Raw genomic sequence first — 111,248 nt, forward strand, 5'->3', positions numbered from 1 at the left:
CATCGATCTGGTCGTAGCCTTTGGCTTCACCGCCGAATTTGGCGGCGAGCACGGTGGTGATGGCTGCTGTCAGGGTCGTCTTGCCGTGGTCGACGTGACCGATGGTGCCGACGTTGACGTGCGGCTTGGTCCGCGAAAATTTCTCTTTTCCCATTTTCAACTCCAGACATTTGTAAAAAATTACAAAACCAGTTAACGACCGCCGCCCGCCTCGGCGCAATCCGCGCCGCGCAAACTCTAATATGGTGCCCATTCCGGGAATCGGACCCGGGACCTCTCCCTTACCAAGGGAGTGCTCTGCCACTGAGCCAAATGGGCCAAACTCAAAAAACTCTCGCGCCACACAGCGACGCAAATTCAATCAACAAACTCTCTCCACAAAGCATTTTTGTGGAGCGGGAGACGGGAATCGGACCCGCGTCATTAGCTTGGAAGGCTAGGGTTCTACCATTGAACTACTCCCGCGCAACTCTGCCTGCTCACTACCCGCCCGAAGAAAATCAGAAAAAATCTGGTGGATGGGGCTGGATTCGAACCAGCGTACGCGTTAGCGAACAGATTTACAGTCTGCCTCCTTTAACCACTCGGACACCCATCCTTCAAGCGAACCTCGGATTATGCCACGCTTCTATCCTGGCCGACGTTGATGAGATGACAAATAGCTTTAAAAGTTGCCTGCCTTGCAAACCTGTATTGGTTGATTTTTAGACAGTGAACACTAACTTTAGTGCACTATTGTTTAACCGTTGATGCACCGCCGCAGAGGCGTTGGACATCAAAAAGACAGAGCGCCCAGCAAACAGCCCCACTTTTACGGCTTGTCCTCATGGTGCCCATCGCGCCACAGCCGCGCCTGCGAGAAATGCCCACAGCCGATAAAGGGCAAGGGCGGGCGCAGCGCCGACAGCGGCGAGGGATGGTTGGCCAGCAGCACCCGATGGCGGCTGGCATCAATCAACGCGCGCTTGCTTTGCGCATGGGCGCCCCACAGCATGAACAGCACCGCATGCTCGCCCGCCGACACCTGGCGAATCACGCTATCGGTCAAGTGCTCCCAGCCCTGCCCGGCGTGGCTGGCCGGGCGGCCTTCCTCCACCGTCAGGCAGGTGTTGAGCAGCAGCACGCCGTGGCTTGCCCAGCGCACCAGGCTGCCGCCAGGCGCGGGAAACGACGGCAGCGGCGTGCCCAGGTCACGCTGCAATTCCTTGAAGATGTTGCGCAGCGACGGCGGCAAGGGCACGCCGGGCGCGACTGAGAAGGCCAGCCCCTCGGCCTGGCCGCGCCCGTGGTACGGGTCCTGGCCCAAAATGACGATGCGTACCTGCCCGGGTGGAGTGAGTTCCAGCGCCCGCAGCGGCTGCGGCGGAAATATCACAGCGCCTTCGGCCAGGCGGCTGCGTAGAAAATCCAGCAGTTTTTGGCCCGCCTCACTGGCAAAAAAGCCATCGGTCACGGCTCGCCAGCCGGGCGCCACGGGCCAGGCCGCCGGGTTGGCGCTGATCAGTTGCTCAGACTGGTGCGACGCCGACATGTCGCCAGGTTGCGCCGGTGCCATCGCCGCGCTAAGCCCCAAAGAGCTGCTGCAGGGCCTCGCCCGGCTCCTCGGCGCGCATGAAAGCCTCGCCGACCAGGAAGGCGTTGACCCCGGCCCGGCGCAGGCGCTGGACATCGTCCACCGTCGCAATACCGGACTCGCTGATCAGCAGGCGCTCTGCCGGTAGCTGGCCCGCCAGCCCCAGCGTGGTGTCGAGCGAGACCTCGAAGGTGTTCAGGTTACGGTTGTTAACGCCGATCAGTGGCGTTTTGAGCTTGAGCGCGCGCTCCAGTTCGGCCCCGTCATGCACCTCGATCAGCACCGCCATATCGAGCGAAAAAGCCAGCGCCTCCAGCGATTTCATCTGCGCGTCGTCCAGGCAGGCGGCGATCAGCAAGATACAGTCGGCACCCATGACGCGCGACTCATAGACCTGATAGGCGTCGATGATGAAATCCTTGCGCAGCACCGGCAGGCCGCACGAGGCTCTGGCTTGCTTCAGATAGTCAATGCTGCCCTGAAAAAACTGCCTGTCGGTCAGCACCGACAAGCAGGCCGCGCCATGCTCGGCATAGCTTTGGGCGATGTCGGCGGGAATGAAGTCGTTGCGCAGCACGCCCTTGGACGGGCTGGCCTTTTTTATTTCGGCAATCACCGCCGCCTGGCCAGCTGCGATTTTGCCGCGCAGGGCACCGACAAAGTCGCGCGTCAACACGCGTGATTCGGCGTCCTTGCGCATGGCGGGCAGCGGTTTGCGATTGATCGCTTCGGCGATTTCTTCGCGCTTGACGGCAATGATTTTGTTCAGGATGTCAGACATGGTGTGATTTTTAGATTGGCTGCAGCGAGAGGCGGCCAGTGGTTGAAATGAGTTGCTGCAGGCGCGCCTTGGCCGCGCCCGATTCAAGGGCTGCCCGCGCCAGCGCAATGCCGCCTTGCACCGACTCGGCCACATTGGCGGCGTACAGCGCCGCACCGGCGTTCAGCATGACAATATCGCGCGCCGCGCCCGGCTGGTTGTCCAGCACGCCTAGCAGCATGGCTTTGGACTGCTCGGGCGTGTCGACGCGCAGCGCGCGGTTGCTGGCCATGGGCAGCATGAAGTCTTCGGGATGCATTTCGTATTCGCTGATCTGGCCGTTCTTGAGCTCGCCCACCACGGTGGCCGCGCCCAGGCTGATCTCGTCCATGCCGTCCTTGCCATACACCACCAGCGCGTGTTCGGCGCCGAGCCGCTGCAGCGCGCGGATTTGTATGCCGACCAGGTCGGGGTGGAACACACCCATCAAAATATTGGGCGCACCGGCCGGATTGGTCAGCGGCCCCAGGATGTTGAAAATGGTGCGCACGCCCAGCTCCTTGCGGATGGGTGCGACGTTTTTCATCGCCGGATGATGATTCGGCGCGAACATGAAGCCCACCCCCACCTCTTCGATGCAGCGGGCAATCGCGGCGGGCGGCAGGTTGATGTGAACGCCCAGCAGCTCCATCACGTCGGCACTGCCCGACTTGCTGCTGACGCTGCGCCCGCCATGCTTGCTGACCCTGGCGCCGGCCGCCGCCGCCACAAACATGGCGCAGGTCGAGATATTGAAGGTGTGCGAGCCATCACCGCCGGTGCCCACAATGTCGACCAGATGGGTTTTGTCGGCGACATGGACCTTGGTGGAAAACTCGCGCATCACCTGCGCCGCGGCGGTGATCTCACCGATGGTTTCCTTCTTGACGCGCAGCCCGGTGATCAGCGCCGCCATCATCACCGGGGACATCTCGCCATTCATGATGAGGCGCATGACGTGCAGCATCTCGTCGTGAAAAATCTCGCGGTGCTCTATGGTGCGCTGCAGCGCTTCCTGCGCGGTGATTTTGTGGGTGTCAGGCATGGGGTAGCTCCTGTTACTGTTTTAGATTTTCTGGGCCATCAGGCCGGTGGCTGCTCGGTTAAAGCCAGCTTCAGGCCAAAACCCATGAACATCAGGCCGGCCGCGCGGTCCAGCCAATGCATGCCGCGCTGCACCGCGCCTACCCGCCGCGCCAGCCAGGCGGCGGCCAGCGCCCAGCCGAGGTTGACCCACAGGCCGTTGAAATTGAACAGCAAGCCGAGCAGCAAGAACGCCAGCGGCTTGTTAACAACGCCGGGCGCGATGAACTGCGGCACGAAGGCCAGGAAGAACAGCGCCACCTTGGGATTCAGCGCATTTGTCCAGAAACCCCTGAAAAATATGTCCCTCAGGGCTTTAGCCCTTTCGGGACGGGCGTTAGCAGCTACTAAATCAATAGCATACGGCGCGCCTTCAGGCTGACGCACCAGCAGCAAGCGCAGCCCCACATACACCAGGTAGGCCGCGCCCAGCCATTTGAGCAGGTTGAACGCCGTGCTGGAAGCGGCCATCAGCGCACTCACGCCCACGGCGGCGGCAAAGATGTGGACAAAGCAGCCGGCGGTGATGCCCAGCGCCGCCACCATGCCGGCACGCGCCCCCGAGCGCAGCGCGTTGCTGACGATGTAAAGCACATCCGGACCGGGGGTCAGGTTCAGCAGCAGTCCCGCCAGCACAAACAACAACAGGTTGTCGACGCCCATGCGCTACCCCCGGGTTTGGAAAAATTGGCGGATGGCCGCGACCGCGCGGTCCACGCCGTCAACGTCCACATCAAGATGCGTGACAAAGCGCAGCCGGTACAGTCCGGTGGCCTGAATGCCCTGATCGGCCAGATGCTTGAGCAGGGCCGCAGACTGCGCCTTGGCCGCTCCGCTCAGGTCGACAAACACGATGTTGGTCTGCGGCGCTTCGACCTGCAGGCCCGCGATGCCCGCCAGGCCCTCGGCCAGGCGCTGCGCCAGCGCATGGTCGAGCGCCAGCCGCGCTATGTGATGGTCCAGCGCGTGCGACGCCGCTGCGGCCAGCAGGCCGGACTGGCGCATGCCGCCGCCCGCCATCTTGCGAATGCGGTGGGCGCGCGCAATAAAGTCGTGCGAGCCGCACAGCGCCGAGCCAATCGGCGCGCCCAGCCCCTTGCTGAAGCAGACCGAAACGCTGTCAAAACATTCCGCAATACGCCGCGCTTCCGTGTGTGCATCGCTGCCTGTCTGTGCAGCTTGCGCCACCGCAGCATTGAACAGGCGCGCACCATCCAGGTGGCGATTCAAACCTTTGCTTTTTGCAAGCTGCGTGGCAGCTTGCACATAGTCAAACGGCAGCAGCTTGCCGCCCAACGTGTTTTCCAGAGCCAGCAAGCGGCTGCGCGCGAAATGCGCGTCGTCGGGCTTGATGGCGGCTTCAATATCGGCCAAGGCCAGCGTGCCGTCGGCCTGGTGGGCAAGCGGCTGCGGCTGCACGCTGCCAAACACCGCCGCGCCGCCGCCTTCCCAGCGGTAGCAATGCGCCTGCTGGCCAACGATGTACTCGTCGCCGCGCTGGCAGTGGCTCAGGATGGCGCAGAGGTTGCTCTGCGTGCCGGTGGGCACAAACAGCGCCGCCTCGAAACCGAGCATCGCGGCGATCTGTTCCTGCAGCGCGTTGACGCTCGGGTCGTCGCCAAACACGTCGTCGCCCAGCTTTGCTTCTTGCATGGCGGCGCGCATGGCGAAAGTAGGTTGCGTCACCGTGTCGCTGCGGAAATCGATCAGTTTATTGGTCATTTTGGCCTCTAGCCCAATGAATACGGGCGTAATCAGCTATTAAATCAATAGCAATCATTATGCCTTTTGCTGCAGGAAGTTTTTCAGCATGGCGTGCCCATGCTCGGTCAGTATCGACTCGGGGTGGAACTGTACGCCCTGAATCGGCAGCGACTTGTGGCGCACGCCCATGATCTCGCCATCGTCGGTCAAGGCCGTGACGTCCAGTACATCGGGGCAGGACGATTTCTCAATCGCCAAGGAGTGGTAGCGGTTCACGACGAACTGTTCTGGCAGGCCGGCAAACACGCCCTGCTGCGTGGTCGTGACGACACTGGTCTTGCCGTGCATCAGCTGTTGGGCCCGCACAATCTTGCCGCCAAATGCCGCGCCTATGGCCTGATGCCCAAGGCAGACGCCCAAAATCGGCAGCTTGCCGGCAAAGTGCTGGATCGCCGCCACGGAAATACCCGCCTCGGCCGGCGAACACGGGCCCGGCGAGACCACCAGCAGATCGGGTGCGCGCGCGGCGATGTCGGCCAACGTGATTTCGTCATTGCGAAAGACCTCCACCTCGGCGCCCAGCTCACCAAAATACTGCACGATGTTGTAGGTAAAGCTGTCGTAGTTATCGATCATCAAAAGTTTCATGCGTGACATAGCTCAGGCCTCCTGGCGCAGGCGCTTGAATTCGCCGCGCTCAAATTTGATAGATGCGTCAATCATGGCGCGGTAGGCCGCCTTGATGACGGCTTCAGGTGCGCCCTGCTCTTTCGCCATGGCCTGCACCCGATCGACGATGAAGTCTATGCGCGCCTGGTCATGCACCTGGGTTGCCTTTTGCTTGATGCGGGCGGCCTGCGCCACGTAGCCGCTGCGCTCGGCCATCAGGGCCACGATGCGCTCATCCAGCGCATCAATGTGACGGCGAACGTCGGCCATGGTGCTGCAATCCTCGATCTTGTGTATCAGGGTCATGGTTTACTCCAGCCCCTCTTCGACCAACTCGCTGGCGCGCAGCAGGGCGCGCGCCTTGGCTTCGGTTTCTTTCCATTCCAGCTCGGCCACCGAATCGGCCACGATACCGGCGGCCGCCTGCACATACAACACCTGATCCTTGATGATGCCGGTGCGGATCGCAATCGCCACATCCATGTCACCGGCGTAACTGAGATAGCCGCAGGCGCCGCCGTACAAGCCGCGCTTGCTCGGCTCCAGCTGGTCGATCAGTTCCATCGCATGCACTTTGGGCGCGCCGGTCAGCGTGCCAGCCGGGAAGGTGGCGCGCAGCACGTCCATGCCGGTCATACCGTCGGGCAGCAGGCCCTCGACGTTGCTGACGATGTGCATCACATGGCTGTAGCGCTCGACCGCAAAGGCCTCGGTCACCTTCACCGTGCCGGTTTTGGCGATGCGGCCGATGTCGTTGCGCGCCAGGTCAATCAGCATGACGTGCTCGGCGCGCTCCTTCGGGTCGCTGATCAGTTCCTGCTCGGCCGCCTTGTCGGCTTCTAGCGACGCGGCGCGCGGCCGGGTGCCCGCCAAAGGCCGAATCGTGATCTTTTGCCCCTCGTCGGTCTGTTCCTGGCGCACCAGAATCTCGGGCGACGCGCCCACCACATGGAAATCACCAAAGTGGTAGTAATACATATAAGGCGAGGGATTGAGCGAGCGCAGCGCGCGGTACAAAGACAGCGGCGACTCGGTGTAGCGCTTCTTGATGCGCTGGCCGACCTGCACCTGCATGAAATCGCCGGCTTCAATCAGCCGCTTGGCGCGCTCGACGGCGGCGAGGTAGTCGGCCTTGGCAAACTCGCGCTCGGCCGGAAAGCCCTGCGAGGGTTTGACCACCGGTGCGCTGACCGAATATTTGAGCTGCTCCCGCAGTTCGCGCAGGCGCTTTTTGGCGCTGGCGAAAGCCTCGCTTTGCGCCGGGTCGGCATAAACGATGAGGTAAAGCTTGCCCGACAGGTTGTCGATGACCGCCAGTTCTTCACATTGCAGCAGCAAGATGTCGGGGCAGCCCAGCGTGTCGGGCGGGCACGAGGCCTCGAGTTTTTTCTCGATGTAGCGTACCGTGTCGTAGCCAAAGTAGCCGGCCAGGCCGCCGCAAAAGCGCGGCAGGCCGGGCCGTAGCGCGACCTTGAAGCGCTTTTGGTAGTCGCTGATGAAATCGAGCGGATTGAGCGCGGAGCTTTCCACCACGCGCCCGTCGGTGACGACTTCGGTCACGGCCGCAGCACCAAAGCCCGAGGCGCGCAGCAGCGTGCGCGCCGGCAGTCCGATAAAGCTGTAGCGGCCAAAGCGCTCGCCACCCACCACCGATTCGAGCAAAAAACTGAACTTGCCGCCGTCTTTGGAATGCGCCAATTTGAGATAGAGCGAGAGCGGTGTTTCAAGGTCGGCAAACGCTTCAACCATCAGTGGAATGCGGTTGTAGCCCTGGCTGGCCAGGCTTTTGAATTCGAGTTCAGAAATCACAATGAGGTCCTTCGCCAATCAACGACGTACTGAAGACGCCGTCACCTGTCATTGAAAATACCCCAAGTTACGGGGCGGGGCTGCTCGTTGCGTGGTGCAAGAGCGCAGCTAAATCAGGATGTAGCAGCCGCTGTGGCAGGGGTAAGGGCCAGCGGGCAATGTACTAAAGCAGTGAGCGCTTCAAGCCTGCAGGACAGGACAAGGACAGGCCCGCCAAAGCCAGGCTCCCCGGCCTGCAAAACCTGTATGAACGATGTAATGAATGAACATGTTACGCAAAGTGTAGCAAACACCCCGCGGCGCCGCAGTACGTTTTACGCAAAGTCACTTAAACCCGCGCAAACCCAAGGCAGCGCGCGCAGCGACCGCCACTGGTAGTCACACCTATCTCGCAAACCCTGTTGCAAGAGACGACGGCGGACCTGAAAATAGACCGATAAATAGAACGATCGTTCTATTTAAATAGACATTGAGGGATATTTCATGACGTTCATAGCGCGCTGCATAGCAGGCTTGGCTGGTTTAGTGCTGTCGCTTGGCCTGTCGGCTGCGACTGTCGAACTCTCCGGCGTCAAGGTCGCTGATCCGGTGGAGGTTCAAGGCAGCAAACTGGCGCTCAATGGCGCAGGCATTCGCTACAAGGCGATCTTCAAGGTTTACGTGGCGGGGCTTTATCTGGACAAACGGGCCAGCACACCGGAAGAGGTCTTCGCCACCCCGGGCCCGAAGCGCATCAGCATCACGCTGCTGCGCGAGATTGACGCCAACGAGCTTGGCAAAAACTTCACCCGGGGCCTGGAAGACAACACGCCCCGAGGCGACATGGCCAAGCTGATCCCTGCGTTAATCCGCATGGGCCAGATTTTTTCCGACCAGAAAAAACTGCTACCCGGCGAAAATTTCACCATCGACTGGATTCCGGGCAGCGGCACCATAGTCACGGTCAAGGGCAAAGCGCAGGGCGAACCTTTCAAGGAGATCGAGTTTTTCAACGCCCTGCTGCGCATCTGGCTGGGCCCGCAACCAGCGGACGGAAAACTTAAGGAAGCCCTGTTGGGCAATGCCTCCTAAAGCTGGCAGAAGCACCGGCCCGCGCGATGCTCTATCGAGGCCAGAACGGCTGCGTGGTCAGTTCCGCTGCGGCTGCAAATCCAATTGCGCCAGCGAGTCCATAAATCCGTCGGCATCGACCGCGCGCACCGGCTCGCCGTGGTTGTAGCCGTACGTCACCAGCAGCACCGGGCAACCGGCAGCGCGCGCGGCCTGGGCATCGTTACTGGAGTCGCCAATCACCAGCGTGCGGCCCGGCTGGCTTCCTAGGAATTCACAGGTTTTCAGCAGAGGCAGCGGGTCGGGCTTTTTGCGCTCGAACGAATCGCCGCCAAATACACCGCTGAAAAAGCCGTGCAGCCCCTTGCGCTTGAGCAAGTTGCTGGCAAAGCCTAAGGGCTTGTTGGTCAGGCACGCCAGTTTGAGCCCGGCCCGCTGCAAGCCCCTCAAGCCTTCGACAACACCGGGGTAGACCGTCGCGTGCTGGCCGTTGATGCTGGCGTAGTGACGCTGGTAGCTGCCATAGGCCAATTCGTAAGCAGCTAACGAATCAATAGCCGATGGCGCTGGTGCGATATGGGTTTGCAACAGTTTCAGCACCGATCTGACCAAATGCTCGGAGCCTTTGCCGACCAGCCGGCTGACCGTGGCTGCGTCAAGCGTGCGGCTCAGCGGATCACCGCTTGCGCGCTGCGGCAGCTCAGCCAGCATCAGGTTGAGCGCCACCACAAAGTCGCCCATGGTGTCCACCAACGTGCCGTCCAGATCGATGATCGCCGCATCAAAACCGCCAGCGTTCTGACGAAGAAAATCATCAACCATCAGGTCCCTACTCCAAGGCTAGTGCAAGCCCACCACGGTGCGCACCGCCTGCAGCAAATACTCGGTTTCCACCGGCTTGGTAATGTAGCCGTCGGCGCCGCCCGCCAGTCCTTTGATAACTGATTCGCGCGTGGCCTTGGCCGTCAGCATGATGACGGGCACGTCCTTCAGTGCCGGATGGGCACGAATTCTGAGCAGGATGTCGAAACCATCGGCATCGGGCAGCATCACGTCGAGAAGAATCAGATCGGGAACCGGCTGCTTGCGCAGCTCGGCCACCACTTCAGCGCGACATCCGGCCACACGCACATCAAAGCCCTCGAAGGTCAGGAAATGACCCAGAAATTTGGCCAGCTGCAGCTCATCGTCAACGATGAGCGCCGACATCCGCGCGCCCGCCACGCGCGCGCGCGGCAGCCCCCGGTTCCTGGCAATGCGCACATAGAAATGCGCGGTCTTCAGGGATTCGGCGCAGGCATCGGCTTCGGCGTCTACCTCGGTCATGGATGAATGACTGAACTGAAACTGCAGCGACGCCGCAAAAGGGTCCGCCGCGACGGCTGCCGTCAGCCCCTTTTGGATGAGCATGCCGAGCGTCGTGTCGAAGCTGGTGAGCGCATCGACAGCGCTCATGCCATGACGGATCTGGGCCAGCGTCAACAAGCCGTTAAAACGTATCAGCAAATCGACCTCGGCTGGCGAAATCGTGGTCGCCGAGCTGAGCAACTCTTGTTTGCCTTTTGGCGTTACCGCGTAAACATCGGTGTAGTGCATGTCGTGGCGACTTTCAAGCTTTCGTGGATAGGAGGCGTGACAAGGCTCATGCCCGCTGTCAAATTCTGGGGCTTACTGTATACCTGCTGTCTACCCGCCGTAAAAACTGCCGGTTGCAAAAGCCCCTGCGCCTGTGGCCTGCGCCTCACCGGGCCAATTCAAGCCGCATTGCGGCTATCACGGCGCGGTAGTCGGGTTGGCCGAATATCGCGCTGCCAGCCACGAAGGTGTCTGCCCCCGCAGCCGCCACGCGCGCAATGTTCTCCAGCTTGATGCCACCATCAACTTCAAGGCGAATGTCCTTGCCCGATGCATCAATGCGAGCTCTAGCCTGTTCGATCTTGCGCAGCGCCGAATCGATGAAGCTTTGCCCGCCAAAGCCGGGGTTGACGCTCATGATGAGAATTAGATCGATGTCATCAATCACCCAGTCCAGCACGTCCATGGGCGCTGCCGGATTGAATACCAGCCCGGCCTTGCAGCCCTTGGCCTTGATGGCCTGAATGCTACGGTGCACATGGCCCGAAGCGTCTGGGTGAAAACTGATCAGGTCGGCGCCGGCATCGGCAAACGCGGCGGCCAAACTATCGACCGGCTGCACCATCAGATGTACATCAATCGGTACCGGCGTGCCATCAGCCCTTTTGGCATGCGGTTTGAGCGCCTGGCAAATCATGGGCCCAAAACTCAGGTTGGGCACGTAATGGTTGTCCATCACGTCAAAGTGAATCCAGTCTGCGCCGGCCGCAATGACCGCTTGCAGTTCATCCCCCAGACGGGCGAAGTCGGCGGACAAAATGGACGGCGCAATGCGATGGGCGGGCGGCTTGGTTTTTAGCATCACCAGATTGTCGCAGCAAGCCGGCGTGGGGTTATGTATTGCCGCTTTCGGGCCGGGCTAATCGGGGCGGTTAACATGAATGTCTATTGTTCTTTGCCGCCATGCCGAAATACCAATTCACCTGTGAAGTGACCCCGCAATACCTGCCCGACCAGTCGGCGCCGGGAGAGCTGATCTATGGCTTTTCGTACACCGTGACGCTGACCAACACCGGTGAGGTGCCGGCCCAGTTGATTTCGCGCCACTGGATCATCAGCGATGCCAACGGCCACACCGAAGAGGTCAAGGGACTGGGCGTGGTCGGTCACCAGCCGCTGCTCAAGCCGGGTCAATCGTTTCAGTACACCAGCGGCTCGCGCCTGCGCACCGCCAGCGGCACCATGCATGGCAGTTATTTTTGCGTGGCTGAAGATGGCGAGCGCTTTGAAGTGCCGGTTCCGCTATTTTTGCTGGAAGCGCAGCACGGCGGCGCCTCGCCCGGTCGCACCCTGCACTGAACGCGCCGCGTTGAACCCACTGCATTGCCAGCGCCGATGAGAGACCTTGCAGCGCTGCTGAGGGAGCTAGACCCGGCGGCCGACGTGGCGCAGCGCCATGTCTGGCTGATCAGGCTGTTTCAGTGGATACGCGGCGACCAGCGCTCAGCCTCAGCGGCGGTGGCGCGGGTGCAGGCCTTCATCGAAGCGGTGCAGATGCAGCCCGAGTTGCAGGCGCGGCTGCAGACTTGGTGGCATCAGCTGGCGCACAGCGTGGACATCACCCCCTTGCTGGCTGATTTTGGTTTTGCGCCGCGCACCGCTTTTGTCAGTGAACTGGCCGAACGGCTGCGCCGCAAGTTGCTGCCGGGCACGCCGGACACGCTGGATGCTTCGGAGCTGTTTCCGCTGGTGGCGTCCACGCGTTTCGATATGCAGTGGATGGGCGCGCTGGGCGAGCCGCAAGTCAGCCAGCTGGTGCTGCTGCTGTCGGCGCACCCCGTGCAGGACGCACTGCACTGGCAAAACATGCTGGTGGACGCGCTGACCTACTGCACCGCGCAAATCCGCGCCACCGGTTTTGCGCCCGAGCTCAGGCTGCGGATGGACGGCAGCTTGCCGAGCGCGCGCGCCTTTCATGCGCTGCCCGCCGACATCGATGAATTGCGCAGCGCGTTTTTCGGCGCCGAGCACGACGAGGCGCGACTGCAAGCCGCCCTCTCGCAGTACCGCGCGCGCCTCGATGCCTGTCGCCAGGCCATCAATAGCATTTATGCGCATCTGGAAGAAAACGGCGTCTCGCTGGGCATGGTGTTTCGCCTGCGCCAGTTGCGCGAGCGCATGCTGCGGGTGCGGGAATTGCTCGACAGCCTGACCTCGCCCAAGCCCGCCATGGCCGCGCTCAAGCTGCTGGTGCGCCGCGTCAGCACCGCGCAGGAGATGAAAAGCATAGGCGCGCTGATCAGCGCCAATTCCACGCTGCTGTCGGCCAAGATGGCCGAGCGCAGCGCTGAAACCGGCGAGACCTACATCACCCGCACCAAAGGCGAATACCGGGAAATGCTCGGCAAGGCGATGGGCGGCGGCGCCGTCACGGCCTTCACCACGCTGCTCAAGTTCATGGTCGTGGGCGTCGGCCTGTCGGCCTTCTGGGGCGGCTTCTGGTCCGGCGTGGCCTATGCCGCAACCTTCATCGTGATCCAGCTGCTGCATTTCACGCTCGCCACCAAGCAGCCCGCCATGACGGCGCCCGCCATGGCGGCCAAGCTCAAGGACATGGATTCCGCCGAAGCCAGCCATACGGTGGAGCCGTTTGTCGATGAGGTCACGCACCTGGTGCGCTCCCAGGTGGCTGCGGTGCTGGGCAATGTCTTGATGGTGGTGCCTGCGGTACTGCTGATCAACGCGCTGATCGAACTGCTGCTGGGCCGCCCGATGATAGGTAACGATCAGGCCCGCCATGTGCTGGCCAGCCTGACGTTGCTGGGACCGACGCTGCTGTGGGCGGCTTTTACCGGCGCCATCCTGTTTGCCGCCAGCGTGATTGCCGGCTGGACCGAAAACTGGTTTGTGCTGCACCGGCTGGATTCGGCGATACGCCACAACCCGCGCTTTACCGCCGTGCTGGGCGCCGAACGTGCGGCGCGCTGGTCCGCCTTCATGCGCAACAATATCTCTGGCTTTGCCTCCAATATTGCGCTGGGTTTCATGCTTGGCCTGATTCCGGCGTTCACCGGTTTCTTTGGCGTCGAGCTCGAAGTGCGTCACGTCACGCTGTCGACCGGGCAACTGGCCGCGGCTGCGGCCTCGCTCGGCCTGGAGGCCTTGCGCCAACCCGCGATCTGGTGGTGTATGGCCGCCATTCCGCTGATTGGTGCCCTCAACCTGGGCGTAAGTTTTTACCTGGCGTTTCGCCTGGCGCTGCAAGCCCACAACGTCAGCAGGCTGGACCGCGCCCGCATTCGGGCTGCCATCTGGGCGCGCTGGCGCGGCCATCCGCGCAGTTTTTTCATGCCCGAGCGGGCGTGATTGCCGCCTCCGTTGTCGCCCGGGATCTTTGCCCTTGTCCTACAGTCATACGGGAATAATGGATGTAAATTAAAGCAACGCTTTGTTGTATCTGCAAACAAGCATTGGGCGCCGCGCTATAACGGCTGGTTACTCCAACAGCAGCCCTGCCCGACCAAACCCCATGACTACAGCAGTCATGACCTCTTTGGAGACACTCCCTCATGAATGAAATTTTGGCCATTTGGGCCGAATGGATCAAACCATCGGCCGGATTGCCTACCGTGCAGTGGTCGATCTTGCTAGCGCTGGCCGCCGCTGCCGGTCATCTGCTCAACCGCTACACCGGACTGCCCAAGGTGGTGGGCTATTCGATGGTTGGCGCCTTCGCCGGGCTGGCCGGTTTCAGCGGCGCGGTCTGGCCCTTGCAGGGCATCGGGCTGTTTTTGCTGGAGCTCGGCGTCGCCGTGGTGCTGTTTGAAGCCGGCGGCCGCATCCCGCTGCGCTGGTTTCGCCACAACCCGATGGTGCTGGTGCAAAGTCTGGCCGAATCGACGCTGACTTTCCTGTTGGTGTACTGGGTTCTCAGCAAACTGGGCATGCGCGATATGGTGGCCGAATCGCTCGCGCTGCTGGCCATGGCCGCGTCGCCGGCGGTGCTTTCACGGGTGGTCATCGACACACAAGCCGCAGGCCCGGTGACCGAGCGCGCGCTGGTGCTGTCCACCCTCAGCACCCTGTACGCACTGACGCTTTGCAGCGCGCGCGCCGGCATGCTGCCGCGCGGCGAGTCCGACCTGTCCGGCACGCTCTACCCGGTGCTGGTGGTGCTCGGTTTGTCGGTAGTGGTGGGCGCCGCTCTGGCGCTCACGCTGCGCACCGCGCTGCGCGTCATGAGTCCGGCCAGCGAGAACACCGCCATCTTGCTGCTGGCCATGATTGCCGCTGGCGCCGCGCTGGCGGCCAACTTTGGCGGCTCGGCGCCGCTGGCAGCGCTGCTGGGCGGCATGCTGCTCAAGCAACTCAATCCGCGCCCCTGGTCCTGGCCCCGGCAAATGGGCACGGCCTCGTCCATGCTCACCATGCTGATGTTTGTGCTGGTCTCGGTGGTGGCGGCGCAGGCCGACTGGAGCCGCCCGGTGGCGGGCCTGGTGCTGGCGCTGGTGCTAGCGCGCATGTTGGCCAAAATTACCGGCGTGGCCATCGGCAATGTCGGCAGCGGCGCCAGCTGGAAGCAGGCCTTGTGGGTCGGCTGCGCCATGTCACCGATGTCGTCGGTGGCGCTGCTGCTGGTGTCGCAGTACGTGGCGGCTTCCGGGCCGCTCGGGCGTCAGATGGCCAGCGTTGCCCTGCCCGCGATTTTGCTGATGGAACTGCTCGGTGCGGTGTTGGCCACCGTGGCCATCTACGGCGCCGGCGAAAGCTCTAAACCCTGGGCGCCTTTAAGCCGCAGCCCTTCTACCGGACCCGTTCATGAGTCTTGAACCGTTTCAGAAATCTGCCGCCTTGTCGCTAGGCGTTGAGCTGGAGTTGCAGCTCGTCAACACGCACGACTACGACCTTGCCCCCTACGCCGAAGACATGCTGCGCCTGATGGCCAAGGTGCCGCTGCCCGGTGCCGTGGTACCCGAGATGACATCGAGCATGATTGAAATTTCCACCGGCGTGTGCCACTCGTCGTCCGAAGTGCTGGGCCAGCTTTCGCAGATCCGCGATGCGCTGGTCAAAAGCGCCGACAAGCTCAATATTGCCGTGGTCGGCGGCGGCACGCACCCGTTCCAGCAGTGGCACGAGCGGCGCATTTATGACAAGCCGCGCTTTCGCGAGCTGTCCGAGCTATACGGCTACCTGTCCAAGCAGTTCACCATTTTTGGCCAGCATGTGCATGTGGGCTGCCCTGACGCCGACACGGCACTGCTGACCCTGCACCGCATGTCGCGTTACATTCCGCATTTCATCGCCCTGTCGGCCTCCAGCCCGTATGTGCAGGGGCAAGACACGGCGTTTGACTCGGCGCGGCTTAATTCGGTGTTTGCCTTTCCGCTGTCGGGCCGCGCGCCGTTTGCGCTGACGTGGGACGAGTTCACCGTCTTCTTCGACAAGATGACGCACACTGGCGTGGTCAAGAGCATGAAAGATTTTTACTGGGACATCCGGCCCAAGCCGGAGTTTGGCACTATAGAGATCCGCGTTTTTGACACCCCTTTGACGGTCGAGCGCGCCACCGCGCTGGCCGGCTTCGTGCAGTCGCTGGCCTCATGGTTCATGCACGAGCAGCCCTTCATGCCAAGCGAAGACGACTATCTGGTCTATACCTACAACCGTTTTCAGGCCTGCCGTTTCGGCCTGGACGCGGTCTATGTGGACCCGGCCAACGGCGGCCACATGCCGCTGCGCGAGCACATTCTCCTGACCATGAGCCAGATCGAGCGGCACGCCGCCAGCGTAGGCGCCAGCGCAGGCATCCACCTGCTGCGCAGCAGCGTTGAGCGCGGCGAGAACGACGCCCGCTGGCTGCGCGAAAAACAGGGCGAAGAACACCTGCTGGCCGAAGTCATCCGCCAGGCGGCCGAACGCTTTCGCGGCGGCGTGACGCACACGCAGCAGCGCTGATCAGCGCGATCAGATGCAGCCGCGCTGCCTGTATGCTCAGCGCCATGGGTGAATTTGACCTGATCGCACGGTACTTCACGCGCCCCACACGGCGCGCAGCGCTGGGTGTGGGCGACGACTGCGCGCTCTTGCTGCCGGCGCCCGGCACGCAGCTGGCCATCTCCAGCGACATGCTGGTGCAGGGCCGGCACTTCTTCGCCGATGTGGATCCGTTCACGCTGGGCCACAAGGCGCTGGCCGTGAACCTGAGTGACCTCGCCGCCTGCGGCGCCCAACCCTTGGCCTTCACACTGGCGCTGGCCTTGCCGCAAGCCGATGAGGCCTGGCTGGCGCCGTTTTCGCGCGGCCTGCTGGCGCTGGCCGACGCCCACGGCTGCGAGCTGGTGGGCGGCGACACCACGCAAGGCCCGCTGAACATCTGCATCACGGTGTTTGGCGAAGTGCCCGTCGTGCAAGGCAAGAGCCAGGCGCTGCTGCGCTCGGGCGCGCGCGCCGGCGACGATATCTATGTCAGCGGCACACTGGGCGATGCCCGACTGGCGCTGGAAGCGCTGCGCGGCACGCTGACCTTGCCCGCCGCTGCGCTGGCGCAAGCCCGGCGCCGGCTGGAGCAACCGACACCACGCGTCGCGCTCGGCCAGGCGCTGCGCGGTGTGGCGTCTGCAGCGATTGACGTGAGTGATGGCCTGCTCGGCGATCTGCGCCACATCCTGCGCGCCAGCGCCGTGGGCGCCACCCTGAATACCTCGGTTGCTATTACTTTAATAGCTGCTTGCGCCCGTCCTGATTGGGCTACAGCCATTATTTCTTCCGAAAAACAGCTGGACTACGTGCTCGCGGGTGGCGACGACTACGAGCTGGCCTTCACGGCGCCTGCCTCGGCGCGCCAGGCCGTGCAGGCCGCAGCGCGTCAGGCCGACACGCCGCTCACCCGCATCGGCCACATCGACGCCGAAGCCGGCCTGCGGCTGATGGATGCGGCAGGCAAAGCCGTCACCCGCAGCTTCTCTTCATTCGACCACTTCGCCTGAACCCGACTGAACCCGACCATGACCGACACCCCCTTGGCCCCAGCGCCATCCGGCAGCGCGCCGCGCCGCGCCACGGCGCGCTTCATGCTGGCGCACCCGGCGCACCTCATGGCCTTGGGTTTTGGCTCCGGCCTGAGCCCGCTTGCCCCCGGCACTGTCGGCACGCTGTGGGCCTGGCTGTCGTTTCTGCTGCTGCAGCGCTGGCTGTCGCCGGCCGGCATCGGCTGGCTCATCGCGCTGTCGATTCCCGTGGGCTGGTGGGCATGCACGGTGACGGCCAAACACATGCGCGTGCTCGACCCCGGCAGCATCGTCTGGGACGAGGTGGTGGCATTCTGGCTGGTGTTGTGGCTGGTCATGCCGACCGGTTTCTGGGGTCAAGTGATCGCGTTTGGCCTGTTTCGCTACTTTGACGCGGCAAAACCTGGCCCGGTCGGCTGGGCCGACCGCCTGTCGCACGGCGTCAATCCCACCACCGACCGCCACGCCTGGACCTGGGCCGGCTTTGGCATCATGGCTGACGACCTGGTGGCCGCCGGCTGCACGCTGCTGGTGATCGCCCTGTGGAGGTTCATGTGATGTCAACGCTATCAAAATCAGAGCTACTTACGTCCGAGTTGTATGGGCTAGTGGCCGATTTGGCCTATTTTCTGCAGAAAAACGACTGGCAGCTGACCTGCGCCGAAAGCTGCACCGGCGGCCTGATTGCAGCGGCCTGCACCGAGCTGGCCGGCTCCAGCAAGTGGTTCGAACGCGGCTTTGTCAGCTATTCCAACGCCGCCAAGACCGAACTGCTGGGCGTCGATGCAGCACTGATTGAGCGCCACGGCGCCGTCAGCGAAGAAGTGGCACGGGCCATGGCGCAAGGCGCCATCAGCCGCTCGCACGCGCAAGTGGCGCTGGCAGTCACCGGCGTGGCCGGCCCGAGCGGCGGCAGCGCCGCCAAACCGGTCGGCACGGTCTGGTTCGGCTGGGCCACGCCCGCCGGCATCGTCACTGAAATGCGCCGCTTCGACGGCGACCGCCGCCACGTGCGCCAAGCTGCGATGCTGCATGCGCTGGAGCGACTGCTGGCCCTGATCAGACCAGCTATTTAAGTAACATCAGGCCGTAACCCTTTCGGGACGGGTGCCTCTTGCTATTATTTAAATAGCAGTTGTTGCCAGTTGGCGAAAATATGCCAAGTTTATACAAAACATATCCAGCATCTGACAGGTGCAAACGCTGCGGTCCTGCGCCCGCAGCGCAAGAACCTCGGAGCGCCCGGAATATACAGCGGGGTGCATACTGAGTCATGTTTGCTTTCTTTTCGCACCTGCTGAAAACACCTCAACTGACGGGTGCGGTCGCGCCCTCGTCACGCCATCTGGCTTCGGCCATGGTTCGGGCTATCGGCGAGGTACGCCATGTCGTGGAACTGGGCGCCGGCACCGGCCCTGTCACCAAGGAGTTGCGCAGACGGCTGCCCAACGCCTCCTTGGTGGCGGTCGAACTGCAGCCCAGGCTGGCGCGCCAGCTCAGAAGCAGGTTCTTGGGGCTGGACGTGCGTGAAGACCTGGCTAACGAGGTGCTTGACGGCCTGGCCTACCCCGAGCCGGAGGCGGTGGCGGTGGTGTCCAGCCTGCCCTTTCGCTCGCTTCCGCAGGACATGCGCGAGGTCACGACGGCCAGCATTGAGCAGTTTTTACGCCGAATCCCCGGCTCCAAGCTGGTGCAGTTCACCTACCAGCCGCGCCCACCCTTTCAGGCATCGGCGGATTTTCGCTGGCACAAGACCTGCTCGGTGTGGCGCAATGCTCCTCCGGCGGGGGTGTGGGTGCTGCAAAGCCTGGCTACCGGCTGAGCGTCGCGCGCGCGCCGTCGCCGGAGTCCACATTGGAAATGGCACTACTGCTCAAGCCACTCCAGCAGCAGCTGATTGAACCTGGCGGGTTGCTCCATGAGGAAAAAATGGCTCGCGTCGGCGAATATTTCGGCCTTCGCGTGGGGCAAGCCGGCGACCAGCGCTCGCGTCGCGGTGAGCGAGCAAATCGGATCACTGTCACCCCCCATCACCAGTGTCGGCTGCCCGATGCGGTGCAGATCGGCCAGTGTGTTGTGCTGCTGACAGGCTTCGTTTTGCCGGCTGTAGCACGCCGGCAGCCGGGTCTCGCCGCCGAGCAGCTTTTCGATGGCGGCCACGCGCTCCGGATACTGGTTAAAAAAGCCGGCAGAAACAAAGTTTTGTACCGAATGCCGGGCATGGTCGGCCCAGCTTTTGCGCCACTCCAGCGCCTCACGCATGTTCTGCAGCACGCGCCGGCCCAGCGGGTCAAGTTGCGCAAATGAGGCGCACAACGCAAGCGACAAAACGCGCTGCGGCGCCATCAGCGCCATATGCTGGGCCACTGCGCCGCCCATGGACCGACCGACCACATGCGCACGGTCTACCTTGCAATGGTCCATCAGCTGCAAGGTGTCCATTGCCAGATCCTGCGTGCTGATTGGCTCATCGATCTGCGTGCTCTGGCCGGCGCCGCGGTTGTCGAAGGCAATCACGCGGTGGCGGTGGCGCAGCAGTTCAATCTGCGCCAGCCATGCCGTGTAGTCCCCGGCCAGCCCGTGGATCAGCACGACCGGCGTGCCGGTGCCGACCTCCAGGTAGCGTAATTGGTAGCGCCCGATCGGGGCCTGCTTGAGGACGAGGTCCATGATGACTTTCTATTCCACGCCGAGGTGGCTGTGCAGGGCTGACTGCTGGTCCTGAAAATCCTCACGCGTGCCGGCAAAGACGACGCGGCCGGTGTTGAGCAGCACGACATCGTCGGCCACCTTCATTGCCAGGCCCAGGTTCTGCTCCACCAGCACCATGGCGATATGTTGTTTCAGGCTTGCCAGCACCTCGCCCAATTCGCGCACGATTTGCGGCGCCAGGCCTTCCGAGGGCTCGTCCAGCAAGAGGACGCGCGGGTTGGTCATCAGGCCGCGGCCGATGGACAGCATCTGCTGCTCGCCACCAGACAGACTGCTGGCCAGCTGATGCTGCCGCTCTTTCAGGCGCGGGAACATGGCGAACACATCGTCGCGCGCCCAGTGCCGCGCATGGCCTGCGGCGGTCGGGCGCGCCGCGACATCAAGGTTTTCTTTCACCGTCAGGCTGGCGAAGACGCGCCGACCCTGTGGCACCAGACCGATCCCGGCGCGGCAGATGCGCTCTGGTGTCAGCTTGTCGATCGCCTGGCCATCCAGCAGGATGCGGCCGGAGCGCGGCGGCAGAAAACCGATGATGGAACTGATGCAGGTTGTTTTGCCAGCGCCATTGCGGCCCAGCAGCGCCAATAAGCGGCCTGGCTGCAAGTTCAGGCTGAGGTCGTGCAGCACGTGGCTGTCGCCGTAAAACGCGTTGACCTTTTCCAGCGACAGCAAGCTAGTGGCCAAGGTAAATCTCCCGGGTGCGTGGATCGTTCACCACTTCTTGCCGCGTGCCGGCCAAAATTACCTCGCCGTGGTGCAACAGGGTGATGCGGTCGGCAAAAGCCAGCGCGACCTCCATGTCGTGCTCGATCATCAGGATGGTGATGGAGCGGTCGATGTTGCGCAGCAGCGCTGTGATGGTCTCGCGCTCTTCAGACGACAGACCGGCCAGCGGCTCGTCCAGCAGCAACACCTTGGGCTCTTGGGCCAGCGCCATCGCGATCTCCAGACGACGCTTTTCGCCGTAGGAAGTCTGCTCAAGCGGCCAATAGGCCTTGTCAGCGAGGCCGACAGATTGCAGCACCTGCATGGCCCGGACCGATAGCGTCTTTTCCTGATCGAAAGAGCCCCAGTGCCGGTGCCGCAGCGTCGACTTTCCCAGCAGCGCCAGCTTGACGTTGTGCAGCAGGTGGTCGCGCCCGAATAGCGTCACGATCTGGTAGGTGCGGGCCAGGCCCAGTTGCGCCCGGGTTGCCGTGGACGACTTCGTGACCGGCTTGCCAAGCAGCGTGATGCTGCCGGCGCTAGCGGCCAGGTCGCCGGCAATCAGATTGAACAGCGTGGTCTTGCCGGCGCCGTTAGGGCCGATCAGCAGATGCCGCTCGCCTTGTTCAACCCGCAGGTCGACCGAGCGCGTGACATGCAGCCCGCCAAAAGACTTGCACAGCCGGTTGATTTCGACGACGGCAGTCATGGCACATCCTTGACAGGGACCGGACTGGCGCCGATGGATTTTGCGGGGGCGCTAGCGAACCGGCGCAGCCGGGCCAGGCCGGCGACGATGCCGCCCGGTACAAACAGCACGATGAAGATGAAGACGAAGCCCAGCAGCATGATCCAGCGGTCTATGTAGGCGCTGGCCACGTTTTTCAGCAGCAAGACCAGGGCCGCGCCCACCACCGGGCCGCTCAGCGTGCCGGCGCCGCCAGCAATCACCATCAGCAGCATCTCTGCCGAATTGGCCAGCGACAGGCTATGCGGGCTGATGAACTGATGGTAGTAAACATACATCAGCCCGGCCACCGCGCCGAAGAAGCCGCTGACAACGAATGTGCACCAACGGATCAGCCAGACGTTGAAGCCAAGCGCGCTCATGCGGCGCGGCTGGTCCTTGGTGCCGCTTATGCTGGCGCCAAAAGGCGATTGCACCCAGACCGTGATGGCGCCCCAGACCAGCAGAAAAACCAGCAAGGTGAAGTAGTAGAAATAGTTGGCGTTGCCCAAATTGATGCCGAAGGGGCTGGGCCGGGTCAAGCCCGAGATGCCGTTGTCGCCACCGGTCACGCTGGTCCAGCGATAGGCCAGACCCCAGAGGATTTGCCCCAGCGCCAAAGTGATCATCAAAAAGCTGATGCCGGCGGCGCGCAGGGCGATCAAACCGAAAAGAGCGGCCATTGCGGTGGTAACCGCCAACGCCATGCCGGCCGAGGCCAGATGGCCCCACCCCAGGTGAACCATCAGCCAGCCGCTGGTGTAGGCCGACAGGCCCAAGTAGCCAGCGTGCCCCAGCGAAACCAGACCGGCATAACCCACCAGCAGGTTCAGGCTGAGCGCGAACAGGGCCGCGATCAGCACCTGGCTGGCGAGATTGGTGTAGTAGATACCGCCGGTCAGAAAAGGCAGGCACAGCATCACACCGATAAAAACAATGCACAGGGCGCGTTTCACGCAGTGATCCTTCCGAACAAGCCCTGCGGCCTGACGGCCAAGATGACGACCATGGGCAAGAACAGGATGATGTAGGCCAGATCAGGAAAAAGCACCTGACCGAAGCTGTAAACAAAACCGATGAGAAAGCTGCCGACGAAAGCGCCGGCCAGGCTGCCCAGACCGCCCAGAATCACGACGACCAGCGCCAGCGGAAGCATGTCCGCGTCCAGCCCCGGGTAGACAGACAAGATAGGCGCAGCAATCACGCCGCCAATGCCCGCCAGCGCGGTGCCCAGGACAAACACCACGCTAAACAGGCGCGAGGCCGGCACGCCAATGCCCTGCGCCATCTGCCGGTCATCGACACTGGCGCGAATCATCACGCCCAGACGGGTCTTGTCCAGCAGCAGCCACAGGCCCAGCGCGATGACGATGCTGAAACCCACTACGGCCAGGCGGTACAGCGGGAAGGTCAGTCCCATTAGTTGCACGCCGCCCGACAATAAGGCGGGCGCCGACACCGGACGCGGGTCTCCGCCCCACAGCCAGAGACTGCCGTCAGAAATGACAAAAGCTACGCCCAAGGTGGCCAAAACCTGCGACAGGCTGTTGCCGGCAAGCCGGCGCAGCACGAAGAATTCGACAACACCGCCCAGGATGCCGACACCCAGTCCGGCGGCCAGCAGCGCCACACCGAAACCGAAACCACGGTCCAGCATGGCCAGGCCGATGTAGGCGCCCAGCATGAAATAGGCGCCGTGCGACAAGTTGGCGATGCGCATCAGGCCGAAGATCAGCGAGAAGCCCGCGGCCAGGGTGAACAGTACGCCGCCCAGCGCCAGGCTATTCAGGCTCTGGATGAACCAAAAGGACATGCGATTACTCCGGATCGGTTGGGTCGGCCAAGTCTCTGTTTACTTTTCAATGTTGCTGGCTGGCGGGTAGTCGCGGGCGTAGACCGGTTTGCTCAGGAAGTCCTTGGTGTTGTAGGTCCAGAACTGGCTCACGCCCGGGTAGGTCTTGACCACGCTGTTGACGAGCTTGCCGCCCACGCGCTCAACCTTCCGCACATGGATATCCATCACCGGGTTGCCCAGCGCATCCAGGCTGACTTTGCCGCGCGGATCGTTGGCCAGTTGCACCTTGCGCAAGGCGGCCATGAAAGCGGGCTTGTCTTCGATCTTGCCTTTGACGTCCTTGAGGGCCTGTTCCAGCATCAAGGCGGCGCCGTAAGCGCCCATGGAGTAATAACCCGGGTCTTGCTGGTAGTCGCGGTTCATGGCGGCGACAAACTTCTTGTTGTCTGCGTTGGGCAGGCTGGCCGTGTACCAGCCCGAGGAGATCACGCCCAAAGCCTCATCGCCCATGGACTTCAATATGCCCTCGTCGACGGTGGTCATGGCGCCCAGCACCGGGATCTTGCCCTTGAGGCCGTATTCGTTGTACTGCTTGAGGAACTTGATGCCGTTGCCGCCGGCAAAGGCCGCGAACACCGCGTCCACGTTGGGCTTGATCTGGCTGATGTAGGTGCCGTAGTCGGCCACGTTCAAAGGTGCCCAGAGCTTTTGCACCACCTTGCCACCGCCCTCCTCAAAGGTGCGCTGGAAGCCGGCGGCGATCTCGTGGCCAAAGGCGAAGTCGTCGGCAATGATGGCGATGCGCTTGTATTTCAGCTCGCGCGCGGCGTATTCACCCAACGCATGGCTGGGCTGGGCCGAGGTGCCAACGGCACGCACGAACCAGGGGTTGGGTTTGCGCTGCGTCAGGTCTTCGGCGGCGGCCGACGGGGAGATGATCGGGGTTTCGGTGCTGCGGATGTAGTCGTCGATGGCCAGCGCCTCGAAGGCAGCTAGCGGGCCAATGATGACCTGGACCTTGTTTTTTTCGACCAGTTCCTGCGCCTTGGTCTTGGTGATCGCCGGCTGGCCGCCGGTATCGCCCACCACCAGTTCCACCTGGCGGCCGGCAATCATGTTATTGCGCTCCTTCAGGAACAGGCGCAGACCGTCTTCCATCTGCTTGCCACCGGCGGCCAGGGCACCCGATTTGATGGTCAGGAAGCCCACCCGGATCGGCTCGGCCGCATAAACCGCCACGCTCAGCCCCGCCAGCAGCAGGCCAGAGGCGATGGATCGGGAAAGAACATTAAGAATCATGGTTGTCTCCTTGGTGTGGCAAGTTTCATGTACATTTTGTGATCATGATATATTACAAATTCTTCATAGGTCAACAATACAAAGTGGTTTAGAGACGGGCCTAAGGGAAATCACCAATGAAAAACAAAGAATTTTAAATAAGTGGGCGGCTTTTGCGTTTTTCTAATATATTAGCAACGGATAAAAACTTGATTAGTGATATTCTGAAAACCATGACATCGCCCGAATCGCCTCCTCCCGCCCCCGGTACTCGCCTGCTGCGCGAAACGGTTTACGAGCAGTTGCGCGCCGACATGATGGGCTGCAAGCTGGCGCCGGGAACCGAGATGCGCGAGGCAGAGTTGGCGGCGCGCTTTAACCTCAGCAAGTCGCCGGTGCGTGATGCCCTGATGCGGCTGGAGCGCGAAGGCCTGGTGATCTCTCTGCCCCGTCAGGGCTACCGCGTGGCGCCGGTGTCTCTCACTGACGTGCTCGACATGTTCCACCTGCGTGCCGCACTGGAGCGGGCCTGTGTCGAGCGCATCGTTTTGCATGCCAGTGACGCGCAACTTCAAGAGCTCGACTGCTTTCGTGATTTCGACGCCTCCGCCCGGGGCGGCGGCTTTATTGCTTTCAACCGCGCTTTTCACCGGCAAATCGCAGAACTGGGCGGCAACGCGCGCATGCGCGACCAGCTTCTCGACCTGATTGACTTGCTTGAACGCGCCGTGAAAGTCAGCGTGGCGCACATCAAAAATGGCGACCCTCAGATGCTGGTCAGCGAACATGCCCAATTGATCGACGCGCTGCAGGCGCGCGACGTCAAGCGGGCGCAGCGGCTGGCTGAGCAGCACGTCGTCAGCGCCGGCAAGCGCGTGAACAGCGCTATTTCCAAAAGCCTGATCGCGGGCTAGACCGCCTTTTACTGTCTTTTAACGTATTTCTTCGTCTTTTATTCAAGAGGATATTCATGACAAACAGCCAAAGCCCAGACGTACACGGCCTGTTCATTGATGGACGCGAAGTGGCGGCGACACGCGCCGAACTGCTCGACGTGATCAACCCGGCCACCGGTGAATTGCTGGCCCAGATCAGCCACGCCAGCGACGCTGACGTGGACAAGGCCGTGCGCAGCGCTGAAGCGGCTTTTCACAGCCATGAGTGGGCCAGCATGTCCAATCGCACACGCGCCCGGCTAATCAACAAGCTGGCCGATGTGTTCGAGGCCAATCTCGATGAGATGTATCAGTTGGAGACCGCCAACAACGGTCGTTCACTCAATGAGACGCGCGCCCAGATCTCCCGACTGCCAGATTTCTTTCGCTACAACGCCGGCCTGGCCATTGCCCGGCGCGACTCGGTGATTCCGGTGGAAGGCAACTATCTGAACTACACAGTGCGCTCTCCGATCGGCGTGGTCGGCAATTCCACGCCTTTCAACCATCCGCTCATGATCATGGTCAAGAGCCTGGCACCGACGCTGGCCTCGGGTTGCACTACCGTCGTCAAGCCTTCGGAGTACACGCCACTGACAACGCTGCGGCTGGCCCAGTTGTTCAGCGAAGCAGGTCTTCCGCCGGGCTGCTTCAATGTAATTACTGGCCTGGGTCCGACCACCGGCAAGGCCCTGGCAGAGCATCCGGGGCTGGCTAAATGGGTGCTGACGGGCGGGACGGAAGCCGGCCGCATCACCGGGGCGCTGGCGGGCAGCAACTTCGCGCATCAGACGCTGGAGTTGGGCGGTAAGACGCCGGTGCTGGTGTTTGACGACTTCGATGTCGAGCAGGCCGTCAACTACGCTGCCTTCGGCGGCTTCATAGGCGCCGGCCAGACCTGCATTTGCGGCAGCCGCCAGATTGTGCAAGACAAGGTGTATGACGAGTTTGTCGAACGCCTGGCGGCCAAGGCCAAGTCCATCCGCATTGGCAATCCCGCCGATCCTTCCGTGCAACTGGGTCCTGTGGTGTCTGCGCGCCAGCAGAAGCGGGTGCTGGATTACATCCGCATCGGGCTGGAGGAAGATAAAGCCAGGCTGGTGGCGGGCGGCAAGGTGCCGATCGATCCGGCGCTTCAACGCGGATTTTTTGTCGAACCCACCGTGTTTGCCGACGTCACGCCGCGCATGCGCATTTTTCAGGAAGAAGTGTTTGGCCCCTTCGTCTCCGTCACCCGGTTCAGCACCGAAGCCGAAGGGCTGGCGCTGGCCAACGATTCACCATTCGGCCTGGCCGGCGCCATCCGCACCAACGACATCACCCGCGCGCACCGCGTGGCGGCCAGGCTCAAATGCGGCATTGTCTGGATTAACGACCACCACCGGCTTGACCCGGCCTCGCCCTGGGGCGGCATCAAGGACTCGGGCATCGGCCGCGAGTGCGGCACCGAATCGTTCGACCAGCATTTCGAGACCAAGAGTGTGATGGTTCGCCTCGACGACGCGCCTTTCGACTGGTACAAAGACACGGCTACGCAGGCGCGCCTGAACTAAACATCCGGCTCACCCGAACCCAAAAAGGATCACCATGCATACAGCGACTCATACGGCTACTTTTTCGCCGTCCAAACTCAGGGATGTCAGTGTCACCGTCGGCGCCAAGCGCCTGAGCGCCATGATTGCCAACAGTAGCCACAAAAGCAACCCGCCCATCATTCTGTTTCATTCGCTGCTCGCCGACCATTCCAGTTTTGACCGTATCACCGGGCCGCTAAGCCAGAGCCACGACGTTGTGGCACTAAAACTGCCGGGCTTCGCCGGCTCTGACTTTGTCGGCGCCGGTCTGGCTGACATCGCCGACCACATCGCGGCCGCAATCAAGGCGCTTGGCCTTCAGCAGGCGATTTTTCTGGGCAACGGCTACGGTGGCTTTGTTGCGCTGCAGACCGCGATACGCCATCCCGGCATCGCCGCGCGGCTGGTGCTGGCCGATTGCGGCGCAGTGTTTTCCGATATTGGGCGCGCCGCTTTCCGCGCCATGTCGGCAGCGGCCAAGGAAAAGGGTTTGGCGGCCGTCGCCGATGTAGCTATGCGCAGACTGTTTGCGCCTGAGTTCCAGCAGCAACACCCAGAGCTGATTGAGGAGCGCAAGCAACGGTTTTTGGCGTTGGATCCTGTCACCTTCCATGGTGCCTGCGACGCGTTGGCGTCCCTGGACCTGCGGCCGCAGCTGAAAGTTGTCGATGTGCCGGTGCTGGTATTGGTGGGCGAGCAGGACGAGGCCACGCCGCCGGCCATGTCGCGCGAACTGGCCAGCGGCCTGCCCGATGCCGAGCTGGTGGTCCTGGCCGGTTGCGCCCATGTACCGCAACTGCAGGCGCCCGAGGTCTTCGTTGCTGCGATCCGCGCCTTCATTGACGCCAAGGTGTCGGTCTGAGCGCGCCATGGCGACAAAGCGCGGGTGAGTTCACTGGCGCGAATTACCATCGCCGACGTTCAGCCTATGGTCGTATCGCGGGTGCGGAACTTCCTGCAGGAATGATTGGTTCGACAAGGGCCCCCTGGTCATTGAAGCGCGGCTCGTCGATGGCCTGAGCGGCCGTTTTGCCCACGGGGATCATCTGTCTCTGGCCGATCTGACGCTAGTCTGGCATGTGACGGGCTCCCGCCTGTTTGACTGCGATGGGAGCGACGCGCCACGGTTAACGCGCATTGTCGAAAACTGCATGAAACTCGACGCCTTTGCTCGGGCGCATCCACTTGCTCAGCCCGGAGCGCCCGCAAGGCCATATCAGCGGGTGACATCAGTATCAGGTGTGCGTGGACATGGGCAGGTCGTGTCTCAGGTCAGGTCATCGTCATCAATAATCAGCTGATGAGTTTGTCCGCAACATCCCCCGCACCTCAGCCGCCTCAGCCGGTGCCCTCAGCAATTTCTTTCGCCGGAAGCTCTGCCGTGCTACCCGCGTATGCGTCCGAAAGCGGCATTGATCCTGAGCTGCTGGAAACGGCCCGCGTCCGCCTGGAGCTGCTGTATGGCGAGGTCGCCGCTGATTGGCCCGGCTTCATCGCGCGCCCCGGGCAATACCAGATGATGCAGGCTTGCCTGCTGACCTTCCTGTCAGCCAAAGCGCCCGACGACGAGCACCGCACGGGCAACAACCTGGCGCAACTCGAAGCCGGTACGGGGACGGGCAAGACAGTGGCTTACTGCCTCGCCGCGATTGTGGCGTCAGAGCTGCTCAAAAAAACCGTCATCGTCTCTACCGCCACCGTGGCTCTGCAGGAGCAGTTGTTCCATAAAGACCTGCCGCGCCTGGCCCAGATCATTCCAGAATTGCGTTACGACATCCTCAAGGGCCGTGCCCGCTACGTCTGCGAAAGCCGCCTCGAAGGCGTAATCAACGATCCGACGCAGGACAGCCTGCTCACCGGTGAATTCCAAGAAGTCTTTGCCGATTCCCGCCGGCAAGCCAAGGGCATCCCGCGTGATCGGGCGGAAGCGATGCGCTGGTTCAAGAGCAGCGCCAAAAAGCTGCAATCCGGCGCATGGGACGGTGACATCGACAGTCTGGGCCAGCCGCCCGATGGCGAAGACTGGCGCCAGGTGCAAGCCAACGCCCATGCCTGCAATGGCGGGCAATGCGAACACTTCAGAAGCTGTGCCTTCTTCAAAGCCAGGCGCCAGGCCGCCAGCGCCACCCTGCAGGTGGCTAACCATGCGCTAATCCTCGCCACCCTGCAAACCGACAGCACCCTGATCGACCCGGGCAATACCCTGTTTGTGTTTGACGAGGCCCACCACCTCCCCGGCATCGCGGGAGACCAGTTCTCTTACCGCGCCCGCCTAGGCACCAGCGTCAAGCTGCTGACCAGCCTGCGCACCGTGGCGCTTCGCCATAGCCGCGTGCTGCCTGCTTCCACCCGGCCAGACCCGGTGGCCTTTGCGCAGCTCATCACAGCATGCACTGACAAACTGGCCATGCTGGAGAGCTACTGGCGCGAGGCCCAACTCGTCACTGCCGATAAGGCCGTTCACCGCTTTCCCCACGGCCGGATACCCGAAGCCTTGATTCCTGAATGCGAGCAGCTCGCCGCGCTCTTGCGCGCCATCGTTTCGGTGGTCTCCAGCATCGCTGCTGCATTGATGGAACCCGACGAATCCCGATCGTCTTCCGTGCGCGAGGAGCTAAGCCGTGCCGGCGTCGAGATGGGCGTCTACCTCTCACGATTGAAGACCTTGGGAAACTTATTAAGTGCCTGGGCCACCCACGACAAGGTGCCGTGGGCCAAGTGGTTGGAGTGGGCCGAGGACGCGGGCGCTGCCACCCCCGATGCATGGCTGTGTGCCAGCCCGATGACGGCCGCCCAAGTCTTGTCGAAAAACCTGTGGAGATCTGTCAGCGCCGCCGTCTGCACCTCAGCCACGCTGACGGCCTGCGGCAGCTTCGACTTCTTTGACCGCCTGAGCGGCTTGAATCGCTTTGCCAAACGCCGCGCGCTGATCGTAACGTCGCCGTTTGACTACGCCACCCAAGGGGAGTTGCGCATCGCCCCCATGAAGCACTCGCCCAAAAGCCCCGATTTTTCAGACGAGCTTTGCGAAAAGCTCCCCGAACTGCTGCGCGAGCACCACCATGGGCAACTGGTGCTGTTCACGTCCAGGCGCCAGATGCAGGCCTGCCACGCCGCCCTGCCCAAGGACTTGCTGGGCCAGGTGCAGATGCAAGGCGTCCAGTCTCGCACGGAACTGCTGAAGGAACACGACCGGCGCGTACTGGCGGGCGGGCGCAGCATCATCTTTGGCCTGCAATCCTTCGGCGAAGGCATCGATTTGCCCGGCCAACTTTGCGAGCATGTGGTCATCGACAAGCTGCCCTTCTCTCCACCGAACTCTCCGGTCGAAGAAGCCCTAGCCGAGTGGTTGGGCACGCAAGGGCGTGACCCCTTCACCGAACTGTCCGTGCCACGCGCAGGCATGAAGCTGGCGCAATGGGCCGGACGCGGTGTTCGCACCGTGACTGATCGGGCGGTAATCACGGTTTGCGACACCCGATTGGTCACGATGCGCTACGGTCAGGCGATTTTGGCGGGATTGCCGCCGTTCCCACTTGTGCGGTAGCAGACTGCAGCCAGTTACCTTGGGCCCTGCTGTTGTGCCAGTGGGGAAGTTTGAGGAATGGCCGACCGCATGCGCAAAGGCCGATTTTTTTGTTGGCTGGTTGGCGCCAATTAGTCGGTCATGCAAAATTCTGATTTTTCAAAAAGCACGCTGCACGGCATGCCCAAAAATTAATTTTTTCACCACCTTTGAGCTTTTTGCGCATGCGCCGGAACTGCTTGGCAGGGGCGTAGCCATCGGCGCGCCAACGCAGCGCTTTGCCTTCTTTGACGAAAGTCTGTTTGAGGCAAATGCCTGCGCGCTTGGCGGCGCTGATCACTTTGCGAAGCTCGATCTCCAGCAAGCGGCTGTCTACGCGGTGCGCAATGGCTTTCTCCTGGACTGTGGTGTCGACAATCACGCGCTCGAGGCCCTTAGGTTTGACCGCCTCGATGGCGAGGGCCAAGTCGATGGTGGCCTTGAGCAGCAGTTCCAGGCCTTCTTCGCCCAGGTCGCGGCGGAAGCGCCCGATCTGCGTGGCGCCGCATTGCAGGCGGTGCTCGTAATAGTCCATGCCACTGAAGAACTGCCAGACGATGATTCTCGCTCCAGCACACAACCCGTTCTTCGCCGCTGAGGTCAAAACTGTGTTTGAGGTACAGCAGGGCTGGCCATCGGGCGAATGGGCAGCTTGGGACGTCCGGCATTGCTGCGACCTGCGCCCACCAAGGCCTGCGTGGCGCCAAACAGGTACTGATCATCGAGTATCTGGCCTGCGCGATGCTGGCGCTCAAACTTCGCCGCCACTGCCGCTTCGATTTGACCCCAGGGCACCCGACTTGCGAGCATCGCCAAGGGGTCGTTCAAATTGATCATGGCGTTACTGTGGCTGCGGAAAAAGTCAATTGGCTGCTTCTTCAAATCCCTCAGAAATCAACTCCCTATAAACCCTTCCTGAGAGAATCGGTACACACCATTTGCATGAAAAAGCTAGTGTTCATGCGGGTTGGCGGAGTTTTGCTGGACCGACCAATTAAGCTGAGTCAACGCGCCGGTCAGGGTAGTCGACATCATCGGGTTGTCCGTCTCCGGCCGCTGCAAGACCCCTGAGGAAAAGAATTTTCAACACGATCACCGAAATCAGCCTTTGGCCGAGGCACTTGAACGAGATGGCATAAGTCTGCAGTCATTTTTCGGTATAGCGGACATGATGTTTACCCAAGCACACACCTCATCGTCAACCATCGAGCAACTTGAAATCCGTGATGCCAAAGATACCACCACAAAGCAAAACGCCCACATAAAGTGGGCGATTGCTACCAGCTTGTAAGGCTTGGATGTTGGTTGCGCGGGCAAGATTTGAACTTACGACCTTTGGGTTATGAGCCCAACGAGCTACCAGGCTGCTCCACCGCGCGTTATGACTCAATTATAACCTATTCCGTTTTGGCTGTGTCAACTAACGTGTCTTCCGCAACCTCCGGACGGTCCACCAACTCAACCAAGGCCATAGGAGCATTGTCACCCACACGGAAACCCATCTTCAAGATGCGGGTGTACCCACCGGGACGAGCTTTATAACGGGGCCCCAATTCTGCAAAAAGCTTTACAACCATATCGCGATCGCGCAAACGATCGAACGCCAAGCGCTTGTTGGCTAATGTGGGCTCTTTAGCGAGGGTAATCATGGGCTCCACCACCCGGCGCAATTCCTTGGCTTTAGGCAGTGTGGTTTTGATGACTTCATGCTGGAGCAGGGAGTTCATCATGTTCCGCAACATCGCGAGGCGGTGCTCGCTGGTGCGGTTTAGTTTACGTAATCCATGTCCGTGTCGCATAGTGCTTCCTTTCTGTAATATTCAAACAGCCGTATCAGGTACTGCCTGTGCACTTTCTCATCCAGGATGAGATCTTTTTCCAAATCAACTACGCTTGTCCAGGCCCGCAGGCGGCCAGCTTTCAAGTCTCATTCCGAGAGTCAGGCCGCGTGAGGCCAGCACTTCCTTGATCTCATTAAGAGATTTTCGTCCCAGATTGGGGGTCTTCAAAAGCTCATTTTCGGTACGCTGAATCAGATCTCCGATATAGTAAATATTTTCTGCCTTAAGACAGTTTGCCGAACGCACTGTCAACTCCAGCTCATCGACCGGCCGCAGCAAAATTGGATCGAATTGCTGGGAACTGCGCTGTACAGGCGCGTCAAAGGCGGCCAGTTCGTTGCCCTCCAGTTGCGCAAACACAGCCAGCTGTTCAACCAAAATCTTGGCAGACGCCCGAACCGCGTCTTCTGCGGTAACAGCACCATTTGTTTCAATCTCAAGCACCAATTTATCCAGGTCGGTGCGCTGTTCGACGCGGGCACTTTCAACAATATAGCTAACGCGCTTCACAGGAGAAAACGAAGCATCAAGCACAATTCGGCCGATCGACTTCGGCGACTCGTCCCCGTAACGGCGCATATTGCCCGGTACGTATCCACGGCCGTTTTCAACCTTGATCTGCATATCGATCTTGCCACCATGCGACAAGTTCACAATCACATGTTCGGGGTTGATGATTTCCACGTCATGCGGCGTCTGGATGTCGGCCGCAGTGACAGGACCCTCGCCGTCCTTGCGCAAGCTCAAAGTAACCTCATCGCGGTTATGCAGCTTGAACACCACGCCTTTGAGGTTCAACAAAATATTGACGACATCTTCCTGAACGCCGTCGATTGAGGAGTACTCGTGCAAAACGCCAGCGATCGTCACTTCAGTCGCGGCGTGACCGACCATGGATGACAGCAAAACGCGCCGTAGCGCGTTGCCCAGCGTATGGCCATAGCCTCGCTCAAATGGTTCCAGAGTGACCTTGGCACGGTTGGCGCCAAGCTGCTCAACATTGATAGTTTTAGGTTTTAACAAATTAGTCTGCATCGAGTCTTCCTCTCAATACCCTCGGTTCGTTACACCGATAAGGCCGGCGAAGCACACCCTGGCGATACGGTGCCCCGTATCGCAGGAACGAAAATTAGCGTGAGTACAGTTCGACTATCAACGATTCGTTGACATCGGCCGCGAATTCATCACGATCAGGCACTTTCTTGAAGACGCCTTCACCCTTGTCGGCATTCACATCCACCCATGCAGGCAAGCCAACTTGCTGAGCCAGCTGAAGCGCCTCGGCCACGCGGGTCTGCTTTTTGGACTTCTCGCGAACCGCGATTACATCACCAGTCTTGACCATGTAAGAAGGGATGTTGACAGAGCTGGAATTTACTGTAATGGCTTTATGGGAGACTAACTGGCGTGCCTCGGCACGAGTTGAGCCAAACCCCATGCGGTAAACGACGTTATCGAGACGGGTTTCCAGGATGAACAGCAAATTGGCGCCAGTGTTGCCCTTACGGCGATCAGCCTCTTCAAAATAGCGGCGGAACTGTTTTTCCAGAACGCCATACATCCGTTTGACTTTCTGCTTTTCACGCAGTTGCAGCCCGAAGTCAGACGTGCGTGTACCCGAGGTACGGCCATGCTGACCTGGCTTGGAATCGAACTTCGCCTTGTCGCTGATAGAACGACGAGCGCTCTTCAGAAAAAGATCGGTGCCTTCACGGCGGGATAGTTTGGCCTTGGGGCCTAGATAACGTGCCACTTGAATATCCTTTTGTCATCTGCTGCAGTTTATGCAGGAGCCGCAGGTAACAACCTAACGGCGGTGGGCTTGAGTAAAAATGCCAGTGCCCGCGTTAGTTGCAGCGCAAGCAACCGGGCAAGACAGCGCGATTAAATGCGACGACGCTTTTGAGGGCGGCAGCCGTTATGCGGCACCGGCGTGACGTCTGCGATCGAATTGATTCGAATACCAAGCGCACCTAGCGCCCGCACGGACGATTCGCGTCCTGGACCGGGCCCCTTGATTTCAACATCAAGGTTCTTGATACCCTGCTCAATGGCTGCACGACCAGCGACTTCCGAAGCCACTTGGGCCGCAAAAGGAGTTGACTTGCGTGAGCCCTTAAAACCTTGACCACCGGAAGAGGCCCATGACAAAGCATTGCCCTGACGGTCCGTAATCGTGATGATCGTGTTGTTAAAAGAAGCGTGAACGTGAGCGATGCCGTCCGCCACGTTCTTGCGTACTTTTTTTCGAACGCGCTGAGCTGCGTTATTGCTTGGTGATTTTGCCATTACGACCTCTCAATTATTTCTTCAAAGAAGCAGCTGCTTTACGCGGACCCTTGCGGGTGCGGGCGTTGGTCCTGGTGCGCTGACCTCGCACTGGCAGGCCACGACGATGACGGAAACCGCGATAGCAGCCGATATCCATCAAACGCTTGATGTTCATCGTGGTTTCGCGACGCAGATCACCTTCAATGGTAAAAAGGGCGATCTGATCACGGATCTTCTCCAGATCACCATCAGTCAGATCTTTGACTTTTTTGGCGTAATCGATCTCACATGCCTCGCAAATTTTGCGCGCGCGTGTGCGACCTATGCCAAAGATTGCAGTCAAGCCGATTTCGGCGTGCTTCTGCGGCGGAATATTGATACCAGCGATACGAGCCATGTGCGTCCTCTAAATCTCTTGAAAATCAGCCTTGGCGCTGCTTGTGACGTGGATCTGTGCAGATCACGCGTACAACACCCTTGCGGCGGATAATTTTACAGTTGCGGCAAATTTTTTTAACCGAAGCTGAAACTCTCATTTCTTTCTCCTAAACTTTTACTCTGTGCCTACTAAGCACGAATCACAATCCGTGCACGCGATAAATTGTAGGATGTTAATTCAACCTTCACCTTACCACCAGGAAGATTGCGAATGTAGTGAGCACTCATTTTTCCTGATATGTATCCCAGCACAACATGTCCGTTTTTCAGTTTGACCTGAAAAGTTCCATTCGGGGGTCTGTATACGCCCCTTACGTTTAGAACACATCGTCTTTAAATGTTCCTTCAGCTGCCCAACGACGTCTTAAAATTCGCCTTTTTCAGCAACGACTCATACTGTTGCGACATCATGTAATTCTGTACCTGTGCCATAAAGTCCATGGTGACCACCACAATAATCATCAACGATGTCCCACCAAAGTAAAACGGTACGTTGTACTTCAAAATCAGGAATTCAGGCAATAAACACACAAAGGTGATGTAGACCGCACCGGCGAGCGTCAAACGCACCAAAATCTTGTCTATGTAACGCGCCGTCTGGTCGCCAGGACGTATTCCGGGAATGAACGCGCCGCTCTTCTTCAGGTTGTCTGCCGTTTCCCGGCTGTTAAAGACCAGCGCCGTGTAGAAAAAGCAGAAAAATACAATCGCGCTGGCATACAGCATCACGTAAATAGGTTGACCCGGCGTAAGCGTACCGGCGATATCTTTCAGCCAACGCATGCTCTCACCCGTGCTGAACCAACCCACCACGGTCGCCGGTAACAAAATAATGGACGATGCGAAGATGGGTGGAATTACACCAGCCATATTCAGCTTGAGCGGCAAATGCGAAGATTGTCCGCCGTACACTTTATTGCCCACTTGGCGCCGGGCGTAATTCACCAAAATCTTGCGTTGCCCCCGCTCAACAAACACCACAAAGTAAGTCACCAGCACAACGACAGCAACGATCACTATTGCGATAAGGATACTCATCGCCCCGGTACGTACCAGCTCGAGCAAACCGCCCATGGCACTGGGCAAACCAGCCGCAATACCCGCAAAGATCAATATCGAAATACCATTACCCAAACCCCGCTCGGTGATCTGTTCACCCAGCCACATCAAAAACATTGTACCGGCCGTCAGGCTGAACACCGCCGTCATCCTGAATCCAAAACCAGGGACAAGAACCAGACCCGGCGAGCTTTCCAGCGCCACCGCAATACCCATTGACTGAAACAAAGCCAACCCCAGCGTTCCGTAACGCGTATATTGCGTAATCTTACGACGACCGCTTTCACCTTCTTTTTTCATCTGCTCGAATGTTGGGACAACATAAGTGAGCAGTTGCATGATGATGGAAGCAGAGATATACGGCATGATGCCCAAGGCAAACACCGTAAATCTCGACAAGGCACCACCAGAAAACATATTGAACAGATTCAATATGCCGCCTTGCTGGCCTTTGAACAACTCTTTCAGCTGGCCGGGATCGATACCCGGAACTGGAATGTGGGCACCGACGCGGTACACCACTAGAGCCAGCAGCAAAAACACTAGCCTGTTGCGCAGGTCACCGTACTTACCGGTTTTTGCAATTTGAGCCGAGTTGGTTGCCACTGATTGGTCCGGTTAGGAATTACGCAATGGAGCCGCCAGCGGCTTCAATGAGAGTCTTGGCTCCTGCCGTTGCGGAAATGCCATTTAGTTTGACTGCTTTGGACAAGGTTCCTGTCTTTATGACTTTGACATTCCTCGCCAGCTGGCCCACCAGGCCGGACTGTTTCAGCGTGAGTAGATTCACTTCTGCCAAGCCCAACTGCTCTAAAGCCGTGAGGGTGATCTCAGCATTAAATTTAAGTAGATGCGACTTGAAACCGCGCTTGGGCAAGCGGCGCTGCATAGGCATCTGACCGCCCTCGAAGCCGACCTTGTGGTAACCGCCAGCACGGGACTTTTGGCCTTTGTGACCGCGTCCTGCTGTTTTACCCAGGCCCGAACCGATGCCGCGACCGACGCGTCGCTTGGCATGTTTTGCGCCTTCGGCAGGCTTGATTCCGTTCAATTCCATGATGAGTCTCCGCTCAGATAACCTTGACCAGATAACTGATCTTGTTGATCATGCCGCGCACTGCGGGCGTGTCCTGCAATTCGCTGACGCTGTTGATGCCACGCAAACCCAAACCACGCACGGTGGCGCGGTGTGATTCCTTGGTGCCAATCGGGCTGCGAATCAACTGAACTTTCACTTTGGTTTCAATGGTCATTTCAGTGCCCGCCTGAGCCGAAGATTTCTTCGACAGATTTGCCACGCTTGGCCGCGATTTCGGACGCTGTAGTGGAATTATTCAAAGCATCCATCGTGGCTCGCACCATGTTGTAAGGGTTGCTCGAACCGTGGCTTTTAGCAACGATATCGGTAATTCCCATCACTTCAAAAACAGCCCGCATCGGACCGCCAGCAATGATGCCGGTACCCTTGGGGGCCGGCGCCATCATGACGTTGGCGGCACCGTGGTGACCAAATACATTGTGATGGATAGTGCCGTTCTTCAAGGACACCTTGGTCATGTTGCGACGCGCTTCTTCCATGGCCTTTTGAACGGCTGCAGGCACTTCTTTTGACTTGCCTTTGCCCATGCCAACGCGGCCATCGCCGTCACCCACCACCGTCAGTGCGGCGAAACCGAGAATACGGCCACCCTTCACCACTTTGGTTACGCGGTTGACCGCGATCATTTTTTCCTTCAGACCATCGTCTGGAGCGTCGTTTTGCGATTTTGCTTGAAACTTAGCCATACTTAATTCCAGTCTGCTTAGAACTGCAAACCAGCTTCGCGAGCCGCATCAGCCAGCGCTTTGACGCGGCCATGGTACGCAAAACCGGCGCGATCAAACGCCACTTTTTCTACACCTGCAGCTTTTGCCTTTTCAGCAATGCGCTTGCCAATGGCCTGCGCAGCAGCAACATTTCCACCTTTACCGGAGGTGCCAAATTCCTTGCGCACTTCCACTTCCGCGGTGGATGCAGCTGCCAGAACTTTGGTGCCGTCGCCAGAAATAACACTGGCGTAAATATGCAGATTGGTGCGATTCACGGTCAGACGGGCAACACCTTGCGTGGCGATACGAATTCTGGTCTGACGTGAACGGCGAAGGCGCTGCTCTTTTTTGGTCAACATGATGCAGCTCCTTATTTCTTCTTGGTTTCTTTGATCGTGATTTTTTCATCCGAATACCGGATGCCCTTGCCTTTGTAGGGCTCGGGGGGGCGGACCGCACGCACTTCGGCAGCAATCTGTCCCACACGTTGACGATCGGAACCCTTGATCACTACTTCGGTAGGTGTTGGGGTTTCCACCTTAATACCGGCTGGCATATCCAGCACCACAGGATGGGAGTAGCCCACCGTCAAGTTGAGCTTGGCGCCTTGGGCCTGGGCCTTAAAACCCACACCAACCAGATAGAGCTTTTTCTCAAAGCCCTTAGTTACACCGGTAACCATGTTGTTCACAAGTTGACGTATCGTGCCACTCATGGCATTGGCTTCTCGCGAATCGTTGGCAGGCGCAAAAGTAAGTTTGCCGCCATCACTTTTGATGCTGACAAGCGCATTTTGCGTCAGCGCCAAGGCGCCCAAGGCGCCTTTGACATTGATCTGGTCGTCTTTGATTGCCACATCCACACCTTGCGGTACGGTAATCGGCATTTTTCCTACACGGGACATTTTAGTTTCTCCTCAATGCCGCGTTAAGCCACGTAGCACAGCACTTCACCACCGATACCGGTAGCGCGCGCCTTGCGGTCCGTCATGACACCCTGCGGCGTCGTGACAATTGCCACACCAAGGCCGTTCATGACCTGGGGAATGGCGCCATGACCTTTGTAAACACGCAGGCCCGGGCGACTAACGCGCTCAATGCGCTCAATCACAGGGCGACCTGCGTAATACTTCAGGGCGATTTCCAGTTGGGGCTTGCCATCGTTGGCTTTGACTGAGAAGCCATCGATATAGCCCTCGTCCTTCAAAACCTGCGCGATAGCAACTTTAACTTTTGAAGACGGCACCAGCACCACGGCTTTTTCAACCATTTGTGCATTCCGGATGCGTGTCAGCATGTCGGCGATAGGATCACTCATACTCATTTGCGGTTCTCCTACAGCTTACCAGCTTGCCTTGGTGATACCAGGGATATCACCAGCAAAAGCCAACTCACGAATCTTGGCGCGAGCCAAGCCGAATTGCCGGAACGTCCCGCGCGGGCGACCCGTGATCGCGCAGCGGTTACGCTGACGAGTGGGGTTAGCATTGCGGGGCAACTTTTGCAACTCCAGGCGGGCCAGTGTGCGCTCTTCATCGGAGCGTTTGGCATCATTGGAGGTTGCCTTAAGTTCGGCGTGTTTCTTGGCGAACTTGGCCACGAGCTTGTCGCGCTTCAGTTCTCGTTGCAGTAAAGCTTGTTTTGCCATGCCCGCCTCAGTTCTTGAACGGAAAACGGAAGGCGGTGAGAAGCGCTTTGCACTCTTCATCGGTCTTGGCCGTTGTGGTAATGCTGACATTGAGACCGCGCAGGGCGTCAACCTTGTCGTACTCAATTTCAGGGAAAATGATCTGCTCTTTCACGCCGATGTTGTAGTTCCCGCGGCCATCAAAGGCCCGACCTGAAATACCACGAAAGTCACGAACGCGCGGCAGGGCCACGGTCACGAAGCGATCAAGGAACTCATACATCTTCACGCCGCGCAGCGTCACCATACAGCCGATAGGCAGATCTTCGCGGATCTTAAATCCGGCGATAGCCTTTTTAGCCTTAGTCACAACAGGTTTCTGGCCGGCAATCTTGGCCATGTCGCCAACTGCACTGTCCATGACCTTCTTATCTGCAACCGCTTCGCTCACACCCATGTTGAGCGTGATCTTAGTAATGCGAGGAACCTGCATCGGCGATTTGTAGCCAAATTTTTCAATCAGGGCCGGCGCGATTTTTTCGCGAAACTGCGCCTGCAGGCGAGCCTGCGAGGGAGCTTGTGTCGGTGCTGTTTTTGCCATACTCATGCAGCCTTAATTTCGTCGCCACTGGACTTGAAGACGCGCACTTTTTTGCCGTCAGTCAGGAGCTTGATACCCACACGATCCGCCTTACCCGTTGCAGCGTTGAAAATCGCCACATTGGATTGATGAATCGGCATGCTTTTCTCGACAATACCGCCTGTGGTGCCTTTGAGCGGATTTGGCTTGGTGTGTTTCTTCACCAGGTTAATCCCATCTACCAGTACGTAACTATCGTCTTTGCGCAACGATATCTTGCCGCGCTTGCCTTTGTCGCGGCCAGCGATCACGACGACTTCGTCGCCCTTGCGAATCTTGTTCATAGCGTGACCTTACAGAACTTCAGGAGCCAGGGACACGATCTTCATGAACTTTTCAGTGCGCAACTCGCGCGTCACTGGTCCGAAGATGCGGGTGCCGATAGGCTCGAGCTTGGCATTCAGCAACACTGCTGCGTTGCCGTCGAATTTGACGAGTGAGCCATCACCGCGGCGGATGCCCTTGGCGGTACGAACCACCACAGCACTGTAAACCTCGCCTTTTTTGACGCGGCCACGGGGAGCGGCTTCTTTAATGCTGACCTTGATGACGTCACCGACGCTGGCGTACCGGCGCTTGGATCCGCCCAGCACCTTGATGCACATCACGGATTTAGCACCCGTGTTGTCGGCAACATCGAGTTTGGATTGCGTTTGAATCATTTAATATAGTCCCAACTTGCACCAGAGGGCGGCCAGCTTTTGATTGCAAACCACCAACTAATCAGTCTTGGGCCCGTCGTCCACACCGCAAACCACTTGCAATGCTTCCGCTGGGCAGAAGTCCCCGCTTTTTCTAGCGAAGCCCTCTATTATTACCACAGCAGCAGGTAGTGTCAACTGCTCTCGGTAAAAAAATCTGGTTATTTGTCAGAACTGCACGGTGAGCTGCCGCCAGCGCACCGAGCCAGTCAGTCCCTGCAGCCAACACGAACCGTGGCGCAAAGTCGAAATTACCTGTTAAATCAGCTTCCAGCCCTTTACTGACGGTCGTAAGTAGCTATAAAAACAGTAGCGGACATGGCCCTTTGTTCCGCCTTTTCCGTCTGATTAAGCGGTAGAAGGCAGCGCCGGGACTGCGCAGATTTCAGTCGGGCAGGCTGAGGTACTGCGCGCAAAGCGCCAAAAAAGCCTCCAATTGAGGATCAATCCCGTTTTCTTGTTGCAACAAAACCGCCACTTCGGGCGCCACCGAGCGGGCCAGCACCGCATCCAGGAATAGCAGTCGCGAGCGGCGCGCCAGCACATCTTCGACGCTACGGGCATATTCAAAGCGCGCGGCAAACCGCACCATGGCCTCGGTCAGGCCGCCGCCTAGTTCGCAAGCGGCGCCCGGCAGGCTCAGCACGGCCGCGGCTTCGCTGCCGTACAAATGAAGTCCAGGCGCATCGCTGAGTTTGCGGTCTGAAGCGCAGGCACCGACCAATTTGAGTTGACTTGTTTCCACCCCTGTCCGGGCAGGAAGCAAGCCTGCGGCAAAGCACTTGTCCATGACATCCTCGGCCATGGCCCGGTAAGTGGTCCATTTACCGCCGGTCACGGTGACCAGCCCGCTTTTACTAACCAGCACCGTATGCTCGCGCGACAGGGCCTGGGTGTTGCCGGCATCGTCCTGGGGGGGCTTGACCAACGGCCGCAGCCCGACCCAGATGCTCTTGACATCGGCCGGGCCGGGCGCGCGACTCAGGTAACGCGCCGATTCGCGCAGGATAAAGTCAACTTCCTCTTTGAACGGCAGCGGCTCACGTGCCAGGTCATGGCGCGGGGTGTCGGTCGTTCCCAGGATGATTTTGCCCAGCCAGGGCACGGCAAACAGCACCCGGCCGTCAGCCGTCTTGGGAATCAGCAACGCATGGTCCGTGGGCAAAAAGGAACGATCCACAACTATATGCACACCCTGGCTGGGCGCGACCATCGCTGCGGTTTCGCGGCCTAGCGCCTGCCCGTCTTGAATGCGCAACTGATCGACCCATACGCCGGCTGCATTTACCACGCAACTCGCCTTCAGTACAAACAAACGCCCGGTTTCCTGGTCTTGCGCGTGAAGTCCCACCAGTTTGCCGTTTTCGTGGATCAACCCGGTGGCAGCACAGTAGTTGACCAGCAGCGCGCCCTGCCGAGCTGCGCTGCGGGCCAGTGCCAGCGCCAGTCGCGCGTCGTCAAACTGGCCGTCCCAGTACTTGACGCCACCTTTGAGGCCTCGCGCCTGGAGCGTGGGCAGACATGCGAGGGTTTCGTTGCGGTTCAAAAATTCCGTGGGACCCAGCCCGGCTTTGCCGGCCAGGGCGTCATACATCTTGAGTCCCACGCCATAAAAAGGCGCTTCCCAGAACTTATAGGAGGGCATCACAAAGGGCAGCGGCTGCGCCAAATGCGGCGCATTGGCAAGCAGCGTGGTGCGTTCGCGCAAGGCCTCGCGTACCAGTGAGATATTGCCCTGGGCCAGATAGCGCACGCCGCCATGCACCAGTTTGGTGGCGCGCGACGAGGTGCCTTTGGCGAAGTCGTGCGATTCGATCAACACCACAGAAAAGCCGCGCGCGGCAGCGTCCAGAGCCACCCCCAGGCCGGTTGCGCCGCCGCCGATAACGGCCACGTCGTAGTGGCGCGCTTGCGAAAGCCGGTCCGTCAGTTCCTGACGCGGCGTGGCAACAGGCGGGGCTTCAGTCATCATGGGCTTCATTGTCCGTTTTCATAAAACCCACCTTCAAAATCTCTTGCGCTCGCCTCAGCTATTTCGGCTACAGAGCGCTGCCCCGCCCTGCGGCGAAGGCTGCCGCAGGGCGGGGCAGGCCGGATAAATCAACAAGGGGGCCGCGGAACGCAGTGGCGCCGCACGGCCCATCGACTCAGCGGACTTTTCCGTCCTTCCAGGCCTGCAGCAACTTGTCGTAGTTGATGGTTTCACCTTTGGGTTTCTCGTTGGCCAGCTTGGCCCAAGGCGCGCCCTTGTCACTCAGGTATTTGGCCGGGTCCCCCTTAGGATTGAGTTTGGGCGCGCACTTGGCCATGCCAGCACGCTCAAGTCGGGCCATCACCTGGTCCATTTCCTCCGCCAGGGTATCCATGGCACCCTGCGGGGTTTTCTCGCCCGTCACGGCCTGCGCGACGTTCTTCCACCAGAGCTGCGCCAGCTTCGGATAGTCGGGAACGTTAGTGCCGGTGGGCGTCCAGGCCACACGCGCTGGGCTGCGGTAAAACTCGACCAGCCCGCCGTACTTGGCGGCGTTCTTGGTGAAATACTCATGGCGAATGTCGCTGTCGCGGATGAAGGTCAGGCCGACCACCGATTTTTTGGCCGACACGGTTTTGGCTGTGACGAACTGCGCGTAAAGCCAGGCAGCGGCCACCTTGTTGGGGTCATGGTCCTTAAAGAAGGTCCATGAACCAACGTCCTGGTAGCCGTTTTGCATGCCTTGCTTCCAGTAGGGGCCATTCGGGCCGGGCGCCATGCGCCACTTCGGCGTGCCGTCGGCATTGACCACCGGCAAACCCGGCTTGGTCATATCGGCAGTGAAGGCGGTGTACCAGAAGATCTGCTGGGCGATCTGCCCCTGCGCTGGCACCGGCCCGGCTTCGCCGAAGGTCATGCCGTTAGCTTCCTTGGGCGCGTACTTTTTCATCCAATCGACGTACTTGGTCAGCGCATAAACCGCCGCCGGCGAATTGGTGGCGCCACCGCGTGACACCGAGGCGCCAACTGGCGTGCATTTGTCAGCCGCCACGCGAATGCCCCATTCGTCCACCGGCATGCCGTTGGGGATGCCCTTGTCGGCGGTGCCGGCCATGGACAGCCAGGCATCGGTGAAACGCCAGCCCAAAGACGGGTCTTTCTTGCCGTAGTCCATGTGCCCGTAGATGGGTTTGCCGTCAATCGTCTTAACATCATTGGTGAAAAATTCGGCAATGTCCTCGTAAGCGCTCCAGTTCAGTGGCACCCCCAAGTCGTAACCGTACTTGGCCTTGAACTTGTCCTGCAGGTCCTTGCGCGCAAACAGGTCGGCCCGAAACCAGTACAGATTGGCAAATTGCTGGTCGGGCAACTGGTAGAGCTTGCCATCGGGCGCCGTGGTGAAGCTGGTGCCGATGAAGTCCTTCAAATCAAGGCCTGGATTGGTATATTCCTTGCCGACGCCGGCCATGTAATCGGTCAGCGAAAGTATCTTGCCGTAGCGATAGTGGGTGCCGATCAGGTCGGAGTCCGAAATCCAGCCGTCATAAATCGACTTGCCCGATTGCATTGAGGTCTGCAGCTTCTCGACCACGTCCCCTTCCTGGATGATGTCGTGTTTAACCTTGATGCCGGTTATTTCCCCAAAGGCCTTTGCCAGGGTTTTTGACTCGTATTCGTGGGTGGTGATGGTCTCGGACACCACCGAGATTTCCTTGACGCCCTTGGCCTGAAGTTTCTTGGCAGCGTCGATGAACCATTTCATTTCGGCCTGCTGCTGGTCCTTGGTTAAGGTCGACGGCTGGAACTCGCTGTCAATCCATTTCTTGGCCGCGGCCTCGTCGGCCCAGCCGGGGCCGGCCATCGCACAAGCGGCGGCCAGTGCCAGCGCTGTTCGACGTGTATTGAACATTTTCATGACTTGTCTCCTCAATGGTTCAGTCCCCGTAGATGAAGGCTGATTCGGCTCGGGGGAAGAACGAGCCGGGTTCCTTTTCAAATATTTTGACGATCTAGCCCTTGCGCATAACCCATGCGAGCAAGGCCATCGACAACACAAAACTGATCCAGATGGAAGGGTCTGCAGCAAGACCCAGCCAGCCCGCCAGCTTGCCACTGATGCCCACAAAAATCAGGTTCACGTAGGCTGCGCCCAGCAGGCCTATAAAGAGGCGGTCTCCTCGCGTGGTATCCAGCGGCAAAAAACCTCGGCGCAAACGGGTCGGCAACTTCAGCTCCCAAACCGTCATGCCCACCAGCATCAAAACGATGCAGCTGAAAAATACCGCCACCGGTGTCGTCCAAGCCATCCACTCCAACATGCTCAGTCCCTCCTACACGCGGCCCATCGCGAAACCCTTCGCGATGTAGTTGCGCACAAACCAAATCACGATGGCGCCCGGCACGATGGTCAGCACGCCGGCTGCCGCCAGCGTGGCCCAGTCCATGCCCGAGGCCGAGACGGTGCGCGTCATGGTGGCGACGATGGGTTTGGCGTTGACGCTGGTCAGCGTGCGTGCCAGCAGCAACTCAACCCAGCTGAACATGAAGCAAAAGAACGCCGCGACGCCGACGCCGGCCTTGATCAACGGCAGAAAAATCCGGACAAAAAACCCCGGAAACGAGTAGCCGTCGATGTAGGCCGTCTCGTCAATCTCGCGCGGAATTCCGCTCATGAAGCCCTCCAGAATCCAGACCGCCAGCGGCACGTTGAACAGCAAGTGCGCCAACGCCACCGCAATATGCGTGTCCATCAGCCCGACCGTTGTGTAGAGCTGGAAAAAGGGCAGCAGGAACACCGCCGGCGGCGTCATGCGGTTGGTTAACAGCCAGAAAAAAACATGCTTGTCACCCAGAAAGCTGTAGCGCGAAAACGCGTAAGCGGCCGGCAGGGCGACGCTGACTGAAATCACCGTGTTGATGGCCACGTAAATCAGGCTGTTGATGTAGCCCGAATACCAGGACGGGTCGGTGAAGATGGTCTTGTAATTATCCCAGGTGAAATTTTTTGGAAAGAACGCAAAGCTTGAAAGGATTTCAGCATTCGTCTTAAAGCTCATGTTGACCATCCAGTAGATGGGCAGGAGCGCAAACACGATGTAGGCGATCAGAAACAACGTGCGTGCTTGGAATTTCGGCTTAGTCATGATGCCCCACGCTCCCCACTTCGTGTGATTCTCTGCCCCCGGCGGGAACCGCCCCGCCTGCGGCCCGGCAAAGCCGGTTCCCCGAGGGCAACTTGCTCCAGACTGCGGCAGTACCGGTTCCTGCTTTTTGGTTTGCTGCCCAACGAGGGGACGGCGCGGCGCTCATTGTTCGCCTTCCTTTTCTTGCGTTCCAACGCGCTGCATCCAGTTGTAAAGGATGAAGCACAGCAGCAAAATGATCAGAAAGTAGATCAGCGAGAACGCCGCTGCAGGACCCAGGTCAAACTGGCCCACGGCCTTCTGCGTGAGGTACTGCGACAAGAAGGTGGTGGCATTGCCCGGCCCGCCGCCAGTCAGCACAAAGGGCTCGGTGTAAATCATGAAGCTGTCCATGAAACGCAGCAACACGGCAATCATCAGCACACCGCGCATCTTGGGCAGTTGGATGTAACGAAACACCGCGAATTTGCTGGCTCCGTCGATACGCGCCGCTTGGTAATACGCATCCGGAATCGAGCGCAGCCCGGCGTAACACAGCAAGGCCACCAGCGGCGTCCAGTGCCAGATATCCATCATCAGCACCGTCACCCAGGCATGGGCGGCGTTGCCGGTGTAGTTGTAGTCAAAGCCCATTTTCTGCAGCGTGGCGCCAAGAAGCCCGATATCCGCCCGCGCGTAGATTTGCCAGATCGTCCCGACCACATTCCACGGAATCAACAGCGACAGCGCCACCAGCACCAGTACCAGCGACGCCTTCCAGCCCTGCGCCGGCATCGACAGTGCCAGCGCAATTCCCAGCGGAATTTCCACGGCCAGCACCGCCAGCGAAAATGTCAGCTGGCGCCACAACGCGGCATGCAGATCTTCGTCGCGCATCACGGCGGCAAACCATTCGGTGCCAACAAACACGCGCCGCTCCGGTGAAATGATGTCCTGCACCGAGTAATTGACCACCGTCATGAGCGGCAAGATGGCGGAAAACGCCACGCAGACGATGACCGGCAGCACCAGCAGCCAGGCCTTCTGGTTCACGGGTTTGGTGGTCATGGTGCCCCCACGTTTACCGCCAAGGCGGCTGCATTGCCCCTCGTGGGGGCGTTTGCTTGCTTGAAGCGGTTCTGCGCAGCGTTCGTACTCATACGCTCACCAGTTCTTCGTTCACATACAGGCAGGTGTGCGGTCCCATGATGCGCAGCCAGACCTGCTCGCCCGTTTGCGGCAGGCTGGCCGCCGGGTGCAGCCGCGCCTTCACCGTATGCCCGCCCAGCGTGGCGGTCAGCATCATGTGGGTGCCAATGTCCTGCACCAGCGTCACCTGAAACGGCAGCGCAGCCGGGTCAGCGGGCGCAGTCTGAACCACGTATTCAGGCCGCACGCCGAGCTTGAGATCGCCATCGGGCACGGCGCGGTCCGCCGGCAGAGCCAGAGTGATGCCGGCCACGCGCAGTACGCCCGCCGTCACGCTGCCAGGCAAAAAGTTCATGCCGGGCGAACCGATGAAATGTCCGACAAAGGTATGGCGCGGCCGCTCAAACAGCGCGTCGGCTGAACCGGTCTGCACGGCGCGGCCGCGCGTCATCACCACCACCTCTTCGGCGAAGGTCAGCGCCTCGACCTGGTCGTGCGTCACGTAAATCAGCGTGAGCTTGAGTTCATGGTGAATTTGCTTTAGCTTGCGCCGCAGCTTCCATTTCAAGTGTGGGTCAATCACCGTCAGCGGCTCGTCAAACAGCACGGCCGACACGTCGGGACGCACCAGCCCGCGGCCCAGCGATATCTTCTGTTTGGCGTCCGCCGCCAGGCCTGACGCGCGCTGGTTCAGCTGGCCGCTCATGTCGAGCATTTCGGCAATCTCGCCCACGCGCTTTTTGATCTGGGCTTCCGGAACCTTGCGGTTGCGCAGCGGAAAGGCCAGGTTTTCCGCCACCGTCATGGTGTCGTAGATCACCGGGAACTGAAAGACCTGGGCAATATTGCGCTGCTGCGGCGTGGCTTGGGTCACGTCCACTCCGTCAAACCTGACGCTGCCCTGCGAGGGCGCCAGCAGGCCCGACACGATGTTGAGCAGCGTGGTCTTGCCGCAGCCTGAGGGACCCAGCAAGGCGTAAGCCCCGCCATCGCGAAAACTCATGGTCAGCGGCAGCAGCGCATAGTCGCTATCGTCGCGCGGATTGGGCCGGTAGGCATGGGCCAGATCCAGATCAATACGGGCCATCATTGACCTCCTTCGCCGCGCGGCGTTGGGGCGCCACCAGCAACGCGCCGCCGGCATCAAACACATAGGCCTGCGCGGCATCCAGATACAAGGTCAGCGGCGCGCCCAAATCAAAGTAGTGCACACCGGTCAGTTGCGCCACCAGTTCACCCACAGCGGTTGCGACGTGCACAAAGGTGTCGGAGCCGGAAATCTCGGCCAGCTCGACCTTGCCGGGCAGCGCCACGTCGCCCGCATGCGCCGCAACGCGTAACGCCGAGCCGCGCACGGCTGCCGTCAGCTTGGCCAATCGTTGCTCAGGCGCCATCGGCAAGCGCAACGACAAGGCCGGCCCGCCCACCAGCTGCACGCCCTGCGCCGCCGGCAGCGCTGCGATCAGGTTCATGGGCGGGTCACTGAAAGCCCGCGCCACCCGCAGCGACTGCGGCGCATGAAACACCTGCGCCGTGGGCCCGTACTGCAGCAGCTCGCCCGCATCCATCACGGCGGTGTAGCCGCCCAGCAGCAAGGCCTCGCCCGGCTCGGTGGTGGCATAAATCACGGTCGAGTCGCCGGCGGAAAACAGCTGCGTCAATTCTTCGCGCAGCTCTTCACGTAATTTGTAATCCAGATTCACCAGCGGCTCATCGAGCAGCATCAGCGGTGCGCCTTTGGCCAGCGCCCGTGCCAGGGCAACGCGCTGCTGCTGCCCGCCGGAAAGTTCTGCCGGGTAGCGATCGAGAAACATCTCGATGTGCAGCCGCGCGGCCAGGCTGCGCACCTTGTCGTCTATGTTTTTCTCGCCACGCAAGCGAAGCGGCGACCCAATGTTGTCGGCCACCCTCAGCGAGGGGTAATTGATGAACTGCTGGTACACCATGGCGACATTGCGCTCACGCACCGGCGTGCCCGTCACGTCCACGCCATCCACCCGTACGCGGCCCAGCGTCGGAACATCGAGGCCGGCCATGATGCGCATCAGGCTGGTCTTGCCGGCTTGCGTCGCGCCAAGAAGCACCGTCACCTCGCCGCTTCGCGGCAGCAGGCTCAGCTCGAACAGCCAGTCTTCCGCACCCACTTTTTTACTGATGTTCTCAAGCGCAAGCTGCATCACGCCTCCCTTGGGCAGCACAGGCCAAAACCGCAGCAAGTAAAAAAAGGGCACTATTCAACAAAGCGATTTCCCGCGTGGCTTTCGCCAAAGTTCGAATCTTTACATTTTTCTTCCTTTTTGATTGTTTCTCCTAATTGTTTACCCTTAGCAGTTTCGTTTTGTTTCGATATAAAGTAAAAGGACCTTTTCCACTCAAATCCGCGTGAACTCCAATCCCAGGCAAATCAAGCTTCTTGAGGTCGTGCGCGCCCATGGTTCGGCATCCGTCGAACAGCTGGCCGAGCAGCTGGACGTGACCCTGCAGACCGTGCGGCGCGACGTACAGCGTCTGGCTGACGCTGGCCTCTTGAGCCGTTTTCATGGCGGCGTGCGGGTGCCCAGTTCCACGGTAGAGAACATCGCGTACCGGCAGCGCGAAAGCCTGAACGCCGAAAGCAAGGCGCGCATTGCCCGGGCGGTGGCCAGGCGCGTGCCCAACGGCTGCTCGCTGATGCTCAACATTGGCACCACCACCGAGGCCGTCGCCAAGGCGCTGTTGCAGCACAAAGGGTTGCGCGTCATCACCAACAACCTGAACGTGGCCGATATTTTGTGCAGCAACACCGATTGCGAAATCATCGTGGCCGGCGGCGTGGTGCGGGCGCGCGACCGCGGCATTGTGGGCGAGGCCGCGGTCGATTTCATGCGCCAGTTCCGGGTCGATATTGCCGTCATCGGCATCTCCGGCATAGAGTCCGACGGCTCCCTGCGCGACTTCGACTACCGCGAAGTCAAGGTGGCGCAGACCATCATTGCGCACGCCAGAGAGGTCTGGCTGGCCGCCGACAGCAGCAAATTTAATCGCCCCGCCATGGTGGAGTTGGCGCAGCTGTCGCAAATAGACCTGCTGTTCACCGACCAGGCGCCGCCCGAGCCCTTCCCGGCCTTGCTAAAAGAAGCCAATGTGCGCTGCGACATTGCCGAAACCTGAAGCGGCAGCGCCCTTCCAACTGTCACCGAATCACCATGACTTACCTGCTCGCCCTCGACCAGGGCACTTCCAGTTGCCGAAGCATTGTGTTTGACGAGCTGGGCCACGTTGTCGCTCTGGCCCAGCAGGAGCTGCCGCAGATCTACCCCAAGCCCGGGTGGGTCGAACACGACCCGCTGGAAATCTGGCGCAGCCAGCTCGCCACCGCCCGCCAGGCGCTGGCCAAGGCCGGGCTGCAAGCCAGCGCGATACGGGCGCTGGGCATTACCAACCAGCGCGAAACCACGGTGCTGTGGCACCGCAAGACCGGCCAGCCCATCCACAATGCCATCGTCTGGCAAGACCGGCGCGCCGAAGCCACCTGCGCGCAGCTGCGCGAGCAGGGCCACGAAGCGCTGATCCAGTCCAGGACCGGGCTGCTGATTGACGCCTATTTTTCGGGCACCAAGCTCAAGTGGCTGCTCGACAACGTGCCCGACGCCCGCGTGCAGGCCGAAGCCGGAGAACTGGCCTTCGGCACCATAGACAGCTGGCTGCTGTGGCAATTGACGGGCGGCTCGCTGCACGCCACCGACGTCAGCAACGCGTCCCGCACCATGCTGTTCAACGTGCACAGCAACCAGTGGGACGCCGAACTGCTGGACTTGCTGGGCATCCCGCCGTCGCTAATGCCCCAGGTGATGCCGTCCAGCGCGCATTACGGCGAGGCCGGGGCCGAGTTGCTGGGCCATGCCATACCGATAGGCGGTGTAGCCGGCGACCAGCAAAGCGCGCTGTTCGGCCAGGCCTGCTTCAGCGCGGGCATGGCCAAAAACACCTATGGCACCGGCTGCTTCATGCTGATGCATACCGGCACGCAATTCCAGACCTCACACAACGGCCTGCTCACCACCAGTGCGGCGCAAACCACGGCCAGCGCCGAATTTGCCATGGAAGGCAGCGTGTTTGTTGGCGGCGCGGTGGTGCAGTGGCTGCGCGACGGGCTGAACGCCATCAAGGGCAGCGCCGAAGTCGAGGCGCTGGCGCGCAGCGTGCCCGACTCGGGCGGCGTGATGCTGGTGCCCGCCTTCACCGGCCTGGGTGCGCCCTACTGGAAGCCCGACGCGCGCGGCACGATTACCGGGCTGACGCGCGGCACCACCGTCGCCCACATTGCGCGCGCCGCGCTGGAAAGCATCGCCTACCAGAGCGCCGCGCTGCTGCAGGCCATGAGCCGTGATGCCGTCAGCGCCGGCGCCGCGCCGGTGGCCGAGCTGCGCGTTGACGGCGGCGCCTGCATCAACGACTTGCTGATGCAGTTCCAGGCCGACTTGCTGGGCATTCCGGTGATTCGCCCGGCCGTCACGGAAACCACCGCCCTGGGTGCCGCCTACCTGGCCGGCCTCTCCAGCGGGGTCTACCGCAGCACCGCCGAACTCTCCAGCATGTGGCGCGCCGAACGGACTTTTGTTCCCACTCTGGGCGCCGGGCGCGCGGCCGAGCTGATGGCGCAGTGGGAACATGCGGTGCGCCAGACGGTGCTTCAATAACTACGCCGGCGCCGCCAGCCCGAACAAGCCCGAAGCAATCCCTCAGGCCAACCCCGCGCGTGGACGACAATTCATGGGCTGGGCGGACTGCTTTTAAGCCGCCCCTGAACAGAAAGACGGGCATGACCACAGCGCAACCAGACAGCGGCCAGCAAGACATCGCCTTCATAGGGGGCGGCAACATGGCCAGCGCCATCATCAGCGGCCTGCTCAAGCGCGGCCTCCCCCCCAGCCAGATTCAGGTGGTCGAGCCGTTTGCCGAACAGCGCGCCCGGCTGGTGCAGCAATTTGGCGTCACCGTTAACGAAACACCGGACGCCGCGCTGAACCTCGCCACCCTTGTCGTCTGGGCCGTCAAGCCGCAGACCTTCAGGGCGGCAGCAGCCCAAACCCGCGCGCATTCCAGGGCGGCGCTGCACCTGAGCGTGGCGGCCGGCATCCGCTCGGACAGCATTGCGTCCTGGCTGGGCACCCAGCGGGTCGTGCGCGCCATGCCCAATACGCCGGCACTGGTTGGCAAAGGCATGACAGCGCTCTTCGCCCGCCCGGCCGCGACCGCTGCGGACCGGCTGGCGGTAGAGCGCGTGATCCAGACCACCGGAGAGTATTTATGGCTGGAGCAGGAAGAACAGCTCGATGCCGTGACCGCGCTCTCGGGATCGGGGCCAGCCTATGTGTTTTATTTCATCGAGGCCATGGTCCAGGCCGGAACCGACATGGGCCTGAGTCGGGAACAGGCCCATCAGCTGGCGGTTGCGACCTTTGTCGGTGCATCGGCGCTGGCCGAAGGCTCGCAAGAGCCACCCGAAGTGCTGCGAGCCCGCGTAACCTCCAAGGGCGGAACCACCTACGCGGCGCTTGCATCTATGGAGCAGGACGACATCAAAACGCAGTTCATGCGCGCCATGCACGCCGCACGCGCGCGAGCCCGCGAACTCGGCGACGAATTTGGCGCCAGCTGATTCGTTCAGGTATCAAATAGGCCTTGAGTCCATGCAGTACGGGCGTAACGTGCTACTACTTAGATAGCATTTAAGGCTGCGATTTTGCTGTCAATCGACCGGCTAAGCGGCACGCTATTAAAAAAACGTACGTTTCGCAGTTGAGTAACCAGCCCTTTGAAAAGCTTTCTGGCGGCGCGGGCGTAACTACATTTCCAACATTTGGAACTCATCATTAAAAAATTTCTGTCCATCCTCTCCAGCATCGGCACAAACCGGCGCGCCTGCTGTAAAGGCAGCAGCTGCGAAGGCCGAGCACAAGATCAAGCATTGCGCCAAAGCCATAGCCATAGCCATAGACAAGATGACCAAAAAAGCTGTCTGATAGGTAGCCAGCACCCAGCAATAATTCACTGGCCGGCCCACCCGGCAGGTCAGCAGAAGTTCTTGCAAAGCCCGCCGCATGCGGGCTTTTTTCGCGTCCTGCGCCAGCTTGCGCGAATGGCTCACCGCCCCAGATAAGACAAGGCAATCCCGGCAAACATCGTGAGGCCCAGCCAGTGATTGAGGCGAAACGCTTTGAAGCAGTCGTCGCGCTGGCGTTTGCGGATCAGCCAGCCGTGCCAAAGCGCCTGCAGCCCGGCCAATCCGAGTGCTATTAAAACAATAGCTGGTTGCGCCCGGTTTATAAGAGCTACAGCCCAAATTGACAGGTAAATGAGGTAACTCAGCAAAACGCCGGCCACATCAAAGCGCCCGAGCGTGATCGCCGAGGTCTTCATGCCGATTTTCAGGTCGTCGTCTCGGTCGACCATGGCGTATTCGGTGTCATAGGCAATCACCCAGAACAGGTTGCCCAGCAGCATCAGCCAGGCCAGCGCCGGCACGCGCGACTGAACGGCGGCAAACGCCATCGGAATACCAAAGCTGAAAGCCACACCCAGCACCGCCTGCGGCATAGACACATAGCGCTTGGCATAGGGATAAGCCAGCGTGACGGCCAGAGCGACAAATGACCAGCCGATAGTGACCGCGTTGGTGCTCAGCACCAGCCCGAAAGCCAGCAGCGCCAGCAGAGCGCCCAGCCCCAAAGCCTCTTTGACCGATAGCGCGCCGCTCGTCACGGGTCGCTGCGCGGTGCGCTTGACATGGCGGTCAAACTCGCGGTCGGCCACATCGTTGATGCAGCAACCGGCGCTGCGCATCAAAAACGTTCCCAATGTAAACACCAGCAGCAAATGCCAGCCCGGAAATCCGTTTGAGGCCAGCCACAGCGCAGACAAGGTCGGCCAGAGCAGCAGCAACCAGCCGGCCGGCCGGTTCCAGCGGATCAGTTGCAGGTAGAGAGCCCCCAAGCTTTTCGCTTCGCGTAATGCGCTGCCCCCCGAGGGGGCTAATTTTCCTAGGGGCGGCCCGTCGGAAAATTCCGTGCCCCCCAAGCTGGCCGCTTTGGGCGCTGCGCTGTCCCCCAGAGGGGCTGTGCTTGCTTGGGGCGGCACGGCGCGGCGCGCGTCCGTGTCCCCGGCAGGTTTATTCTTCAAGCAATGAACGCAGCATCCAGGCGGTCTGCTCATGCACGGTCAGGCGCTGGGTCAGCAAATCGGCGGTCGGCTGGTCGTTCGCCTTGTCGGCCAGGGGGAACAGCTCACGCGCGGTGCGGGCAACCGCCTCATGGCCCTGCACCAGAATGCGCACCATCTCCAGCGCCTTAGGGGGGCTGGCGGGCGCATCGGGCACGGAGGCCAGCTGGCTGAACTGTGCATAGGAGCCCGGCGCTGCATGGCCCAGTGCACGGATGCGTTCTGCAACAGGATCCACCGCGGCCCACAGCTCGGTGTACTGCAGCATGAACATCTGGTGCAGGGTATTGAACATCGGCCCGGTCACATTCCAGTGAAAGTTATGCGTCGTCAGGTACAGCGTGTAGTTGTCGGCCAGCAGGCGGCTGAGCCCCTGGGCGATCGCCGCACGGTCTTTTTCACCGATGCCGATATTGATGGAAATGGCAGCTTTTCCAGAAGTCTTTGCAATAGGTTTGTCCATGGATTTACTTTCAGGATTTAAACCACAACTTTACGAAAACAGACCCGGAGTGGCAATAGGCGCCGCCTATGGGCGTTATATCAAAGCGTTAATAATAATTGCCCGCAAGCCGGTACCAAACGCGGCGCAAACTCAAGACAGCCGCGTCACGCCCGGCAACTCGCACGCATAAACCGCGTTGCGCAACGCGGCAATAGCCTCGTAACGCGTGAAACTGCGGCGCCAGACCAGCACCACGCGCCGGCTCGGCACATGTCCTTTGAAGGGCAGGTATTTGATGAACGACGGTGACGACGGCGATTCCGGGTTTTTGCTTTTGCCGGACTTTTTTGCGCCCATTGGTGCGGCCAGCGCTTCTTTGGGCACGCCCAAGCGCGGCACCAGCGTGATGCCCATGCCCGCGGCCACCATGTGCTTGATGGTCTCCAGCGACGAGCCTTCAAAACTCTTGCGAATACCCTCGGCACTGCTGGAAAACCGCGCGAACTCGGGGCAGACCTCCAGTACATGATCGCGAAAGCAGTGGCCGGTGCCCAGCAGCAGCATGGTTTCCTGCTTGAGCTCTTCGGCCGTGACGCTGCTGCGCGCCGCGAGTGCGTGGTTGTTCGGCACGGCCGCCATGAAAGGTTCGTCGTACAGTGGCGCAATCGCCAGATTGGCATCAGGAAATGGCTCGGCCAAGATCGCGCAGTCAATCTCACCGGTGCGCAGCTGCTCCAGCAGCTTGACGGTGAAGTTTTCTTGCAGCATCAGCGGCATTTGCGGCGAGCGCGCAATCACCTGGCGCACCAGGTCGGGCAGCAGGTAAGGGCCAATCGTGTAGATCACCCCCAACCGCAGGCTGCCAGCCAGCGGGTCTTTGCCGCGCTTGGCGATTTCACGGATGTTGTCGGCCTGCTCCAGCACGCTTTGCGCCTGGCGCACGATCTCTTCACCCAGCGGCGTCACGGTGATTTCATTGGCGTTGCGCTCAAACAGTTTGACCTGCAACTCTTCTTCCAGCTTCTTGATTGCCACGCTAAGCGTCGGCTGCGAGACATGGCAGGCTTCGGCGCCCTTGCCAAAGTGCTTTTCGCGGGCTACGGCCACGATGTATTTGAGTTCGGTGAGGGTCATGACGCTATTGTGCGGCTTTGCCACGGCCTGCCGAGGCCCGCGCTGCACCGGCAGCCGCCGGAAATTCCGGTCAGATACCACTCTAGCCCATACAGTACGGTCGCAGACAGCTATTGAAATAGTAGCAGTTAAAGTGGTCCCGGCTGGCGCTCTGCCGCGCTACTCTGGCCCCTTGCGGCTACAGAGGCGGATGCCCCATGATTTTCTGAGACAGGCGCACGCAAGCCATTCACGCTGGCACGGCGGCACGGATGTGCTCGGCGTACACCACAAGCTGCCGCCCGGCACCACTTTTGCCGACAAAAAAATCGGCTGGCGCTGGGCACTCGATAAACTCGCTGGGCTCGTCGAGGTGGGCCAGAAGACTTAAGGTCGCCGTGAGTTTATGGTTTCGCACAATAGAAGTTTGGCATACGAGTGACTAAATGCAGCTTGTCCCGGGCACGTACTTGGTCGATCAGGCAGGGAAAATCTTTGGCATAGTGGTTCAATTAGCGACGGCCATTTTTTAGATTCGGTAGCGACCTAGAATGCCACGGCATTCACTAACATCTTTCTTGATATCGCATGCATTACGCGCATGTTTGCAAACCACTCCATGAAAATCGAATTCGACTTACTTTCAAATGCAGAGGATTCGATTCAACAGGCGATAGAGCTTGTGGCATGGGGCGGTAATCAATCTGAGCCCCGCCGATTAAAGCAAGCCGTACAGTCTATTGCCCACGGCGTCGAACTTCTCCTCAAAGAGCGCCTCAAGCGTGTCCATCCCTGCCTGATTTGGGAAAACGTGGACAAGTACCCAAGTCTTAACGCTCGCACCGTTACGGCCGAGGCTGCCATGTCAAGATTGGCAAGCATCGGTGGCTTGCGGTTTGAGACAGCCGATGTTGAACTAATTCGATCGCTTCGAGCAACGCGAAATGCGATTGAACACTACGCATGGAGCACCACAAAGCAAGAGGCTGAGGCAATTGTTGGCAGAGCACTTGAATTCACAATTCACTTCGCGAAAACCGAATTGAACTACGACTTCTTTGGCTACCACATGCGGAAAGACGATACATTGCAAGCCCTCCTAAGGTCTAATCAAGCTCTTTCAAGTGCCATGGCAAAGAGAGCGTTTCCTCCAAAAGGAAGCAATGAAGCGGAGCCTGAAGTTTGTTCTTTTTGCCGAGCTCGCTCAGTGGATCCGATCACTCATGCTTGTAGACTCTGCGGACACTGGAGCACTTCAGGGGAAGATGAAGTGCCGTTTTAGGACGCCCAATCAAGCCTCAAGCCTTCAAAAACTCAGCCTTCCCCCCCAACCACCGCAACACATGCCGCTCCGCCAGTTCGTCATACTGATCCAGCATCAGCGGCGCCAAATCCCGCGCCCAGGCCAGTAACTCCGCATCCGTCGTCAGATCAGCAAACCGCAACAGCGGCGCACCCGACTGCCGCGCCCCCAAAAACTCGCCCGGCCCGCGAATCTCCAGATCGCGCCTGGCAATTTCAAAGCCGTCATTGGTTTCGACCATGGCTTTGAGCCGGGCTCGGGCCACTTCGCCCAGTCGGGGCGCATCGCCGGTCGAATACAGCAGTACGCAGGCCGACGCCGCCGCGCCGCGCCCGACCCGGCCGCGCAGCTGGTGCAGCTGGCTCAGGCCGAAGCGCTCGGCGTGCTCGATCACCATCAGCGAGGCATTGGGCACATCGACGCCAACCTCGATCACGGTGGTGCTGACCAGAACGCCCATCTGCCCGCCGGTGAACAGGCTCATCACGGCTTTTTTCTCGGCCACCGGCATGCGCGAATGCAGCAGGCCAATCATCAGGCCGGGCAAGGCCGCGCTCAGCGCCTCATGCGTCTGGGTGGCGTTGACCAGGTCAATGGATTCGCTTTCTTCAATCAAGGGACAGACCCAGTAAATCTGCCGGCCTTCGGCGAGCTGCCCACGTATTCGCGCAATCACTTCGTCACGCCGCGCGTCGCTTACTACCTTTGTGACGATGGGCGTGCGGCCGGGCGGCAACTCGTCGAGGGTAGAAACATCCAGGTCGGCGTAATAACTCATGGCCAGGGTGCGCGGAATCGGCGTGGCGGTCATCATGAGCAGATGCGGCTCTTGTCCGCCCTCGGTCATCTTGCTGCTGTCATGGTTCATTTTGCTGCGCAGGGCCAACCGCTGCGCCACGCCAAAGCGGTGTTGCTCATCAATAATGGCGAGCGCCAGGTTTTTAAACCTCACTTTGTCCTGGATCACGGCATGGGTGCCTATCACCAGTCCCGCCTGGCCGCTTGCTATCAGCGCCAGCATCTCGCGTCGCTCTTTGGTCTTCTGGCTGCCGGTGAGCCAGGCGGTAGTGATGCCCAGGGGCTCCAGCCAGCCGATCAACTTGCGGAAATGCTGCTCGGCCAGAATTTCGGTCGGCGCCATCAGCGCGCACTGCCAGCCCGCGTCGATGCAGCGTGCGGCTGCCAGCGCCGCCACCACGGTCTTGCCGGCGCCCACATCGCCTTGCAGCAGGCGGTGCATGGGAATGCTTTTTTTCAGATCGATCTCAATTTCAGCGCCCACGCGCTGCTGCGCGGCGGTCAGACGGAAAGGCAGGCGTTCGAGCAATTGCTCCTGCAAGGTGCATTGCGTGCCGCGCATCAGCGGGCCGTTCAGCGCTGGCGCGCGCATCGCGGCGCGCACGCGCCGCGCCTGCAGTTGCGACAACTGCTGAGCCAGCAACTCTTCGGCCTTCAGGCGCTGCCAGGCCGGATGGCTGCGGTCTTCAAGCGTTTGCAGCACCACATCAGGACTGGGGTGGTGCAAAAACTGTAGCGCCTCACGCAGACTGCATAAGGGCTGTGGCATTTTTTGATCTAGAAATTGGGCGGGAATAGTTTCGCTGAGGTCGGCACGGGAAAGGCCGCTGAGCACCGCCTTGCGCAGATACAGCTGGGGCAAACCGGCAGATGTCGGATACACCGGCGTCAGTGCGCCCGGCAACTCGCCGCCGGCCAGCTTGAACTGCGGATGCACAATCTCGCGGCCTATAAACCCACCGCGAATCTCGCCGCGCACTCGCACGCGGGCGCCCACGCTCAATGTTTTCTGGTGCGAGGGGTAAAAATTGAGAAAGCGCAGCAAGCAGGTTTCACTGCCGTCATCGACCGTGACCAGCAACTGGCGGCGCGACCGGATCTGGATTTCGCTATGCATCACCTGCCCCTCAAACTGCACCAGCTCGCCATCGCGCGCATCGGCCAGGCGCACGATGCGGGTCTCGTCCTCGTAGCGCAGCGGCAGATGCAGGGCCAGGTCGATATCGCGCCTGAGCCCGAGCTTTTCCAAGGCCTTTTGCGCCGGTGATTTGGCTGGCGCCTTGGCGACAGACTTGCCCGCTGCCCCGGCGTCAAGCGCGCTGGTCTTCAACGCCGTTTCAGGGGCAGGAACAGCATGGTTCATCATGGGACAATTGTGCTACATGAAGACGAATTTCAGCCTTAGTGATTTTGATTTCACACTCCCCGACGACTTAATTGCCCAGCACCCTGCCCCCCAGCGCAGCGCCTCGCGCCTGCTCGATGGCCGGGGCGGCACCATTGCCGATCGCCGCTTTACCGACCTGCCCGAGTTGCTTTTGCCCGGCGACCTGCTGGTGTTCAATGACACCAAAGTGGTCAAGGCACGGCTGTTCGGCCAAAAGCAGAGCGGCGGCAAGCTCGAACTGCTGATCGAGCGCGTGCTTTCGCCCCATGCCCACGCCGGCCATGAAGTCGCCGCGCACATGAAAGTCAGCAAAAAGCCGCTGCCCGGCGCGGTGCTGCAAATGGCTGGCGGCTTCACGGCCACGCTGCTGGGCCGCTGGCCGAATGAGGGCGGGCCGCTCTACCGCTTCAGGCTCAGCAGCGACCCGTATGCGCTGATGGCGCAGTTTGGTCATGTGCCGCTGCCGCCCTACATCACCCACAGCGATTCGGCCGACGACGAGCAACGTTACCAGACCGTGTTTGCGAAAAACCCGGGTGCCGTGGCCGCGCCGACAGCGGCGCTGCATTTTGACGAAGGCATGCTGGCACAGTTGGTTGCGCGCGGCATTGCGCTCGCCAGCGTGACGCTGCATGTCGGCGCCGGCACCTTCCAGCCGGTCAAGACCGAGCACATTGCCGACCACGTCATGCATTTCGAGCGCTTTGAAGTTCCGCCGGCCACGCTCCAGGCGATTGACGCCTGCAAGGCACGCGGCGGACGCGTGGTGGCGGTCGGCACAACGACCGTGCGGGCGCTGGAGTCCTCCGCCAAATTTGGCCCGGCCTGCGACGACACCAACATCTTCATCACGCCGGGTTTTAAGTTTGCCGTGGTCGATCTGCTGCTGACCAACTTTCACCTGCCTAAAAGCACGCTGATGATGCTGGTCAGCGCGTTTTCCGAGTACGAGCACATCATGGCGCTGTATCAGCATGCGATTGCCCAGCGATACCGCTTTTTCAGCTATGGCGATGCCATGCTGCTGCAGCGACTTTCCTTATCGACGTAAAGTTGGTTGAACGATATAATGATCGATATGAAAACCAATGTTGTTACTGTGTCCTCGAAATACCAGGTTGTGATTCCACAGGCGGTACGCGAGAGCGCACACATAAAGCCTGGGTCAAAGATGATGGTGGTCAACTACGGTGGCATCATCCGGTTGCTTCCGGTCATGGCGCCACAGGCCTATCGCGGTATTGCACGCGGCATGGATACAACCATCGTAGATGATCCGGAGCGCTTTTGACGCCCGCTATGCCGCGTTCGCGCAAAACGTCGCATATCGTTCTCGACTCTTCTTGCTGGCTTGAGTATTTTGCTGAGACACCCTACGCCGCGCGTTTTGACGCTGTCATCGCGAATCCGCAAGCGCTGATCGTCCCAGTCATTACCATTTATGAGGTCGTCAAAAAGACGGCGCGCGAACGCGGGCAAGAGCTTGCCAGCATCGCGCTTACCCTGATGCAGCAAGGACACATTGTCGATATGGATCTCAATCTGGCCCTGGCGGCCACGGCGTATAACTTGCCGCTCGCAGACAGCTTGATTTACGCAACGGCTCAAGCGCATGACGCTACGCTGTGGACGCAAGACCAGCACTTTGAGGGTCTGCCTGGCGTTAAATATTTTCCCAAAGACTGATGCTGAAATTCGAACTCCTCAAAACCGAAGGACATGCCCGACGCGGCACCCTGACCTTGAACCACGGCGTGGTGCAAACTCCAATCTTCATGCCGGTCGGCACCTACGGCACTGTCAAGGGCGTGATGCCGCAGTCGCTGCATGCGATGGGCGCGCAGATCATTTTGGGCAACACTTTTCACCTCTGGATGCGTCCGGGACTGGACGTGATCACCCAATTTGGCGGCCTGCACAAGTTTGAAAGCTGGCACAAGCCCATCCTGACCGACAGCGGCGGCTTTCAGGTCTGGTCGCTCGGCGAGATGCGCAAGATTTCGGAAGAAGGGGTGAAATTTTCCTCGCCCGTGAACGGCGACAAGCTGTTCCTGACGCCCGAAATCTCGATGCAGATCCAGACGCTTCTCAACAGCGACATCGTGATGCAGTTTGATGAATGCACGCCTTACGACACCAAGGGCCACATCACAACCGAAGGCGAAGCGCGTAGCTCGATGGAACTGAGCCGGCGCTGGGCCAAGCGTTGCGAGGACGAGTTTGACAAGCTTGAAAATCCGAATGCGCTGTTTGGCATCGTGCAGGGCGGCATGTTTGAAAACCTGCGCCAGGAGTCGCTCGATGCGCTGGTCGAAATGGATTTCCCCGGTTATGCCGTTGGCGGCGTCAGCGTGGGCGAGCCCAAGGAAGAAATGCTGCGCATCATGGCGCACACGCCGCACCGCCTGCCAGCCCACAAGCCGCGCTATTTGATGGGCGTTGGTACGCCGGAAGACCTGATTGAAGGCGTGAGCGCCGGCGTAGACATGTTCGACTGCGTGATGCCGACCCGCAATGCGCGCAACGGCCACATGTTCACGCGTTTTGGCGACCTGAAGATACGCAATGCGCGCTACAAAACAGAAGAAGGCCCGGTTGACGACAGCTGCACCTGCTACACCTGCCAAAATTTCTCCAGAGCCTACATGCACCACCTGGACCGCTGCGGCGAAATGCTCGGCCCCATGCTGGCCAGCATCCACAACCTGCACTACTACCTCAATCTGATGCAGGAAGCGCGTGATGCGCTGGACACCGGGCGCTTTGGCGAATTCGTTGTGCAGTTCAAAGCCGACCGGCAGCGCGGGGTCTGAGCGGTGAACATTGACTTGCAGCGATGGGTTGACCGATGGGCCGGCATTCCGCTGTGCGCGGTTGTGTCAGGTGTGGATGGCGTCATGCGCCGGTTTCGGCCAGCAGCGAGCCGCGACCAGGCGCCGCGCGCCATCGTGGTGATTCTGCTGTCCGAAATGGGCAGCCTGGTGCTGGCGCACGACATGTTCGCGCGCTTGAAGCAACGTTACCCGGGCGCCGAGTTGCATGCCCTGCTGTTCGGCAAGAACCGCGAAATCCTCGACCTGATGCAGGTGATGAATCCGGCCAATGTGCACACCGTCGATGACCATTCGCTGACTGCGCTGCTGGCGAGCCTGTGGAAGGTCATCAAGGCTTTGCGCCGCGCCAACGTCGATGTGGCGATTGACTGCGAGCTGTTCTCGCGCATCAGCAGTCTGCTGTCGTTTGCCTGTGGCGCGTCGGTGCGCGTCGGGTTTCACCGCCACACGCAAGAAGGCCTGTACCGCGGCTCGCACATCAACCGGCGCGTGCCCTACAACCCCTACCACCACATCAGCGCGCAGTTTCTAACGCTGGCCAGCGCCATTGATTCAAGGGCTGTACCTAGCTCCAAATTGCCGATCAGGCTCACCGGCAAGCCGCCGCCGCATGTGCAACTGGGCAGCACACTGGTCCCCGGCATGCAAAGCCGGCTGGCGCAGGACTTTCCGGGCCTTGCCGGCAAGCCGCTGGTGCTGGTGTACCCGGGCGGCGGCATTTTGCCGATTCGCGCCTGGCCGCTGGCGTCTTACACCGCGCTGTGCGAAGGCCTGGTGGCCGACGGTTGCGCCGTGGCCGTAATTGGATTGAAGGACGATCAGGCGCTGGCACGGAAGTTAGTCGGGCAGGTTCAGGCCGGCATCGATCAACAGAAGAACGCGAGCGGACGCAGCGACGGGCCGCCCCTAGCAAGTCCAGCCCCCTCGGGGGGCAGCGAACTACACGCAGTGAGGAGCGTGGGGGCGATAGTTGACCTGACGGGTTACACGCGCTCGATTTCCGAGTTGCTGGCGCTGTTTCATGTGGCGCGCCTGCTGGTAACCAATGACGGCGGCCCCGGGCAGTTTGCCGCGCTGACGCCGATCTGGACCTTGATGCTGTTTGGCCCGGAGACGCCCAGCCTGTATGCACCTCTGACGCCACATTGCTATTCGTTCTACAGCGAGTGGCCGTGCTCGCCCTGCCTGACGGCTTACAACCACCGCTCGTCGTATTGCGATGGTGATAACCAGTGTCTTAAGGTTATAGCGCCCGCCACCGTGCTGGCGAAGGCGCGTGAATGTCTGGTCAGTCCCTGATCAACAATTCTTGATGTCCAAACTTCGATCCATTGCAGAAGATCTGGTCAGCCGTCTGCCCACACGACTTCAACCGATGGCGCATTGGCGTTTCATCAAGTTTGGCGCGGTCGGCGCCAGCGGCACCGTGATTAATGTTGCGGTGCTCTATATCGCACAAGAGTTTTTACTGCGCGTCATCGAAGACTTTCAGTCACGGCTCAATTACTCGATTGCGCTGGCCATTACCGTGGCCACCATCAGCAACTTTTACTGGAACCGGCGCCTGACCTGGCGCGACCGCAAACATGAGGTCCATCGTTCCGCGCTGTTGCTGTTCATCAAGTACGTGATGGCGGCAGGGCTGTCGATTGTTGTGCAGTCCCTGCTGACCAAATGGCTGGCCCTGTCCATGCATTACATCCTGGCCAACGTGGTGGCCATTGCCCTGGCCAGCGTGTGCAATTTTCTGGTCAATGACCGCATGACTTTTCGCCGCCGCAAGAAAACCCAAGCGGCCCACCGTACCAGCCCACCGGCGCCACCCTCCACCGATGTCCACGACAAGCCCTGACAAACCCAAGCCGCGTTTTCCTGTTCACCTTATCTGGGCAGGCCTGGCGATTGCCGTGGCGCTGGGCTATCTGTTTGGGCTGGGCGGAGACCATATTCCACGCAACGGCGATGAGCTGGTCTATGCCCACATCGCGCGCCTTACGGCCCAGACCGGTCACTGGCTGCCGTTGGTCAGCTCTTACGATTTCATGCGCAACACCAAGCCGCCGCTGCTGTTCTGGCAAGCCATGGTGGCTGGCGGCTGGGGCGAGCACTGGACGCTGCTCAATTTGCGCCTGCCCAGCGTGCTGTACACATGGTGCATCGCGCTCATGGTGGGACTGCTGACGTGGAAAATTGTTCGCGGCGAAACACCAGCGACAACCACCGTCGTGGATGCCGGCACGGCAGAAAAAGGCAACCGGCACGCGATCACAATGGGCGCAATCGCCACGCTGGTTTACCTGTCTTTTTTCACCACCTACCGTTACGGCCGGCCTTACCTCACCAGCGCGGCCGAAACCTTTTGGCTATTTGGCGTGTTCTTTGCCATCGCCTGGTCGCCCGCCAAGTTACTGGCATCGCGCTGGAAGTTTCCGCTTATCGCCGGTCTGGCGATTGGCATTGGCTGCCTTTACAAATCATTTGTCATGGTGGTGCCGGTGGGCTTCGCGCTGGCGCTGTGCTACCAAACGGTGGGTGCTCAATTACCAGCCTGGAAAATTTTCCGCAGCGGCATCGTTGCCGACGGCTTCAAGGTCGCCGCGATATGCGCTCTTGCTTTGGCTATTTTTGGCCTGTGGTTTGCCATCGATCCGCAGCCAGGTGAAGTCTGGCGCGAATTTGTCGTCGGTGAAAACGCCGGCAAGATGAACTCTTCCAGAGGCTACTTCAAATCAGCTTTTAGCGGCAGCGGCGGCATCGTGACAATTCTGACCGGCTACTTTTCCAATGCGCTGTTTCTGCTGCCGCTGTCGGTCGGCGCCATGGTGGCAGCCTGGCTCAGCTGGCGGCAGCGCAAAGGCACGGCGCAAACAATCAGCGCCGCCGAAAAAATCATGTGGCTGTGGCTGCTCGCGCTGGCGCTGGTGTTCATGCTGCCGACGCAGCGCTCGACGCGCTACCTGATTCCGGCCATGCCGGCGCTGGCCGTGGTGATGGCGCTGTACTGGGAGCGCATCGGCCGTATCTGGTTCAGCCTGACGCTGGCGGTCTGCATGTTGGGCGCGCTCGCCATGGGCCTGGTGGGTTACGGCGCGGTGCGTGCCACGCAAGACCCCTGGGTTTACTCGCCGCTGTTCTGGCTGTTCGTGGCGGCCACGGCGCTGGCATGCGGCAGCGGAATTTTCAGGAAAGACCTGACGCGACCGCTCACTGCGCTGGCGGGCTTTGCCGTCTTGTTTGCCCTCGCCTGGGTCACCAACCCCTTCAATGGGGACCTGGGGCGCTTCCGCCCGGCTACCAACGAATTGCTCAAAGGCCAAACAGTGCAAGTCCCCAGCAATTTCAACGGCCATTTTGAACGCTATGAATTCATAATTCCGGGCGCGAAAATTGTTTCGTATTTTGCCGAGCAGCCGGTGGACTACGCCGACGTGGAGGCACTGTTCAAAACCAGCCGCTACGTGCTGGTGCAGCGCCGCGTCGGGCAGGCGCCCTGCACGCAGTGCCGAATTCTTGATGAGCGCTGGGACCTGCGTTCACGGCAGGACGAAAAAGACGGCACCATGGCGGCCTTCAAGACGCCCGAAACCTTCTGGTACGCCAAGGAATACCTGGTGGAGCGATTGGCGCCCTGAAGAGTAGGCCGAAAGTCTTTAAGCTCCAGGCCTGACCGGCTTTTCTTAAAAACTCAAGGAGTTGATTCATGCACTACCGTCGCCTCGGAAAAAGCAACCTGAAAGTGTCTGCCCTGTGCCTGGGCACCATGATGTTTGGGCGGCAAACGCCCTTCGACGATGCGGCCAGCATCGTCGCCTCTGCCCGCGAGCACGGCATCAACTTCATCGACACCGCTGACGTGTACAACCATGGCCAGTCCGAGACAGACGTCGGCAAGCTGCTGAGCGGCCAGCGCGAGCACTGGGTACTGGCCAGCAAGCTGGGCAACCCGGTCAGCGAGGCCGTGAACCAGGGGCACTACGCGCGGCGCTGGCTGATCCAGCAAACCAACGCCATATTGGCCCGCCTGCAAACCGACTACCTCGACATTCTTTACCTGCACCGCGATTACCACGACGAAAACCTTGAGGAAGCGGTGCTTGCGCTGGGCGACCTGATTCGCGAGGGCAAGATCCGCAGCTTTGGCCTGTCGAACTTTCGCGGCTGGCGCATCGCCGAGATCGTTCGTCTGTGCGAGCAACTGGGCGTGCCGCCGCCAGCCGTGTGCCAGCCCTACTACAACCTGCTCAATCGCGCGCCGGAAGTTGAAATTTTGCCCGCCTGCGGCCACTACGGGCTGGGCGTGGTGCCCTACAGCCCGCTGGCGCGCGGCGTCCTGACCGGCAAGTACCCGCCCGGCCAGCCGCCGGCCGAAGACACGCGTGCCGGCAGCGGCGACAAACGCATTCTTGAGACCGAGTTCCGCGAAGAGTCGCTGCAGATCGCGCAAAAGATCAAGGTCCGTTGCGAGGCGAAGAACCTGGTTCCCGGACAGTTTGCCGCCGCCTGGGTGCTTGCCAATCCTTTGGTCAGCGCAGTCATCGTCGGGCCGCGAACGCTGTCTCATCTGCAAGAGGTTTATGGCGCGCTGGACCTGAAGATCAACCAGGACGACGAGGACTTCATCAATTCGCTAGTGGTACCCGGCCATGCGTCCAGCCCCGGCTACAACGACCCAGCCTATCCGTTCTTCGGCCGCGCCGTTTGATTTGCGCCTGTTGAGTCGCTGGAGCGCCTGGCTCTGTCGGGCGCTCTTTTGCGCGCAACGACTGTCGAACTAGGTGAAAACCCTTGTTGATGCGGTAATCCGCTTGAAGTTGAATCCGACCTCTCCTGGCTTGCGTAAAACGGATGGAGGCAAACAGCTTCCGCCCCATTAACAGGAGAAACTCATGAACTTCAGAAAACTCAGCTTGGGCGTTGTGGCAGCCGCTGCTGCCTGCGCCGCCGGGGTCTCCCTGGCATCGAGCCACCGCGAGGCCCCTTTCATCACCACCTCACCCAAGGTGGACGGTACCGACTTTTACATGTTTCGCAGCTACGAGCCCAGTCGCACCGACTACGTGACGCTGATCGCGAACTACCAGGGCCTGCAAGACCCGTATGGTGGCCCCAACTATTTCAAGTTGGATCCGAACGCGCTGTATGAGATCCATGTGGACAACAACGGAGACGCCCGGGAAGACCTGACCTTCCAGTTCCGCTTCAAGAACACCCTGGCCAACGGCGGCAAGGGCGTGGAACTGCCGATTGGCGACAAGTCTGTTGCGATTTCGCTCACACAAGCCGGCGCCGTTACCAACATCTCTGATGCCAACCTCAACGTGGCAGAAACCTACAGCGTCAAGCTGGTGCGCGGTGACCGGCGCAAGGGCGATGGCGGCAAGGACGTGGTCAAGGCCGCCGGCGGCGCCACGTTCGAAAAGCCATCGGACTATATCGGCGTGAAGACCTTCGGCAACAGCGCGGCCTACGCCGCCTATGCGGCCAAGCATGTGCATGAGGTCAAGATACCCGGCTGCCCGGCCGGCAAGGATGCAGGACGGGTCTTCGTAGGCCAGCGCCAGGAGGGTTTTGCCGTCAATTTAGGTCCAATTTTTGACCTGGTCAATGCCACGGCGGCGCAGATCACCGACCCTGCGCTGATCAATGCCTTCGCCGCTAATTCGATCCAGGACAAGAACATTACCTCCATCGCGATTGAAGTTCACAAGGACTGCCTGACGGCCGGCAACGACCCGGTGGTTGGCGGCTGGACCACGGCCAGTTTGCGCCAGGCGCGGCTGCTTTCAGGCGCGCCAACTTCTGGCTACCAGACCAGCGAGAAGTCGGGCGGCGCCTGGACCCAGGTGTCCCGGCTCGGTCAGCCACTGGTCAACGAAGTGGTGATAGGTCTGCGCGATAAAGACAAGTTCAACGCGTCCAAACCGAGCGGTGACGGCCAGTTTCTTGACTACGTGACCAACCCGACCTTGCCGGCGCTGCTAGGCCTGGTGCTGACGGGCGACCCCAAAGGCCTCGCACCGACCAACCTGCCGCGCACCGACCTGGCAACGGTTTTCCTCACCGGCATCACCGGCGTGAACAAGCCAGCCACGGTGACGCCCTCCGAGATGCTGCGGCTGAACACCGCCATCGCACCCGTGGCTTTTGCCGCGCAAAACCGGCTGGGGGTCGCGGGCGAAGTCCTGCGCGTGGGCGGCGTTGCCAATCTGGCGCAGGCGACCGACCTGGCCGGCTTCCCCAACGGCCGTCGCCCAAAGGACGACGTGGTTGACATTGCCCTGGTCGCCATGCTGGGCGGTTTGTGCGTGATTAACGGCGACAACGATGCTTTGAAACTGAACAGCATCCCGGGCGTGTCTGGCGTCACTTCTGCCTGCAAGCCGTCCAGCGTGCCCTTGGGTGCCACCTCCGCCAAGGTACACGACGGCGTTGACCAGGCGGTTGTGCCCTTTCTGGCCGGCTTTCCTTACCTGAACACGCCCAACCCCGGCTCCCGCTAAGCCAACCCTTACTTGAAGGAAGCAAACCATGAAACCCTTTTTCACCCACCGTTCCTGGCTGGCCGCTTCGGCAGGGGCTCTTTTGCTGGCCGCCTGCGGCAGCGGCGGCGACAGTGGTAGCGCCAGTGGCGGCACCGCGCCGGGGAGCGGCTCGGAGATACCGCTCTCGGCCACCAGCAGTTCGGCCGGCGCTTTCAGCTTCGTCGAGTCGCTGGTGGCTGCAGGCGATTCAGAGACGGCTGAGCCGCTGCAACTGGGCGGCGACGATGTGTCCCTAGGCAGCAGCGACACGGATGACGCCGACCCGAGCGTCTGATCGCGTTAGTGCCACAGTGGAATCGGCGTGCTCTTGGGCACGCCGATTTTTTTCGGCTGCCTTGAAGGCCATCAGCCTCTAAAACCCGCCGGGAAGCCGCGCCGGCGCTGGCCGCGCGCGCGTGGAACTGGTGCTGCCAGGGCATCCGTGTGTCGCCGCAGGGGCTGACCCGGACGGGCTTTTTCAGGCCGTTGCAGCGCCTGTCCCCGGCAAGCGCGCGCCCTGTCCGCACGCGCCGCCACAGGCGTGGCAAAACTTGGCGAATGCACTTTGGCGAGTGGTGCACTTGAGGCAATGGTCAAACAGGCCAATGCCGCAATGCGGGCAATAGTCGATCCCCGTGTTCTTCAAATCCACGGGCCGCTCACAGCCCGGACACACCCCTTTGGACAGCCGCGTGAGTGCGGTGTCGTAACTCAATTCTTCACGGCGCTGCGCATCGGGCAGTTGCTCGGCCAGTTTTTGTTTTTCGAGGTAGCGGTTCAGCGACACGATGGCCTGACGGCCCACCAGCGCCGTGACGACGATGCCCACGATGTAGCGCACATAGCCGCCGTAGCTCGGCAAATAAGGTACCAGTTCTACAAAAAACGCGAAGCCCGCAAAAATGATGAAACCCCAGACAAAAGGCCAGTAAGTGCCCTTGCGTTTTTTGACAAAGAGCCAGCCGGCAATCACCAGCAGCGGCAGGGTGAGCGCAAGGCGGTAGCCAAACACGCGCAGCTCCACGCGGCGGTACTCAGCATTGAGCTGCTGCTGCGCGCCCTGCTCCAGCTCTCCCAGCTGGCGGCGTTCACGTTCGGCCGCTTGCCGGGCATCCAGGGCGGCCTGTTGCTGGGCCTCGACGGCAACGCCTGCCGCACGTTCTTTGTCCTTCAGTACATCCAGCGCCTGGGTGCGCGCCACCAGTTCCGTGTCTTGCGCGGCCAATTGCGTGGCCTGGCGGGTAGACAGCCAGTTATTGAAGGTCTCCCGCGCAGCCGACGAGTCGGCTTGAGCCGTCCGGCGCTTGAGCTGCGACTGCTGCAGCGCGTTTTCAGCGTTCTGGCCGGCGAGCTCTGCATTTTTAATGGCGCTGCGCAGCTTGCGGGTGGCGCCGCTGTCCATGAAGTCGTCCAGAGAAAGACGCTTCTCCACTTTCGGCAAGTCGCCCACCACCGTCCCGCCGAGCCCGATAAGGAATCCGGCGAAGACGATGGCCACCATCCACAGGCCGCGGTACATCCATTTTTCTGTCAGTCGCAAGCCTTTGGCCATGAAGTTCTCCCTTGTTGAAAAAAAGTGCCACCCTGTTCACAGTTTGATGACCGTGGGCGTCTTGCCGGTGGGCGTCATTTGAGCACGCTGCAGCCAGCTGAAAACCGAGTCCACCGTCACCGTCTCAATGCGGTCTGAAAAGCGTTTGTCATTCGGATGGTCGTCAAAGGCCACATTCGCCGCGGTGACGCGACCGCCCAGGCGCGTCAGCGGCCCCAGTTGGAGCGTGGTCGGCTCATACCCCTTGAACTGCAGCCAGGCCTGCGCCTGCTCGCGCGAGTGCACCTGCGGCTCAAGCGCCAGGGCCAAAGTTTCAATAGCCCACTGGTTGGACTGCTGGTACTTGCGGCCCCAGACGTAACTGACGATGCTGTAGGGCTTGTGGTGCAGGCTTATCGCGCGGGCGGGGTCTTCCAGCAAGACTAACAAACGCGCCTGGACTTCCGGCGTGGGTGCCAGCCATGCGGCCTCAAACCGCCACAGGTCATCGAGGAAAAAGTCCCCCAGGCCCTGCCGGTAGATGGACGAATTACGGGTGCCGCATTCATTGAGCTTGTGCAGCACGCGCCAGGTGGTGCCACCCTGGCCATCGGCCTGCTGCCAGGCCAGGCCCAGATGCGAATAACGCACGCCGTACTTGCTCAGGTCTTGCCCGGCGCGCGCCAGAAGCACCACCTTTTCGCCGCTGGCGTTCAGTGCTTCAAGCGTTTTGGCCGCCAGCGTCAAACCGCGCTCGACTGTTTGCGCCGATGTCTTTTTGACGTCGCACGAACGCCCGGCGTGGGCAGCGGGCGCCAGCAAGAGGCTGGCCGCCAGCAATGCCGATGAGAGGCAGGTCAGAAAGGTCTTCATATTTGCAGTCTCCGGTTTAGTTGGTCAGCCGCTCGCTGTGCAGCAAGGCGCGGCCCAGGGCGTTCGGAACAAAGGCAAGGACTTCGCCGGCGGCAGACAGCAGCACACCCGCGCTGACCACGCTTACCACCACAGAGGCACCGGCCACCATCGAAGCCCCCGCAGCACCCCTGCCGGCGACCTCGATGCTGGCGAGCGCGCCATCCGAGGCGCGCTCCAGCACATACACCGTGCCGCGTGCGCTGATTTCAACGGTTTTGACGACCAGCACCGCACCTGCGGTTGACAGCACCACTGGTATCGCCAGCACGGCGCCGGCCGCTGCGCTGGCACCCAGCACCACAGAGGCCACCGGCCAGGCAGACACTGCACTGAGCGCCGCCACCTCCGACTGCGCCATAGCATTGATTGGCACGCCAGCCCCCGAAAACAGTGCGCAAGCAGCTATTAAATATGTAGCAAATTGGATCTTCATGACAACGCCTCGGTTTGAATTGATCTGAGTTGAAATTGGGTTGGGTTTATTCGGCTTCAACGGTGCTGCGGGTGGCCTGCCCCGGCATGCGGCCAGCCCTACGCGCCTGATCCAGATCGGCCTCGTGCCGGTCGCGCAGGACCTTGGCCAGCGTGTAGCTGCATGTGATCAGGTAAGGCCAGACGCCCAGAAACGCCTTGTAGGGTTGGTTCACTTCCAAGCACCGCAGAGCCCAGCCGGTGAGCGACAGCGCCAGAAAGAAGCTCAGACCTGCAGCTGCCAATGTTTTGGAGTTACGGTAAATCAGCGTTTGCATAAAAGCCTTTGCGGTGGTTAAGGAGTCCCCAATGTGCCCCGCCGCCGCGAAATTCAATGCAAATACCGAACCAGTGGCTGCTTATCGCCTTCCTGGTAGCTTTTATTGATACTTTTAGACATCTAGCAGCGCAGATCTTCGGCTTTGCAGGGCTTCGGGCAGTACGCTGGCTGGCTGGCGGGCGCGCGCAGGACCAACCGTCGGACCTCAACGTACAGGTCAGGTCAAAGGTCAGGCTACCGTCATATTTCGCCTGGTGGCTGTGGGTTTGGCGTGATCGTCTTCAGGAAGGCCGGCTCAGTACGGCAAGGCCTTATTCATAGATGAATTACTGATGTCCGCGGTGGGCCCGCAGCAGACTGCCGCTTTGCAGCGTAACCAGGTACTGGCGAAAGTCAGCTTTCTGGTTGCCAATTCACTTCCGGTCACAGACCATCAGCGGCATTCGGCAAAAGCCACATTGCCAATAAAAACGATCTTGAAGACATTTATGGTCACGGCTAGATAAGCCATCGCGGACATTCAAATTGAATGGTTGGCGCCACTGCGAAATTGACCCCTGCTGTCGATTTCACTTGACCCTCCATGTAAGCTGGGGGTTCCGCTCAGCGCAAGGATTCCAGTCTTCTGAAGCCAGGACAGCCAACACCGGCAGCGTGGGTCAACCTTCGATTGACGGCGATCCGCGTACCATGCCACAACCCCCGCCCAACAAACCTCAGTCACAACAAACTGCCTCCTCCATGGACAACTCTTCCCTCTACACGCCGCCCAAGATCTGGTCTCACCTCAAGGAAAGCGGTGGTCGCTTCGCCGGCATCAATCGCCCGACCGCCGGCCCGACCCATGAAAGGGAACTGCCGGTCGGGCGCCATCCGCTGCAACTTTATTCAATGGGCACGCCGAACGGCGTCAAGGTGACGGTGATGCTGGAAGAGTTGCTGGCAGCAGGGCACAGTGGCGCAGAGTACGACGCCTGGCTGATCCGGATCCAGGACGGTGACCAGTTCGGCAGCGGTTTCGTCTCAGCCAATCCAAACTCCAAGATCCCGGCGCTGGTGGATCACAGCGGACCGGCGCCAATCAGGGTTTTTGAGTCAGGCGCGATCCTGATTTATCTTGCCGAAAAGTTCGGCTCCTTTCTTCCCGCAGACGGCGCCAAGCGCGCCGAATGCCTGTCGTGGCTGTTCTGGCAGATGGGCAGTGCGCCTTTCCTGGGCGGGGGGTTCGGTCACTTCTATGCGTACGCGCCGATCAAGATCGAATACGCGATCGATCGGTACGCGATGGAAGTCAAGCGACAGCTTGACGTGCTCGATCGTCGCCTTGCGGAAAGTCCCTATCTGGCGGGTGACGAGTACACCATTGCCGACATGGCGGTGTGGGCCTGGTACGGCACGCTTGTCAAGGGTCAGCTGTACGAAGCCGGTGAATTCCTGCAAGTTCAGGCGTACACCCATGTGCTGCGCTGGACCAACCACATTGCCCACCGTCCAGCCGTCCGGCGCGGTCGCATGGTCAACCGCACCATAGGCGAGCCATCGAGCCAATTGCACGAGCGCCATGATGCCGGCGACTTTGACACCAAGACCCAGGACAAGCTGGCCGCGCCGATTTGACGCCCAGCCTTATTTTTTGACCTGTCAGCGAAGCCCAATCATGATCATTCTCTACGACTGCGCCACCGCGCCCAGTCCGCGCCGCGCACGCATTTTTCTCGCCGAAAAGGGAGTTGCCCACGAGACGGTCCAGGTGGACCTGAAGAACTCCGAGCAATTGAGCAGCGCCTACCAAAAAATCAATCCGCAGTGCACAGTGCCAGCGCTGCGCACCGAAGAGGGAACAGTGCTTGCTGACAACGCGGCGATCACGGCCTATCTGGAGGCTCGTTACCCAGAGCCGCCGCTGCTGGGTATCACTCCGAACCAAAAAGCACAAATTGCGAGCTGGAACTGGCGCGTCGAGTTCGAGGGGCTGATGGCGGTTGCCGAAGCGCTGCGCAATAGTGCGCCGGCCATGGCCAACCGTGCGTTGCCCGGGCAGATGGACTACCCGCAGATTCCCGAACTGGCACAGCGTGGCCTGGCAAGGCTGCAACAGTTCTTTGGCATGCTCGACGAGCGCCTGGCTGACCGCAACTTCATCGCCACCGACAGTTTCAGCGTGGCCGACATCACTGCGGTGGTGGCGGTTGACTTCGCACGCGTGGTCAGAATCAAGCCCGGTGAGCAACACCCACACCTTCAGCGCTGGCGAGCAGCGATGGCCCAACGGGCGTCGATGACTTTTTAAGCAAGAAGGCGCCGCACCTCACTTTGAATCGGCGATGATGCTGTTGGTTGAGGCAGCTTGAGAAGGACAGGTGTCGTCGGAGCCATCTAGGTCGGACCTCGTCGATGAACCCTGGTTTGCAGCAGCCGATTTGCGCGTCACATGGGAGATTTCAAATGCCAATCCTCCGCGAAGGTGAACTGTCAGTGGATTACCTGGACGACGGCGCCGGCCCGGCTGTTGTGCTGGTTCACAGCTCGGTCAGCGGGAACAAACAATGGAGGCGGCTTGTTGAGGCTCTGCGTCCGACTTACCGATGTGTGGCCCCAAATCTGCTCGGCTATGGACTCACCTCGCCGTGGCAGGCTGGACGTAGGCAAACGCTTGCGGATGCGGCCCAAGTCACTTTGGCCCTTTGTAAAACGATTCCAGGTCCAATTCACCTTGTTGGGCATTCTTGGGGCGGCGCGGTCGCACTCGAAACCGCCAACAAGCTTGGCCCCAGGGTGTCCCACCTGGCGCTTTATGAGCCCATGCTATGCGGTCTATTGCACACTCAGGGCAAGGCTGAAGCCTGGTCTGAAGCACTGGGCATCTACACTGCCGTGCAAAGGCTGAGCGATGCCCAAGACTGGGAGGCCCTGGCAGAGGTATTCACCGACTACTTCAACGGCGACGGCTCATGGGCTGCGACACCTGCCGACCGGCAGAGCGTCATTGCCAGCCAGCTTCCCCCAAATCGCCATGAATGGGACGCCAGTTCACAACCGACCACAGCGCAAGACTTCGGTGGTGTGACTGCACGGACCTTGATACTTCGTGGTTCTCGGACCCGCCTTGTGACCAAGGAGATTGCTGACGTGCTCTGCCAGGCGTTCCCGCATTGGCAATTGCAGGAGATCCAGGACGCGGGCCACATGGGACCGTTAACCCATGGCGCGACCGTGAACGCCAAAATTCAGTCCTTTTTGGCACTAGCGCCATGACGCCAAACCCATCCATCAAGTGGACGACTTTCACCAGGCTGTACCTGCTTCAGGCCGCTCATGTCAAACGTTTACGACAGCTTTGAAGCGCGGTAAATTACGCCCATAAGTCTGTTGCACACTGCCGCTATGCAACGTTTTAGGCTCGCACGTAAACGCTCGCTCCGCGTCGGCGCACGGGACGACCTTGAGATTTTTTGAGGAAACTCTGTGAACTGGCTCATTCTTTTTGTCGCTGGCCTTTTTGAAATCGGCTGGGCGATTGGGTTGAAATACACCGATGGCTTTACCCGCCTTTGGCCGTCCGTCGGCACCGCCGCTTCAATGGTTATCAGCGTAGTGCTTCTCGGCATCGCCATGAAAACGCTACCGGTCGGCACCGCCTACGCGATTTGGGTTGGCATCGGCGCCGTGGGCACTGCCATTCTCGGCATGGTGCTGCTCGGTGACGCGACCAATACCGGCCGCCTCGTCAGCCTTGGGCTGATCGTTGCTGGCGTGATTGGCCTCAAACTCGCCACCCCGGCGTGATCTGACGCTGGGTGAGGCACCATTTGTCATGGCCGATTACCGTAGTTCAAGCAACAAAAATGAAAGACGATTTAGCCACATCCCAAACCTAAACCAAGCAAGCAACCTCCGCTCAATTCGGGGTGGCGTTCAACCCGCAGCATTGGCCGATCATTTACTCCGGCGCCATCAGTGCTGCCACCCGGGCTTGCAAAACTTCGGGCTGCACGCTCGTTGGCGGGAGGGCCGGGCCGGCAATGAGCCCCACACGGCTCAAAATGCCGCGTCGAAAAGGTTTCACCATCGCCGTCCCTTTCTCGACCCGGCTAAAGAAAGACCCCCACAAATTGGTCAACGCCATCGGCACCACCGGCACGTCCAGCCCATCGCGTCCAGCGTTCTCCAGAATCTTCATGATGCCGCCCTTGAAAGGTTGCAACGTGCCGTCTTTGGTGATGCCGCCTTCTGGGAAGATGGCGAGCAGGTCGCCGTTGCGCAGTACCCTGGCAGCGGCTTCAAAGGCGGCTTCGTAAGCCACGGGGTCTTCTGCGCGGGGCGCGATCGGTATCGCCTTGGCCAGCCGGAACAGCCAGCCCAGCACCGGCATTTTAAAGATGCGGTGGTCCATCACGAAATAGATCGGGCGCGGGCTGGCGGCCATCATTAGCACCGGGTCTATGAAGCTCACGTGGTTGCAAGTCAGAACAGCGGCGCCCTGAGTGGGAATGTTTTCATCGCCGGTGATCTTGAAGCGGTACACGCAGCGCGAAGCGATGAACGCGATGAAGCGCATCAGGTACTCGGGCACCAGCATGAAGATGTAAAACGCCACCACCGCATTGGCCAGGCCTACGAACAGAAAGATTTGCGGAATGGAGAATTCGGCTTTGATCAATGCACCCGCCAGAATCGCGCTGACGATCATGAACAACGCGTTGAGAATGTTGTTGGCCGCAATGATGCGGGCGCGGTGCGTGGGCTGGCTGCGCAGCTGAATCAGCGCGTACATGGGCACGCTGTACAGGCCCGCAAACAGGCTGAGCAGCGCCAGGTCCAGCATGACGCGCCAATGCGCTTGCTGCGCCATGAAGGTGGCCACGCCCATGAGCGGGGCGGGCGGCAAGCCGCGCGAGGCAAAGTAAAGGTCAATCGCAAACACGCTCATGCCGATGGCGCCCAGCGGCACCAGGCCGATTTCTACATGGCGTTTGCTCAGCACTTCGCACAGCAGCGATCCGGTAGCGATGCCGATGGAAAAAACCACCAGCAGCAGCGAGGCCACCTGCTCATTGCCGTGCATCACTTCTTTGGCAAAGCTCGGGAACTGGCTCAAAAACACCGCGCCAAAAAACCACATCCAGCTGATACCCAGCATGGAGCGGAACACCACCAAGTTGCCGTTGGCGAGCTTGAGGTTGCGCCAGGTTTCGGTGATGGGGTTCCAGTTGATTTTGAGACCGGGGTCTGTGGCTGGCGCCGGCGGTATGAACTGCGCCACGGCCCGGCCCGCCAGCGCCAGCAGCACACAGCCCAGCGCCACGTAATACGCGCCGACCTGCGGGATCGCCACAATCAGCCCGCCGACAATATTGCCCAGCAAAATGGCCACGAAAGTACCCATCTCGACCATGCCATTGCCGCCGGTCAGCTCACGCTCGTTTAGCGCTTGCGGCAGGTAGGCAAATTTGACCGGCCCGAACAGCGTGGAGTGCAGGCCCATCAAAAATGTGCATCCCAAAAGGACAGGCACCTGAACATTCACGTTGCTGCTCAGGAAACCAAACGCTGCAATCAGCATGATGACGACTTCGAGATTTTTGACGACGCGAATCACGCGGGTTTTTTCAAACTTGTCGGTGAGCTGCCCGCTGGTCGCCGAGAACAGCAAAAAGGGCAGGATGAACAAGGCCCCGATCACCAACCCCGCCATCGCCGGCGGCAGCCAGCTCACACTGATCTGGTAGGTGACCATCACGGTGAAGGCGAACTTGAACAGGTTGTCGTTGGCCGCGCCGGAAAACTGTGTCCAGAAAAAAGGCGCGAAGCGGCGCTGCCTGAGAAGCGCAAATTGGTTGGGGTGCTGGTGCAACGAGGGGAGTGCCAACGACTCAGATGCCGCCGTTGGCGGCGAAGGACGCGTAAGTTGCTTAAGTTGCTCAAGTGGCGTGGCTGGATCAATACTCATAACTGGCTCCTCTTCTTAGTTATTGCGCGGCAAAATCTGTTGAACCGGATTTTCCCCTGATTTTGCGGGTGTCCATCAACGCCGTGATGACCGGCCACGCCGAAAAACTCGCCCCCACCTGCTTCAAGCTTTGACCCGCGATGACTTCGGCCGTCAAGGCAAACACCGCCGCTTCAGTCTGCTCCCGCAATTTCGCAGCCGCATAGATCATCATCATCTCGCCCAGCAGCAGGCGCTCCGGTTTTTCAAGTTCGAACATCACAACCAGCCCTTTCAATGAATGAATGAATGAATAGGCGCAGTCTGTCCGCGAAAGCTGAAAGCGCCTCCTGATATCGATACACGACCACCTTTCAGGACTTCAAGTATCGATAATCAATACTTCACCACGTTCCGGAATTTTCTATGAGTACAAGCGCTGACCTGGTAACCGCCCTGAAAAAGGAGCTCAAGGCGGTCCAGATGACCTATGCCGATTTGGCCCGCGCGCTCGGCATGGCCGAGTCAAGCGTCAAGCGCATGCTGGCGCGGGGCGACATGCCACTGTCGCGCGTTGACGCGATTTGCCGCGCCCTGAAGCTGGACTTTGCCGATCTGGCCAGGCGCGTGGCAGACACGCAGCCTCTGCTGGCAGAACTCACAGAGAGCCAGGAAAAAGCCGTCGTGACCGACAAAAAACTGCTGCTGGCGGCGATCTGCGCGCTGTCGCAATGGACGCTGGAGCAGATCACCGGCAGCTACCGGCTGACGGAAGCCGAGTGCATCAAATACCTGGCGCAGCTCGACCGCATCGGCATCATTGAACTCAAACCGCTGAACCGCTATCGCCTCAAACTGGCCAAGACCTTCCGCTGGCGGCCACACGGCCCGGTAATGGACTATTTTCGCGACAACGCGCTGCTCGATTATTTTTCTGGTGGTTTTGAGGGCGTCGGTGAAGGCCTGTTGCTGGTACACGGCTCCATCAGTCGCAGTTTGGCGCCATCATTTCTGGAACGTATGCAGCGCGTCGCGCAAGACTTTGCCCAGCAACACCAGGCGGATCAAAAGCTCGCCGAAAAGGACCGCGAAGGCTACACCCTGCTGCTGGCGATGCGGAGCTGGGAGTTTGAGGCGTTTACGGCGTTGCGGCGGTGAGGCGTGACGTACTTGGCGCCGTCATATATTGCTATTAATTTCATAGCTTTTTGCGCCCGTTTTAAGGGCCTTGCAGCGGTTTTTGTATTGAACCGCGTAACTGCTCAGCTGGCCGGCTCAACGCCATTCCTGCGCCCGTACTTCTCCTTCCCCGCTGGGGGTGGAGGAAACACAAGGCCGAGTAGTTACTTTGCGACAGTGGAGTGGGATGGCATGCGCGACCGGCTGAATCGCGCATCGAGTTGATCGACCTGCGCCCCACTCGCCCTACTGCTTGGCGCCTTCAACCAGGCGGCGGCCTTGTGACACCGCATACGGCGCGGCGCGGGCTGCGAGCATCGGGTCGGCAGAGGCCTCGACGCCCTTGGGCAGAACCATCGGGTTGTAGTTGATGGTCACGCAGGGACCGGTGGCGTCGGGTGACACGGATTTGATGGTCAGGCGGCCGAGCGAAACCTTTTTTCTATCGACAGGCAGCGGCGTCACTGCGCTGTCGATCTTGTCACCCGGCTGCGCCAGTTGCACCATGAAGTCGAAGGCCACCGGGCCAGCGGCCACGCGCTGGCGCAGGTCGTCAAACAAAAACTCGGCGCCCTTGGCCTTGGCTTCATCATTACTCAGGCCCTGTGTGCCGCCGACGGGCTCGAACACCCATTTGCCGAACTGCTTCTTGCCGGCGGCATCGGTGAAGCCGAAGGCATGCACGCCCCAGTAGTTGACCTTGGCGAAACTGGCCGGCACGCTCTGGCTGGCGAAGTACTTGCCCTGCAGCAAGACCTCTGGGTTGGCGTCGGTGAAAGCCTTGACCTTTTCCGCATCGGCCTTTTTTGTTTCTGCATCCGGCGCCAGAGACATCAGCCGGCCCAGTAGCTGCTGCGGCGTGGAAGCGCCGAACACTGGCGCTGAGATGTTGCCCATCAGCCAGGTCTCGTTGCCGGGCAGGTCAAATTGCAGCGCCATGTTGCGCTGGCTTTTGGCGTTGTCCGGTGCCTTGGGGTTGCCGCCACCCATCGAGAAGCGGGCCACCACTGGCACCGGCTTGCCGCTGAAGGCTGACGCTACCGACAGCGCGCGGCCTTCTGCATTGCCGACGAATTCGGCCACAGCGCAGAGGCCCTTGGCGCCAGAGCGCCGGAAGCCCTCATGTTTGCCGCCGGTGTTCTCAAAGGCATCGACCATCTGGTTGGGATCGACCTGAGACCATGCGGGCATGGCCAGTGCAGCGGCGGCGCAGGCCACGGCAGACAAAGCAGCGCGCTGGGCAAAAGAAGTACTTGTGTTCATTTAAAGCTCCTATGTGTGAATAACGATAAATTGCAGCAGTCCATCAGACGCCGCGCTCTTTCAACCTCAGTTTCATCAAAAAGCTCCTGGTAGTTGGGAAAGAAATATGCGTGGAGAAAAGTGGGAGTGAGAGTGGGGCTATGGACTTCAGGCGGACTTTTAAAGCTCAGCCTCGCGTGCTCAAGGCGCTGCGCAAGGCCTGCAACGCTTCAGTGAGGTCCCTGCGTTCGGACGCCGAGCGCTGTGTACTGCAGGCCACCTGGTCGTGCACCGCGTGCGCGCGACGCTTCAAGGCTTGCCCTGCCGGTGTGACGGACATAAGCACCACGCGGTCGTCGTCATCGCTGCGACGGCGTGTCAGCAATCCTTGCGCCACCAGCTTGCGAACCAGCGGCACCAGCGTTCCGGCATCCAGCGCCACGGCCTGTGCCAGCGCTCCGGCGGTGAGCTCGCGCTGCTGCCACAGCGCCAGCATGACCACATACTGTGGATAAGTCAGGCCCAGCGGCGCGAGCAGCGGCCGGTAGGTCTTGGTCATAGCCAGCGATGCTGCGTAAAGTGCAAAACATAACTGGTTGTCCAGGAACAGGTTGGCGGCGGGTGGCGAGTTGGATTTGGTCATGAACTTGGGAATCGGAGGGTTCTCGCGCCAGAGTCTATCTTGAAAGTCTTTTATCAAACCTTCTTTTATCAAAGATAATAAGGCGTCTTTGTTTGCAGAGGCTTTGCGAGGGCACCCCGGGCAGCAGCGTAGGGTCAGAATCGAAGGGTCAGATACCGCCTTGCAATCAAGCACCGGGCCTGCTGCTGGCGGTGCAGAGTTGAGCGTTTGAGGCGGTGAGGCGGTGGGGGTGTGAGCAAGGCGTAGCGCTGAGACGCTATTTATTTGATAGCTGGTTGCGAGTGTGCTTTCTGGGCTGGAGGCCGATTCAGCGACTAATGTCGGGCGCGGTGCACAAAATCTGTTGGTCAGCTTTGCGGACGAGATGGAGATCAATCCCGTGCCGATGCTGCTGGATAGCGATGACCGTCGCCCAGTATCTGTCGCAGGTACTGACCGACGCTGACGGCGGCGAATTGGCATTTGCCCTGGGCCATATTGCCAAAGCGACCGCTTATCCGCGACCCGTGTCATCTGCTGTCAAGCGCCGCCCTCAAGGTGCCTTCAGTTCAAACCGCAGCTCCAGCAAATCCGCATCGTCAAAATGCCGCCGCCCGACAAAGGCGGTCGGTTGCCGCCCCCATTGGCGCATGGCGCCGGGGCTGTCAATGCCCATCGGCCAAAACACGATACGCTCGCCGCGCTCGGTTCCGGGCACGATGCCACTGGGCCAGAACGCGCTGCGCGTGCTGCCAGGGAATCCATCGCTGACGGGCAGAGCGCGCAGTGCATCGTCGTCCGCCAGCGTGTAGGGCGTGCGCGGCCCACCCGCTTCAGCACGGTCGGCCTGCAAGCCCACGACGTAGTGCGAGCGGCTAGCCAGTCGCACCAACACGCGCTGGCCCGCACTGAGCGCGGGCAGCGTCGCAGCAACAAAGGCCCATTCCATGCGCGCTTGTGGCGCCGGACGCGGCGTGACGCCGGGCGTGGCAAAGAACATGTGGTAGCAGCCGCAGGCGTGGATGGAGTCGACCAGCAGCGGTGCGCCGCGGGCGTTCAGCGTGACGCGCAGCACCACGCTGTCTAGCGTGCCACTAAGCAGATCCAGCGCGGCACTGCGGGGCCGCTCGGGAAACCACACGCTGTACACCAACTGCAGCAGCGTCTGGTCCTGGTAACGGGTGTAGGCCAGGCGCTGGTAGACCTGCGGGCGGGCCAGATCGACTTGCGGCGCGGACGCGTTGCCGCGCCCATTTGTATTCACGCTGCCTTGCTCATTGCGCCAAAAGAGCGCGCCAAAACGGTCATAGGCGGCGCTGGTTTCGATCTCGAAAAGCGGGGCATAGGCCGCCAGCAGCAGCGCCTGCTCTTGCGCGCTGGGTTGCGGTATGCCCAGCGCGTCTTTTTTAATCTGCGCAACCAGCGCCGTAACGCGCTCGGCGGCCAGCGGCGCGCTGGCGGGCGCATATTTCAACAGCGGGGTCGCTTCCGCCTCAGCACCGCCGCGTTGCTGCACCTGCTGCGCCGCTTCCTGCTGCCACTTTTCAACCCCCTTGAAAAACGGGATACGCGTCAGCGGATACAGCCCCAGGCCGCGCTTCCAGTCGGCATAGTCGTCTGGCACCCGGGCGCGCTGCGCCAGCAGGACGCGCGCAGCGGCAGAATCCAGCACCGCGCCGGCCAGCAGTTGCGCGCAACGCTGCGTCTGCGCCTGCGCGGCAGGCTTGCTGGCGACACCGGCCAAGGGCAAGAACTGCTGCGGCAGATTGCGCAGCTCGACCGCGCGCGCCTGCGCGTCCAGTTGCAGCAGCCGCTCCGCCCAGGCATCGAAGGCCTCGCGCCGGGTGGCTACCTCATCACGAAACGAAGCCAGGAAACGGTCCAACCGCAAATAGGCAAAACCGGGTACGCGGTAAGCGCTGCCGTCGCGCACGCCGGCACTGTCGGTGACCGCATCAAGCTGCGCAAACCAGTCGACGCAAGCTCTGGCCTGCGGCGTTGGCCAGCCCGCGTCAGGCTGCACCGGCGCGGTAAGCGTGGCGCAAGCCGCCAGCAGACCGATGGCGAGGAACGCGCCGGCGCATTTTGCGATGCCGGGAAAAAGATTCACGGCATCGCCTAGCCGGCCTTGCCGTGCACGCGCAGTGCCTCACGGCGCTCGATTTCCCTGACCATGCCAGTAAACTGTTGCTCGATACTGGCGCGCATCAACGGCACAGTGATCGCCAGCGGCACCGCAATGGCCGGTTCAATCACGCCGTCCCAGCGCAGCACGAACTCGTCGTCACTGCCGACAACTTTTTCGAGCTGGTAGCCGCCATCGAGCTGCCTGAGGTTACCCCTGAGCACGCGTACGCCAATGAGGTGCGGCGGCTGCTCGGTCGCCTCGACCACTACGTCAATGGTGAAGCTGAAGAACCAAAGATGCGCGGTGCCGACCTGTTCCACCGTGGTCGTGCCGCCGTGTCGCGCCAACACGCGGCTTTTGCGCATACCCGGCACAAACTCGGCCATGCGGTCGTAGTCGGTCAGGGTTTTCCAGATCAGAGCATGCGGTGCCTTGACGGTCGCCTGCGCCTGTACCTGAACGGCATCGCCCTGCCTGCTGGCTTGCACCAGCACCGCCTCGGCGGCGTCTGCAAGCAGGGCGGCACACGAGAGCAGCAGTAGCAACGCAAATTTGCACTGGAGTCGCCAAGGCAGTACGAGGGGCATGGGGTGCCTGCGTTCAAGGATTGGAGGGCCATCACGAGATTAGCACTGTTGCGGAAAACTTCACTGCACCCCTGGCAAATCCTAAATTGCTATTTTTTTAATAGCTGCTAGCGCCCGCATTCATTGGGCTAGAGGCCTATTTTATGCAGGAATACGGCCCGTCAAGGCGACGCGTGGAGTTTTGCGTGAATCCGTCGCGTGGTACGCCAGGTGGCCCACAGCACCAGGGGAATGACGGCGCCCGCGGCGATCTCGGGGTTAAGCGGCAGGCCTGCCGCTTTCAGCGCCTTGCCGCCGTACAGCAGCAAACTCACGACGTAGTACGAGATGGCGGCAATCGACAGGCCTTCCACCGTGGACTGCAAGCGCAGCTGCAGTTCCTGGCCGCGCGTGAGTTTTTCCAGCAGTTGCCGGTTCTGCACCTCAGTGGCGATGTCCACGCGGGTGCGCAGCAGTGCGCTGGTGCGTGACACGCGCTCGGACAGCGAGGTCAGGCGCTGCGCCGTGGCGGCCACCGTGGCGATGGCCGGTGACAGCCGGTGCTGCATGAACTCTCCGAGGGTCTGCGTGCCCGGAATCGGCTTTTCTCGCAGCTCGGTGATGCGCTGGGCCACCAGCGCGGCGTAGGCGCGCGTGGCTGAAAAGCGGTAGACATGCTCGGCCGTGGCGCGCTCAACCCGGGCGGCCAGCGACACCAGCGTGTCCAGCAGGTCCTGGTCAGAAGCCGATTTGAATTCAAGCTGCGCCGTGGTGTCGGCCAGCGCCCCTTCAGCCTCGGCCAGCATGGGCGCCAGCTGCTTGGCGACGGGCAGGCCGCGCAAGGCCATCAGGCGGTAAGTTTCAAGCTCCAGCAGGCGCTGCGAAATGCGTCCGGCGCGCGTCTCGGTCATGCCGGGCGGCGCAATCACCAGCATGCGCTCAAAGCCGTCGCCTGCGATGCGAAAAGTCGTCAGGGCCCACGAGTGCCCGTTGCCCAGCTGCGAGGCCACCACGCTGTGCCCGCCCAGCCAGGCCTGCGCCTGAGCCATCAGCGCGCGCTCATCAGACAGGTCGCCATCAAGCATGACCAGCTGAATCGCCGCCACCGTGCGCCCGGGAATGTTGCGCAGCCACTCGGGCGTCACTACCAGGGCAGACAGCAGTTCGGGCTCGGCGGCCCCCAGCAACGCCGTAGCGGGCAGCGGCTGCACGATGGTGTAGCGCGTGAATTCGGTGTGGCGCTCCCAGCGGACGGTGTAGCCGGCAAAGCGCAGGCGCAAAAAGTTGTCGTGCAGGCTGGCTGGCGGCAAGTCGTGCTGACCCGGCAGGCCGTTGAGGTGCTGCCGCTCCAGCTCGCGCGTCACGCCGGCGTTGAGCACGGCGACGTAGCTGATGAGGGCCGGCAGCCGCACCCGCGCCGAGGGCCGCGCATGCACCTCGTTATGCAGCGTAGTGCGCAAGGCGTCGTCGGGCGGTAAAAAATTGTCAGGCATGGCGCTGTCGCTGGTGGATGGCGAAGGAAAAATCATGCGTGAATACTACTATTTTGTTAGCGCCTCTCTACTGCCCAGGGCGTGCTTGGCGGTCGTGATGAAGCGTCAGCACCGTCAATCGCGGCAGTGCACGCGTTTAGCGGCGCGGTCCGAACTCTTCTCTTCCTACATCGGACATAACACGTGTCCCACGAGAAACGGCACGCGTCCTCTTCTAAAGTGACTTTCCCGTGGGCTCCGTCAGTTGCTTGATCAAAAAAAACTTTGTTGTCCTTTTTTTGGTAACGCAACGCAACGCGACGCGACGCAACGATAACGGCGCTACCGGGACTTACGCAAAGTTTTCTCAAGCTTGCTCACCCTCCACAACTTGTAAAAAAGGAATCTTTCATGCCTCAATCTTTTGCCTTCAAGAAAAGCCGCCTCGACCGGCCCGGTGCATACACGATGTCGCCAGCAAACCAAGTGTTGCGCCGGGTCTTCTTGAGTGCCACCGTGGGCACGCTTGCTGCCCTTGGCGGATGTGGCGGTAATTCATCGGATGACTCGCCTGGCCTATCTGGCTCCAATCGCTCCAATGGCGCTGCATCGAACACCGATCCCGGCGCTGTAGCAACGGCCACCTCGCAGACTATGCCAAATTCGCGCATGCAGGCCGTGCTGGACCAGCTTGCCGCATTAGGCGCCAAACCGATTGAAACCTTGACCGTTGCGCAGGCAAGGACTCAGCCGACGCCTGCTGATGCGGTGAAGGCCTTATTGGTCAAAGAAGGAAAAAGTACCGCACCAGAAGCTGTCGGCAGTGTCGTGGAGACCACCTTCCCAGGACCCGCTGGCCCCGTTCCCATCAGTATCTACACGCCCTCGGGACCCGGTCCATTTCCAGTGGCCCTGTATATACATGGAGGCGGTTGGGTGATTGCTGATCGCAAGGTGTACGACAGTTCAGCACGCGCCCTGACCAATGCGTCAGCTGCCATCATCGTGTCGACCGATTACCGCATGGGCCCTGAAATTAGGTTTCCGGCGGCGCACGACGACACCTTTGCGGCCTACCAGTGGGTGCGCGCCAATGCGCGCCAGTTCAATGGCGACCCGGCCCGCGTGGCGGTAGTGGGCGAGAGTGCGGGCGGGAACCTGGCCGCATCCCTCACGCTGCGCGCGCGCGACCAGGGCGTGCCCTTGCCGCAGTACCAGGTGCTGATCTACCCGGTGACGAACTATGCGTTCGATACCCCTTCGCAGCTTGGCAACACTGCCACCTCGCCGTTGGGCACAAAAGCGCTGCCGTGGTTTTTTGAGCGTTACCTGAACAGCCCGGCCGATGGCGCCAATCCGCTGTTTTCGGTGCTGCGCAACAACCTTCAGGGACTACCGCCAGCCACCGTGATCACCGCCGATATCGACCCGCTTCGCTCCGAAGGTGCTGCGTACGCACAAAAGCTCATCGCGTCGGGTGTGAAGGTTGACTACCGCAACTACAGCGGAGTCACGCACGAGTTTTTCGGCATGGGAGCGGCACTCGATGACGCCAAGCAGGCGGTGGCACAAGCGGCAAACGGCTTGAAGAAGGCATTTGGTAATTAGCCGAAGCCCAGGAAGGCCTGCGGACCGATGCGGATCAATGCGCATCAGGATCCGGGGCTTCATTTCCTAGCCAAAAATGGATTCAGTCGCCGGCCGTGAACACGGTCAGCACGCCGGTGTAGCCATAAAGGTGGTGGCGGGCAATTTCACCGCCTGCAAAAAAGCCCACCAGCGGCACGTCGCCCAGCGCGCGCCGCACAATCTGCAGCTCGGCGCTGGGCGCGCCAAAGTGCGGCCCGCCACGGCCCGAACAGCTGACGTAAATCGCGCCGGCAATGCGCCGTGCCGCGTGCGGCGCCGCTTCGGCCGGCGCAGCATTCAGGGCATTGGCGACCTCGCGCGTAACTTCTTCCGGCTCCAGCTCCTCACGGATTTCGGCGCAAATGCGGACCAGGTCGATACGCGCGGCCGCGGCGTTGCGTTCGCAAAAAGCCAGCCGCATGCCGACGACGGGCGCCTCGGCAATCGCAATACCCCTGCGCGCCGGATCCAGCCCTATCAGGTGGCGCACCAGCACCTCCGCGCCAAACTGGCCGGCATGGCGGGTCGGGCCATCGTTCAGGGCATCGGCGGAGCAGCTAAGCCCGACCAGCGTGCCGCGTACCTTGGCCAGCGCCTCGCGCGGCTGGTCCAGCGAAATGTTCAGATCGGCCAGCAACACATCGAGCGCGGGCTGGCCGTCCAGGCCGGTCACCACGTTAGCGTCGCAAGCGGTAATTTCGTGGTGCGGCGACACCGGCCGGCAGCCTTGCGTGACACGCGACATCAGCGCCATGGCGCCGGAAGGATCGCGCGCAAACGCCACGCCGCTGAGGCCGCCGCTAAACACTCCGCCGGCCGCGCCCTGGCCCTTCACATTGCCGTGTCCGCTCAGCGCAAATTGAAGCGTGCTGGAGCGGCTGGACGCCAGCCCGCCAAAGATGTAGCCGCTCTCGGTACGCTCGGCCATCTCGGCAATCAGCTCGGCCACATCGGGCGTGGAAGCTTCGGCGTGCACCAGCGCGGTATGCGCCTTGAAGAGCCCGCTGCTGACCGGCGGAAGCGGCGAGACGCCCGAGAACACGCGGTACTGGTCGTGCGGTAATTGGCACAACATCACAGCCAACGCGGGTTCGTCAAAATACTCGACGTTGTTGGCCGCGATGCCTACGCCCACGGTGCCGCTCCAGTCGGTGATGTCGGGCAGCTCGGCGCTAAGGTGGTCAAGAATGTCCTGCGCCTGCGCGGCGTAGTGGTCGGTGATGTAGAGCAGCGCCAGCGTGGGCGCGCTGGCATAGGCGGGCAAGGCGAGGTAGGCGCGCAACTGCGCCAGCACCAGGCCGGCGGCCATCTGCCACTGCGGATGGGTGGCGTGGCCGTAGGGGAAAAGCTTCATGGCGTCTTTGCAGGCAATTTAACGGTGGGCACCAAGCTTGGCTATGTCAACTTAAACGCCATCCTGCCGAAGCCGGGAAGGTCGCCTGGTTGTGTACCCAAAGGGCTGGGTAGGTTTAATAACGTAGTTTGCCTCAATTCCTGGCGCGCCCACTACACCGTCGCGGGAACCCCTAGGCGCATCAGTGATGCAGAGGGCTGCTGGCTGACGAGCAGCTTTCCCCTCGCCGGAATCTGTCAGTCGGCCACTGACTGCAAGAAGATTCAACGCGCCGTTTTGCGAGCCGCCTTTTTGCTGGCCGGTGCGCTTGATTTTTCCTTCGCTGCCGCCTTGGGCTTGGCCGGCGCGGCGGCTTTTTTGGCGGCTACCGGCGTGGGCCACGCCTGGCTGCTGCGCAACGCGCTGTTCATGGCCGCGCGTGCGCCGCCTGCGCTTTTGTCCGCCGCCTCGGTCAAGCCCTTGGCAATACCCGTAGCCATGTCGGTGGCTGATTTCATGGCGTCCTTGGCCAGCCCGGCGGCGATGTTCTTCGAGGGGTCGACGCCCGTCTTTTTGGCGGCGTCCTTCATCGCGTCGGCGGCAATCGTCTGGAACTGCTGGGTCAACGCGCCCCACCACTGCATCGGATCGACCACGCCGCCGAGACTGGCGGGCGCTTTGCCGGCGGGGGTCTTGGCTGCGTCGGCGGTTGAGGCGGCTTCATCAGCCGCTTCCGCGCGGGGCTGGTCGCTGACCGCCTTGTTGGCCTGAAAAGCCGAAGGAGGAATCTCCAGGCCGGCAAATGACTTGGACTTGTCAAGCGCGCCCTGCGCGCTGCCAGCCATGCTGTCAGCGACCTTGACCTTGAAGGCGTTGGCCATTTCGCTCATGTTGAAGTTCATGCCCTTGAGCGTGGCCAGCGTCATCTTCTGCACCTCCAGCGCCTGGATGGTGGCCTTCAGCGCCATGGCATTCTGGTCTAGCCAGAACTGCACCGCCTTGAGCTCCTGAATGCGCTTGTCCAGCTCTTCGACGTTGAGTGTGGGCGCAATCCAGCTGCCCAGGCTGGGCATTTGCATGCTTGGCGTGGCGCTGCCGGCCGCCTGCTTCGTCAGGTTTTGCAAAAAGTCAAAGCCGGGCACCAATTTGCCGAAATCTGGAAAAGAAGGCTGGTCTGCGTTGCTCATGAATGTCTCCTGCGCGGGTTGCGCTGTTGCATCTGTTGGGTAAGCTGCGTCGCACCAGAAGTAGTGAACCAGCCCGTGGAAGGCGCCTTTATTGTGCAACGCCGTGGCGCCGCGTCAACCGGTTTTTTTGCCGGATCCGCCGCGGAAAATGAAGGGGCGTCTTTCCGCCTTTTTCACTACGCAGCTGAACATCACTATTGATCTGCATCAAAGCCGCTATTTTGTGCCGGCAGCATCATGAACAGACATCCACAAAGATAAAAGGAGTTGCAAACATGGACTCACAACAAGCGACCCCTTATCGACAGCAGTTGCAGGCTCTTCATACGGCGCTGCTAACGCAAATTGTCGAGCAGCGCGGCGGCGTGGTCGGGCGGGCGCAAGCCGCAGCAGATCATTTTGCAGACGCCGAGGATTCAAGCGCGCAAATGGCGACCTCGCGGCAGCTGGAGTTTGCCCTGGGAGAGCGCGAAACCGACGAACTGGCGGCGATCGACGCCGCGCTGGACCGCATTGAAGCGGGCGTCTACGGTGATTGCGCGGACTGCGGCGTGGCCATCCCCGCTGCCCGACTGCATGCCAGCCCCGAAGTGCTGCGCTGCATTGCCTGCCAGGAGAAGGTGGAAAGCCTGCTTGCCGGCTGAGACTTCAGCCCGCGTTTTTTCACCCTTCCGGCCCAGGCCTGAGTCCGCTTCCGTTTTTCGCCGGGGCGCTACCCGGGGGACTGCTATCCTTTGCCGGATGCGCAACCCCTTTCATTTCGCCTTGACGGCAGACTGACCTCATGGCTTACACCTTTGCGTCGGCCACGGTTTTGCTGCTGCTGATCACCGATCCGTTTGGCAACATTCCAATCTTCGTCAACGCGATGCGCGGCGTCGCGCCCGAGCGGCGCATGTGGGTCATCCTGCGCGAAGTACTGATTGCCTTTTTGCTGCTGCTGGCTTTCATGTTTATCGGCGATGGTTTTTTGCGCCTGATGAACCTGAGCGACTTGTCGCTGCAGATCGCCGGGGCGGTGGTGATGTTTCTGATCGCGCTGCGCATGATCTTTCCCTCGGAACAGCTAGAACCCGCGCCGCTGCAGGGCGAGCCACTGATCGTGCCACTGGCCATTCCGGCTCTGGCCGGGCCGTCGGCGCTGGCCACGGTGATGCTGCTGGTGTCGCAAGCGCCGGCACGCCGGCTTGAATGGATTGCCGCGCTGTGTGTAACCATGGCGGTGTGCGCCGTGGTGCTGGTGCTGTCAGAGCGGATTCAGCGGGTGGCGGGCGACCGCGTCATGATGGCGTTTGAGCGCCTGATGGGGCTGATTCTGGTGGCCATCTCGGTCGAGATGCTGCTGCGCGGCATACGGCTTTTCGTGACGCAAATCGGCAGCGCGGCCTGAGCGCTCCAAGGCGCCGCGCCGGATAGCGGCGGGTCAGTTGACGGGCTACACGGCAGGTCAGGCGGCATGTCAGGCGGCTTCGACCACTTTCTGGTCAATCGCACCAAATACCGACTGCCCGTCCTTGCCTTTTAGTTCGATGCGTATGCGGTCGCCAAACTTCATGAAGCCGGTTCTGGGCTTGCCGTCTTCAATGGTTTCAATCGCTCGCTTTTCAGCAATGCAGCTGTAGCCATGGCTCCAGTCCTTGTTGCTGACGGTGCCTGAGCCGACGATGCTGCCGGCGCGCACGTTGCGGGTTTTGCACAGGTGCGCAATCAGCTGACCGAAGTGAAAGGTCATCTCGGGCCCGGCCTCGCACATGCCGACCTTGCGGCCGTTCCAGCTGCTTTGCAGCGTCAGGTGCAGGCGGCCCTTGACCCAGGCATCGCCGACTTCGTCTGGCGTGACGGCCACCGGGCCGAAGGCGGTGGCCGGTTTGCTTTGAAAAAATCCAAAGCCCTTGGCCAGTTCATCGGGGATCAGGTTGCGCAGCGATACATCGTTGACCAGTGTCAACAGCCGAATGCCTTCGAGCGCCTGCGCGGGCGTGGCGCCCATGGCGATGTCGGCCGTGATCACCGCCACCTCGGCTTCAAAGTCAATGCCGAAGTCTTCGCTGGCGACCACGATGTCGTCGCAAGGGCCTATGAAATCGTCACTGCCGCCCTGGTACATCAAGGGGTCGCCGTAAAACGACGCGGGTACTTCGGCATTGCGCGCCTTGCGCACCAGCTCGACGTGGTTGAGGAAGGCCGAGCCATCGGCCCACTGGTAAGCGCGCGGCAGCGGCGCCATGCAGCGCGCCGGCTCGAACGGAAAGGCATGGCGCGCCAAGCCGGTGGAACTGCCGTCGCCGGCCCGGTTTAGCGCCTCGTACAAGTCCTGCAGCTGCGGCGACATGAAATTCCAGTCGTCCAGCACCTGCTGCAATTTGCCGGCAATGCCGGTTGCGTAGTGCGCCATAGCGAGGTCGCGAGACACCACCACCAGCTGGCCATCGCGTGAACCGTCTTTGTAAGTTGCAAGTTTCATCGCTATTGTTCGCTGCTTGGTTGGGGTCGCTGTCGGGTTGGGATCTGCTGCACGCCAGATTAAACACCCGATTGTGCTGCGCTCCGGCGGCACCCGGCGTGCAGCCCGTAGAACCTGAAGTTACGACAAGTAAAATCAACGGCTCTGCATGCAGTGGCAGACTTCAGCGCATGCCCCATGAACCGCCTATTGAACACCCCCTCAGTCTTGACTCGCACGGCGCCGCCCTGGCGCGCGCTGCTGGCGCTGGCTGCGCTGGTACTAGCCGCGCACACACTGGTGCTGCAAGGCAGCCCCAAGCGCTTTGGCCCGGATCTGGAACCGGCCGCGCGCCCGCCCGCCAAATCCTTCGTGACGCACCGCATCGAGGCGCTTCCGCCTGAACCGACCGTGCCGGCGCCCGTGGCCAGCGTTCCGGCCAAGCCGATTGCCAAAGCCGCCGCGAAACCCGTCAAAAAGCTTTTATTGGAAGGAAAAGAGGCTGCAGCCCAACAACCACGAGCACAAGCAGCTATTGAATTAATAGCACCGGAGATCCCTCCAACACCCGAGGCAGACGCGGCGCCGCTGGCTGGCGAGCCCACCGTGCCGGCCGGGGACAGCCTGCCCGCCCCAAGCACGGACCTAGCTGACGGCCCCGCCGACCCGGCAGGCAGCGTACCGCCCTTAGCGCCCGCCGCCAGTGCCACAGCAGCGCCACCGGCTGGTCCCAGCCAGACGCCGGTCACGGCGATGGCGCTGCCCGCCAGCGCCCGACTGAGCTATGCAATGAACGGCAGCGCCAAGGGGCTGAATTACCGCGCCGATGCCGAGCTGGACTGGAACAATGCCGGCAGCAGCTACGACGCGCGCATGACGGTCAGCGCGCTGTTTTTGGGTTCGCGCAGCCTGACCAGTCGCGGTCAGATAGGCGACCAGGGTCTGGAGCCGCAGCGCTTTTCCGACAAGGCCAGGAGCGAGGTGGCCGCGCATTTCGAGCCAGACAAAAACCTGATCAGCTTTAGTGCCAACACGCCCAGCGTGCCGTGGATCAAAGGCGCGCAAGACCGCGTCAGCGTTTTCCTGCAACTCGGCGGCATGCTGAAAGGCAACCCGGCGGGCTTTCCGCCCGGCTCCAGCATTTCGATGTACACCGTGGGGCCGCGCGATGCAGACACCTGGACCTTTCTGGTGGAGGCCGAGGAAACCCTGAAATTGCCGTTTGGCGCGCTGAACACCGTCAAGCTGTCGCGCCAGCCCCGGCGTGAGTTCGACCAGAAGGTGGAAATCTGGTATGCGCCCGCCCTGGGCTACCTGCCGGTGCGCAGCAAAATTACCCAGCACAACGGGGATTTCGTCGATCAGCAACTCAGCGCTCTGAACAAATCCTGAATACTGTACTGAACACCGGCGCAAAAACTGGCGCGATGGCTGACGCGCTTAAGGCAAAAAACACGCCATTCCTGTGACTTTTTTCGCACACTTTCTGCAGATAGCGGCTTACCCTGTCCTCTTGAATTTTGCGTCATCGTTGCTATATGAACGGCAAGGATAAATATCATGCAAATGCTTTACGACTCGGACTCTTTTGTGGTGGTGCAGATTCACGCGAACGCACCTGAAGAATCGGCGCCCGCCCCTGCCATCCCTGAACTGGCCCGCCACGGCTTTGAAATCGTGGACAAACGCTCCGGCAAAGAGGTGTATTTGGATGGTTCGTGGGCCGAAATGTTCCAGCAGCGCCTGAGCGCCTGGGCCAAGGACACGCCGACCCAGGAAGAAGTGGAAGAGATGCTTGAAGGCTACAGCGGCTTGGCGCACACGCCTATTTCCCTGCACTGAACTGCGGTCGGCCGCATGCCTTTCCTCAAGGGCTGACGCCTTTTTTTCGAAGACGTGCGCGCCCAGCCTGCAGGTAGACCGGAAATGAGCCAATCGTGGACAGGTAGCCGATCTCAAGCCAGTTCAAATCGGATCATCCGCGCAATCGCCTTTCCCGAGGTAACCGCAGACGCATGAGCCCAACTACCCATCCGCTCGTTGCCGATTCGCAGCATGCCGGAGTGGTTAAAAATGTTTGCGTCTTCCTTAGGCGATTGCTGGACAAAACCAAGTCCACGCCGGACACGCTCGATATTTGCTTCCTTGCCGGTCAGGAAGGTCCACCCTTTGCCGACTTTTTGAGCATTCATGTAATTGCGCAATGCTTCGGGATCGTCATGCAGAGGCGTGAGGGAAATTGAATAGAAATGGATATCCTTCGCAAAATCACCCAAAAGACGTTGCGCTTCCAGGATGTTTTGCGTCACGGGCGAGCAGATGTCGGTGCAGGCGGTGTACATGAAGTTGATGACGACCTTCTGGTTTTTCAAAACGTCGTCGTAGAACGCCACCTCCTTGCCGGTGTGCGTCCGCAGCGCCACATTGGGAAAGTGATTTTGACGTATCTGTTCACGCGGGTCCTGCGCGGAAGAGGTCCGTGCAGCGGCCATTGCTCCGGCACCGGCCAGAGTGACGGCTGCGCCGACGAGCAGGCTTCTTTTTTCAAGATTCATCATGGTATTTTCCGAATATTTTGAATGGTGATGAGGTACTTTGATGCCACAAGTCAGGGGGTTGGATTCGTGTCACCCACGTCCTGAACTGCAAAAAGCAGCATCATGGCGTGATCCTCATGGACCACGTTGTGGCAATGCATCGGATACACGCCACGGTAGTCGGAAACTTTGACCACATACTCGACTTGATCCCGTTCACCCAGCCACACCACGTCCTTGCGCGAATACTCCTGCGAAGTGGCGGTGATGGCAACGCCGTTGCGTTTGACAATTCGTCCTTCAACGAAATGGTTGTGGATCGGATGCGACCAGCCCCAGCCGGTTTTGAATATCCAGCGCTCGGTGGAGTTGCGCTTCATGGTAAAGCGCACTACATCACAGCTCAGCGGTTGGCCATTGACATTCCATTGACCGTTGCTTTTGTCGAAATCGAACGTGCGGGTGACTATTGCTGTTTCGAGCGGCGGAAGCGTGATCGGCGCAAAATCCAGGATTGCGGCAGGGTCACGACTCGCGTCCGCCGCTACCGCTCCGATACGGAACTCGACCAGCACATTGGCCGGATTGCCGGGCGAATTAAGGCTGGACTCCGGACCGTCGCCCTTGGTCTGTACCAGGCGGTTTTCGAGCCACAGCCGGGTTGCGCCCGGCGCTGCGCCGCCGGCTGCCGTGAGTTTGTTGAAATCAACGATGATGTCCGCGCGCTCGGCCACGGCCAGCTTGACGCTGGTCACCTGAAGAGGTTTGGGCATCAGATTACCGTCGTTCGTGATCCGCCAGTAGGGAATCGACTGCGCAAGATTGTCCGGATTGGTCAGGAAAAGCTGGTAAAAGCGCGACGGCCCCATGTCCAGCAGGCGCAGGCGATACCTGCGTTTGGAGACATTGAAGAATGGCTGCACCTTGCCGTTGACCAGGTACTTGTCGCCCAGATGGCCTGTGGTGTCGAAGATGTCAAACGCAGCCTGACCAGTGGTGGGGTCGATCGCCAGGTCGGTAAAGATCATCGGAATATCGAACTGCGGAAAGCTCGGCAAGCGAAAGCCGGTCGTCTCGTCGCCCGTGTCATATTCGTTGAACAGGATATGAAACCCTGCCAGGCCTTTGTAGACGTTTTCTGCGGTATGGCCTTCGCGGTGGTCGTGATACCACAGCGTTCCCAGCGTTTCACGCACATCTCCGTCGGGCGTTCCCGTGTTGGTAAAGCCCGCACGCTTCATGTTGTAGTAGTAGTCATAGTACTGGCCGGGAAAGTAGAACCGACCCTGCGTCAGCGGGTTTTCCGCCGTTGCACCCAGGCCCGGATCACACGGCCCGCCATCACTGTCCGGCGCGGAGTGGAAATTGTGCGTGTGCGTCGAAATCTGGTTTTTGCCGAAGCCGCCGCTAGCTGCCCCGGTTGGCAGGTTGTTGAAACGGCGCACCAGAACCGCTGTATTGGCGCCCGCCTGATACCGGCTCACGATGGTTGGCATCGGCGTCATCGGCTTGTCCGTACTCAGGTCGGAGCCACCGAGATTGGCGCCCCAGAAATTCACTTGCGGCTGCAAATTCGGATGGATCGACACCGCTGGAACTGCGCCGAAACGCTGGGCAAAAAATTGTTGTGGCGGATTCAGGCTACGGAACTGGTGCGACTCGCCACGGCCTTCGTAGGGAATGCCAGTAGCCGGGTTTACAGCGCGGTTCGGTGCCTCGGTGGGTTGCTGGGCAAAGGCCGGATCGGTCAACGGTCGCTGCGGCAGCAACGGCGTGACCGGCATTGCCTCCAGGAACGGTGTTGTTGCCGGGCTGCCGTTCCATGGCAACCCATTCCGCGTCCAGGCCCCAGCGACACCGGCAAAGGCGGCAGACGTCGCTGCTACACCCACCTGTAGGGCAATACGGCGTCCGGGACTATTCAGAGCTTCTACAGGTGAAAGAAACTTGTTGTTCATTTTTGGCTTGCCTTTTCATTTCATTTCAGTTGGTACGCGGTACGCAGTGAAAATTGAACTTTCACTGTTTCGATTTCAATTGAAAGCGAACGTGAGCGGTACCAGAAATGCACCAAGTTTTTTGGCGGAATATTCCTTATCGCACGGCAGTTTTTTCTCACAATGCGCGCGCAGCACCTTTTGATTGATGCAAGAACCGTTTCAGATGCAGTTGCGGGTCGAACCGGCCTGCCTGCGCAGGGTGATCCGCGGCTGCTCGGGCAGGTGCTCGACAACTTGCCGGGCAATGGCTGGGAGTTCAGCGCCGGGCGGGCTTGCACCCGCATCGCTTTCGGCCGGCAAGCGGGCCGCGCAGGTGAGCCGGTTTACTTTGTGCGCGACAGCGGCGCCGGGTTTGACCTGGCCCAAAAACTGTTCGCGGCCTTTCAGCGCCTGCATAGGGAAAAATGAAGGCGCATCAATAACCGCCTGAGCCGTGGCGTTTTGAAACCGCAGCTTTTATTTACCGCTTTTCCAGGTAAAGCCAGCGGTACATCGGCTCTGCCAGCAGCAGCACCGCCGCCAGCCGCGTGACATGAAACGCCGTCACCACTGGCACCCCAAGCTGCAGCACCTTGGCGGTGATGGCCATCTCGGCAATGCCCCCCGGCGAAGTCCCCAACAACAGCGTCGCCCAGTGCAACTGGGTGACCTTTGCCAGCAGCCAGGCCAGGCCGGCGCACAACACAATCATGGCGACCGTGGCCAGCGCCACCGAAGCCAGCCAGCGCGGCGCCATATGCACAAAGCCACGGGTAAAGCGCACCCCCAGGCTGATGCCAATCAGCAGTTGCGCGGCATTGCTCAGGCCTTGCGGCAGCGCTGACAGCGTGATGCCGCTGGCCGTCAGCAGCAAGGCAACGGTGAGCGCGCCAATAAACCACGGGTTGGTACGCTTGAGCTTGAGCATCAGCCAGCACCCGCCGCCCGTCAGCACGGCCAGCAGCGCCAGCCCAGGCGCGCTCACTTCGCGCGCCCCCGGCAGCGTGCTGTCCAGGCCGTGCAACCCCGCCCACTGAAAACCGAAGGGAATGATCAGCGTGACCAGCAGCACGCGCAGGCTGTGCGCCGAGGCCACCAGATCGGTCTGCGCGCCGTGGCGCTCACCCATCAGCGTCATTTCCGAAGCGGCCCCTATGGGCGCTGCAAAGTAGGTGGTGGTGCGCGACAAGTCCAACACATGAAATTTCGCGCGCCACGCTGAAGGCGCCACCCCGACCGAGCCGGGCCGGTGGTGCAGCCAATAAAGCCACTCGCCGAAAACCAGCCCAAGTGCCAGCGCCCAGACAATATTGAGCGCAATCGCCCACCACAGGCCGGCCACCAGCGCGACGACTTGCGGCGTGAAATACAGGCCGAGCGCGCAGCCGATGATCCATTGGCCGGCATTGCGCAGCGGTATCCAGCTGGCGGTCGGGCCGCCCAGCATGGACGCTGCGGCCGTCAGCACCAGCGGACCGATCATCCAGGGCAGCGGAGTCCCCAGCATCACGCACAAGCGGGCTGCAGCCCAGGCCAGCAGCAGCGTGCCGATAACCCGGGCGATGGGCGCTTTTGAAAGCAGGGAAAATCGTGTGGCGGTTTTAAAAGGCATGAAACTTAGTGGAAAACCGGCGGACAGGTAGGACAACAGAGCAATCTGACTGGATTTGGGGTAGAACCGCCGCAAAACCGGGGTTAAACCGGGCTTACACCGGGTTGATACGCACGCAAAGCATTAGTATCCACCGATGTCTTACATCCATCCAAAATTGAAATTACTTGCTTCCTCACCACGCACCACGTGTTTTGCGCTTTGCGCCGCTGCGCTGCTGCTGGCTGGCGGCTGCGCCGGCCGCCCCGAGGCGCCCATCCTCCAGTTGTCTAGCGGCAGCGCCGCCGCGGCCATCAGTAGCCGGCTCAATGCCGTGCTGCCTGCCGATGTGCTGCTGCTGGGTGAGCAGCACGATGCGAAGGAACACCAGCAGATCGAGCAGCAAGTGATTGCCGATCTGGCGGGGCGCGGCCTGCTGGCAGCGGTGGCGCTGGAGATGGCCGATACCAGACTGAGCACAGCCGCGCTCAAACCCAGCGCGACCGAGCAGCAGACCCGCGATGCGCTGAAATGGAACGACAAGGGCTGGAAGTGGGAGGCTTATGGACCGGCGGTGATGACGGCGGTGCGCGCCGGCGTGCCGGTGCTGGGCGCCAATTTGCCGCGCACCGAGCTGCAAGCCAGCATGGCCGACAGCACGCTGGACGTTTTATTGCCGGGACCGGCGCTGAAAACGCAGCAGCAAAGCATCCGCATCGGCCACTGCAACATGCTGCCGGAAAGCCAGATCGCGCCCATGACGCGCATTCAGATTGCCAAGGACGTGACCATGGCCAACACGCTGAGCCAGGCGGCCCTTCCCGGCAAGGTGGTGGTGCTGCTGACGGGCAGTGGCCATGCCGACCGCCTGCTGGGCGTGCCGCTGCATCTGCGGGCCGACCTGACAACCAAGTCGGTTTTGCTGCGCGCCGTGAATGCCCACGGCGACGGGCCGAAGGCGGCTTTTGACAGCATCTGGCCGACGCCGGCCGTGCCCGAGGTTGACTACTGCGCCGGGCTCAAGGATCAACTGGCGCCGGCCGTCAAACCCAAGCCCGCCGGCGCCATGACCCCAAATTAAGCCAAAACCTGCCGGAGTGAGTCGTCTTGGGCGGGGCCGTGCGGCCGGCGCTCAGGCGTTCTTGCGAATGGAAGCGGCCACCACCTCGACAATGCGCTCGATGTGCTCTTTCTCAATGATGTAGGGCGGGCAGATCACGATGTTTTCACCGGCCGGTCGCACCAGCACGCCGTGGTGGTAGCAGTCCATGAAAATGTCATAGGCGCGCTTGCCCGGTGCGCCGCTAATTGATGACAGCTCGACCGCGCCCGCCAGCCCGAGGCTGCGAATGCCGATCACGTTGGGCAGGCCCTTGAAGCCGCTGTGCACGGCGTCGCCCAACAACTTTCCCATCTCGCCGGCGCGTTCAAAAAGTTTGTCCTGCTTGAACAAAGTGAGCGTGGCGATGGCCGCCGCGCACGCCACCGGGTGGCCCGAGTAGGTGTAGCCATGAAAGAACTCCACCGCATAGTCGGGGCTGTTGGCATTGGCATTCATCATGGTGTCGTAAATGCGGTCCGAGCAGATCACGCCGCCCAGCGGAATCACGCCGTTGGTCACGCATTTGGCAAAATTCAGCATGTCCGGCACCACGCCGTAATAGTCGGCGCCGAAGTTGCAGCCCAGCCGGCCAAAGCCGGTGATGACCTCGTCAAAAATCAGCAGGATGCCGTGCTTGTCGCAGATCTCCCGCAAGCGCTTCAGGTAGCCCTTGGGCGGCAGGTACCAGCCGGCACTGCCAGCCACCGGCTCGACAATAACGGCCGCCACATTGCTGGCGTCGTGCAGCGGCAGGATGCGGTTTTCCAGCTCCAGCAAAATGTCTTCCTGCCACACCGGCTCTGCACCATTGATATAGGCATGGTTGACTGGGTCATGGATGAAGCGCATGTGGTCAACGCGCGGCAGCATGGCCGAACCATAGACCTTGCGGTTGGCCGGAATGCCGCCCACGCTCATGCCGCCAAAGCCGACGCCGTGGTAGCCCTTCTCGCGGCCAATGAATACATTGCGGTGCCCCTCGCCGCGAGCGCGGTGGTAGGCCAGCGCTACTTTCAGCGAGGTATCAGCCGCCTCTGAGCCGGAATTGCAAAACAGCACCTTGTTCAGGTCGCCCGGCGCCATGGCGGCAATCATTTCGGCGGCCTTGAACGCCTGGTCGTTGCTGGCCTGAAACGCCGTCGCATAGTCCAGCGTGTCGAGCTGCTTCTTGATGGCTTCATTGATGGGCTTGCGGTTGTGCCCGGCACCCACGCACCACAGACTTGAAATGCCGTCCAGCACCTGACGACCGTCGTGCGTCGTGAAGTGCATGCCGTCGGCAGCCACGAAAATACGCGGATCTTTCTTGAAGCTGCGATTGGGGGTAAAGGGCAACCAGTGGTGATCCATGTTGAAGTCTTGATAGGCCATGTCGGTCTCCTGCGTCAGTTGGTGTTGAAGATGCTCGAATGCGAGGCAGACCTGCATTCTGGCACTCTTGCGGCTGGCATACGGCTGGCATACGGCTGGCAACTCGCCGCTGACCGGCCCAGAAGCGCGTTGGCGAACGCCACCTGCGACAATCCATCCCCTATGAATCACGCTTATATCCTGACCCTGTCCTGCCCCGACCGCAGGGGTATTGTTCATGCCGTGTCCGGTTTCCTGTTCGAAAACGGCGGCAATATTGAAGAGGCCGCGCAATTCAACGACCATGACACGGGCCTGTTTTTCATGCGCGTGCAGTTTGCCTGCGAGCAGTTGGCGCACGAGCAACTGTCCGCCCGGCTGGCGGTCTTTGCCGAGCCTTTCCAGATGGAGTGGAAGCTGCACGACAGCGCGCAGCCGATGCGCACCGTCATTCTGGTCAGCAAGGAAGGCCATTGCCTGAACGACCTGCTGTTTCGTGTCAAGTCGGGCCTGCTGCCGCTGGACATCCGCGCCATCGTCTCCAACCACCGCGAGTTCTACCAGCTCGCGGCCAGCTACAACATCGCTTTTCACCACCTTCCGGTGACGGCGGCGGGCAAAGCGCAGGTCGAGGCCAGGCAGCTGGAGATCATCGAGTCCGAAGGCGCCGAGCTGGTGGTGCTGGCGCGTTATATGCAAATCCTCTCACCCGCGCTGTGCGGCAAGCTGGCGGGCCGGGCCATCAACATCCACCACTCGTTTCTGCCCAGCTTCAAGGGCGCCAAGCCTTACTACCAGGCGCATGACCGCGGCGTCAAGCTGATAGGCGCCACCGCCCACTATGTGACGGCCAATCTCGATGAAGGCCCGATCATCGAGCAGGATGTGGCGCGCGCCGACCACAGCAAGACGGTGGAAGACCTGACCGCCATGGGCCGCGACACCGAGAGCCAGGTGCTGGCGCGGGCGGTAAAATGGCACAGTGAACACCGGGTTCTCCTCAATGGTCACAAAACTGTTATTTTTAAGTAACCCCCACGCTCCCCACTGCGTGTGGTTCGCTGCCCCCCGAGGGGGCCCTGCGCCTGCGGCCCGGCGAAGCCGGTTCCGCGGCCCCTGCTGGGGGGATGCGGGGGCGGGCTGGCGGCCGTTGGCCTGCTCCTTTGCGAGTCGCTACTAAATATGGCCAGCGCAGCGCGCATTCCCCCGATTCAGTGCCTGCTGACCTTTGAAGCGCTGGCGCGACTGCGCAGCGTGACCCAGTCGGCCGAAGAGCTTTGCGTGACGCCCAGCGCGGTCAGCCACCGCGTCAAGCAGCTCGAGCAAATCATCGGAACCAAGCTGTTTGGCCGGGCCGATTTTTCGCTGACCACTGAAGGCAGCGAGTACCTGGCGCATGTGCGCGAGGGCCTGGCCACACTGCAAAAATTTCCCGGCGCGGCCGGCCAAAGCGCCACCCCGGGCAAACGCAAGCTGCGGCTCGCCGTCACGCCCACTTTTGCGCGCTCCATTTTGATTCCACGGCTGCGCCAGTTTACCGACGCCTACCCCGAGATCGACCTGACGCTGCAGGTGTCGATTCCGCTGCTCGATGTGGTGGCCGAAGACGCCGACCTGATGGTGCGCTTCGGCGCCGGGCGTTATGCCGATGTCGAGCATGTCTGCCTGATGCAGGACGAAGTGGCGCCGCTGGCCTCGCCCACCTTCGTGCGCGAGCATGGGCCCTTCGAGGCGGCCGAGGACCTCGAGGGGGAAAGCCTGCTGCGCTCGCCGCTGGAGCCCTGGCGCACCTGGTTTACCGCCCACCAGCTCGACTGGCCTGAACCGCAGGACGGCTCTCAGTTCAATGACATCGGCCTGATGTGCGACGCCGCCGCCGCCGGCATGGGCATTGGCCTGGTCCGTCTGAAACTGGGCGCACCCTGGCTGGAAAACGGTTCGCTGGTCCGCCTAGGCAACAACGCCGTATTTGGCAGCAACACGGCCAGCCCGCACGCGCATTACCTGTGCTGGCGCACCGGCACCATGGACCGCTGGGAGTGCACCGCGTTTGCCGACTGGCTGCGCAAGAGCCTGGGCTAGCGCCAGCTGCTGCACTTCAATTATTTGGTAAAACTGGCTGTAGCCCAATAACCACGGGCGCAAGAAGCTATATTATTAATAGCAAACCAGGCGCTGACCGGCGTGATTCCGGCAACGGCTATTTGCCCTGGACAGCGTGATTGCGGGCGATGGCCTCATTCTGGGCCAGCTGGACGTCGGCATTCTGGTGAAAAGCGGTCTGCTTGATGCAGTAGGCAAACAGCTCGTCAAGCTCGCTGGACTTATCAAAGACCTCATCGGCTCCCAGCTCAATCGCCCGCCTGCGGATTTCCGGCGTAGCGTAGTTGGTCAGAACCACCACGTGCTGATACGGCTCCCGTTTTCGGCAGCCAGCCAGCACGCCCAAGCCCGTACCCTCCTTCAAGAATAGGTCGACGATGGCCAAATGCCACTGGCCGTCGTTTTGCGCCAGCCAGCGACTGGCTTCGGCCTGGGTCGCGCCATGACTGCAGACTTCTACATCGGCTATCTCGCGCAGCGATTCGATCAGGTTCTCCAGAACAATCTGGTTGTCTTCGGCGAGGTAAGTGATGAGTGCCATGGTGGTATTGGGGTTGCTGCGCTGGCCGGCGACAACGCATCATTAACCCGGCTGCTTTCCTCAAACTACCTTAGGCTCAAGCAAAACAAAAACTGCCGTCCATTGGCTCGCATGGAAGTAGGACAAGCCTTGCTTCGCCCGCCTTCGCGTGTGCAAAGGCGCCGCCAATAAAGCTGCGATCCTGGTACGGGCGCTTTGCCACGGCTTCGACAAGCCGCCGGTTACGCGGGACCAGGCCTAAAAATGCTCGTGCGGCGCCAGATAGCGCCACTGGCCTATCGGCAAATGGCCCAGGTTGACGCGGCCAATGCGCACCCGCTTCAAGCCGGTCACAAACAGCCCGACCTGCTCGCACATGCGGCGAATCTGGCGCTTTTTGCCTTGCTTGAGGACAAACCGCAGTTGCTCGGGGTTTTGCCAATCGACTTGCGCGGGCTTGAGCGCCTCGCCATCCAGACTCAGGCCGTCGCGCAGCAGCGCCAGCTGTGCGCGCGGAAACACCGCCTGCACGTTGACGGTTTCAGCACCGTAACTGACGCGCACCAGATACTCTTTTTCCATGTCCGAATCTTCGCCGATCAGCTGGCGCGCCACCCGGCCGTCCTGCGTCAGCACCAGCAGGCCAATCGAGTCGATATCGAGCCGGCCGGCCGGTGCCAGGCCGCGCAGCTGCTCATGGCCCCAGCGCATACGGCTGTTGCATTCGCTCCAGCGATTTTGCGGCTGCACCAGCACCACGGCCGGCTCATGGCCGTCTTCGGCCTGACCGCTGACATAGCCGACCGGCTTGTTGATCAGGATGGTGACCTGCTGGCGCTGCTGCTGCTCAGCCTCGCGCGCCACCTCGATGCGCGCATCGAGCGCGACCGGCTGGCCCATCACGGCGGGCACGCCGTTGACGCGGACCCAGCCGCGCGCAATCCAGTCATCGCCTTCGCGGCGCGAGCAAAGGCCCAAATCGGCCATGCGCTTGTTCAGCCGCACGGTCACGGGCACGCTGCCTGGCGCTGGCGCCGGGGCTTTAGGGATGCGTACCGCTGTGCCCGCAGATTGCGGCGTTGTCTTGGGTTTTGATGAATCTTGCATTTGCTATTTATTTTATAGCTGACTGCGCCCGTAAATAATGGGCTACAGGCATATTTGGTATGTAATTTTGGGCAGTTTGCGTTTCAACATGGCAGCTGGCGGCGAGCGACCGCCGTTTCCGTGTTTCCGTGTTTCCAGGTTTCCGTGCGTCGGTGTTTGCACCGCGCCGCGCCTGCCTGCAGCTGTTGTCGCCGATGGCCTCGCACAAACGCGGTCCGTGCTGCTGAAGCTATCGGGTCCAAATCTTCCTGAGTCTTGATTTTGCGCCCCTTGGCATTTTGAGCCCAACCGCCCCGGTCGAGTGCCGGTTTTGGGCCGGTCAAAAAAAATACGTATCGTTTTGGGACAGTTCGTCGCCTAAGCGGTTTGCCGAGTTGGTTTAGCCCGGTGTTTTCCCTTAAAGCCGGACTATTTCAGACTTAGGACTATTGTTTTTTTTTGGGCGATTGCGCTTAATGACATACCAAATTTTTTTGGATCATTCTTAGACATTTGACTTTTACAAAGGGGAGCAAACCATGAAAGCAGGCAGACCACTGCTGGCGCTTGTCGCCGCAGGACTGGCTTTGGGCGCCGCCGCCCAATCCGGCAAAGACAACATCGCCAATCTCAAGCAGATGAAGGTGTCGGGTACCGATCTGAACATTCCGTCAATTCCGCAAGAGGGCAAAAACGCCGACGCGATTCGATCCAACCTGAAGCGCATCAAGCTGCCGCCAGGCTTCAAGATTGACCTGTATGCGGTGGTTCCCGACGCACGCCACATGGCGGTCGCCCCATCGACCAACATGCTGTTTGTAGGCACGCGCAAAACCACGGTGTGGGCCGTGACCGATCGCAATGGCGCTGGCGCGGCCACTGAAGTCAAGGCGTTTGCCCCTTCGCTGAACTTCAAGGTGCCTAACGGCGTGTGCTGGACCAAGGACGGCTTTCTGGTGGTGGCCGAGCACAACCGCATTCTCAACTTTCCGGCCGCCGAGTTTTTCTATGAAGGCCCGGATGTTGCGGTAATTGAAGTGGTGGCGCAAGGCAACCTGATTCCGGTCGAAGAAGAGTCGTACAACCACGGCGCGCGCGTGTGCCGGGTTGGCGACGACGGCAAGCTGTATGTCAGCCTAGGCCAACCCCACAATGTGCCGCCCGCCGGCAAGGTCGACTTGTACAGCAAGCTGGGCATAGGCGGCGTTTTGCGCATGGACCCGTTTGACGGCTCCAAGCGCGAAGTGTTCGCGCGCGGCATCCGCAACTCGGTCGGCATGGACTTCAACCCCAAGGACAAAACCCTGTGGTTTACCGACAACCAGACCGATGGCCTGGGCGATACGGTGCCTCCTGGCGAACTCAACCGTGTGACGGCCGTCGGTCAGCACTTTGGATACCCCTACTGGAACGGCAAGTTCAAGGTGGCGGGCAGCGCAGCGGCAGCCGATCTGAAGGACATGAAAGAGCCGCCCAACACGGTGCCACCCCAGCTTGAGTTCCCGGCGCACCAGGCGCAACTGGGCATGACCTTCTACAGCGGCAAGCAGTTCCCGGCCAAATACCAGGGCGGCATGTTCATTGCCGCGCACGGCTCCTGGAACAGCACCAAGGCGACCGGCGCGTTGATCAACTTCGTTCCTGTCAACGCCGACGGTTCGGCCGGCAAGGCCGAGATATTCGCCGAAGGCTGGCTGGACAGCGAGACTGGTACCTACCGCGGCCGCCCGGTCGACGTGGCGCCCATGAAGGACGGCTCGATACTGATCTCCGACGACTACGCCGGCGCGATTTACCGCGTCACCTACAGCAACTGATGTCCCCGCGCCCCGGTCGGTTCGCCGGCTCGGGGCGTCAATGACCATCACGGGGACTTGAACAGTCCCCGTTCGTATTTGGAGGCAAGAAAATCATGCGACGACTCCTGACAATTTTGTGTTTGATGGCAATCGCCGGCGCCGCCACGGCCGCCGACGTCAATGCGGGCAAGACCAAGTCTGCGGTCTGCGCCGTCTGCCACGGCGTGCAGGGACTGTCGACCCTGCCCAATGCACCCAACCTGGCCGGCCAGCCGCAGATTTATCTGGCCGAGCAGCTCAAGAATTACCGCAGCGGCAAGCGCACGCATGAGGTCATGAGCGTAATCGCCAAGCCCTTGAGCGATCAGGAAATCGAAGATTTGTCGGCGTGGTACGCCTCGCTACAAATTGTGCTGCGGGAAAGCAAATAGCTGGCAGGCGACTCTCATTCGTTAACATCTCGACACCCGCCCAGCTTGCGCTGAGTCAAGGATATAAGTATGGTCAAGCTTCATGCGGCGGCTGGCCTGGACTGAAAAGTGTTTGAAAATTTTCAAATGCAGACCTGTCTACACACCCTAAAACCGGGTGAAGCCATCTAGCGATTTTTTGCCAGGGCAGGCGTGCCTGCATTAAAACCCAAGGGCTCGTCATGCGACTGCTATTCGCGAACTTTCACGGAAGGCGCGTGACTCGCGCCACTTGCCTGATCGTTTCAAGTGCGCTCGCACTGTTGACCTTGGGGTGCCAGGGCCGCACCCCAGGCGAAGTGGCGGCGCCGCAGCCACCGGCATCGGCACCGGTCGCTGCCGTCGCCGCTGCCGATCCTTACGACACGGCCAAAATGGATTTCAAGACGCCGCCGGCCGTGCTTTCTAACGAGCGCCACACCGGGCCTTTTTCCGCCGGCAGCGCGCTGAATATGGAGCCGGCGCTCAAAGCCCTCGACCCGTCGCCGGTCAAGGAAATTCGCCTGGACACGACGCACAAGATCATCGAAATTGCGCCCGGCGTGAAGTTCAGTGCCTGGACCTTTGGCGACCAGGTGCCCGGGCCGGTGGTTCGCGCGCGGGTCGGCGACCGCATCAAGTTCACAATGACCAACCGCTCGGACGAGCCGGTCCCGGGCGTGAACGTGACGGCCGCGCCGATGATGCATTCGATGGACTTTCATTCGGCCATGGTCTCTCCGCAAGACAAATACCGCTCGATTGCACCGGGCCAGACAATTTCGTTTGAATTCACGCTCAATTACCCGGGCGTCTTCATGTACCACTGCGGCACGCCGATGGTGCTTGAGCACTTGGCCTCGGGCATGTACGGCATGATGATCGTCGAGCCGCGCGGCGGCTACCCGACCAAGGTGGACCGCGAGTATGCGGTGCTGCAAAGCGAGTTCTACACCAAGCTCGACCCGCAAAAACGCATGGTCGATGGCCAGCCGCTACATGTGCTGGACGGCGACCGGGTGCGCGCCAAGTCGCCGACCTACACCGTGTTCAACGGCCGCTACAACGCCATGGTCGACAAGCCTTTGCCGGCCAAGCCCGGAGAGCGGGTGCGCCTGTTCGTGATGAATGTCGGGCCGTCCAACACGTCGAGCTTTCATGTGGTCGGCACGATCTTCGACCGCGTCTGGATGGATGGCAATCCGGACAACCAGTTTCGCGGCATGCAGACGGTGCTGCTCGGTTCGTCAAGTGGCGCGATTGTGGAATTCATCATTCCCGAGGCGGGCAACTATGTGATGGTCGACCACCACTTTGCCAATGCGTCGCAGGGCGCAATCGGCCTGATTGCGGCGGGCGGCACGCCAGAGGGCGGAGGCGCCGATGCGGGCATGGAACACCACAACATTCCGGCCACGGCGGCGCCGAGCGAGCCGAATGCCCAGAAAGGCAAGCTGGCGTTTGAGTCGAAGTGTCTGGCCTGCCACTCGATTGGCGGCGGCGACAAGATGGGCCCCGACCTGTACGGCGTGACCAAGCGCTACGACGACGCCTGGCTCACGCGCTGGCTCAAATCGCCTGAGGAGATGATGAAGACCGACCCCAGGGCCAAGGCATCGCTTGAAAAATGGAAGGTTCCCATGCCCAACCAGGGCTTGAGCGATGAAGAGATCAAGCAGTACATCGCTTACTTCAAATGGGCCGACCTGAACCTGAAGCCGCAAGGCAAGGCGCAGCCCCAGCCGGCCGCCCCAGGCGCTGCGCTGCCGCCCTCGCAAACAAAATCGGCCGCGCCGATGCCTGCGGTGCCGGCCGTGGCCGCATCCGCTGCCGCTAAAAAGCCGTGAAGCCAGGCCGGTCGTTTTTGCCGGCCTTGCGCGCTGCCTGGATGTTTGCCAGGGTCCTAGGTGCGGCCGGCGCAGCGCTTGCGCCCATGGCAAGCCATGCCTGCGGTGCCTGTGTCGAAGACAACGTTGCCGCAACGTACGACCACCAGGTGCTCGCGCGCGCCAAGGCGGTTGGCAGCGTGGTGGTGTTTTGCCAGGTCAGCGCTCAATTTGATGCGCTGCAACTGGTGAAATCGGCACGGCGCGTTGCGGGTGTAATCGCGCAGAGCGTGCGAACCTCGAATCAACCGCCAGCGCTGTCATTTGCCTTCGATCCGGCGCGCCAATCGCCGCAGGCCGCTGTCGATGCGATTGGGCGCAGCCTGCCGGCCAATACGCGCGTGTCGATCGTGCGGGTAATGAAATAAAAACGCCCCGCAGTACGGTCAGGGATGCGTCGGCATCAGCCGGTGTGGCGCGAACGCGCTGTGCAGGAAGCACGGGGTTTGGGAGGACCGTGTTCGGACAAAGGCGGGCCAGTATTTTAGAAAGCTATTGATTTGATAGCTGCTAACGCCCGTCCATCATGCGCTAGAGCTGCTTTTTATCATTAAACATGCTGGAACGCAGCGCCACGATGTCAAGCACGCGCAGCCCGCCGTATTCAACGCGAATAATGCCTTGCGCCTGCAGCGTGGTTAGCGCTTCGTTGACGCGTTGACGTGACAGACCGACCAGATAGGCCAACTCCTGCTGCGTGATGCGCAGCACTTCGCCCACGCCCGGATAGAGCACCGGGTTGAACAGCGCGGCCAGGCTGCGCGCCACCCGCAGATCGGGGTTATTCATGCGGTCAATCTCACGCGCCGCGATGAACTGCCCGAGCCGCTCGTTGAGCTGGTTCATGACAAAACGATTAAAGCTGATCGAGTGGTCCAGCAGCCAGTGAAAGCTGTCGACCGGCAAGCCGGCCACCACGCTTTTGCGCAGCGCCTGGATGTTGTAGCGGTAGGGCTCGCGCTTGAGCGCCGTGCCTTCGCCAAACCAGCCTCCGGGCGGCACACCGGTGAAGGTCATGGTCAGGCCCTGGGCGTTGTCGGCACTCATCTTGAGCAGCCCCTCGACCACGCCAAACCAGTAAGTCACCGGTTTGCCGACGCGGCACACATAGTCGCCCGTCGACGCGTCGCCGACCTGTAGCGCCGCCACCGCACGCGCCCGCTCATCACCTTGCAGCAACCGCAGCCAGGGAATGCCTTGCAGTTCATCCGGCGTGGGCGTTCTGCGGCGCTGGTGCAGGGGCAGGTCAGAGGAAAGGGATTTCATGGGCGTGCTTTGTCCGACAAGGGCATCCTCCGGGCACACCCGCTTAGGACTTACCCGCAAATTGTCGTCGCAACGACAAGCGAACGTCAAACACAAGCCTACTATGCGTTTTATACCAGCCGTTTTTCTTGACAGAAGGGCTGCACCAAACTGTAAACAAGGAACCGCAATGCAGACTACGTTCCCGCAATTGCTGCTCAAACATGCCGCTGAACGCCCCGCCGACGCCGCCATGCGCGAAAAGGAATATGGCATCTGGCAAGCCCACAGCTGGGCCGGCATGGCGACGCTGGTTGAACACATTGCCTGCGGCCTGCACCAGGCCGGCCTGCAGCGCGGTGAACACATGGCGGTCATTGGCGCCAACCGGCCCCGCCTGTACGCCACCATGCTGGCGGCGCAGTCGCTAGGCGCCATCCCGATTCCGCTGTACCAGGATGCCGTCGGCGCCGAATGCGTGTTCCCCATCAACAACGCCGACGTCCGATTTGCCTTTGCCGAAGACCAGGAGCAGGTCGACAAGCTGCTGGAGATTCGCGACCGCTGCCCTAACCTGAGCCACATCATTTTTGACGACCCGCGCGGTTTGCGCAAATACGACGAGCCCGGCCTGGTGTCGCTCGATCTGCTGATTGAAGCCGGCCAGGCTTTGGCCAAAAGCCAGCCCGCACTGTTCAAGGCCGAAGTCGACAAAACCAGCCCCGACTGCGTGGCCGCGATGTTTTTTACTTCGGGCACCACCGGCAATCCCAAAGGCGTGGTGCACACGCACGCCAGCCTGCTGGACCGCGCGCAGGCGGGCGCCGAATTTGACAAGCTGACTGCCCATGAAGAAGTGCTGGCATATCTGCCGCCCGCCTGGATCGGCCAGAACATTTTCAGCTACGCCCAGTGGCTGGCTTGCGGTTACGTGGTGAACTGCCCCGAAAACGCCAGTACGGTGACGATTGACCTCAAGGAGGTCGGGCCGACTTATTACTTTGCGCCACCACGGGTGTTCGAGGGTCTGCTCACCAACGTAACCATTCGCATGGAAGACGCCGGGCGCATCAAGCGCGGCATGTACCACTACTTCATGGACCTGGCCCGCCGCGTGGGTCCGGCCCGCATGGATGGCAAGGCCGTAGGCCTGGCGCAGACCCTGCTGTATGGCCTGGGCAACCTGCTGGTGTACGGGCCGCTGCGCAACAATCTGGGCTTTTCCCGGGTGCGCGTGGCCTATACCGCCGGCGAGGCGATTGGCCCGGACCTCTTCATTTTTTACCGCTCCATCGGCATCAACCTTAAGCAGCTCTACGGCTCGACCGAAACCGCCGTGTTTGTCTGCCTGCAGCCCGACCATGAGGCGCGCGCCGACACGGTGGGCGTGCCGATCAAGGGCGTGCAGATCAAGGTGGCTGACAACGGCGAAATCATGGTCAAGTCGGCCGGCCTGCTCAAGGAATACTACAAAAACCCGACGGCAACCGCTGAAGTACTGACGGCCGACGGCTGGTACCACACCAGCGATGCCGGCTTCATCGACGCGCATGGCCACCTGAAAATAATTGACCGGGTCAAGGACGTCGGCCGCATCAAGGGCGGCGCTAATGATGGCGCGATGTTTGCGCCCAAGTACGTCGAGAACAAACTGAAGTTTTTCCCCTACATCAAGGAAGTCGTGGCTTATGGCGACGGCCGCGAAAAAGCCTGCGTCTTTGTCAATATTGATTTTGATGCGGTGGGCAACTGGGCCGAGCGACGCAACCTGCCCTACGCGGGCTACACCGATCTTGCGCAAAAACCCGAGGTCTACCAGCTCATCAAGGAATGCGTGGAAAAGGTCAATTCCGACCTCAGCGCAGACAGCTTGCTGGCGGGA

Annotated in this window: 114 protein-coding genes, 4 tRNA genes and 3 pseudogenes (1 of these 121 running past the window's edge); 47 read left to right on the forward strand and 74 right to left on the reverse strand. The window is 60.7% G+C overall.

The features are described 5' to 3' along the window. From HHJ18_RS05170 to trpE, 12 genes are all read right to left on the reverse strand, one after another. The coding region (locus HHJ18_RS05170; RefSeq protein WP_296912645.1) for a GTP-binding protein at window positions 1-154 on the reverse strand (154 nt) is incomplete at its 3' end. Between the two features lie 89 nt (window positions 155-243). Further along, window positions 244-318: transfer RNA gene (locus HHJ18_RS05175), tRNA-Thr, on the reverse strand. A gap of 73 nt (window positions 319-391) precedes the next feature. Next, a tRNA-Gly gene (locus tag HHJ18_RS05180) sits at window positions 392-465 on the reverse strand. Between the two features lie 47 nt (window positions 466-512). Beyond that, window positions 513-598 (reverse strand) — tRNA-Tyr (locus HHJ18_RS05185). 213 nt (window positions 599-811) lie between these two features. Further along, window positions 812-1,555: a uracil-DNA glycosylase gene (locus tag HHJ18_RS05190; protein ID WP_296912279.1), complete on the reverse strand. Its 744-nt coding sequence runs from the start codon at window positions 1,553-1,555 to the stop codon at window positions 812-814. Window positions 1,556-1,562: 7 nt separating this feature from the next. After that, window positions 1,563-2,354 carry an indole-3-glycerol phosphate synthase TrpC gene (gene trpC, locus HHJ18_RS05195; protein ID WP_296912281.1) on the reverse strand — a complete coding sequence of 264 codons (792 nt, stop codon included), beginning with the start codon at window positions 2,352-2,354 and terminating at the stop codon, window positions 1,563-1,565. 10 nt (window positions 2,355-2,364) lie between these two features. Beyond that, window positions 2,365-3,417, reverse strand: coding sequence for an anthranilate phosphoribosyltransferase (gene trpD, locus HHJ18_RS05200; RefSeq protein WP_296912283.1), 1,053 nt, complete (start codon window positions 3,415-3,417; stop codon window positions 2,365-2,367). Between the two features lie 38 nt (window positions 3,418-3,455). Continuing rightward, complete coding sequence (locus HHJ18_RS05205) at window positions 3,456-4,118, reverse strand: LysE family translocator (protein WP_296912286.1); 663 nt, start codon at window positions 4,116-4,118, stop codon at window positions 3,456-3,458. 3 nt (window positions 4,119-4,121) lie between these two features. Next, on the reverse strand, window positions 4,122-5,177 hold the full coding sequence (gene ltaE, locus HHJ18_RS05210) for a low-specificity L-threonine aldolase (RefSeq protein ID WP_296912288.1): 1,056 nt from the start codon (window positions 5,175-5,177) through the stop codon (window positions 4,122-4,124). Between the two features lie 57 nt (window positions 5,178-5,234). Beyond that, window positions 5,235-5,807, reverse strand: a complete 573-nt coding sequence (locus tag HHJ18_RS05215; RefSeq protein WP_296912291.1) for an aminodeoxychorismate/anthranilate synthase component II — start codon at window positions 5,805-5,807, stop codon at window positions 5,235-5,237. Window positions 5,808-5,819: 12 nt separating this feature from the next. Next, window positions 5,820-6,134, reverse strand: a complete 315-nt coding sequence (locus tag HHJ18_RS05220; protein WP_296912293.1) for a chorismate mutase — start codon at window positions 6,132-6,134, stop codon at window positions 5,820-5,822. A 3-nt stretch (window positions 6,135-6,137) separates the two neighbouring features. After that, a complete protein-coding gene (gene trpE / locus HHJ18_RS05225) occupies window positions 6,138-7,637 on the reverse strand; it encodes an anthranilate synthase component I (RefSeq protein ID WP_296912296.1) in 1,500 nt (499 codons plus the stop codon). Between the two features lie 483 nt (window positions 7,638-8,120). Between trpE and HHJ18_RS05230 the strand changes: the two genes are divergently transcribed. Beyond that, window positions 8,121-8,708: a chalcone isomerase family protein gene (locus HHJ18_RS05230; protein ID WP_296912298.1), complete on the forward strand. Its 588-nt coding sequence runs from the start codon at window positions 8,121-8,123 to the stop codon at window positions 8,706-8,708. 57 nt (window positions 8,709-8,765) lie between these two features. Here the strand turns inward: HHJ18_RS05230 and gph are convergent, their stop codons facing one another. The 3 genes from gph to rpe all read right to left on the reverse strand — a co-directional run bounded on the left by gph (window position 8,766) and on the right by rpe (window position 11,124). Next, complete coding sequence (gph, locus tag HHJ18_RS05235; RefSeq protein ID WP_296912300.1) at window positions 8,766-9,509, reverse strand: phosphoglycolate phosphatase; 744 nt, start codon at window positions 9,507-9,509, stop codon at window positions 8,766-8,768. Between the two features lie 18 nt (window positions 9,510-9,527). Continuing rightward, on the reverse strand, window positions 9,528-10,283 hold the full coding sequence (locus HHJ18_RS05240) for a response regulator (RefSeq protein ID WP_296912302.1): 756 nt from the start codon (window positions 10,281-10,283) through the stop codon (window positions 9,528-9,530). 145 nt (window positions 10,284-10,428) lie between these two features. Then, window positions 10,429-11,124: a ribulose-phosphate 3-epimerase gene (rpe, locus tag HHJ18_RS05245; protein WP_296912305.1), complete on the reverse strand. Its 696-nt coding sequence runs from the start codon at window positions 11,122-11,124 to the stop codon at window positions 10,429-10,431. 101 nt (window positions 11,125-11,225) lie between these two features. On the opposite strand from rpe, the gene apaG reads away from it, so the two are divergent. The 8 genes from apaG (at window position 11,226) to HHJ18_RS05285 (ending at window position 19,094) form a co-directional block, all read left to right on the forward strand. Then, the gene (gene apaG, locus HHJ18_RS05250; protein WP_296912307.1) at window positions 11,226-11,621 is read left to right on the forward strand and encodes a Co2+/Mg2+ efflux protein ApaG; all 396 of its coding nucleotides are present in this window, start codon (window positions 11,226-11,228) and stop codon (window positions 11,619-11,621) included. Window positions 11,622-11,657: 36 nt separating this feature from the next. After that, a complete protein-coding gene (locus tag HHJ18_RS05255) occupies window positions 11,658-13,628 on the forward strand; it encodes a site-specific recombinase (RefSeq protein WP_296912309.1) in 1,971 nt (656 codons plus the stop codon). Between the two features lie 203 nt (window positions 13,629-13,831). Then, window positions 13,832-15,091 carry a cation:proton antiporter gene (locus HHJ18_RS05260; protein ID WP_296912311.1) on the forward strand — a complete coding sequence of 420 codons (1,260 nt, stop codon included), beginning with the start codon at window positions 13,832-13,834 and terminating at the stop codon, window positions 15,089-15,091. Beyond that, the gene (locus HHJ18_RS05265; protein WP_296912314.1) at window positions 15,081-16,220 is read left to right on the forward strand and encodes a YbdK family carboxylate-amine ligase; all 1,140 of its coding nucleotides are present in this window, start codon (window positions 15,081-15,083) and stop codon (window positions 16,218-16,220) included. Before HHJ18_RS05260 ends, HHJ18_RS05265 begins: the two co-directional genes overlap by 11 nt. 44 nt (window positions 16,221-16,264) lie before the next feature. Further along, a complete protein-coding gene (thiL, locus tag HHJ18_RS05270) occupies window positions 16,265-17,251 on the forward strand; it encodes a thiamine-phosphate kinase (protein WP_296912317.1) in 987 nt (328 codons plus the stop codon). Window positions 17,252-17,269: 18 nt separating this feature from the next. Then, window positions 17,270-17,830 (forward strand): phosphatidylglycerophosphatase A, encoded by a 561-nt coding sequence (locus tag HHJ18_RS05275; protein WP_296912320.1) that lies wholly within the window; start codon window positions 17,270-17,272, stop codon window positions 17,828-17,830. Beyond that, window positions 17,830-18,348, forward strand: coding sequence for a CinA family protein (locus tag HHJ18_RS05280; protein ID WP_296912323.1), 519 nt, complete (start codon window positions 17,830-17,832; stop codon window positions 18,346-18,348). Before HHJ18_RS05275 ends, HHJ18_RS05280 begins: the two co-directional genes overlap by 1 nt. A 197-nt stretch (window positions 18,349-18,545) precedes the next feature. Beyond that, window positions 18,546-19,094 (forward strand): methyltransferase domain-containing protein, encoded by a 549-nt coding sequence (locus HHJ18_RS05285; RefSeq protein ID WP_296912326.1) that lies wholly within the window; start codon window positions 18,546-18,548, stop codon window positions 19,092-19,094. Between the two features lie 44 nt (window positions 19,095-19,138). Here HHJ18_RS05285 and HHJ18_RS05290 read toward each other — a convergent pair whose 3' ends face one another. From HHJ18_RS05290 to HHJ18_RS05315, 6 genes are read right to left on the reverse strand one after another with little or no spacing between them, the layout of a single operon-like run. Further along, on the reverse strand, window positions 19,139-19,942 hold the full coding sequence (locus HHJ18_RS05290; RefSeq protein WP_296912328.1) for an alpha/beta fold hydrolase: 804 nt from the start codon (window positions 19,940-19,942) through the stop codon (window positions 19,139-19,141). A gap of 9 nt (window positions 19,943-19,951) precedes the next feature. Continuing rightward, the gene (locus tag HHJ18_RS05295) at window positions 19,952-20,668 is read right to left on the reverse strand and encodes an ABC transporter ATP-binding protein (protein ID WP_296912331.1); all 717 of its coding nucleotides are present in this window, start codon (window positions 20,666-20,668) and stop codon (window positions 19,952-19,954) included. After that, a complete protein-coding gene (locus HHJ18_RS05300) occupies window positions 20,658-21,398 on the reverse strand; it encodes an ABC transporter ATP-binding protein (protein WP_296912334.1) in 741 nt (246 codons plus the stop codon). Before HHJ18_RS05300 ends, HHJ18_RS05295 begins: the two co-directional genes overlap by 11 nt. After that, entirely contained in the window at window positions 21,395-22,372 is a 978-nt protein-coding gene (locus tag HHJ18_RS05305; protein WP_296912336.1) for a branched-chain amino acid ABC transporter permease, read from the reverse strand. Before HHJ18_RS05305 ends, HHJ18_RS05300 begins: the two co-directional genes overlap by 4 nt. Then, window positions 22,369-23,229, reverse strand: coding sequence for a branched-chain amino acid ABC transporter permease (locus HHJ18_RS05310; RefSeq protein WP_296912338.1), 861 nt, complete (start codon window positions 23,227-23,229; stop codon window positions 22,369-22,371). Before HHJ18_RS05310 ends, HHJ18_RS05305 begins: the two co-directional genes overlap by 4 nt. A 39-nt stretch (window positions 23,230-23,268) precedes the next feature. Further along, window positions 23,269-24,510 carry an ABC transporter substrate-binding protein gene (locus HHJ18_RS05315; RefSeq protein ID WP_296912340.1) on the reverse strand — a complete coding sequence of 414 codons (1,242 nt, stop codon included), beginning with the start codon at window positions 24,508-24,510 and terminating at the stop codon, window positions 23,269-23,271. Between the two features lie 212 nt (window positions 24,511-24,722). Here HHJ18_RS05315 and HHJ18_RS05320 point away from each other — a divergent pair, with 212 nt between their 5' ends. The 4 genes from HHJ18_RS05320 to dinG all read left to right on the forward strand — a co-directional run bounded on the left by HHJ18_RS05320 (window position 24,723) and on the right by dinG (window position 30,545). Beyond that, window positions 24,723-25,403, forward strand: a complete 681-nt coding sequence (locus HHJ18_RS05320; RefSeq protein ID WP_296912342.1) for a GntR family transcriptional regulator — start codon at window positions 24,723-24,725, stop codon at window positions 25,401-25,403. Window positions 25,404-25,459: 56 nt separating this feature from the next. Next, the gene (locus HHJ18_RS05325; RefSeq protein WP_296912343.1) at window positions 25,460-26,977 is read left to right on the forward strand and encodes an aldehyde dehydrogenase; all 1,518 of its coding nucleotides are present in this window, start codon (window positions 25,460-25,462) and stop codon (window positions 26,975-26,977) included. Window positions 26,978-27,011: 34 nt separating this feature from the next. Then, window positions 27,012-27,860 carry an alpha/beta fold hydrolase gene (locus HHJ18_RS05330; RefSeq protein ID WP_296912345.1) on the forward strand — a complete coding sequence of 283 codons (849 nt, stop codon included), beginning with the start codon at window positions 27,012-27,014 and terminating at the stop codon, window positions 27,858-27,860. Between the two features lie 519 nt (window positions 27,861-28,379). Then, window positions 28,380-30,545, forward strand: coding sequence for an ATP-dependent DNA helicase DinG (gene dinG, locus HHJ18_RS05335; RefSeq protein ID WP_296912348.1), 2,166 nt, complete (start codon window positions 28,380-28,382; stop codon window positions 30,543-30,545). Between the two features lie 187 nt (window positions 30,546-30,732). Here the strand turns inward: dinG and HHJ18_RS05340 are convergent. From HHJ18_RS05340 to HHJ18_RS05470, 27 genes and pseudogenes are all read right to left on the reverse strand, one after another. Then, window positions 30,733-31,400, reverse strand: a pseudogene (locus HHJ18_RS05340) (transposase); the annotation flags it as partial. Between the two features lie 465 nt (window positions 31,401-31,865). Further along, window positions 31,866-31,942, reverse strand: a tRNA-Met gene (locus HHJ18_RS05345). Between the two features lie 18 nt (window positions 31,943-31,960). After that, complete coding sequence (gene rplQ / locus HHJ18_RS05350) at window positions 31,961-32,362, reverse strand: 50S ribosomal protein L17 (protein ID WP_296912350.1); 402 nt, start codon at window positions 32,360-32,362, stop codon at window positions 31,961-31,963. Window positions 32,363-32,446: 84 nt separating this feature from the next. Then, window positions 32,447-33,439: a DNA-directed RNA polymerase subunit alpha gene (gene rpoA, locus HHJ18_RS05355; RefSeq protein ID WP_296912353.1), complete on the reverse strand. Its 993-nt coding sequence runs from the start codon at window positions 33,437-33,439 to the stop codon at window positions 32,447-32,449. Between the two features lie 94 nt (window positions 33,440-33,533). Beyond that, complete coding sequence (gene rpsD, locus HHJ18_RS05360) at window positions 33,534-34,157, reverse strand: 30S ribosomal protein S4 (protein ID WP_296912356.1); 624 nt, start codon at window positions 34,155-34,157, stop codon at window positions 33,534-33,536. Window positions 34,158-34,288: 131 nt separating this feature from the next. Continuing rightward, window positions 34,289-34,693, reverse strand: a complete 405-nt coding sequence (rpsK, locus tag HHJ18_RS05365) for a 30S ribosomal protein S11 (RefSeq protein ID WP_007869288.1) — start codon at window positions 34,691-34,693, stop codon at window positions 34,289-34,291. 13 nt (window positions 34,694-34,706) lie between these two features. Beyond that, window positions 34,707-35,072 carry a 30S ribosomal protein S13 gene (gene rpsM, locus HHJ18_RS05370; protein WP_296912359.1) on the reverse strand — a complete coding sequence of 122 codons (366 nt, stop codon included), beginning with the start codon at window positions 35,070-35,072 and terminating at the stop codon, window positions 34,707-34,709. Window positions 35,073-35,097: 25 nt separating this feature from the next. Next, entirely contained in the window at window positions 35,098-35,211 is a 114-nt protein-coding gene (rpmJ, locus tag HHJ18_RS05375; protein ID WP_011481465.1) for a 50S ribosomal protein L36, read from the reverse strand. Between the two features lie 31 nt (window positions 35,212-35,242). After that, window positions 35,243-35,407 (reverse strand): annotated as a pseudogene (gene infA, locus HHJ18_RS05380) (translation initiation factor IF-1); the annotation flags it as partial. Between the two features lie 51 nt (window positions 35,408-35,458). Next, window positions 35,459-36,778, reverse strand: a complete 1,320-nt coding sequence (gene secY, locus HHJ18_RS05385) for a preprotein translocase subunit SecY (protein WP_296912363.1) — start codon at window positions 36,776-36,778, stop codon at window positions 35,459-35,461. 19 nt (window positions 36,779-36,797) lie between these two features. Further along, window positions 36,798-37,229, reverse strand: coding sequence for a 50S ribosomal protein L15 (gene rplO / locus HHJ18_RS05390; protein ID WP_296912365.1), 432 nt, complete (start codon window positions 37,227-37,229; stop codon window positions 36,798-36,800). Window positions 37,230-37,242: 13 nt separating this feature from the next. Further along, entirely contained in the window at window positions 37,243-37,425 is a 183-nt protein-coding gene (rpmD, locus tag HHJ18_RS05395; RefSeq protein WP_293470186.1) for a 50S ribosomal protein L30, read from the reverse strand. 1 nt (window position 37,426) lies between these two features. Next, window positions 37,427-37,957, reverse strand: coding sequence for a 30S ribosomal protein S5 (rpsE, locus tag HHJ18_RS05400; RefSeq protein ID WP_296912367.1), 531 nt, complete (start codon window positions 37,955-37,957; stop codon window positions 37,427-37,429). A gap of 17 nt (window positions 37,958-37,974) precedes the next feature. Continuing rightward, a complete protein-coding gene (gene rplR, locus HHJ18_RS05405; protein WP_296912369.1) occupies window positions 37,975-38,340 on the reverse strand; it encodes a 50S ribosomal protein L18 in 366 nt (121 codons plus the stop codon). An 11-nt stretch (window positions 38,341-38,351) separates the two neighbouring features. Next, the gene (gene rplF / locus HHJ18_RS05410; protein WP_296912372.1) at window positions 38,352-38,885 is read right to left on the reverse strand and encodes a 50S ribosomal protein L6; all 534 of its coding nucleotides are present in this window, start codon (window positions 38,883-38,885) and stop codon (window positions 38,352-38,354) included. 23 nt (window positions 38,886-38,908) lie between these two features. Further along, entirely contained in the window at window positions 38,909-39,304 is a 396-nt protein-coding gene (rpsH, locus tag HHJ18_RS05415) for a 30S ribosomal protein S8 (RefSeq protein ID WP_296912375.1), read from the reverse strand. An 18-nt stretch (window positions 39,305-39,322) separates the two neighbouring features. Continuing rightward, entirely contained in the window at window positions 39,323-39,628 is a 306-nt protein-coding gene (rpsN, locus tag HHJ18_RS05420) for a 30S ribosomal protein S14 (protein ID WP_296912378.1), read from the reverse strand. Window positions 39,629-39,635: 7 nt separating this feature from the next. Next, window positions 39,636-40,208 (reverse strand): 50S ribosomal protein L5, encoded by a 573-nt coding sequence (rplE, locus tag HHJ18_RS05425; RefSeq protein WP_296912648.1) that lies wholly within the window; start codon window positions 40,206-40,208, stop codon window positions 39,636-39,638. Between the two features lie 2 nt (window positions 40,209-40,210). Next, entirely contained in the window at window positions 40,211-40,531 is a 321-nt protein-coding gene (gene rplX / locus HHJ18_RS05430) for a 50S ribosomal protein L24 (RefSeq protein WP_296912382.1), read from the reverse strand. 9 nt (window positions 40,532-40,540) lie between these two features. Beyond that, complete coding sequence (rplN, locus tag HHJ18_RS05435) at window positions 40,541-40,909, reverse strand: 50S ribosomal protein L14 (protein WP_007869247.1); 369 nt, start codon at window positions 40,907-40,909, stop codon at window positions 40,541-40,543. Window positions 40,910-41,333: 424 nt separating this feature from the next. Then, complete coding sequence (locus tag HHJ18_RS05440) at window positions 41,334-42,920, reverse strand: glycerol-3-phosphate dehydrogenase/oxidase (protein ID WP_296912385.1); 1,587 nt, start codon at window positions 42,918-42,920, stop codon at window positions 41,334-41,336. Between the two features lie 175 nt (window positions 42,921-43,095). Beyond that, a complete protein-coding gene (locus HHJ18_RS05445; RefSeq protein ID WP_296912387.1) occupies window positions 43,096-44,835 on the reverse strand; it encodes an ABC transporter substrate-binding protein in 1,740 nt (579 codons plus the stop codon). Window positions 44,836-44,929: 94 nt separating this feature from the next. Continuing rightward, window positions 44,930-45,238 carry a DUF2160 domain-containing protein gene (locus HHJ18_RS05450; RefSeq protein ID WP_296912389.1) on the reverse strand — a complete coding sequence of 103 codons (309 nt, stop codon included), beginning with the start codon at window positions 45,236-45,238 and terminating at the stop codon, window positions 44,930-44,932. 12 nt (window positions 45,239-45,250) lie between these two features. Beyond that, entirely contained in the window at window positions 45,251-46,063 is an 813-nt protein-coding gene (locus tag HHJ18_RS05455) for a carbohydrate ABC transporter permease (protein WP_296912392.1), read from the reverse strand. Window positions 46,064-46,225: 162 nt separating this feature from the next. Further along, on the reverse strand, window positions 46,226-47,110 hold the full coding sequence (locus tag HHJ18_RS05460) for a sugar ABC transporter permease (RefSeq protein ID WP_296912394.1): 885 nt from the start codon (window positions 47,108-47,110) through the stop codon (window positions 46,226-46,228). Window positions 47,111-47,198: 88 nt separating this feature from the next. After that, a complete protein-coding gene (locus tag HHJ18_RS05465; protein WP_296912397.1) occupies window positions 47,199-48,278 on the reverse strand; it encodes an ABC transporter ATP-binding protein in 1,080 nt (359 codons plus the stop codon). Continuing rightward, a complete protein-coding gene (locus tag HHJ18_RS05470; RefSeq protein ID WP_296912401.1) occupies window positions 48,265-49,368 on the reverse strand; it encodes an ABC transporter ATP-binding protein in 1,104 nt (367 codons plus the stop codon). Before HHJ18_RS05470 ends, HHJ18_RS05465 begins: the two co-directional genes overlap by 14 nt. Window positions 49,369-49,573: 205 nt before the next feature. On the opposite strand from HHJ18_RS05470, the gene HHJ18_RS05475 reads away from it, so the two are divergent. The 3 genes from HHJ18_RS05475 (at window position 49,574) to proC (ending at window position 52,832) form a co-directional block, all read left to right on the forward strand. Beyond that, the gene (locus tag HHJ18_RS05475; RefSeq protein WP_296912403.1) at window positions 49,574-50,341 is read left to right on the forward strand and encodes a DeoR/GlpR family DNA-binding transcription regulator; all 768 of its coding nucleotides are present in this window, start codon (window positions 49,574-49,576) and stop codon (window positions 50,339-50,341) included. Window positions 50,342-50,376: 35 nt separating this feature from the next. Next, window positions 50,377-51,870 carry a glycerol kinase GlpK gene (gene glpK, locus HHJ18_RS05480; RefSeq protein ID WP_296912405.1) on the forward strand — a complete coding sequence of 498 codons (1,494 nt, stop codon included), beginning with the start codon at window positions 50,377-50,379 and terminating at the stop codon, window positions 51,868-51,870. 122 nt (window positions 51,871-51,992) lie between these two features. Further along, entirely contained in the window at window positions 51,993-52,832 is an 840-nt protein-coding gene (gene proC / locus HHJ18_RS05485) for a pyrroline-5-carboxylate reductase (protein WP_296912408.1), read from the forward strand. Window positions 52,833-53,018: 186 nt separating this feature from the next. Here proC and HHJ18_RS05490 read toward each other — a convergent pair whose 3' ends face one another. The 4 genes from HHJ18_RS05490 to HHJ18_RS05505 form a co-directional block, all read right to left on the reverse strand. After that, window positions 53,019-53,321 (reverse strand): hypothetical protein, encoded by a 303-nt coding sequence (locus HHJ18_RS05490; protein ID WP_296912411.1) that lies wholly within the window; start codon window positions 53,319-53,321, stop codon window positions 53,019-53,021. Beyond that, window positions 53,318-54,166 carry a 4-hydroxybenzoate octaprenyltransferase gene (gene ubiA / locus HHJ18_RS05495; protein WP_296912412.1) on the reverse strand — a complete coding sequence of 283 codons (849 nt, stop codon included), beginning with the start codon at window positions 54,164-54,166 and terminating at the stop codon, window positions 53,318-53,320. The genes HHJ18_RS05490 and ubiA overlap by 4 nt, the downstream gene beginning before the upstream one ends. Before the next feature lie 175 nt (window positions 54,167-54,341). Continuing rightward, a complete protein-coding gene (locus HHJ18_RS05500) occupies window positions 54,342-54,854 on the reverse strand; it encodes a Dps family protein (RefSeq protein ID WP_296912415.1) in 513 nt (170 codons plus the stop codon). A 132-nt stretch (window positions 54,855-54,986) separates the two neighbouring features. After that, complete coding sequence (locus HHJ18_RS05505; protein WP_296912418.1) at window positions 54,987-55,970, reverse strand: LysR substrate-binding domain-containing protein; 984 nt, start codon at window positions 55,968-55,970, stop codon at window positions 54,987-54,989. 190 nt (window positions 55,971-56,160) lie between these two features. Between HHJ18_RS05505 and HHJ18_RS05510 the strand changes: the two genes are divergently transcribed. Then, window positions 56,161-56,340 (forward strand): hypothetical protein, encoded by a 180-nt coding sequence (locus HHJ18_RS05510; protein ID WP_296912420.1) that lies wholly within the window; start codon window positions 56,161-56,163, stop codon window positions 56,338-56,340. A 228-nt stretch (window positions 56,341-56,568) separates the two neighbouring features. After that, entirely contained in the window at window positions 56,569-57,231 is a 663-nt protein-coding gene (locus HHJ18_RS05515) for a hypothetical protein (RefSeq protein ID WP_296912422.1), read from the forward strand. A 16-nt stretch (window positions 57,232-57,247) separates the two neighbouring features. Here the strand turns inward: HHJ18_RS05515 and recG are convergent, their stop codons facing one another. Further along, complete coding sequence (gene recG / locus HHJ18_RS05520; protein ID WP_296912425.1) at window positions 57,248-59,416, reverse strand: ATP-dependent DNA helicase RecG; 2,169 nt, start codon at window positions 59,414-59,416, stop codon at window positions 57,248-57,250. Window positions 59,417-59,432: 16 nt separating this feature from the next. Here recG and queA point away from each other — a divergent pair, with 16 nt between their 5' ends. From queA to HHJ18_RS05570, 10 genes are all read left to right on the forward strand, one after another. After that, window positions 59,433-60,488, forward strand: coding sequence for a tRNA preQ1(34) S-adenosylmethionine ribosyltransferase-isomerase QueA (queA, locus tag HHJ18_RS05525; protein ID WP_296912428.1), 1,056 nt, complete (start codon window positions 59,433-59,435; stop codon window positions 60,486-60,488). A 27-nt stretch (window positions 60,489-60,515) separates the two neighbouring features. Beyond that, window positions 60,516-60,728 carry an AbrB/MazE/SpoVT family DNA-binding domain-containing protein gene (locus HHJ18_RS05530; protein WP_296912431.1) on the forward strand — a complete coding sequence of 71 codons (213 nt, stop codon included), beginning with the start codon at window positions 60,516-60,518 and terminating at the stop codon, window positions 60,726-60,728. Next, window positions 60,725-61,123, forward strand: a complete 399-nt coding sequence (locus HHJ18_RS05535; protein ID WP_296912433.1) for a type II toxin-antitoxin system VapC family toxin — start codon at window positions 60,725-60,727, stop codon at window positions 61,121-61,123. The genes HHJ18_RS05530 and HHJ18_RS05535 overlap by 4 nt, the downstream gene beginning before the upstream one ends. Next, window positions 61,123-62,250, forward strand: a complete 1,128-nt coding sequence (gene tgt / locus HHJ18_RS05540; RefSeq protein WP_296912436.1) for a tRNA guanosine(34) transglycosylase Tgt — start codon at window positions 61,123-61,125, stop codon at window positions 62,248-62,250. Before HHJ18_RS05535 ends, tgt begins: the two co-directional genes overlap by 1 nt. A gap of 3 nt (window positions 62,251-62,253) precedes the next feature. Then, window positions 62,254-63,570, forward strand: coding sequence for a glycosyltransferase family 9 protein (locus HHJ18_RS05545; protein WP_296912438.1), 1,317 nt, complete (start codon window positions 62,254-62,256; stop codon window positions 63,568-63,570). Window positions 63,571-63,583: 13 nt separating this feature from the next. After that, window positions 63,584-64,123: a GtrA family protein gene (locus HHJ18_RS05550; RefSeq protein WP_296912440.1), complete on the forward strand. Its 540-nt coding sequence runs from the start codon at window positions 63,584-63,586 to the stop codon at window positions 64,121-64,123. After that, window positions 64,104-65,903 carry a glycosyl transferase gene (locus HHJ18_RS05555; protein ID WP_296912443.1) on the forward strand — a complete coding sequence of 600 codons (1,800 nt, stop codon included), beginning with the start codon at window positions 64,104-64,106 and terminating at the stop codon, window positions 65,901-65,903. Before HHJ18_RS05550 ends, HHJ18_RS05555 begins: the two co-directional genes overlap by 20 nt. 68 nt (window positions 65,904-65,971) lie before the next feature. Beyond that, window positions 65,972-66,973 (forward strand): aldo/keto reductase, encoded by a 1,002-nt coding sequence (locus tag HHJ18_RS05560; protein WP_296912446.1) that lies wholly within the window; start codon window positions 65,972-65,974, stop codon window positions 66,971-66,973. Between the two features lie 184 nt (window positions 66,974-67,157). Next, window positions 67,158-68,771 (forward strand): DUF4331 domain-containing protein, encoded by a 1,614-nt coding sequence (locus tag HHJ18_RS05565; protein WP_296912449.1) that lies wholly within the window; start codon window positions 67,158-67,160, stop codon window positions 68,769-68,771. Between the two features lie 28 nt (window positions 68,772-68,799). Next, window positions 68,800-69,087: a hypothetical protein gene (locus HHJ18_RS05570; protein WP_296912452.1), complete on the forward strand. Its 288-nt coding sequence runs from the start codon at window positions 68,800-68,802 to the stop codon at window positions 69,085-69,087. Window positions 69,088-69,270: 183 nt separating this feature from the next. Here the strand turns inward: HHJ18_RS05570 and HHJ18_RS05575 are convergent, their stop codons facing one another. From HHJ18_RS05575 to HHJ18_RS05590, 4 genes and pseudogenes are all read right to left on the reverse strand, one after another. Beyond that, a complete protein-coding gene (locus HHJ18_RS05575; protein ID WP_296912454.1) occupies window positions 69,271-70,344 on the reverse strand; it encodes a serine endopeptidase in 1,074 nt (357 codons plus the stop codon). Between the two features lie 36 nt (window positions 70,345-70,380). Continuing rightward, the gene (locus HHJ18_RS05580) at window positions 70,381-71,196 is read right to left on the reverse strand and encodes a DUF2145 domain-containing protein (RefSeq protein WP_296912457.1); all 816 of its coding nucleotides are present in this window, start codon (window positions 71,194-71,196) and stop codon (window positions 70,381-70,383) included. 16 nt (window positions 71,197-71,212) lie between these two features. After that, complete coding sequence (locus tag HHJ18_RS05585) at window positions 71,213-71,671, reverse strand: hypothetical protein (protein ID WP_296912459.1); 459 nt, start codon at window positions 71,669-71,671, stop codon at window positions 71,213-71,215. Between the two features lie 46 nt (window positions 71,672-71,717). Then, window positions 71,718-71,933 (reverse strand): annotated as a pseudogene (locus HHJ18_RS05590) (hypothetical protein); the annotation flags it as partial. 797 nt (window positions 71,934-72,730) lie between these two features. Between HHJ18_RS05590 and yghU the strand changes: the two are divergent. The 4 genes from yghU to sugE all read left to right on the forward strand — a co-directional run bounded on the left by yghU (window position 72,731) and on the right by sugE (window position 75,775). Beyond that, window positions 72,731-73,606 carry a glutathione-dependent disulfide-bond oxidoreductase gene (gene yghU, locus HHJ18_RS05595; protein ID WP_296912462.1) on the forward strand — a complete coding sequence of 292 codons (876 nt, stop codon included), beginning with the start codon at window positions 72,731-72,733 and terminating at the stop codon, window positions 73,604-73,606. Between the two features lie 40 nt (window positions 73,607-73,646). Then, complete coding sequence (locus tag HHJ18_RS05600; RefSeq protein WP_296912465.1) at window positions 73,647-74,279, forward strand: glutathione S-transferase; 633 nt, start codon at window positions 73,647-73,649, stop codon at window positions 74,277-74,279. Window positions 74,280-74,434: 155 nt separating this feature from the next. Next, a complete protein-coding gene (locus tag HHJ18_RS05605) occupies window positions 74,435-75,244 on the forward strand; it encodes an alpha/beta hydrolase (protein ID WP_296912467.1) in 810 nt (269 codons plus the stop codon). A 210-nt stretch (window positions 75,245-75,454) separates the two neighbouring features. Beyond that, window positions 75,455-75,775, forward strand: coding sequence for a quaternary ammonium compound efflux SMR transporter SugE (gene sugE / locus HHJ18_RS05610; protein ID WP_296912470.1), 321 nt, complete (start codon window positions 75,455-75,457; stop codon window positions 75,773-75,775). Between the two features lie 154 nt (window positions 75,776-75,929). Here sugE and HHJ18_RS05615 read toward each other — a convergent pair whose 3' ends face one another. Then, the gene (locus HHJ18_RS05615) at window positions 75,930-77,939 is read right to left on the reverse strand and encodes an MFS transporter (protein ID WP_296912472.1); all 2,010 of its coding nucleotides are present in this window, start codon (window positions 77,937-77,939) and stop codon (window positions 75,930-75,932) included. 19 nt (window positions 77,940-77,958) lie between these two features. Next, on the reverse strand, window positions 77,959-78,216 hold the full coding sequence (locus tag HHJ18_RS05620) for a hypothetical protein (protein ID WP_296912474.1): 258 nt from the start codon (window positions 78,214-78,216) through the stop codon (window positions 77,959-77,961). A 128-nt stretch (window positions 78,217-78,344) separates the two neighbouring features. Here HHJ18_RS05620 and HHJ18_RS05625 point away from each other — a divergent pair, with 128 nt between their 5' ends. After that, window positions 78,345-79,076: a helix-turn-helix transcriptional regulator gene (locus tag HHJ18_RS05625; RefSeq protein ID WP_296912477.1), complete on the forward strand. Its 732-nt coding sequence runs from the start codon at window positions 78,345-78,347 to the stop codon at window positions 79,074-79,076. Window positions 79,077-79,343: 267 nt separating this feature from the next. On the opposite strand, the gene HHJ18_RS05630 is transcribed toward HHJ18_RS05625, so the two are convergent. The 5 genes from HHJ18_RS05630 to HHJ18_RS05650 all read right to left on the reverse strand — a co-directional run bounded on the left by HHJ18_RS05630 (window position 79,344) and on the right by HHJ18_RS05650 (window position 85,184). Next, window positions 79,344-80,360: a catalase family peroxidase gene (locus tag HHJ18_RS05630; protein WP_296912480.1), complete on the reverse strand. Its 1,017-nt coding sequence runs from the start codon at window positions 80,358-80,360 to the stop codon at window positions 79,344-79,346. 166 nt (window positions 80,361-80,526) lie between these two features. Beyond that, a complete protein-coding gene (locus tag HHJ18_RS05635; protein ID WP_296912483.1) occupies window positions 80,527-80,982 on the reverse strand; it encodes a MarR family transcriptional regulator in 456 nt (151 codons plus the stop codon). Between the two features lie 532 nt (window positions 80,983-81,514). Then, window positions 81,515-83,071: a hypothetical protein gene (locus HHJ18_RS05640; protein ID WP_296912485.1), complete on the reverse strand. Its 1,557-nt coding sequence runs from the start codon at window positions 83,069-83,071 to the stop codon at window positions 81,515-81,517. 8 nt (window positions 83,072-83,079) lie between these two features. Continuing rightward, a complete protein-coding gene (locus tag HHJ18_RS05645) occupies window positions 83,080-83,676 on the reverse strand; it encodes an SRPBCC family protein (RefSeq protein WP_296912488.1) in 597 nt (198 codons plus the stop codon). Window positions 83,677-83,837: 161 nt separating this feature from the next. Beyond that, complete coding sequence (locus HHJ18_RS05650) at window positions 83,838-85,184, reverse strand: DUF3422 family protein (protein ID WP_296912490.1); 1,347 nt, start codon at window positions 85,182-85,184, stop codon at window positions 83,838-83,840. Between the two features lie 354 nt (window positions 85,185-85,538). On the opposite strand from HHJ18_RS05650, the gene HHJ18_RS05655 reads away from it, so the two are divergent. Beyond that, entirely contained in the window at window positions 85,539-86,735 is a 1,197-nt protein-coding gene (locus HHJ18_RS05655; protein WP_296912492.1) for an alpha/beta hydrolase, read from the forward strand. Between the two features lie 82 nt (window positions 86,736-86,817). Here the strand turns inward: HHJ18_RS05655 and HHJ18_RS05660 are convergent, their stop codons facing one another. Further along, a complete protein-coding gene (locus tag HHJ18_RS05660; protein ID WP_296912495.1) occupies window positions 86,818-88,110 on the reverse strand; it encodes an FIST N-terminal domain-containing protein in 1,293 nt (430 codons plus the stop codon). A gap of 263 nt (window positions 88,111-88,373) precedes the next feature. Beyond that, the gene (locus tag HHJ18_RS05665; RefSeq protein WP_296912497.1) at window positions 88,374-89,276 is read right to left on the reverse strand and encodes a PhaM family polyhydroxyalkanoate granule multifunctional regulatory protein; all 903 of its coding nucleotides are present in this window, start codon (window positions 89,274-89,276) and stop codon (window positions 88,374-88,376) included. Window positions 89,277-89,551: 275 nt separating this feature from the next. On the opposite strand from HHJ18_RS05665, the gene HHJ18_RS05670 reads away from it, so the two are divergent. Together HHJ18_RS05670 and HHJ18_RS05675 are read left to right on the forward strand one after the other, a co-directional pair. Then, the gene (locus HHJ18_RS05670) at window positions 89,552-89,920 is read left to right on the forward strand and encodes a TraR/DksA family transcriptional regulator (RefSeq protein ID WP_296912501.1); all 369 of its coding nucleotides are present in this window, start codon (window positions 89,552-89,554) and stop codon (window positions 89,918-89,920) included. Window positions 89,921-90,060: 140 nt separating this feature from the next. Next, entirely contained in the window at window positions 90,061-90,666 is a 606-nt protein-coding gene (locus tag HHJ18_RS05675; RefSeq protein ID WP_296912503.1) for a MarC family protein, read from the forward strand. A 69-nt stretch (window positions 90,667-90,735) separates the two neighbouring features. On the opposite strand, the gene HHJ18_RS05680 is transcribed toward HHJ18_RS05675, so the two are convergent. Beyond that, window positions 90,736-91,740 carry a fumarylacetoacetate hydrolase family protein gene (locus HHJ18_RS05680; protein WP_296912506.1) on the reverse strand — a complete coding sequence of 335 codons (1,005 nt, stop codon included), beginning with the start codon at window positions 91,738-91,740 and terminating at the stop codon, window positions 90,736-90,738. Between the two features lie 177 nt (window positions 91,741-91,917). Here HHJ18_RS05680 and HHJ18_RS05685 point away from each other — a divergent pair, with 177 nt between their 5' ends. Further along, a complete protein-coding gene (locus HHJ18_RS05685) occupies window positions 91,918-93,111 on the forward strand; it encodes a DUF3108 domain-containing protein (protein ID WP_296912509.1) in 1,194 nt (397 codons plus the stop codon). Window positions 93,112-93,279: 168 nt separating this feature from the next. Then, on the forward strand, window positions 93,280-93,561 hold the full coding sequence (locus tag HHJ18_RS05690; protein ID WP_296912512.1) for a DUF3567 domain-containing protein: 282 nt from the start codon (window positions 93,280-93,282) through the stop codon (window positions 93,559-93,561). Window positions 93,562-93,674: 113 nt separating this feature from the next. Here HHJ18_RS05690 and HHJ18_RS05695 read toward each other — a convergent pair whose 3' ends face one another. Together HHJ18_RS05695 and HHJ18_RS05700 are read right to left on the reverse strand one after the other, a co-directional pair. Continuing rightward, window positions 93,675-94,277: an SCO family protein gene (locus HHJ18_RS05695; RefSeq protein WP_296912515.1), complete on the reverse strand. Its 603-nt coding sequence runs from the start codon at window positions 94,275-94,277 to the stop codon at window positions 93,675-93,677. 50 nt (window positions 94,278-94,327) lie between these two features. Then, window positions 94,328-96,214 carry a multicopper oxidase domain-containing protein gene (locus HHJ18_RS05700; protein ID WP_296912518.1) on the reverse strand — a complete coding sequence of 629 codons (1,887 nt, stop codon included), beginning with the start codon at window positions 96,212-96,214 and terminating at the stop codon, window positions 94,328-94,330. Between the two features lie 180 nt (window positions 96,215-96,394). Here HHJ18_RS05700 and HHJ18_RS05705 point away from each other — a divergent pair, with 180 nt between their 5' ends. Then, a complete protein-coding gene (locus HHJ18_RS05705) occupies window positions 96,395-96,664 on the forward strand; it encodes a hypothetical protein (RefSeq protein ID WP_296912520.1) in 270 nt (89 codons plus the stop codon). 52 nt (window positions 96,665-96,716) lie between these two features. On the opposite strand, the gene HHJ18_RS05710 is transcribed toward HHJ18_RS05705, so the two are convergent. Next, window positions 96,717-97,847 (reverse strand): AbrB family transcriptional regulator, encoded by a 1,131-nt coding sequence (locus HHJ18_RS05710; protein ID WP_296912522.1) that lies wholly within the window; start codon window positions 97,845-97,847, stop codon window positions 96,717-96,719. Window positions 97,848-98,004: 157 nt separating this feature from the next. Between HHJ18_RS05710 and HHJ18_RS05715 the strand changes: the two genes are divergently transcribed. Next, window positions 98,005-98,907 carry a ChaN family lipoprotein gene (locus HHJ18_RS05715; protein ID WP_296912525.1) on the forward strand — a complete coding sequence of 301 codons (903 nt, stop codon included), beginning with the start codon at window positions 98,005-98,007 and terminating at the stop codon, window positions 98,905-98,907. Window positions 98,908-98,958: 51 nt separating this feature from the next. Here the strand turns inward: HHJ18_RS05715 and HHJ18_RS05720 are convergent, their stop codons facing one another. Then, window positions 98,959-100,299: an aminotransferase class III-fold pyridoxal phosphate-dependent enzyme gene (locus HHJ18_RS05720; RefSeq protein WP_296912528.1), complete on the reverse strand. Its 1,341-nt coding sequence runs from the start codon at window positions 100,297-100,299 to the stop codon at window positions 98,959-98,961. 162 nt (window positions 100,300-100,461) lie between these two features. On the opposite strand from HHJ18_RS05720, the gene purU reads away from it, so the two are divergent. Next, window positions 100,462-101,310: a formyltetrahydrofolate deformylase gene (gene purU / locus HHJ18_RS05725; protein ID WP_296912532.1), complete on the forward strand. Its 849-nt coding sequence runs from the start codon at window positions 100,462-100,464 to the stop codon at window positions 101,308-101,310. A 150-nt stretch (window positions 101,311-101,460) separates the two neighbouring features. Beyond that, window positions 101,461-102,360, forward strand: a complete 900-nt coding sequence (locus HHJ18_RS05730) for a LysR substrate-binding domain-containing protein (RefSeq protein ID WP_296912534.1) — start codon at window positions 101,461-101,463, stop codon at window positions 102,358-102,360. Between the two features lie 118 nt (window positions 102,361-102,478). Here HHJ18_RS05730 and HHJ18_RS05735 read toward each other — a convergent pair whose 3' ends face one another. Next, window positions 102,479-102,922 (reverse strand): response regulator, encoded by a 444-nt coding sequence (locus tag HHJ18_RS05735; RefSeq protein ID WP_296912536.1) that lies wholly within the window; start codon window positions 102,920-102,922, stop codon window positions 102,479-102,481. 237 nt (window positions 102,923-103,159) lie between these two features. Further along, complete coding sequence (locus HHJ18_RS05740) at window positions 103,160-104,008, reverse strand: pseudouridine synthase (protein ID WP_296912539.1); 849 nt, start codon at window positions 104,006-104,008, stop codon at window positions 103,160-103,162. A 518-nt stretch (window positions 104,009-104,526) separates the two neighbouring features. On the opposite strand from HHJ18_RS05740, the gene HHJ18_RS05745 reads away from it, so the two are divergent. The 4 genes from HHJ18_RS05745 (at window position 104,527) to HHJ18_RS05760 (ending at window position 108,489) form a co-directional block, all read left to right on the forward strand. Next, the gene (locus HHJ18_RS05745) at window positions 104,527-105,804 is read left to right on the forward strand and encodes a PQQ-dependent sugar dehydrogenase (protein WP_296912541.1); all 1,278 of its coding nucleotides are present in this window, start codon (window positions 104,527-104,529) and stop codon (window positions 105,802-105,804) included. 95 nt (window positions 105,805-105,899) lie between these two features. Next, the gene (locus HHJ18_RS05750; RefSeq protein ID WP_296912543.1) at window positions 105,900-106,217 is read left to right on the forward strand and encodes a cytochrome c; all 318 of its coding nucleotides are present in this window, start codon (window positions 105,900-105,902) and stop codon (window positions 106,215-106,217) included. Between the two features lie 221 nt (window positions 106,218-106,438). Further along, a complete protein-coding gene (locus HHJ18_RS05755; protein ID WP_296912545.1) occupies window positions 106,439-108,082 on the forward strand; it encodes a multicopper oxidase domain-containing protein in 1,644 nt (547 codons plus the stop codon). Beyond that, window positions 108,079-108,489, forward strand: a complete 411-nt coding sequence (locus HHJ18_RS05760; RefSeq protein WP_296912547.1) for a hypothetical protein — start codon at window positions 108,079-108,081, stop codon at window positions 108,487-108,489. Before HHJ18_RS05755 ends, HHJ18_RS05760 begins: the two co-directional genes overlap by 4 nt. 163 nt (window positions 108,490-108,652) lie before the next feature. Here HHJ18_RS05760 and HHJ18_RS05765 read toward each other — a convergent pair whose 3' ends face one another. After that, a complete protein-coding gene (locus HHJ18_RS05765) occupies window positions 108,653-109,387 on the reverse strand; it encodes a Crp/Fnr family transcriptional regulator (protein ID WP_296912550.1) in 735 nt (244 codons plus the stop codon). Between the two features lie 169 nt (window positions 109,388-109,556). On the opposite strand from HHJ18_RS05765, the gene HHJ18_RS05770 reads away from it, so the two are divergent. Then, window positions 109,557-111,248, forward strand: the 5' portion of a protein-coding gene (locus HHJ18_RS05770; protein ID WP_296912553.1) for an AMP-binding protein. The gene runs 255 nt beyond the window's last position; the window shows 1,692 of its 1,947 coding nt (coding positions 1-1,692); the start codon lies at window positions 109,557-109,559; its stop codon lies off the right edge, out of view.

Source organism: Polaromonas sp. (assembly GCF_012927455.1).
In the GTDB taxonomy this organism is placed as follows: domain Bacteria; phylum Pseudomonadota; class Gammaproteobacteria; order Burkholderiales; family Burkholderiaceae_C; genus Polaromonas.

What these genes read in the sequence shown, in the direction of transcription:
- HHJ18_RS05190 (WP_296912279.1), bottom strand. Translation starts at nt 1,555, where the DNA reads ATGGCACCGGCGCAACCTGGCGACATGTCGGCGTCGCACCAGTCTGAG.
- trpC (WP_296912281.1), bottom strand. Translation starts at nt 2,354, where the DNA reads ATGTCTGACATCCTGAACAAAATCATTGCCGTCAAGCGCGAAGAAATC.
- trpD (WP_296912283.1), bottom strand. Translation starts at nt 3,417, where the DNA reads ATGCCTGACACCCACAAAATCACCGCGCAGGAAGCGCTGCAGCGCACC.
- HHJ18_RS05205 (WP_296912286.1), bottom strand. Translation starts at nt 4,118, where the DNA reads ATGGGCGTCGACAACCTGTTGTTGTTTGTGCTGGCGGGACTGCTGCTG.
- ltaE (WP_296912288.1), bottom strand. Translation starts at nt 5,177, where the DNA reads ATGACCAATAAACTGATCGATTTCCGCAGCGACACGGTGACGCAACCT.
- HHJ18_RS05215 (WP_296912291.1), bottom strand. Translation starts at nt 5,807, where the DNA reads ATGAAACTTTTGATGATCGATAACTACGACAGCTTTACCTACAACATC.
- HHJ18_RS05220 (WP_296912293.1), bottom strand. Translation starts at nt 6,134, where the DNA reads ATGACCCTGATACACAAGATCGAGGATTGCAGCACCATGGCCGACGTT.
- HHJ18_RS05230 (WP_296912298.1), top strand. Translation starts at nt 8,121, where the DNA reads ATGACGTTCATAGCGCGCTGCATAGCAGGCTTGGCTGGTTTAGTGCTG.
- gph (WP_296912300.1), bottom strand. Translation starts at nt 9,509, where the DNA reads ATGGTTGATGATTTTCTTCGTCAGAACGCTGGCGGTTTTGATGCGGCG.
- HHJ18_RS05240 (WP_296912302.1), bottom strand. Translation starts at nt 10,283, where the DNA reads ATGCACTACACCGATGTTTACGCGGTAACGCCAAAAGGCAAACAAGAG.
- rpe (WP_296912305.1), bottom strand. Translation starts at nt 11,124, where the DNA reads ATGCTAAAAACCAAGCCGCCCGCCCATCGCATTGCGCCGTCCATTTTG.
- apaG (WP_296912307.1), top strand. Translation starts at nt 11,226, where the DNA reads ATGCCGAAATACCAATTCACCTGTGAAGTGACCCCGCAATACCTGCCC.
- HHJ18_RS05255 (WP_296912309.1), top strand. Translation starts at nt 11,658, where the DNA reads ATGAGAGACCTTGCAGCGCTGCTGAGGGAGCTAGACCCGGCGGCCGAC.
- HHJ18_RS05260 (WP_296912311.1), top strand. Translation starts at nt 13,832, where the DNA reads ATGAATGAAATTTTGGCCATTTGGGCCGAATGGATCAAACCATCGGCC.
- HHJ18_RS05265 (WP_296912314.1), top strand. Translation starts at nt 15,081, where the DNA reads ATGAGTCTTGAACCGTTTCAGAAATCTGCCGCCTTGTCGCTAGGCGTT.
- thiL (WP_296912317.1), top strand. Translation starts at nt 16,265, where the DNA reads ATGGGTGAATTTGACCTGATCGCACGGTACTTCACGCGCCCCACACGG.
- HHJ18_RS05275 (WP_296912320.1), top strand. Translation starts at nt 17,270, where the DNA reads ATGACCGACACCCCCTTGGCCCCAGCGCCATCCGGCAGCGCGCCGCGC.
- HHJ18_RS05280 (WP_296912323.1), top strand. Translation starts at nt 17,830, where the DNA reads ATGTCAACGCTATCAAAATCAGAGCTACTTACGTCCGAGTTGTATGGG.
- HHJ18_RS05285 (WP_296912326.1), top strand. Translation starts at nt 18,546, where the DNA reads ATGTTTGCTTTCTTTTCGCACCTGCTGAAAACACCTCAACTGACGGGT.
- HHJ18_RS05290 (WP_296912328.1), bottom strand. Translation starts at nt 19,942, where the DNA reads ATGGACCTCGTCCTCAAGCAGGCCCCGATCGGGCGCTACCAATTACGC.
- HHJ18_RS05300 (WP_296912334.1), bottom strand. Translation starts at nt 21,398, where the DNA reads ATGACTGCCGTCGTCGAAATCAACCGGCTGTGCAAGTCTTTTGGCGGG.
- HHJ18_RS05310 (WP_296912338.1), bottom strand. Translation starts at nt 23,229, where the DNA reads ATGTCCTTTTGGTTCATCCAGAGCCTGAATAGCCTGGCGCTGGGCGGC.
- HHJ18_RS05315 (WP_296912340.1), bottom strand. Translation starts at nt 24,510, where the DNA reads ATGATTCTTAATGTTCTTTCCCGATCCATCGCCTCTGGCCTGCTGCTG.
- HHJ18_RS05320 (WP_296912342.1), top strand. Translation starts at nt 24,723, where the DNA reads ATGACATCGCCCGAATCGCCTCCTCCCGCCCCCGGTACTCGCCTGCTG.
- HHJ18_RS05325 (WP_296912343.1), top strand. Translation starts at nt 25,460, where the DNA reads ATGACAAACAGCCAAAGCCCAGACGTACACGGCCTGTTCATTGATGGA.
- HHJ18_RS05330 (WP_296912345.1), top strand. Translation starts at nt 27,012, where the DNA reads ATGCATACAGCGACTCATACGGCTACTTTTTCGCCGTCCAAACTCAGG.
- rplQ (WP_296912350.1), bottom strand. Translation starts at nt 32,362, where the DNA reads ATGCGACACGGACATGGATTACGTAAACTAAACCGCACCAGCGAGCAC.
- rpoA (WP_296912353.1), bottom strand. Translation starts at nt 33,439, where the DNA reads ATGCAGACTAATTTGTTAAAACCTAAAACTATCAATGTTGAGCAGCTT.
- rpsK (WP_007869288.1), bottom strand. Translation starts at nt 34,693, where the DNA reads ATGGCAAAATCACCAAGCAATAACGCAGCTCAGCGCGTTCGAAAAAAA.
- rpsM (WP_296912359.1), bottom strand. Translation starts at nt 35,072, where the DNA reads ATGGCTCGTATCGCTGGTATCAATATTCCGCCGCAGAAGCACGCCGAA.
- rpmJ (WP_011481465.1), bottom strand. Translation starts at nt 35,211, where the DNA reads ATGAGAGTTTCAGCTTCGGTTAAAAAAATTTGCCGCAACTGTAAAATT.
- rplO (WP_296912365.1), bottom strand. Translation starts at nt 37,229, where the DNA reads ATGGAATTGAACGGAATCAAGCCTGCCGAAGGCGCAAAACATGCCAAG.
- rpmD (WP_293470186.1), bottom strand. Translation starts at nt 37,425, where the DNA reads ATGACCATTGAAACCAAAGTGAAAGTTCAGTTGATTCGCAGCCCGATT.
- rpsE (WP_296912367.1), bottom strand. Translation starts at nt 37,957, where the DNA reads ATGGCTAAGTTTCAAGCAAAATCGCAAAACGACGCTCCAGACGATGGT.
- rplR (WP_296912369.1), bottom strand. Translation starts at nt 38,340, where the DNA reads ATGTTGACCAAAAAAGAGCAGCGCCTTCGCCGTTCACGTCAGACCAGA.
- rplF (WP_296912372.1), bottom strand. Translation starts at nt 38,885, where the DNA reads ATGTCCCGTGTAGGAAAAATGCCGATTACCGTACCGCAAGGTGTGGAT.
- rpsH (WP_296912375.1), bottom strand. Translation starts at nt 39,304, where the DNA reads ATGAGTATGAGTGATCCTATCGCCGACATGCTGACACGCATCCGGAAT.
- rpsN (WP_296912378.1), bottom strand. Translation starts at nt 39,628, where the DNA reads ATGGCAAAACAAGCTTTACTGCAACGAGAACTGAAGCGCGACAAGCTC.
- rplE (WP_296912648.1), bottom strand. Translation starts at nt 40,208, where the DNA reads ATGGCAAAAACAGCACCGACACAAGCTCCCTCGCAGGCTCGCCTGCAG.
- rplX (WP_296912382.1), bottom strand. Translation starts at nt 40,531, where the DNA reads ATGAACAAGATTCGCAAGGGCGACGAAGTCGTCGTGATCGCTGGCCGC.
- rplN (WP_007869247.1), bottom strand. Translation starts at nt 40,909, where the DNA reads ATGATTCAAACGCAATCCAAACTCGATGTTGCCGACAACACGGGTGCT.
- HHJ18_RS05440 (WP_296912385.1), bottom strand. Translation starts at nt 42,920, where the DNA reads ATGATGACTGAAGCCCCGCCTGTTGCCACGCCGCGTCAGGAACTGACG.
- HHJ18_RS05445 (WP_296912387.1), bottom strand. Translation starts at nt 44,835, where the DNA reads ATGAAAATGTTCAATACACGTCGAACAGCGCTGGCACTGGCCGCCGCT.
- HHJ18_RS05450 (WP_296912389.1), bottom strand. Translation starts at nt 45,238, where the DNA reads ATGTTGGAGTGGATGGCTTGGACGACACCGGTGGCGGTATTTTTCAGC.
- HHJ18_RS05455 (WP_296912392.1), bottom strand. Translation starts at nt 46,063, where the DNA reads ATGACTAAGCCGAAATTCCAAGCACGCACGTTGTTTCTGATCGCCTAC.
- HHJ18_RS05460 (WP_296912394.1), bottom strand. Translation starts at nt 47,110, where the DNA reads ATGACCACCAAACCCGTGAACCAGAAGGCCTGGCTGCTGGTGCTGCCG.
- HHJ18_RS05465 (WP_296912397.1), bottom strand. Translation starts at nt 48,278, where the DNA reads ATGGCCCGTATTGATCTGGATCTGGCCCATGCCTACCGGCCCAATCCG.
- HHJ18_RS05470 (WP_296912401.1), bottom strand. Translation starts at nt 49,368, where the DNA reads ATGCAGCTTGCGCTTGAGAACATCAGTAAAAAAGTGGGTGCGGAAGAC.
- glpK (WP_296912405.1), top strand. Translation starts at nt 50,377, where the DNA reads ATGACTTACCTGCTCGCCCTCGACCAGGGCACTTCCAGTTGCCGAAGC.
- proC (WP_296912408.1), top strand. Translation starts at nt 51,993, where the DNA reads ATGACCACAGCGCAACCAGACAGCGGCCAGCAAGACATCGCCTTCATA.
- HHJ18_RS05500 (WP_296912415.1), bottom strand. Translation starts at nt 54,854, where the DNA reads ATGGACAAACCTATTGCAAAGACTTCTGGAAAAGCTGCCATTTCCATC.
- HHJ18_RS05505 (WP_296912418.1), bottom strand. Translation starts at nt 55,970, where the DNA reads ATGACCCTCACCGAACTCAAATACATCGTGGCCGTAGCCCGCGAAAAG.
- HHJ18_RS05510 (WP_296912420.1), top strand. Translation starts at nt 56,161, where the DNA reads ATGCCCCATGATTTTCTGAGACAGGCGCACGCAAGCCATTCACGCTGG.
- HHJ18_RS05515 (WP_296912422.1), top strand. Translation starts at nt 56,569, where the DNA reads ATGAAAATCGAATTCGACTTACTTTCAAATGCAGAGGATTCGATTCAA.
- recG (WP_296912425.1), bottom strand. Translation starts at nt 59,416, where the DNA reads ATGATGAACCATGCTGTTCCTGCCCCTGAAACGGCGTTGAAGACCAGC.
- queA (WP_296912428.1), top strand. Translation starts at nt 59,433, where the DNA reads ATGAAGACGAATTTCAGCCTTAGTGATTTTGATTTCACACTCCCCGAC.
- HHJ18_RS05530 (WP_296912431.1), top strand. Translation starts at nt 60,516, where the DNA reads ATGAAAACCAATGTTGTTACTGTGTCCTCGAAATACCAGGTTGTGATT.
- tgt (WP_296912436.1), top strand. Translation starts at nt 61,123, where the DNA reads ATGCTGAAATTCGAACTCCTCAAAACCGAAGGACATGCCCGACGCGGC.
- HHJ18_RS05550 (WP_296912440.1), top strand. Translation starts at nt 63,584, where the DNA reads ATGTCCAAACTTCGATCCATTGCAGAAGATCTGGTCAGCCGTCTGCCC.
- HHJ18_RS05555 (WP_296912443.1), top strand. Translation starts at nt 64,104, where the DNA reads ATGTCCACGACAAGCCCTGACAAACCCAAGCCGCGTTTTCCTGTTCAC.
- HHJ18_RS05560 (WP_296912446.1), top strand. Translation starts at nt 65,972, where the DNA reads ATGCACTACCGTCGCCTCGGAAAAAGCAACCTGAAAGTGTCTGCCCTG.
- HHJ18_RS05565 (WP_296912449.1), top strand. Translation starts at nt 67,158, where the DNA reads ATGAACTTCAGAAAACTCAGCTTGGGCGTTGTGGCAGCCGCTGCTGCC.
- HHJ18_RS05570 (WP_296912452.1), top strand. Translation starts at nt 68,800, where the DNA reads ATGAAACCCTTTTTCACCCACCGTTCCTGGCTGGCCGCTTCGGCAGGG.
- HHJ18_RS05575 (WP_296912454.1), bottom strand. Translation starts at nt 70,344, where the DNA reads ATGGCCAAAGGCTTGCGACTGACAGAAAAATGGATGTACCGCGGCCTG.
- HHJ18_RS05580 (WP_296912457.1), bottom strand. Translation starts at nt 71,196, where the DNA reads ATGAAGACCTTTCTGACCTGCCTCTCATCGGCATTGCTGGCGGCCAGC.
- HHJ18_RS05585 (WP_296912459.1), bottom strand. Translation starts at nt 71,671, where the DNA reads ATGAAGATCCAATTTGCTACATATTTAATAGCTGCTTGCGCACTGTTT.
- yghU (WP_296912462.1), top strand. Translation starts at nt 72,731, where the DNA reads ATGGACAACTCTTCCCTCTACACGCCGCCCAAGATCTGGTCTCACCTC.
- HHJ18_RS05600 (WP_296912465.1), top strand. Translation starts at nt 73,647, where the DNA reads ATGATCATTCTCTACGACTGCGCCACCGCGCCCAGTCCGCGCCGCGCA.
- HHJ18_RS05605 (WP_296912467.1), top strand. Translation starts at nt 74,435, where the DNA reads ATGCCAATCCTCCGCGAAGGTGAACTGTCAGTGGATTACCTGGACGAC.
- HHJ18_RS05615 (WP_296912472.1), bottom strand. Translation starts at nt 77,939, where the DNA reads ATGAGTATTGATCCAGCCACGCCACTTGAGCAACTTAAGCAACTTACG.
- HHJ18_RS05625 (WP_296912477.1), top strand. Translation starts at nt 78,345, where the DNA reads ATGAGTACAAGCGCTGACCTGGTAACCGCCCTGAAAAAGGAGCTCAAG.
- HHJ18_RS05630 (WP_296912480.1), bottom strand. Translation starts at nt 80,360, where the DNA reads ATGAACACAAGTACTTCTTTTGCCCAGCGCGCTGCTTTGTCTGCCGTG.
- HHJ18_RS05635 (WP_296912483.1), bottom strand. Translation starts at nt 80,982, where the DNA reads ATGACCAAATCCAACTCGCCACCCGCCGCCAACCTGTTCCTGGACAAC.
- HHJ18_RS05645 (WP_296912488.1), bottom strand. Translation starts at nt 83,676, where the DNA reads ATGCCCCTCGTACTGCCTTGGCGACTCCAGTGCAAATTTGCGTTGCTA.
- HHJ18_RS05650 (WP_296912490.1), bottom strand. Translation starts at nt 85,184, where the DNA reads ATGATTTTTCCTTCGCCATCCACCAGCGACAGCGCCATGCCTGACAAT.
- HHJ18_RS05655 (WP_296912492.1), top strand. Translation starts at nt 85,539, where the DNA reads ATGCCTCAATCTTTTGCCTTCAAGAAAAGCCGCCTCGACCGGCCCGGT.
- HHJ18_RS05660 (WP_296912495.1), bottom strand. Translation starts at nt 88,110, where the DNA reads ATGAAGCTTTTCCCCTACGGCCACGCCACCCATCCGCAGTGGCAGATG.
- HHJ18_RS05665 (WP_296912497.1), bottom strand. Translation starts at nt 89,276, where the DNA reads ATGAGCAACGCAGACCAGCCTTCTTTTCCAGATTTCGGCAAATTGGTG.
- HHJ18_RS05670 (WP_296912501.1), top strand. Translation starts at nt 89,552, where the DNA reads ATGGACTCACAACAAGCGACCCCTTATCGACAGCAGTTGCAGGCTCTT.
- HHJ18_RS05675 (WP_296912503.1), top strand. Translation starts at nt 90,061, where the DNA reads ATGGCTTACACCTTTGCGTCGGCCACGGTTTTGCTGCTGCTGATCACC.
- HHJ18_RS05680 (WP_296912506.1), bottom strand. Translation starts at nt 91,740, where the DNA reads ATGAAACTTGCAACTTACAAAGACGGTTCACGCGATGGCCAGCTGGTG.
- HHJ18_RS05685 (WP_296912509.1), top strand. Translation starts at nt 91,918, where the DNA reads ATGAACCGCCTATTGAACACCCCCTCAGTCTTGACTCGCACGGCGCCG.
- HHJ18_RS05690 (WP_296912512.1), top strand. Translation starts at nt 93,280, where the DNA reads ATGCAAATGCTTTACGACTCGGACTCTTTTGTGGTGGTGCAGATTCAC.
- HHJ18_RS05695 (WP_296912515.1), bottom strand. Translation starts at nt 94,277, where the DNA reads ATGATGAATCTTGAAAAAAGAAGCCTGCTCGTCGGCGCAGCCGTCACT.
- HHJ18_RS05700 (WP_296912518.1), bottom strand. Translation starts at nt 96,214, where the DNA reads ATGAACAACAAGTTTCTTTCACCTGTAGAAGCTCTGAATAGTCCCGGA.
- HHJ18_RS05710 (WP_296912522.1), bottom strand. Translation starts at nt 97,847, where the DNA reads ATGCCTTTTAAAACCGCCACACGATTTTCCCTGCTTTCAAAAGCGCCC.
- HHJ18_RS05720 (WP_296912528.1), bottom strand. Translation starts at nt 100,299, where the DNA reads ATGGCCTATCAAGACTTCAACATGGATCACCACTGGTTGCCCTTTACC.
- purU (WP_296912532.1), top strand. Translation starts at nt 100,462, where the DNA reads ATGAATCACGCTTATATCCTGACCCTGTCCTGCCCCGACCGCAGGGGT.
- HHJ18_RS05730 (WP_296912534.1), top strand. Translation starts at nt 101,461, where the DNA reads ATGGCCAGCGCAGCGCGCATTCCCCCGATTCAGTGCCTGCTGACCTTT.
- HHJ18_RS05735 (WP_296912536.1), bottom strand. Translation starts at nt 102,922, where the DNA reads ATGGCACTCATCACTTACCTCGCCGAAGACAACCAGATTGTTCTGGAG.
- HHJ18_RS05740 (WP_296912539.1), bottom strand. Translation starts at nt 104,008, where the DNA reads ATGCAAGATTCATCAAAACCCAAGACAACGCCGCAATCTGCGGGCACA.
- HHJ18_RS05745 (WP_296912541.1), top strand. Translation starts at nt 104,527, where the DNA reads ATGAAAGCAGGCAGACCACTGCTGGCGCTTGTCGCCGCAGGACTGGCT.
- HHJ18_RS05750 (WP_296912543.1), top strand. Translation starts at nt 105,900, where the DNA reads ATGCGACGACTCCTGACAATTTTGTGTTTGATGGCAATCGCCGGCGCC.
- HHJ18_RS05755 (WP_296912545.1), top strand. Translation starts at nt 106,439, where the DNA reads ATGCGACTGCTATTCGCGAACTTTCACGGAAGGCGCGTGACTCGCGCC.
- HHJ18_RS05765 (WP_296912550.1), bottom strand. Translation starts at nt 109,387, where the DNA reads ATGAAATCCCTTTCCTCTGACCTGCCCCTGCACCAGCGCCGCAGAACG.